This window comes from Pinirhizobacter soli, from assembly GCF_015905305.1.
In the GTDB taxonomy this organism is placed as follows: Bacteria; Pseudomonadota; Gammaproteobacteria; order Xanthomonadales; family Rhodanobacteraceae; genus Pinirhizobacter; species Pinirhizobacter soli.
This window is the reverse complement of sequence record NZ_JADZLQ010000003.1, coordinates 346029-461371: the sequence shown is the minus strand read 5'-3', so window position 1 is coordinate 461371 and position 115343 is coordinate 346029. Positions and strand designations below refer to the sequence as shown.

At 62.6% G+C, this 115343-nt stretch carries 97 protein-coding genes, 1 pseudogene and 1 riboswitch (1 of these 99 only partly in view); of the genes and pseudogenes, 34 read left to right on the top strand and 64 right to left on the bottom strand.

Translation table 11 applies throughout. The features are described from left to right. Positions 1–535, top strand: partial view of a putative bifunctional diguanylate cyclase/phosphodiesterase gene (locus tag NDK18_RS15385; RefSeq protein ID WP_250626297.1) — the end only. It extends 2222 nt beyond the left edge of the window; only the last 535 of its 2757 coding nucleotides appear in the window; the start codon falls outside the window, past its left edge; the stop codon is at positions 533–535. Here NDK18_RS15385 and NDK18_RS15380 read toward each other — a convergent pair. Continuing rightward, positions 532–1179: a hypothetical protein gene (locus NDK18_RS15380; RefSeq protein ID WP_250626296.1), complete on the bottom strand. Its 648-nt coding sequence runs from the start codon at positions 1177–1179 to the stop codon at positions 532–534. The two genes, NDK18_RS15385 and NDK18_RS15380, sit on opposite strands and share 4 nt — an antisense overlap. Positions 1180–1289: 110 nt before the next feature. On the opposite strand from NDK18_RS15380, the gene NDK18_RS15375 reads away from it, so the two are divergent. Next, positions 1290–2276 (top strand): MBL fold metallo-hydrolase, encoded by a 987-nt coding sequence (locus tag NDK18_RS15375; RefSeq protein ID WP_250626295.1) that lies wholly within the window; start codon positions 1290–1292, stop codon positions 2274–2276. Positions 2277–2292: 16 nt separating this feature from the next. Here the strand turns inward: NDK18_RS15375 and NDK18_RS15370 are convergent, their stop codons facing one another. The 5 genes from NDK18_RS15370 to NDK18_RS15350 form a co-directional block, all read right to left on the bottom strand. After that, positions 2293–3693 (bottom strand): PepSY-associated TM helix domain-containing protein, encoded by a 1401-nt coding sequence (locus NDK18_RS15370; protein ID WP_250628272.1) that lies wholly within the window; start codon positions 3691–3693, stop codon positions 2293–2295. Continuing rightward, positions 3690–5999: a TonB-dependent receptor gene (locus NDK18_RS15365; protein WP_250626293.1), complete on the bottom strand. Its 2310-nt coding sequence runs from the start codon at positions 5997–5999 to the stop codon at positions 3690–3692. The genes NDK18_RS15370 and NDK18_RS15365 overlap by 4 nt, the downstream gene beginning before the upstream one ends. 61 nt (positions 6000–6060) lie before the next feature. Next, positions 6061–6489: a DUF2946 domain-containing protein gene (locus NDK18_RS15360; protein WP_250626292.1), complete on the bottom strand. Its 429-nt coding sequence runs from the start codon at positions 6487–6489 to the stop codon at positions 6061–6063. A 68-nt stretch (positions 6490–6557) separates the two neighbouring features. Further along, positions 6558–7187 carry a 3-oxoacid CoA-transferase subunit B gene (locus tag NDK18_RS15355; protein ID WP_250626291.1) on the bottom strand — a complete coding sequence of 210 codons (630 nt, stop codon included), beginning with the start codon at positions 7185–7187 and terminating at the stop codon, positions 6558–6560. Positions 7188–7189: 2 nt separating this feature from the next. Further along, positions 7190–7918, bottom strand: coding sequence for a CoA transferase subunit A (locus tag NDK18_RS15350; protein WP_250626290.1), 729 nt, complete (start codon positions 7916–7918; stop codon positions 7190–7192). Between the two features lie 183 nt (positions 7919–8101). On the opposite strand from NDK18_RS15350, the gene NDK18_RS15345 reads away from it, so the two are divergent. After that, a complete protein-coding gene (locus tag NDK18_RS15345) occupies positions 8102–9649 on the top strand; it encodes an FAD-dependent monooxygenase (RefSeq protein ID WP_250628271.1) in 1548 nt (515 codons plus the stop codon). A 344-nt stretch (positions 9650–9993) separates the two neighbouring features. Here NDK18_RS15345 and NDK18_RS15340 read toward each other — a convergent pair whose 3' ends face one another. The 4 genes from NDK18_RS15340 to NDK18_RS15325 form a co-directional block, all read right to left on the bottom strand. Beyond that, a complete protein-coding gene (locus NDK18_RS15340; RefSeq protein WP_250626288.1) occupies positions 9994–10335 on the bottom strand; it encodes a zinc ribbon domain-containing protein YjdM in 342 nt (113 codons plus the stop codon). A 36-nt stretch (positions 10336–10371) separates the two neighbouring features. Further along, complete coding sequence (locus NDK18_RS15335; RefSeq protein ID WP_250628270.1) at positions 10372–11112, bottom strand: transporter; 741 nt, start codon at positions 11110–11112, stop codon at positions 10372–10374. Between the two features lie 81 nt (positions 11113–11193). Continuing rightward, a complete protein-coding gene (locus tag NDK18_RS15330) occupies positions 11194–11952 on the bottom strand; it encodes a zeta toxin family protein (protein ID WP_250628269.1) in 759 nt (252 codons plus the stop codon). A gap of 75 nt (positions 11953–12027) precedes the next feature. After that, a complete protein-coding gene (locus tag NDK18_RS15325) occupies positions 12028–14205 on the bottom strand; it encodes a beta-glucosidase family protein (protein WP_250628268.1) in 2178 nt (725 codons plus the stop codon). 97 nt (positions 14206–14302) lie between these two features. Here NDK18_RS15325 and NDK18_RS15320 point away from each other — a divergent pair, with 97 nt between their 5' ends. Beyond that, positions 14303–18607, top strand: a complete 4305-nt coding sequence (locus NDK18_RS15320; protein ID WP_250628267.1) for a DEAD/DEAH box helicase — start codon at positions 14303–14305, stop codon at positions 18605–18607. A gap of 45 nt (positions 18608–18652) precedes the next feature. Further along, positions 18653–19339: a TMEM175 family protein gene (locus tag NDK18_RS15315; protein WP_250626284.1), complete on the top strand. Its 687-nt coding sequence runs from the start codon at positions 18653–18655 to the stop codon at positions 19337–19339. Positions 19340–19348: 9 nt separating this feature from the next. Here the strand turns inward: NDK18_RS15315 and NDK18_RS15310 are convergent, their stop codons facing one another. From NDK18_RS15310 to glk, 3 genes are all read right to left on the bottom strand, one after another. Then, positions 19349–21655, bottom strand: coding sequence for a family 20 glycosylhydrolase (locus NDK18_RS15310; protein ID WP_250628266.1), 2307 nt, complete (start codon positions 21653–21655; stop codon positions 19349–19351). A 143-nt stretch (positions 21656–21798) separates the two neighbouring features. Continuing rightward, the gene (locus NDK18_RS15305; protein ID WP_250626282.1) at positions 21799–24522 is read right to left on the bottom strand and encodes a TonB-dependent receptor; all 2724 of its coding nucleotides are present in this window, start codon (positions 24520–24522) and stop codon (positions 21799–21801) included. Positions 24523–24666: 144 nt separating this feature from the next. Beyond that, positions 24667–25656 (bottom strand): glucokinase, encoded by a 990-nt coding sequence (gene glk / locus NDK18_RS15300; RefSeq protein ID WP_250626281.1) that lies wholly within the window; start codon positions 25654–25656, stop codon positions 24667–24669. Positions 25657–26057: 401 nt separating this feature from the next. Between glk and NDK18_RS15295 the strand changes: the two are divergent. Together NDK18_RS15295 and NDK18_RS15290 are read left to right on the top strand one after the other, a co-directional pair. Then, positions 26058–27355, top strand: a pseudogene (locus tag NDK18_RS15295) (sugar MFS transporter). Between the two features lie 89 nt (positions 27356–27444). Further along, positions 27445–28479 carry a LacI family DNA-binding transcriptional regulator gene (locus NDK18_RS15290; protein WP_250628440.1) on the top strand — a complete coding sequence of 345 codons (1035 nt, stop codon included), beginning with the start codon at positions 27445–27447 and terminating at the stop codon, positions 28477–28479. Between the two features lie 13 nt (positions 28480–28492). Here the strand turns inward: NDK18_RS15290 and NDK18_RS15285 are convergent, their stop codons facing one another. From NDK18_RS15285 to NDK18_RS15265, 5 genes are all read right to left on the bottom strand, one after another. Next, positions 28493–29143, bottom strand: coding sequence for a helix-turn-helix transcriptional regulator (locus NDK18_RS15285; protein WP_345777087.1), 651 nt, complete (start codon positions 29141–29143; stop codon positions 28493–28495). Between the two features lie 584 nt (positions 29144–29727). Further along, positions 29728–29988, bottom strand: coding sequence for a hypothetical protein (locus NDK18_RS15280; protein ID WP_250628264.1), 261 nt, complete (start codon positions 29986–29988; stop codon positions 29728–29730). Positions 29989–30169: 181 nt separating this feature from the next. Next, complete coding sequence (locus NDK18_RS15275; RefSeq protein WP_250626277.1) at positions 30170–31420, bottom strand: abortive infection family protein; 1251 nt, start codon at positions 31418–31420, stop codon at positions 30170–30172. A 278-nt stretch (positions 31421–31698) separates the two neighbouring features. Beyond that, entirely contained in the window at positions 31699–32079 is a 381-nt protein-coding gene (locus NDK18_RS15270; RefSeq protein ID WP_284691629.1) for a transposase, read from the bottom strand. A 972-nt stretch (positions 32080–33051) separates the two neighbouring features. Then, positions 33052–33558 (bottom strand): hypothetical protein, encoded by a 507-nt coding sequence (locus tag NDK18_RS15265; protein ID WP_250628263.1) that lies wholly within the window; start codon positions 33556–33558, stop codon positions 33052–33054. 998 nt (positions 33559–34556) lie between these two features. On the opposite strand from NDK18_RS15265, the gene NDK18_RS15260 reads away from it, so the two are divergent. Genes NDK18_RS15260 through NDK18_RS15250 form a run of 3 tightly spaced genes read left to right on the top strand, consistent with a single transcriptional unit; the run spans position 34557 to position 41324 of the window. Continuing rightward, the gene (locus NDK18_RS15260) at positions 34557–39881 is read left to right on the top strand and encodes a hypothetical protein (protein ID WP_250628262.1); all 5325 of its coding nucleotides are present in this window, start codon (positions 34557–34559) and stop codon (positions 39879–39881) included. Between the two features lie 31 nt (positions 39882–39912). Beyond that, positions 39913–40860 (top strand): RHS repeat-associated core domain-containing protein, encoded by a 948-nt coding sequence (locus NDK18_RS15255; RefSeq protein WP_250626273.1) that lies wholly within the window; start codon positions 39913–39915, stop codon positions 40858–40860. After that, positions 40860–41324, top strand: coding sequence for a hypothetical protein (locus tag NDK18_RS15250; RefSeq protein WP_250628261.1), 465 nt, complete (start codon positions 40860–40862; stop codon positions 41322–41324). Before NDK18_RS15255 ends, NDK18_RS15250 begins: the two co-directional genes overlap by 1 nt. A gap of 76 nt (positions 41325–41400) precedes the next feature. Here NDK18_RS15250 and NDK18_RS15245 read toward each other — a convergent pair whose 3' ends face one another. The 3 genes from NDK18_RS15245 to NDK18_RS15235 all read right to left on the bottom strand — a co-directional run bounded on the left by NDK18_RS15245 (position 41401) and on the right by NDK18_RS15235 (position 43264). Then, entirely contained in the window at positions 41401–41757 is a 357-nt protein-coding gene (locus NDK18_RS15245) for a hypothetical protein (protein ID WP_250626272.1), read from the bottom strand. Continuing rightward, positions 41754–42290: a hypothetical protein gene (locus NDK18_RS15240; RefSeq protein WP_250628260.1), complete on the bottom strand. Its 537-nt coding sequence runs from the start codon at positions 42288–42290 to the stop codon at positions 41754–41756. Before NDK18_RS15240 ends, NDK18_RS15245 begins: the two co-directional genes overlap by 4 nt. 80 nt (positions 42291–42370) lie before the next feature. Beyond that, complete coding sequence (locus NDK18_RS15235; protein WP_250628259.1) at positions 42371–43264, bottom strand: HD-GYP domain-containing protein; 894 nt, start codon at positions 43262–43264, stop codon at positions 42371–42373. Between the two features lie 249 nt (positions 43265–43513). On the opposite strand from NDK18_RS15235, the gene NDK18_RS15230 reads away from it, so the two are divergent. Further along, positions 43514–44290 carry an alpha/beta hydrolase gene (locus NDK18_RS15230; protein WP_250628258.1) on the top strand — a complete coding sequence of 259 codons (777 nt, stop codon included), beginning with the start codon at positions 43514–43516 and terminating at the stop codon, positions 44288–44290. A 68-nt stretch (positions 44291–44358) separates the two neighbouring features. Here NDK18_RS15230 and NDK18_RS15225 read toward each other — a convergent pair whose 3' ends face one another. From NDK18_RS15225 to NDK18_RS15215, 4 genes are all read right to left on the bottom strand, one after another. Continuing rightward, on the bottom strand, positions 44359–46101 hold the full coding sequence (locus tag NDK18_RS15225; RefSeq protein WP_250628257.1) for a phospholipase D-like domain-containing protein: 1743 nt from the start codon (positions 46099–46101) through the stop codon (positions 44359–44361). A 331-nt stretch (positions 46102–46432) separates the two neighbouring features. Next, positions 46433–46669 (bottom strand): hypothetical protein, encoded by a 237-nt coding sequence (locus tag NDK18_RS15220; RefSeq protein WP_250628256.1) that lies wholly within the window; start codon positions 46667–46669, stop codon positions 46433–46435. 572 nt (positions 46670–47241) lie between these two features. After that, entirely contained in the window at positions 47242–47460 is a 219-nt protein-coding gene (locus NDK18_RS19505) for a DUF7832 domain-containing protein (protein WP_486644317.1), read from the bottom strand. Beyond that, positions 47460–48362, bottom strand: a complete 903-nt coding sequence (locus tag NDK18_RS15215) for a LysR family transcriptional regulator (protein WP_250628255.1) — start codon at positions 48360–48362, stop codon at positions 47460–47462. Before NDK18_RS15215 ends, NDK18_RS19505 begins: the two co-directional genes overlap by 1 nt. A gap of 174 nt (positions 48363–48536) precedes the next feature. Between NDK18_RS15215 and NDK18_RS15210 the strand changes: the two genes are divergently transcribed. The 3 genes from NDK18_RS15210 (at position 48537) to NDK18_RS15200 (ending at position 51984) form a co-directional block, all read left to right on the top strand. After that, entirely contained in the window at positions 48537–49886 is a 1350-nt protein-coding gene (locus tag NDK18_RS15210) for an amidohydrolase family protein (protein ID WP_250628254.1), read from the top strand. A 68-nt stretch (positions 49887–49954) separates the two neighbouring features. Then, a complete protein-coding gene (locus tag NDK18_RS15205) occupies positions 49955–51154 on the top strand; it encodes an arabinose transporter (RefSeq protein ID WP_250628253.1) in 1200 nt (399 codons plus the stop codon). 59 nt (positions 51155–51213) lie between these two features. Further along, complete coding sequence (locus NDK18_RS15200) at positions 51214–51984, top strand: SDR family NAD(P)-dependent oxidoreductase (RefSeq protein ID WP_250628252.1); 771 nt, start codon at positions 51214–51216, stop codon at positions 51982–51984. Between the two features lie 23 nt (positions 51985–52007). On the opposite strand, the gene NDK18_RS15195 is transcribed toward NDK18_RS15200, so the two are convergent. The 5 genes from NDK18_RS15195 to NDK18_RS15175 all read right to left on the bottom strand — a co-directional run bounded on the left by NDK18_RS15195 (position 52008) and on the right by NDK18_RS15175 (position 55310). Then, entirely contained in the window at positions 52008–52304 is a 297-nt protein-coding gene (locus NDK18_RS15195; protein ID WP_250628251.1) for a cupin domain-containing protein, read from the bottom strand. Positions 52305–52441: 137 nt separating this feature from the next. Beyond that, positions 52442–52876: a barstar family protein gene (locus NDK18_RS15190; protein WP_250628250.1), complete on the bottom strand. Its 435-nt coding sequence runs from the start codon at positions 52874–52876 to the stop codon at positions 52442–52444. Beyond that, the gene (locus tag NDK18_RS15185) at positions 52873–53316 is read right to left on the bottom strand and encodes a guanyl-specific ribonuclease (RefSeq protein WP_250628249.1); all 444 of its coding nucleotides are present in this window, start codon (positions 53314–53316) and stop codon (positions 52873–52875) included. The genes NDK18_RS15190 and NDK18_RS15185 overlap by 4 nt, the downstream gene beginning before the upstream one ends. A 17-nt stretch (positions 53317–53333) precedes the next feature. Then, positions 53334–54185, bottom strand: a complete 852-nt coding sequence (locus NDK18_RS15180; RefSeq protein ID WP_250628248.1) for a DUF72 domain-containing protein — start codon at positions 54183–54185, stop codon at positions 53334–53336. Between the two features lie 69 nt (positions 54186–54254). Beyond that, positions 54255–55310, bottom strand: a complete 1056-nt coding sequence (locus NDK18_RS15175; RefSeq protein WP_250628247.1) for a MerR family transcriptional regulator — start codon at positions 55308–55310, stop codon at positions 54255–54257. 222 nt (positions 55311–55532) lie between these two features. Between NDK18_RS15175 and NDK18_RS15170 the strand changes: the two genes are divergently transcribed. From NDK18_RS15170 to NDK18_RS15160, 3 genes are read left to right on the top strand one after another with little or no spacing between them, the layout of a single operon-like run. Next, positions 55533–56447, top strand: coding sequence for an alpha/beta fold hydrolase (locus NDK18_RS15170; protein ID WP_250628246.1), 915 nt, complete (start codon positions 55533–55535; stop codon positions 56445–56447). Between the two features lie 17 nt (positions 56448–56464). Next, entirely contained in the window at positions 56465–56725 is a 261-nt protein-coding gene (locus NDK18_RS15165; protein WP_250628245.1) for a hypothetical protein, read from the top strand. A 10-nt stretch (positions 56726–56735) separates the two neighbouring features. Continuing rightward, positions 56736–57926, top strand: a complete 1191-nt coding sequence (locus tag NDK18_RS15160) for a low temperature requirement protein A (RefSeq protein ID WP_250628244.1) — start codon at positions 56736–56738, stop codon at positions 57924–57926. Positions 57927–57944: 18 nt separating this feature from the next. Here the strand turns inward: NDK18_RS15160 and NDK18_RS15155 are convergent, their stop codons facing one another. From NDK18_RS15155 to NDK18_RS15145, 3 genes are all read right to left on the bottom strand, one after another. After that, on the bottom strand, positions 57945–59492 hold the full coding sequence (locus tag NDK18_RS15155; RefSeq protein ID WP_250628243.1) for a hypothetical protein: 1548 nt from the start codon (positions 59490–59492) through the stop codon (positions 57945–57947). A 281-nt stretch (positions 59493–59773) separates the two neighbouring features. Beyond that, a complete protein-coding gene (locus NDK18_RS15150; protein ID WP_250626255.1) occupies positions 59774–60079 on the bottom strand; it encodes a hypothetical protein in 306 nt (101 codons plus the stop codon). Between the two features lie 301 nt (positions 60080–60380). Continuing rightward, on the bottom strand, positions 60381–61040 hold the full coding sequence (locus tag NDK18_RS15145; RefSeq protein ID WP_250628242.1) for a glutathione S-transferase family protein: 660 nt from the start codon (positions 61038–61040) through the stop codon (positions 60381–60383). A gap of 331 nt (positions 61041–61371) precedes the next feature. On the opposite strand from NDK18_RS15145, the gene NDK18_RS19485 reads away from it, so the two are divergent. Then, positions 61372–61716 carry a helix-turn-helix domain-containing protein gene (locus tag NDK18_RS19485; protein ID WP_425600647.1) on the top strand — a complete coding sequence of 115 codons (345 nt, stop codon included), beginning with the start codon at positions 61372–61374 and terminating at the stop codon, positions 61714–61716. A gap of 693 nt (positions 61717–62409) precedes the next feature. Then, positions 62410–63321, top strand: a complete 912-nt coding sequence (locus NDK18_RS15140; RefSeq protein ID WP_250628241.1) for a TolB-like translocation protein — start codon at positions 62410–62412, stop codon at positions 63319–63321. A gap of 251 nt (positions 63322–63572) precedes the next feature. On the opposite strand, the gene NDK18_RS15135 is transcribed toward NDK18_RS15140, so the two are convergent. From NDK18_RS15135 to zwf, 8 genes are all read right to left on the bottom strand, one after another. Continuing rightward, entirely contained in the window at positions 63573–64628 is a 1056-nt protein-coding gene (locus tag NDK18_RS15135) for a sensor histidine kinase (RefSeq protein WP_250628240.1), read from the bottom strand. Positions 64629–64649: 21 nt separating this feature from the next. Then, positions 64650–66143, bottom strand: a complete 1494-nt coding sequence (locus NDK18_RS15130; RefSeq protein WP_250626249.1) for an ATPase domain-containing protein — start codon at positions 66141–66143, stop codon at positions 64650–64652. Between the two features lie 26 nt (positions 66144–66169). Further along, a complete protein-coding gene (locus NDK18_RS15125) occupies positions 66170–66607 on the bottom strand; it encodes a hypothetical protein (protein ID WP_250628239.1) in 438 nt (145 codons plus the stop codon). A gap of 89 nt (positions 66608–66696) precedes the next feature. Continuing rightward, the gene (locus tag NDK18_RS15120) at positions 66697–67533 is read right to left on the bottom strand and encodes a DMT family transporter (RefSeq protein WP_250628238.1); all 837 of its coding nucleotides are present in this window, start codon (positions 67531–67533) and stop codon (positions 66697–66699) included. Beyond that, positions 67530–68171 (bottom strand): bifunctional 4-hydroxy-2-oxoglutarate aldolase/2-dehydro-3-deoxy-phosphogluconate aldolase, encoded by a 642-nt coding sequence (eda, locus tag NDK18_RS15115; RefSeq protein WP_250628237.1) that lies wholly within the window; start codon positions 68169–68171, stop codon positions 67530–67532. The genes NDK18_RS15120 and eda overlap by 4 nt, the downstream gene beginning before the upstream one ends. Positions 68172–68189: 18 nt before the next feature. Then, positions 68190–70004, bottom strand: coding sequence for a phosphogluconate dehydratase (gene edd, locus NDK18_RS15110; protein WP_250628236.1), 1815 nt, complete (start codon positions 70002–70004; stop codon positions 68190–68192). A 4-nt stretch (positions 70005–70008) separates the two neighbouring features. Next, the gene (gene pgl / locus NDK18_RS15105; RefSeq protein WP_250628235.1) at positions 70009–70707 is read right to left on the bottom strand and encodes a 6-phosphogluconolactonase; all 699 of its coding nucleotides are present in this window, start codon (positions 70705–70707) and stop codon (positions 70009–70011) included. Between the two features lie 21 nt (positions 70708–70728). After that, positions 70729–72201 carry a glucose-6-phosphate dehydrogenase gene (gene zwf, locus NDK18_RS15100; protein WP_250628234.1) on the bottom strand — a complete coding sequence of 491 codons (1473 nt, stop codon included), beginning with the start codon at positions 72199–72201 and terminating at the stop codon, positions 70729–70731. Between the two features lie 223 nt (positions 72202–72424). On the opposite strand from zwf, the gene NDK18_RS15095 reads away from it, so the two are divergent. From NDK18_RS15095 to NDK18_RS15075, 5 genes are all read left to right on the top strand, one after another. Continuing rightward, a complete protein-coding gene (locus tag NDK18_RS15095; protein ID WP_250626242.1) occupies positions 72425–73177 on the top strand; it encodes a GntR family transcriptional regulator in 753 nt (250 codons plus the stop codon). Positions 73178–73182: 5 nt separating this feature from the next. After that, on the top strand, positions 73183–74214 hold the full coding sequence (locus NDK18_RS15090; RefSeq protein WP_250626241.1) for an SIS domain-containing protein: 1032 nt from the start codon (positions 73183–73185) through the stop codon (positions 74212–74214). Between the two features lie 35 nt (positions 74215–74249). Next, positions 74250–75398 carry an N-acetylglucosamine-6-phosphate deacetylase gene (gene nagA / locus NDK18_RS15085; RefSeq protein WP_250628233.1) on the top strand — a complete coding sequence of 383 codons (1149 nt, stop codon included), beginning with the start codon at positions 74250–74252 and terminating at the stop codon, positions 75396–75398. A 21-nt stretch (positions 75399–75419) separates the two neighbouring features. Continuing rightward, positions 75420–75631, top strand: a riboswitch (cobalamin riboswitch). A gap of 124 nt (positions 75632–75755) precedes the next feature. Continuing rightward, positions 75756–77606, top strand: coding sequence for a TonB-dependent receptor domain-containing protein (locus NDK18_RS15080; RefSeq protein ID WP_250628232.1), 1851 nt, complete (start codon positions 75756–75758; stop codon positions 77604–77606). A gap of 226 nt (positions 77607–77832) precedes the next feature. After that, positions 77833–80991 (top strand): efflux RND transporter permease subunit, encoded by a 3159-nt coding sequence (locus NDK18_RS15075; RefSeq protein ID WP_250628231.1) that lies wholly within the window; start codon positions 77833–77835, stop codon positions 80989–80991. A 5-nt stretch (positions 80992–80996) separates the two neighbouring features. On the opposite strand, the gene NDK18_RS15070 is transcribed toward NDK18_RS15075, so the two are convergent. Next, entirely contained in the window at positions 80997–82424 is a 1428-nt protein-coding gene (locus NDK18_RS15070) for an MATE family efflux transporter (RefSeq protein ID WP_250626237.1), read from the bottom strand. Positions 82425–82441: 17 nt separating this feature from the next. Further along, positions 82442–83038 carry a DUF2239 family protein gene (locus NDK18_RS15065; protein ID WP_250628230.1) on the bottom strand — a complete coding sequence of 199 codons (597 nt, stop codon included), beginning with the start codon at positions 83036–83038 and terminating at the stop codon, positions 82442–82444. 183 nt (positions 83039–83221) lie between these two features. Between NDK18_RS15065 and NDK18_RS15060 the strand changes: the two genes are divergently transcribed. Then, positions 83222–83758, top strand: a complete 537-nt coding sequence (locus NDK18_RS15060) for an acyloxyacyl hydrolase (RefSeq protein ID WP_250628229.1) — start codon at positions 83222–83224, stop codon at positions 83756–83758. Here the strand turns inward: NDK18_RS15060 and NDK18_RS15055 are convergent. The 7 genes from NDK18_RS15055 to NDK18_RS15025 all read right to left on the bottom strand — a co-directional run bounded on the left by NDK18_RS15055 (position 83755) and on the right by NDK18_RS15025 (position 90955). Then, complete coding sequence (locus NDK18_RS15055; RefSeq protein WP_250626234.1) at positions 83755–85296, bottom strand: DHA2 family efflux MFS transporter permease subunit; 1542 nt, start codon at positions 85294–85296, stop codon at positions 83755–83757. The genes NDK18_RS15060 and NDK18_RS15055 overlap by 4 nt on opposite strands. 49 nt (positions 85297–85345) lie before the next feature. Next, a complete protein-coding gene (locus NDK18_RS15050) occupies positions 85346–86554 on the bottom strand; it encodes an HlyD/EmrA/EmrK family protein (RefSeq protein ID WP_250626233.1) in 1209 nt (402 codons plus the stop codon). Positions 86555–86566: 12 nt separating this feature from the next. After that, positions 86567–88015, bottom strand: a complete 1449-nt coding sequence (locus NDK18_RS15045) for an efflux transporter outer membrane subunit (protein WP_250628228.1) — start codon at positions 88013–88015, stop codon at positions 86567–86569. Positions 88016–88037: 22 nt separating this feature from the next. Beyond that, complete coding sequence (locus tag NDK18_RS15040) at positions 88038–88496, bottom strand: MarR family winged helix-turn-helix transcriptional regulator (protein WP_250626231.1); 459 nt, start codon at positions 88494–88496, stop codon at positions 88038–88040. A gap of 76 nt (positions 88497–88572) precedes the next feature. Continuing rightward, entirely contained in the window at positions 88573–88824 is a 252-nt protein-coding gene (locus NDK18_RS15035; protein ID WP_250626230.1) for a hypothetical protein, read from the bottom strand. Positions 88825–88953: 129 nt separating this feature from the next. Further along, on the bottom strand, positions 88954–89751 hold the full coding sequence (locus NDK18_RS15030; protein WP_250628227.1) for a DUF899 domain-containing protein: 798 nt from the start codon (positions 89749–89751) through the stop codon (positions 88954–88956). Positions 89752–89929: 178 nt separating this feature from the next. Further along, a complete protein-coding gene (locus NDK18_RS15025) occupies positions 89930–90955 on the bottom strand; it encodes a M23 family metallopeptidase (protein ID WP_250628226.1) in 1026 nt (341 codons plus the stop codon). A 341-nt stretch (positions 90956–91296) separates the two neighbouring features. On the opposite strand from NDK18_RS15025, the gene NDK18_RS15020 reads away from it, so the two are divergent. Further along, a complete protein-coding gene (locus NDK18_RS15020) occupies positions 91297–92073 on the top strand; it encodes an AraC family transcriptional regulator (protein ID WP_250626227.1) in 777 nt (258 codons plus the stop codon). A 50-nt stretch (positions 92074–92123) separates the two neighbouring features. Here the strand turns inward: NDK18_RS15020 and NDK18_RS15015 are convergent, their stop codons facing one another. Beyond that, complete coding sequence (locus tag NDK18_RS15015; RefSeq protein WP_250626226.1) at positions 92124–92723, bottom strand: LysE/ArgO family amino acid transporter; 600 nt, start codon at positions 92721–92723, stop codon at positions 92124–92126. Between the two features lie 2 nt (positions 92724–92725). Then, a complete protein-coding gene (locus NDK18_RS15010; RefSeq protein ID WP_250628225.1) occupies positions 92726–95113 on the bottom strand; it encodes a S9 family peptidase in 2388 nt (795 codons plus the stop codon). Positions 95114–95247: 134 nt separating this feature from the next. Here NDK18_RS15010 and NDK18_RS15005 point away from each other — a divergent pair, with 134 nt between their 5' ends. The 5 genes from NDK18_RS15005 to NDK18_RS14985 all read left to right on the top strand — a co-directional run bounded on the left by NDK18_RS15005 (position 95248) and on the right by NDK18_RS14985 (position 102604). Then, positions 95248–97377 (top strand): prolyl oligopeptidase family serine peptidase, encoded by a 2130-nt coding sequence (locus tag NDK18_RS15005; RefSeq protein ID WP_250626224.1) that lies wholly within the window; start codon positions 95248–95250, stop codon positions 97375–97377. A gap of 70 nt (positions 97378–97447) precedes the next feature. Further along, positions 97448–99679: a S9 family peptidase gene (locus NDK18_RS15000; protein ID WP_250626223.1), complete on the top strand. Its 2232-nt coding sequence runs from the start codon at positions 97448–97450 to the stop codon at positions 99677–99679. Positions 99680–99752: 73 nt separating this feature from the next. Beyond that, the gene (locus NDK18_RS14995) at positions 99753–100952 is read left to right on the top strand and encodes an O-antigen ligase family protein (protein ID WP_250628224.1); all 1200 of its coding nucleotides are present in this window, start codon (positions 99753–99755) and stop codon (positions 100950–100952) included. A 98-nt stretch (positions 100953–101050) separates the two neighbouring features. Continuing rightward, positions 101051–102127, top strand: a complete 1077-nt coding sequence (locus NDK18_RS14990; RefSeq protein ID WP_250626221.1) for a glycosyltransferase — start codon at positions 101051–101053, stop codon at positions 102125–102127. 153 nt (positions 102128–102280) lie between these two features. Beyond that, complete coding sequence (locus NDK18_RS14985; protein WP_250628223.1) at positions 102281–102604, top strand: hypothetical protein; 324 nt, start codon at positions 102281–102283, stop codon at positions 102602–102604. Between the two features lie 536 nt (positions 102605–103140). On the opposite strand, the gene NDK18_RS14980 is transcribed toward NDK18_RS14985, so the two are convergent. From NDK18_RS14980 to lptM, 9 genes are all read right to left on the bottom strand, one after another. Then, the gene (locus NDK18_RS14980) at positions 103141–103758 is read right to left on the bottom strand and encodes a hypothetical protein (protein WP_250626218.1); all 618 of its coding nucleotides are present in this window, start codon (positions 103756–103758) and stop codon (positions 103141–103143) included. Positions 103759–103796: 38 nt separating this feature from the next. Next, a complete protein-coding gene (hslU, locus tag NDK18_RS14975) occupies positions 103797–105131 on the bottom strand; it encodes an ATP-dependent protease ATPase subunit HslU (RefSeq protein ID WP_250626217.1) in 1335 nt (444 codons plus the stop codon). Beyond that, positions 105131–105667, bottom strand: a complete 537-nt coding sequence (gene hslV, locus NDK18_RS14970) for an ATP-dependent protease subunit HslV (protein ID WP_250626216.1) — start codon at positions 105665–105667, stop codon at positions 105131–105133. Before hslV ends, hslU begins: the two co-directional genes overlap by 1 nt. A 231-nt stretch (positions 105668–105898) precedes the next feature. Next, positions 105899–106942, bottom strand: coding sequence for a sulfite exporter TauE/SafE family protein (locus tag NDK18_RS14965; protein ID WP_250628222.1), 1044 nt, complete (start codon positions 106940–106942; stop codon positions 105899–105901). A 95-nt stretch (positions 106943–107037) separates the two neighbouring features. Further along, complete coding sequence (locus tag NDK18_RS14960; RefSeq protein WP_250628221.1) at positions 107038–107820, bottom strand: sulfite exporter TauE/SafE family protein; 783 nt, start codon at positions 107818–107820, stop codon at positions 107038–107040. An 80-nt stretch (positions 107821–107900) separates the two neighbouring features. After that, positions 107901–108791: a tyrosine recombinase XerC gene (locus NDK18_RS14955; RefSeq protein WP_250626213.1), complete on the bottom strand. Its 891-nt coding sequence runs from the start codon at positions 108789–108791 to the stop codon at positions 107901–107903. Positions 108792–108799: 8 nt separating this feature from the next. Further along, the gene (locus tag NDK18_RS14950) at positions 108800–109486 is read right to left on the bottom strand and encodes a DUF484 family protein (RefSeq protein WP_250626212.1); all 687 of its coding nucleotides are present in this window, start codon (positions 109484–109486) and stop codon (positions 108800–108802) included. A gap of 44 nt (positions 109487–109530) precedes the next feature. Continuing rightward, positions 109531–110361: a diaminopimelate epimerase gene (gene dapF / locus NDK18_RS14945; RefSeq protein ID WP_250628220.1), complete on the bottom strand. Its 831-nt coding sequence runs from the start codon at positions 110359–110361 to the stop codon at positions 109531–109533. Next, complete coding sequence (lptM, locus tag NDK18_RS14940; RefSeq protein ID WP_250626210.1) at positions 110361–110612, bottom strand: LPS translocon maturation chaperone LptM; 252 nt, start codon at positions 110610–110612, stop codon at positions 110361–110363. Before lptM ends, dapF begins: the two co-directional genes overlap by 1 nt. Positions 110613–110669: 57 nt before the next feature. On the opposite strand from lptM, the gene NDK18_RS14935 reads away from it, so the two are divergent. Further along, on the top strand, positions 110670–111356 hold the full coding sequence (locus NDK18_RS14935; protein ID WP_250626209.1) for a hypothetical protein: 687 nt from the start codon (positions 110670–110672) through the stop codon (positions 111354–111356). Between the two features lie 7 nt (positions 111357–111363). On the opposite strand, the gene NDK18_RS14930 is transcribed toward NDK18_RS14935, so the two are convergent. After that, entirely contained in the window at positions 111364–111855 is a 492-nt protein-coding gene (locus NDK18_RS14930) for a GNAT family N-acetyltransferase (protein ID WP_250626683.1), read from the bottom strand. 227 nt (positions 111856–112082) lie between these two features. Between NDK18_RS14930 and NDK18_RS14925 the strand changes: the two genes are divergently transcribed. Next, a complete protein-coding gene (locus NDK18_RS14925) occupies positions 112083–113567 on the top strand; it encodes a RimK family protein (RefSeq protein WP_250626208.1) in 1485 nt (494 codons plus the stop codon). On the opposite strand, the gene NDK18_RS14920 is transcribed toward NDK18_RS14925, so the two are convergent. Continuing rightward, on the bottom strand, positions 113564–113791 hold the full coding sequence (locus NDK18_RS14920; protein WP_250628219.1) for a hypothetical protein: 228 nt from the start codon (positions 113789–113791) through the stop codon (positions 113564–113566). The two genes, NDK18_RS14925 and NDK18_RS14920, sit on opposite strands and share 4 nt — an antisense overlap. Before the next feature lie 120 nt (positions 113792–113911). Here NDK18_RS14920 and aroE point away from each other — a divergent pair, with 120 nt between their 5' ends. Then, positions 113912–114742 carry a shikimate dehydrogenase gene (aroE, locus tag NDK18_RS14915; protein WP_250626206.1) on the top strand — a complete coding sequence of 277 codons (831 nt, stop codon included), beginning with the start codon at positions 113912–113914 and terminating at the stop codon, positions 114740–114742. 7 nt (positions 114743–114749) lie between these two features. Here aroE and NDK18_RS14910 read toward each other — a convergent pair whose 3' ends face one another. Continuing rightward, positions 114750–115343 carry an alpha-ketoglutarate-dependent dioxygenase AlkB gene (locus tag NDK18_RS14910; RefSeq protein WP_250626205.1) on the bottom strand — a complete coding sequence of 198 codons (594 nt, stop codon included), beginning with the start codon at positions 115341–115343 and terminating at the stop codon, positions 114750–114752.

The following is a 115343-nucleotide window of genomic DNA, read 5'->3' as shown; positions in this document are numbered from 1 at the left end:
CGTGAACGTATCGGCCACGTGGTTCGGCCACCCGGATTTCGTCGAGAGCGTGCGCGACGCACTATCGGCCAGCCAGCTCAGTGCGCCGCGCGTGCTGCTGGAGATTACCGAAGGCGCGCTGCTGCGGCTTGGTGAGGACACCGAACGCACTATGCATGCGCTGCACGACCTGGGCGTGGGCGTGGCCATCGATGACTTCGGCACGGGTTATTCCTCGCTCACGTACCTGAAGCTTCCCGCGGTGGCTTATCTCAAGATCGACCGTTCCTTCGTGCGCGGCCTGCCCGACAGCAGCAACGACGTGGCCATCGTCGCCGCGATGATCGCAATGTCCGGCTCACTGGGCCTGATCACGATCGCCGAAGGCATCGAGAACGATGCGCAGCATGCTTTCCTGCTGAAGGCCGGATGCGCGGAAGGCCAGGGCTACCTGTATTCGCGACCGGTGGCAGCGGCCAATATCGAGCGCCTGTTGTCGCCGGTGAACACCGCGCCGCAACCACGGCTGACCCTGGTGCCGCCGCTGCGCAGCTAGAACACCACGTTGTAGCCGAAGGTGAACCACTGGTCCGTGCGGTTCTTGCCGACCAGCAGATCGATGCTGGCGGAGCTGCCGAAATTGAAACTGATGCCCGCCTCGTTGGTAGCGTCGCGTCCCTTGCGGATGTAACGCTCGGCGACCAGATCCACGGCCTTGGACAACGAATACTGCATCCCTAAACCACCGGCCAGTTTCGATTTCTCGCCACGGTCGCGTGACAAGCCCAGGTTGGTGAAGATCTGCCATTGCTGGTCGGCCCCCAGGGCCCAGGCCGGCGCGACGTAGACGTCGGTTTGTTTTAATTTGCCGTGCTGGTAGATGCCCGTGGTGGCCACCGCCAGCCCGAAACCGCCGTTACTGTTGTCGCGCAGCTGCCACTTCAAGCCTGGGGTGAGCAAGCTTTGGCCCGGCCGCGAGATGCGCGTGAGGCCCAGGGAAAACTCCAACGGCCCGGCCGAACACGCAGGCGACAGGGTGAGCTCGCGGCCACCACCGGAAAAGGCTCGCAGCCAGCTCTCCAGCTGGCAGCGCCCCGCAGGCGTGACGCCCGAGTCGTCCACGAACAGGCTGCCGCCCGCGTGTGCGGTCCCCGCGGCCACCACCGTGGCCATCATGGCCGTGATGATGGTTCGTTTCATGGACGTGGTGCTTCCTGGCGAAATACCTGCGAAGTCTAACGGTCAATTTCTTACCGTTGAAAGTCGCGATGTCCGGCATCAGGTCTATGCAACGTTATAAAGGAACGCTCATGCCCTATCGCAACCCGTACTTCGATCCGGCCAAGCCGCACCACACCCCGGATGGCTTCCGGAACCTGGAGACCGACACGCGTGCCAAGGGCGACCTGCAGCGGTGGCGGCGTGAGCGCAAGGAGCAGGGACTGCCCAAGCCACCACAGGCGGGCTATGCGGCCTTCGCGGAGCAGTGGTGGACCCGGGCGGATATTCCCGCTGAAGGGGACGGTGCCTGGTGGCTGGGCCACGCCTGCGTGCTGCTGCGACGCGGCGGGCAAACCGTGATCACGGACCCGGTGCTTTCCCATCGTGCATCGCCGCTGTCGTTTGCCGGGCCTGCGCGCCGCACGCCCGCGCCGGTGCATGTGGACGAACTTCCACACATCGACGTGGTGATGATCTCCCACAACCACTACGACCATCTCGATACGCGCAGCGTCAAACGCATCGCGCGGCGGTTTCCCGCCTGCGTGTTCGTGGTGCCGCTGGGCCTTGCCCCATGGATGCGCCGCCATGGCATCGAACATGCGGTGGAACTGGACTGGTGGGACGGCATCGATATCGACGGCGGCCGCTTCACCCTGGTGCCTGCGCGCCATTGGAGCGCACGCACTTTAAGCGATCGCAACCGCAGCCTTTGGGGCGGCTGGGTATGGCAGCGCCGTGGCTACACCTTCTGGTTTGCCGGCGATACCGGCTATTCGCCGAACCTCGCCGAAGTGGGCAAGCGCCTGGGGCCGATCGACCTCGCCGCCCTGCCCATCGGCGCTTATTCCCCGCGCTGGTTCATGCAGGGCCAGCACACCGATCCGGCGCAGGCGGTGCAACTTCACCGCGAATCGAACGTGCGCAAATCGCTGGCCATTCACTGGGGCGTGTTCGAACTGGCAGACGATCCGCTGGATGAACCACCGGCCTTGCTGGCCACGGCGTTGCGTGAGCAAGGCGTGGCCGAGGAGGCCTTCGTGTGTATTCCGGTCGGCGCGCGCGTGCCGGAGTAGCCGCGCGCCCTCGTGGCTAATTGAAGAACGCGTGCAGCCGCGGCACGCGACGAAGCACCAGTCGCTCGGCCACCAGCACGAACAGCATGGAGATACCCAGCAGCGGCAACAGCACGCCGAACACCACCAGCAACCCGACCATCAGCGCAGGGTAGCGCGCTCCGTGCGCGGGCGGGGCACCCAGCCGCTTCACCGGTTTGCGGCGCCACCACATCACAAAGCCGCTCACGGTGACGGTGATCAGGCCCAGCGCCGTGACCAGGCCGAGCAACTGGTTCGGCCAGCCGAACAGCTGGCCCTCGTGGGCAGCCACGCCGTAGCCGATCGCCCGGTCCAGGAGCGCTCCCTGGGCGAAATCCTTGCGGTTGATCACCTGGCCCGTGGCGCCGTCGAGCTTCAGCGTCAGCCGCTTTGGGCGGTTCTGGGTATCGGACCGACCCGTCCAACCGGCGTCCGCCTTCGATGGTGGTGCGATCAGCACCGGCGGCGGCAACTGCAGGCTGGCTACGGTTGGCACCAGGCGATCAAGTGCATGCAGGTCCACCGCCGTGTGGGGGCTACCCCCGTCTGCATGTTCGACATGCAAGCTCTGCTTCTTCGATTCACCTTGCCCGCGATCCATCCCCGGCATGTCCGCCATGTCATCCATCGCCGTGTTCGCTGCACGGCGTTTGGCCAGCTCGTCCGAGCGTCCCGTGGTCCAGTCCTGCGCCACTTCGGTTGTCGAACCGAACTTCCGCACTTCCTTCAACATCCCGCCCCACGACTTCGCCCACGGCAAACCCGATACCAGCAACGAAAGCGCAAGCAAGGCCACCCACACACCGACGACCGCATGAAGATCGCGCCAGAACAGACGGCCACGCTCACGCACGCGCGGATACAGCACGCCCGCCAGGCCCTTGCCGCGGGGCCACCACAGGTATAGGCCGGACAGGATCATCACGATCGCCCACGATGCGGCCAGTTCCACCACCATCGAACCCCGATCGCCCATCAGCAGTTCGCCATGCAGGTAGAAGATGCGCCGCATCAGGCGTTCGTCTTCCACCACGTGGTGCAGCACATGACCGTTGGTCGGGTCCACGTACACGCGTACCAGGTCGTCGCCGCGACCCACCAGAACCCGCGCGGCGCTGGTGTTGCTTGCCGGCAACTCATATGCATTGAGCACGCCACCGGGCACCACCGCCAGCGCGGCGGCCACCTGGGTCGACGGTGCCACGCGCGGCGCCTGGGCATCGATGCGGTCGTAGGGGCGATCAAGCCATGCTTCGATCTGCGGCTTGAACAGGTAGATCGATCCCGTGCACGCCAGCCACAGCACGAAGGGGAGGCAGAACAGCCCTGCGTAGAAATGCCATCGCCACACCAGCCGGTAGGCATCGCGCGCGCGGCGGTCGGGCACGGCGCTCACAGATGCACCTTCAGGTCCAGAAGATAGGTGCGCGAAGGATACGGGTAGTACACGAAGTAACGCCGGTTGGTGAGGTTGTCCACGCCCAGGGCAATATCCATGTGCGGATTGGGCTTCCAGGTTACCCGTCCATCGAAGGTCAGGAATTTGCTGGTACCGCCGAAGGTATCGGGGTTGGTGTCGCTTTCATCCAGGCTGTTGTACTGCCTGCCCGAGTATCGGCCAGCCACCGTGACAGCGATGTTTTCGCTGGTATGCCAGGTGGCCACCACGTTCGAACGCCACGTCGGGATGCGGTAGAACTGCTTGCCCACCGAGGCCGGGTTCAGAGGGTTCTGAACCGTGGTGGCCTGCGTATAGGCAATGTTGGCCGACAGATCCAGCGCATCAAACCACACGCCGCTGCCGTCGTATGACGCCTCGGCGCCACGCGTGCGCACGCGACCTACGTTCTGCACGTTGGTCACTGTGGGAAACACGGTGGTATTGGTCTGGCTGAAGAGTGCATTGCGCGTGTCGCTGCGATACACGGTAAAGCGCGCCACGCCGCGCTCGCGGGTCCAGGTGGTGGTGAGTTCGCGGGAAAGGTCGTTCTCAGGCTTCAGGTTGGGATTGTTGTTGATGAGGGCCAGGCCATTGAACGTGCCCTGGAACAATTCGCTGACCGTGGGAAAACGATAGGCCCGGGCCACCGACAACCGCATGTCGATGTCGTCGGCGACGCGCCAGGACAACGCGGCCTTGGGTGAGGTGTGCTGTTCCTTGCGCTCGCCATAACCAACGGACGCCGCGCCCGCGCTTCGGTAGCCGGCAAACGCACGCCATTGTTCATAGCGGGCACCCATCGTGAACTGCCACGCATCAGCCAGTTGCCAGGCATCCTGCAGGTACACCGCCTGCGTCTGCGTGCTGCCGCCCGTACCCGACAGCGGCACACCCGCGTCGCCATGGCGCCAGGTGTCAAGCGCGTAGGCCTGCGTGGCCAACGCATAGCCATCGTAGTGATAGCCGAAGCTCAACCAGTGCGTGCCTGGTGCCACCAGGTCGGGCTGGTGGCTGGCGCGTATGTCCAACGTGCGCCAGCGTGAGCCATCACCGGCGGTGAGCTGGCCCGGTCCGTCTTCGGTCAATGCGCTGGCGGCGACGCGGTCGCGGTTGCGGCTCATGTCGAAGTAGCTGGCCTGCCCTTGGATATTCCAGCCGCTGTCGCGGTGCGTGCCCAGTGACAGGCCATACAGGGTATTGGCGCTTTCGCGCGTACTGGGTGCGAAGAAACTCGCAGGCAACGTGTATTGCCTGCCATCGATGGCGACCACGCCTGCGTACACCGGCCGGCCCTGCGCATCGCGCAGGAAGCTTTCCGTACGGTGCGCCATGTCCTGCCACCAGTAGCCCACGGTAAGGCCCGCACGCAGGTCCGGCGTGATGTCATAGGCAAGCTTGAGGTTCGCTTCGTGTTGGCGCGTGGCCTCCTGCCCTTCCGCGTTTATGCCGCTCACCACGCGCGGCTGGCCATTCGGACCACGGTCGACGATGGCGCCGGTGACCGGCACGGCCGCGGCACTGGCAGGCGTGGTGGAGAGGTTCTGCGTGGCGAACACCAGCGGCTGCCCGTTCGATTGCAGGCTGGCCACGCCCAGCAGGAAGGAAAGATTCCCCACCCGGTCGCCGATCGTGGCCGAGAGCCGCCGGCCGCCGTAGTTGCGGTCGACGCCGTATTCGTCCACATGCTGGGTGAAGAATTGCGACTGCGCGGACAGTTCCAGGCTTTCGGGCATGCGCGTGGTCATCAGCACCGTGGCGCCGATGCTGTTGCCCGGATACAACGCCGAGTACGCGCCGTAGATCACCTCGACGCGTTCGAGGTTGTCCGGGAACACCATGGACCAGCGCGGCGGGTTGGAGAAGTTGTTCCCCAGCAGATTGGAAAGCAGCAGGCCATCGAGGTACACCAACCCCCGGGCGCTTTGCGTGTTGCTGGTGCCGCGCACCGAGAACGTGGCGTTTTCATCGCCGATAAAGCGCTTTCGAATGCCGAAGGCCGGCATGTACTTGAGCGCATCCTCGGCATTGACGACGTTGCGCAGGGACAACGCCTGGGCGTCGACGCTCTCCACCACGGCCGGAAGGTTCGGATCGATCGTGCTGGTGTCAGCCGCCGACACTTTCACGCCTTCCAGCGTCTTGGCGCGCTGGGGCGTGCTGCCGTCGGCATCGTCGCCGGCATGTGCGGCCGCGCACAGCGCCATCGCGATGGCAAACGCCAGCGGCGCGGTTCGGCGCCGACTGGGCAAGGACAGATACATGGTGGTAATCCCGAAAAAGCTTAAGTGGCCCGCTGGCGCGCACGCCAGGTAAGGGCAGTACTCAGGTCATCGAGAAAACAGGTGGACCCCGCGGCTCAGCCACCGGCGTACGCGGCGCCATGGGTAGCGGCGAGGCTGGAACCTCAGCGGGGATAGCCGTGGTGGCAGGCACCAACATGGGCATGAACGCAACCGTCGCAGGCACCGTCGGGGCGTGGCAGAACAGGCTGCAGTAGCCACAGGCATCCATGGACATGTCGCCCATGCCGGCCATCGCCGAATGCGTGGATGATGCGGTCGTGCCACTGGCATCGGCTACGGGCGCGGCGCGGGTGACCAGTCCCGCGCGCCCTTCGCACCAGGCGCCAAGTTCGGCAAAGCTGGCCCGGGACCGCAACACCTGCGAGATCCCGGGCGCGGCCACCATCAGCCCCACGGCCAGCAGGGCCAGCCAGGCGGCAATGCGGCGATGGAGGTGGCGCTTGAACATAAGACTCGGTACCGGCTTAGGACCGGAATTATTCCATGCCGCCCGTGAAGGGCGGCTGCGGCGTTCGGTCACGCCGTGAAGGGACACCCTGTGGCGCCGCGCAGGGCTGCCTCGTCCACGCCAGGGGCCAGTTCCACCAGTTTCAGGCCGTTTTGGGTGACATCGAACACGCACAGGTCGGTGATGATGCGGTTCACCACCCCGGTGCCGGTAAGCGGCAGGCTGCATTCGGGGATGATCTTGGGCGTGCCGTCCTTTGCCGTGTGCTCCATTACCACCACCACGCGCTTGACTCCCGCCACCAGGTCCATCGCCCCGCCCATGCCCTTGACCATCTTGCCTGGCACCATCCAGTTGGCGATGTCGCCCTTGTCGGTCACCTGCATGGCACCGAGGATGGAAATGTCGATGTGGCCGCCGCGGATCATGGCGAAGGAATCGGCGCTGGAAAAATACGACGCGCCCTGGCGGGCAGTAACCGTCTGTTTGCCGGCGTTGATCAGGTCCGCATCCACTTCGTCTTCGGTGGGAAACGGGCCGATGCCGAGCAGGCCGTTTTCCGACTGCAGCCACACGTCCACGCCGTCGGGCAGGTGGTTGGCCACGAGCGTGGGCAAGCCGATCCCCAGGTTCACGTAGTCGCCGTCGTTGAGTTCCTGCGCGGCGCGCTGGGCCATCTGGTCGCGGTTCCAGGCCATGGTCATTCTCCCTTGGCGCGCACGGTGCGCTGCTCGATGCGCCTGGACGGCGCGGGGTTGTGCACGATGCGGTCGACGTAGATACCCGGCGTATGCACCTGGTCGGGGTCGATCTCGCCGATGGCGACGATTTCCTCGACCTCGGCGATGCAAACCTTGCCCGCGGTAGCTGCCATCGGGTTGAAGTTGCGGGCCGTCTTGCGGAACACCAGGTTGCCCGAAGGGTCCGCCTTCCAGGCCTTCACCAGGGCCACGTCGGCCACGATGGAACGTTCCATCACGTACATGTGGCCGTCGAATTCGCGCGTTTCCTTGCCTTCGGCCACCTGGGTTCCGTAGCCGGTGCGGGTGAAGAAAGCCGGGATGCCGGCGCCTCCTGCACGGAGTTTCTCGGCCAACGTGCCCTGCGGCGTGAATTCCACCTCGAGTTCGCCCGCAAGGAATTGCCTCTCGAATTCCTTGTTCTCGCCCACGTACGACGACACCATCTTCCTGATCTGCCGGGTCTGCAGCAGCAAGCCAAGGCCGACGCCATCGATGCCGGCATTATTCGATACCGCCGTAAGGCCGGTGACACCCGAGTCGCGCAGGGCTTCGATCAGCAGCTCCGGGATACCGCAGAGGCCGAAGCCGCCGACGGCGATCACCTGGTTGTTGGCCACCACACCCCTGAGGGCTTCGGCAGCGGAGGCGTAGCGCTTGTCGCGGGGGCGACGGGCGGCGTCTGGCATGGATCGACTCCTGAGCGTGGGGGCACCGTAACCCACCCACTTTACTACCCCGGCTTTGCGAAGGCCCGCTGCAAGGGCACAATCGGCACAGGCACGGGCGAGCGGTATGGGCTGCAAGGCCCCTACACGCTGGTCACACGGTAAGGCCGCCACCATCCGGCGCTGACCAGTGAGCTTGAGCACATGAACGATACGCAGGTGCTGATCGCCGGGGCCGGACCCACCGGCATGGTGCTGGCCTTGTGGCTGACCCGGGCCGGGGTGCGCGTACGCATCGTCGATCCACGGATGTCTGCAGGCGAGGCTTCCCGCGCCATGGCCGTGCACGCACGCACACTCGAACTCTACGACCAGCTGGGGCTGGCCGAAGCGGTGGTGTCCGGGGGCATCCCCATGGATCACATCTGCGTGCGCACCAAGGGCGTGAAACGCGCGACGGTAGCGATCGGCGCAGGCGGAGAGGGCATCTCTCCTTTCCCTTACGTGCTGACCTATCCGCAGGACGACCACGAGCGCCTGCTGGAGAAAGCCCTGCTGGCTGCCGGCGTCGCCATCGAGCGCGGCACCCAGGTGGTCGGCCTGGACCAGACGTCCACATCGGTCCACGTGCGCCTGGACAGTGCCAGCGGCGCCGAACGCGTGCATGTTGACTACCTGTGCGGCTGTGACGGCGCCGGCAGCCGCGTGCGGCACGCCCTGGGACTGGATTTTGCCGGCGGCACGTACGATCAGACCTTCTACGTGACCGACGCCATGGTGGAGGGTGCGGCGGCGGAGCTGGGTGTAAGCCTGTGCACCAACGCCGAAGGGTTTTGCCTGGTCATGCCGGTACGCCGCACCGGAGCCTATCGGTTGATCGGCGTGGTGCAGGACAGCCAGGGCCGCGGGGAGGATTTCACCTTCGAAGACGTGCGCGGCCAGGTCGAGCGCACCACCGGCCTGAAGGTCAACGAGGTGAACTGGTTTTCCACTTATCGCTCGCACCACCGCATGGCCTCGTCATTTGCCAGCGGCAGGGTGTTCCTGGCCGGCGATGCGGCGCACATCCATAGCCCCGCGGGCGGCCAGGGTATGAATACCGGGATCGGCGACGCCATCAACCTGGGCTGGAAGCTGGCCTCGGTGCTGCACCGGCGCGCCGACGCGTCGATCCTGGCCACTTACGCCACCGAGCGCATGGCTTTTGCCCGCCAGCTGCTGCAGAGCACCGACCGCGCCTTCCGCCTGATAGCCTCGGACGGGTCGATCGGCCGGGTGTGGCGCACGGGCATCCTCCCGTACGTGATACGTGCCGTCGCGGCTTGGAAGGGAACACCGCGGCTCGCCTTCCGCGTGGTGTCACAGATACGAATCGCTTACCACGACAGCGCGCTCTCGGCCGGGCGCGCCGGCAACCTGCGCGGAGGCGACCGCCTGCCATGGCTGCCTGTCGGCGAGGTGAGCAATTTCGAACCGCTCACCTCGCGGGACTGGCAGTTGCATGTCTACGGCGAGCCCGGGCCCGGTGTACGGCGCCTGGCCTACAACACCGGCCTGCCCCTGCACGGCTACATCCATGGCGAGAAGGCACAGGCCGCGGGGATACCCGTCGGCACCGTGTGCCTGGTGCGCCCGGACGGCTATATCGCCATGGTCAGGGGCGATCAGGAAGAAAGCGGTCTCGTCGATATGGCGAACTACATCGCCCGGTTCGCCATCGTGGCCAACCCGCCAAAGCATACGAATCGGTGAAAGATGACTGAGCCGCGGCAATAAGCGGACAAATTTTGAGCATTTTCCTATATCGATACCGTCGGCATTTTCGCACTATGGCTCCGCCGCCGAAGAAGCCAAAAGCTTTTCCCGGCGTACGGAAACATCGATGACCGACCTGAACGGCAGGATGCCGTCACCCGCACATCGTGCAAATGGTCGAGCCCCCCCTTCATCGGTGCCAGCGCCGCGTCGGCTTCTGCCGGGCCGCGTTACGGCGGACTAACGTCCGTCGCAAGCTAAGGATGGCCCATCATGGCCCCGCGCGTGAGCGTGTGGGTCATGTTCTTTTTTCCTATGCGTTTAGGGCGCGAGCCCGTCATTCATGATTTCCGCAGGTAGATCGTCTTAAGCACCAATCCCTTGATCTTGTCCGAGTTGCCTTCGATGTGTTCGGCATCGCCGTCAACGAGTCGAATGTTACGGATCACGGCGCCCTGTTTGAGCGGAATGGATGATCCCTTGACCTTAAGGTCCTTGATCACGACCACCGTGTCGCCGCTCTGGAGAAGATTGCCGTTGACGTCGCGCACGACGGTCGCTTCGTCAGCCGGTGCGGGAACATGCATGGGAAATTCATGGCCGCAATCGGCGCAGATGTACTGCTCACCATCGGGGTATGTGTTTTCCATGCCGCATTGCGGACAGGCGGGAATATCGGACATGGCGGTACTTCGCGTGGCGCGGGGCCCGCATCATACCTACAAGCGGCCGAAATACACGGAAATGCCTAGCCCGGCCTCCCATTGTGCGCCGCGCGGGCCCACGCGATGCAGCACGAAGGTATCGGCCTGGGCGCGTTCGCCCAGCTTCAAAGCCAAGCCGCCACCAGCCAAGCCTTCGTTGCCGTCCTGGCCGTCGTGGATCAGGTCGGTTTCGACATAGCCTTGCAGGTTGTCCGTGAGCGGCACGGTATACACCGGCGCCAATGTCCAGGTGTTGCTGCCCTGCAGGCGATCGAGGTTTGCGAATACCGTGAACTGCCGATCACCCTGCAGTTTCCAGCCAAGCGTGGTTCCGAGTGTGTACTGCCGCGCGCCGTTGCCGATGTCATGCGTGCCGTTGTCGAACGTCACCTGGCCGAGCACGGCGTAGCTGAAGTCGCCATTCGTGCTTGGCGCAACTTTCATCGCCACGCTGCTGTCGCCATGGCCGGTGCGGTGCTCACCATCGCCGTAGAGGTGGTTCCACGCCGACCCGCCCAGTTGCAACTCCACCGGCCCGCCAAGGCCCACACGAAACAGGCTGTCGGCGGTGTACTTACCCTGCAAGGCGCCGCTGTCGTCGGGCTCGCGTGACCAGTCGGGCACGCCCTGCTCCAGCGCAACGCCGCCGGCCGGCAACACGCTGGTGGCGAAGCCGGCACCGGGACGGTCGAAGTCCGGAGGATCGGCCATGGCAGGCATGGAAAGGACCATGGCCGCCAGGGCAATGTATGGCACGGCATGTCGCATTCTCATCTGCCCCCTTGTGTCCTGGCTCGCAAGCATCGTGTCAACGACGTGCAGCGGGCGTCGACACCATCATCTTTCGCGACCGGACGAGCGTTCAGGACGCCGGCCAAACGGATTGGCGCTTGGTTGGCCGGCGGCATGGGAATCCAATCGCTTGGCCGCTTCATGGGATGCGCTTGCGTGACGCGATGGATCGGCACGGAAGACCGAACGGTGATGTTCGTCTACGACACGGATGTGGCTTACGCGCGGATCACGATCAAGGCGATCCACGACGCCTGCCAGGGCGGCCTGCGAACGCGCCTGCATGTTCAAGCCGACCTGGTCGCCGGGCTCGCCACTCAAGGCGCGCGCGCGCGCGGTTCGCGCAGCCGTCGCCGGATCGGCCTGCACCGCGATGGCCATAACGCCGCAGCCGTGATCATGAAGCGAGTTGACGACACCATCGATCTTGGCCGGCGAGGCGGTCGTCACCACCACGACCGGGTCAAGCCGCCGACGTGATGCGTCCTTCACCAGTTGGTCGGTCCACACCGCGACATCACTGGCGACATCCGACTGCCCATCGGGCGTGAGACGGTCATGCACGCCGCGCAGGGCCACCGCGTCGATGACGACCGGCCGACCACCCGCTTGTTCGATGGCATCGGCGGCGCGTTGCGCGGTGGCGCCCAGGTTGGCGCCTTCGACCCCCGTGACCACCGTAGCCGTTGGCGCCACGCCCGGGGAATAGGACGTGGCGTCAAGGTTACCGAGGACCCGAGGTCGCACATGCTTGACGTAAGCCTTTTGGCGCCAGCTGAATTCAGTGTCGCTATCCTTCCGCATCGATAATCCCAAGCCCATCACAAATCGCTCTAGTGCATACGCTTTGTGACGGGCCGTCCATGGAAATGCGCTCAGTTATTGCTTGACTGAAAAAGCCGAGATCGCAGCCTTGGCCTCGCCGGCGAACGTGGTGGCGGACGTTCCCAGCTGGAACGTGTACGAGCCTGCGGCCACCTTCCAGCCATCCTGGTAGCGCGCCAGCGCATGCGGATTGAGCTTGATGTGCACGGTGCGGCTCTGGCCCGGCTGCAAGGGCACGCGGGCCCAGCCGGCCAGGCGGCGCGGCGCGCCGTCGGGTGCGGTGACGTACACCTGTGGCGTATCGATGCTTGCGAGCTTGCCGGTGTTCTTCACCGTCACGTCGGCGACGACTTCGCCGTTGGCCTGGCTCACCTTGAACCCGGAATAGTCGAACGACGAATAGGTAAGGCCATAGCCGAACGGAAAGAGTGGCGTGAGGTTCTTCTTCTGGAACCAGCGATAGCCGACGTCGGCGCCTTCAATGTTGTAGTCCACCTTGTCCGCGGGCTTGCCGCCGGCAAGGCCAGCGCCCACGATCACCGGACGCGGCAACTGCGATTCGTCCTTCGGCCAGGTCACTGGCAAGCGGCCGGACGGCGCAACCTTGCCGAACAGCAGGTTACCGATGGCCTCGCCGCCGCGGGCGCCGGCATACCAGACGTCGAGTACGGCACCCACATTGGAAAGCCACGGCATCTTCACCGGACCATTGTTCTGGATGATCACGATGGTCTTCGGGTTGGCCTTGGCCACGGCGGCCACCAGGGCATCCTGGTCGCCACCGAGCGCCATGGTGGCCGGATCGAACGACTCGGCCGTCCACTGCTGCACGAATACCACCGCCACTTCGCTGTCGGCGGCAAGCTTCACCGCCGCGGCAATGTCGGTGCCATCGGCATACTTCGCCTTGCCACCGGTCTGCGCGTTGATCGCGGCCAGCGGTGCGGACGGCTGGTAGCGCACGGGACCGGGCCAGTCGGTGGGCTCAAGGCCCGGCACGGCATTGCCTTCCGGCGGTTCGACAGAGGAGGAACCGCCGCCGGTAATCACACCCTTGTCGGCATGGCCACCGATCACGGCCACGCTTTTCACGCTGGCGGAAAGCGGCAGCAGGTTGTTTTCATTACGCAACAGCACCGAACCTGCTTCTGCCGCCTTGCGCGACACCACCGCATCGGCGTTGAAGTCGATCGGCGCGGCCTTCACCGGGTGGTCGATGATGCCGCTGGCGAACATGCTGCGAAGGATGCGATGGACCATGTCGTCGATGCGCGCCTGCGGCACCTTGCCATCGGCAAGATCCTTGCGCAGCGGGGCATCGAAGTACACCTGGTCGTCGAATATGTTGCCTGCCGATTCCTGGTCCAGGCCGGCGTTGGCCGCTGCCGCCGAGCTATGCACGCCGCCCCAGTCGCTCATCACGTAACCCTTGTAGCCCCAGTCCTGCTTCAGCACGGTATTGAGCAGCCATGGGTGCTCGCAGGCATAGACCGTGTTGATGCGGTTGTAGGAGCACATCACGGACGCTGGCTGGCCGATATCGAGGACCAGCTCGAAAGCCAGCAGGTCCGATTCGCGAAGCGCGGTTTCGTCGATATCGGCGCTTAGCGTATTACGGCCGGTTTCCAGCGCATTGATGGCGTAGTGCTTGACGGTGGAGATGATGTGCTGGGACTGGATGCCCTTTACCGCATTGCCCACGATGGTGCCGGCAAGGATCGGGTCTTCACCGGCGTATTCGAAATTGCGGCCGTTGCGCGGGTCGCGTACCAGGTTGACGCCGCCGGCCAGGAGGCCATTGAAACCCTTGCGCCGGGCCTGGCTGCCGATCATGGCGCCGCCGGCGTAGGCGATAGCGGGATCGAAGCTGGCCGCTACGGCCAGGCCCGCCGGAAGCGCGGTGCTGCCCTTGCCGGTTAGACCCGCGCTGCGCACGCCCAGGCCCGCGTCGGTTTCCTGTACGGCGGGAATACCCAGCCGTTCGATCGCCGGGGTGTAACCGGCCGAACCCAGCGCACCGGCCGGCTTTTGCGGTTTGCCCTTTTCGTTGTCGCCGAATTCGGAGCGGATCAGGCGGAATTTTTCGTCCTGCGTGAGCTGCGCCACGACGAGATCGGCGCGCTTGTCGGGCGAGAGGCTGGTGTCCATCCAGGGCCGGGGTTTATCGGCGGCATGGACGGAAGTTGCGGCAAGAAGGGCGAGCACGAGCAGGCGACGACGGGGCATGGCCATTTCCTTCAGGGTAGAACCAAGGAAGATTGCTTGCGTAACGCTTACTTGGCAAGGGCGGGTGTAGGATTTTGCCGGATCTGACCCCACCATCTAGGCCATGCCGCTCCGCGCATTCCACCCCGCCGTCGCCGCCTGGTTCGAAGGCGCGTTCCCGCGCCCGACCGCCGCGCAGGCAGCCGCGTGGCCGGCCATCCGCGAGGGTCGGCATACGCTGGTGGCAGCGCCCACCGGTTCAGGCAAGACGCTCACCGCCTTCCTGGCCGCGCTCGATGAGCTAGTGCGCCAGGGCCTGGCCGAAGGCGGCCTGCCCGACAAGACAACCATCGTCTATATATCGCCGTTGAAGGCGTTGTCCAACGACGTGCATATCAACCTGGAAGTGCCACTGGAAGGCATCCGGCGCGAACTGGCCCGGCTTGGCCTGCCGGACGTGGATATCCGCACGGCGGTGCGCACCGGCGATACGCCCACGGCCGAGCGCAACCGCATGCGCCGCACGCGGCCGCATATCCTGGTGACGACACCCGAATCGCTCTATGTGTTGCTGGGCTCGGATTCCGGGCGCGCCATGCTGGGGGACGTGCGCACGGTGATCGTGGATGAAATCCATGCCATCGCCGCCAGCAAGCGCGGCAGCCACCTTGCGCTCAGCCTCGAGCGGCTGCAGTCGCTGTGCCAACGGCGCCTGCTTCGCATCGGACTCTCAGCCACGCAGAAGCCGATCGAGAAGGTAGCGCGATTCCTGGTGGGCGACCGCCGCGAAGACTGCCACATCGTGGACATCGGCCACGTGCGCGAACGCGACCTCGGGCTTGAGGTTCCGCCCGTGCCGCTGGAAGCGGTGATGTCCAACGACACATGGGAGTTGGTCTACAACCGCCTGCACAACCTTGTCGAACAACACCGCACCACCCTGGTGTTCGTCAACACGCGCCGCATGGCCGAGCGCGCCACCAAACATCTTTCCGATCGACTGGGCAAGGAAGCAGTGGCCGCACACCACGGCAGCCTGTCGCGCGAGCAACGCCTGGATGCCGAGCAACGGCTGAAATCAGGCGCCCTGCGCGTGCTGGTGGCCACCGCCTCGCTGGAGCTTGGCATCGACATCGGTGACGTGGACCTGGTGTGCCAGCTCGCCTCGCCACGCTCGATTGCATCCTTCCTGCAACGCAGCGGCCGCGCTGGCCACGCCGTGGACGGCACGCCGAAGGCACGGCTGTTCCCGACTTCGCGTGATGACCTGGTCGAATGCGCAGCGTTGCTCGACTGCGTGCGCCGCGGCGAGCTGGACACGCTCAATATTCCCCACGGCCCGCTTGATGTGCTGGCCCAGCAGATCGTGGCCGAAGTGGCGGTGGACGAATGGGATGAAGACGCCCTCTTCGACATCGTCCGCCGCGCCTGGCCCTACCACGACCTTACGCGCGCCTCGTTCGACGACATCGTGCGCATGCTTGCCGAAGGCTTCACCACACGCATGGGCCCGCGCGGGGCGTATATCCACCGCGACGCCGTGCATAAGCGTTTGCGCGCGCGCCGCGGCGCAAAGATGACCGCCGTGATGTCCGGCGGCACCATCCCCGACATGGCCGACTACGCGGTGGTGCTGGAACCTGCGTCGATCACCATCGGCTCGGTGAACGAAGACTTCGCCATCGAGAGCCTGGCCGGCGATGTGTTCCAACTGGGCAATACCTCCTATCGCATCCTGCGCGTGGAACGCGACCGCCTTCGCGTGGAAGACGCCAAGGGTGTACCGCCGAATATTCCGTTCTGGCTGGGCGAAGCACCGGGTCGCAGCGATGAACTATCCGCTGGCGTGTCGCGCCTGCGCGGGGAGATCGCCGCCAGGCTCGCCGATGGTGGCGTGGCCCAGGCGCTGGCATGGCTTGTCGACGAAGTAGGCATCGTACGGCCGGCGGCCGAACAGATCGTCGAATACCTGGCCCGTGCATCGGCGGCGCTGGGCGGCGTGCTGCCCACGCAATCGCAATTGGTGATGGAGCGGTTCTTCGATGAATCCGGCGGCACGCAGCTGGTGATCCACACGCCCTATGGCAGCCGGATGAACCGCGCCTGGGGCCTGGCGCTGCGCAAGCGCTTCTGCCGCAAGTTCAATTTCGAACTGCAGGCGGCGGCCACCGAGGACGCCATCGTGCTTTCGCTTTCCACCAGCCACAGTTTTCCGTTGGAGGAAGTGACCCACTACCTGCATTCAGCCAGCGCCGAGCACGTGCTGGTACAGGCGTTGCTCGATGCACCGCTGTTTGGCGTGCGCTGGCGCTGGAACGCGGTGACCTCGCTGGCGCTGCCACGTTTTACCGGCGGCAAGAAAACCCCGCCGCAGCTGCAACGCATGAAGAGCGAGGATTTCCTCGCCACGGTATTTCCCGACCAGGTGGCCTGCGCCGAGAACCTGGTAGGCGAACGCGAAGTGCCCGACCACCCGCTGGTGGCGCAGACACTGGACGACTGCCTGCACGAAGCCATGGACACCGAGGGCTGGCTGGCGCTATTGCGCCGCATGGAAGCCGGTGAGGTTTCCATCGCCTGCCGCGACCTGGCCGCGCCGTCGCCGCTGGCTGCCGAAGTACTGGGCGCGTCGCCTTATGCCTTCCTTGATGATGCCCCGCTCGAGGAGCGCCGCACGCAGGCCGTGCAGTCGCGCCGCTGGAGCGACGTGCAAGGCCCGGACGACCTCGGCCGCCTGGACGAATCGGCCATCGAAGCCGTCTGCGAAGAAGCCTGGCCCGAGGCGCGCGACGCCGACGAGATGCACGAGGCACTCACCCTGATGGGCGGCATCGCCGAAGCCGAGATCGAGCCGTCGTGGCGCACCCTGCTGGAACGGCTCGCCCGCGACGCACGCGCCACCCGCCTTGAGCTTGCCGGTGGCTTCATGTGGGTCACCGCCGAACGCCTGCCTACCTGGCGCTCGCTGCACGCCGATGCACCCATGTCTCCCGCCATCGAGGCGCCGGCGGAGTTCGTCCGCGACTGGTCGCCCGAAGACGCAACCGTGGAACTGCTGCGTTCGCGCCTTGCCTGCGTGGGCCCGGTGACCGAAGCGAATCTTGCCGCCGTACTGGCCGTGGACGAAGGCGACATCACCATCGCGCTGTCCCGCCTGCAGCAGGAAGGCTATGTGATGCGCGGGCGTTTCAGCCTGGCGATCGACGGCGAACAGTGGTGCGAACGCCATCTGCTGGCTCGCATCCACCGCTACACGATCGGTCGCCTGCGCCGTGAGATCGAGCCGGTGGCGCCACGCGACTTCATGCGCTTCCTGATCGATTGGCAGCACATGGGCACCCACTCGCGCGTCAGCGGCCCGGACGCGCTGGCGGGCGTGATCGCCCAGCTGGAAGGCTTCGAGGCCGCCGCGGGCGCATGGGAAGCAGAGATCCTGCCTGGGCGGGTCGAGGACTACGGCATCGGCTGGCTCGACGACCTCTGCCGCGCCGGCCGCGTCACCTGGGGCCGTTTGCGACCCGGCAGCGGCGCCGGCGCCGGTCCCGTGCGGGCCACGCCCATCGTGCTGCTGCCCCGTCGCCAGCTGGGTGTTTGGCGTGCCCTGGCACCGCCCGCCCACGAGGTCGAGTTGGGATCGCGCGCGCAGGCCGTGGCCGATGCGCTGCGCGACGAAGGCGCACTGTTCTTCGACGAACTTAGCTCCTACACGCACCTATTGCGCACGGAACTGGAAGACGCTTTAGGTGAACTGGTGGCTGCCGGCCGTATCACCGCCGATAGTTTCGCCGGCCTTCGCGCGCTGCTGCTGCCGGCAGCCAAGCGTGACGGGCGCCATCGCCGCCTGCGCCGCCATGCGCTCAGCGGCATCGAGGATTCCGGTCGCTGGTCGCTGGCACGGCAAGTCCGCGAGAACCGCGACGACGCCGATGCGCTGGAGCACGTGGCGCGCACCCTGCTTCGCCGCTATGGCGTGGTGGCGTGGCGATTGCTGGAGCGCGAGGCGCCGTGGTTGCCGTCGTGGCGCGAGTTGCGGCGCGTGTACCAGCGGCTGGAAGCGCGCGGGGAGATCCGCGGTGGCCGCTTCATCGAGGGCCTGGTGGGCGAGCAGTTCGCCTTGCCCGATGCGCTGGCCGCGCTTCGGCAGGTTCGTACGCGGGCGCACGATGGCGAGCATGTGTGTGTCTCAGGCTGCGATCCGCTGAACCTGGTTGGCGGACTACTGGCGGGCAGCAAGGTGCCGGCCACCCTGGGTAGCCGCGTGGTCTACGTCGATGGCGTGCCTGTGGCCTCGATGGTGGCGGGCAAGTTCGCCACCCTTGCGGAGCTTGATTCCGCGCAAGAGCAACTGGCCCGCTTCGCCCTCACGCGTGATCCGCGCGCACCGCGCACCATGCCCGCGGCCCTGGTTGCCGGGGCCGCCGCCGGCTGACAAGATGCCGGCAGGCGGCGCCCGTTCGCGCCGCGGGGAAAAACCATGAGCGTGACGGTGCACCGCGAGGGCCTGGAAGCGGGCCGCCTGGATATCTTCGTCGATGGCGCCTTCGCCTTCACGCTCACCCTGCTGGCCATCGGCGGCGCGGAAATTCCCAACGACGTGGACAGGATGGTGCACCTCCTGGGCAACGTCCCGGCGGCGGCAGCCTGCTTCGCGCAGATGGCACGGTTCTGGTATGGCCACGTGCAATGGCGCATGCACTGCACGCGTGCTACACGCCCGGGACTGTTGCTGTCCCTGCTGCTGGTGTTCTTCGCGCTGATCGTGGTGTACCCGCTGCACATGGTGTACGCGAGCCTGTTCAACGCGCTTTCCGCAGGACACCTGTCCAGCGACTTCGGTCTGCACCGCGCAGCGGAAGTGAAATCGCTGTTCGCCATCTTCGGCTTCAGCTACTTCTGCATGTCCGGAACGCTGGCCTTGTTGTTCCGCCATGCGGCCCACGTGGCTTCGGCTCATGGCGAGGACGATTTCACACCGCGCCTGCGAGCGGTGTTGTGGCTGATTCCCGCGGGAGTCGGTGCGTTGTCGGCGATCGTGGCGCTATCGCTTCCGGACGATGCACCCGGCTGGACCTTCGCGCTGCCGGGCCTGCTCTATTTCCTGCTGATGGGCATGGGCTGGATCTCCCGGCGCATGCGTGCACGCGCCGGGCGACCGGACTGACAACCTGGGCTAGCGTTGCAGTTGCACGTTGCCCAGCACCCAGAACGTGGGGCCGGGCTTGCCGGTAACCACGATGCACAGGTCGTGCGTGCCTTCACCCTGCAGGTCGCCGGTAAGCGTGGCCTTGCCGTCATGGGCTGCGGCAAGTCCCAGCGAGGCCGCAGGCTCGCCTTCGCAACTATCCAGGCGAACCTCGACCTCGCCCGCCTTGCTGTGCTTGGGCCGTGTCACGACGTTCTTGATCTCGTGCGCCAGGGCGAAGTTCCAGGGCAGGCGATCCACCTCGATGGCAATGTGGCGCACGCCGGTGAGGTCGACGCCCTTCCAGCGCCAGCAGGTATTCATGATGTCGACGAAGTGCGTGCGACGCGGGCCATCCACCGGCAAGGCTGCTTCCTGGCGCGAACCGTTGGAGTCGGTGCATAACTCCAGCGCCGTGCTGTCACGGCGCAGAAGCGAGGCGGCGTCCACTACCTGGGTTCGCGGCTGGGCCAGTGCCTGTTCACCGATGAACGCCGTCGCCATGAGCGTGGTGGGCAAGGGTACGTCGATCGGCGCCGTATAGGCTGGCGAGTTCGCTACAGGTGTGCTGCCGTCGATCGTGTAGTGGATGCTGCCCAGGCCCGTCTGCGTGGACAACTTCACCATCGCCTTGTCGCCGTTGGCCGTTGCTTCGAACGCTACGCCGAAGGCCGTATCGGCGGCCTTGATGTCATCGTTCTTGAAGCGTGCCATCTGCGCCGGCATGCGGGCGAGGAAATCCTGCCAGTCGGCCTGGTTTGTCCAGGTGCGTTCGGCCAGCGCCGCCAGGCGCGGGAACGCTGCGTGTTCGACGCGGGCGGCCGTAGGCGTCTGCTCGGCAAAGATCGTGGCTTCCGCGCCAAGCACGTGTTTGGCATTTTCTGCGCTGATCTCCGACGGGACCGGTTCGAAGTGGTAAAGCGCCTCAAGCGTGATCACCGGCATGCGGCCGGGTACTTCGTCGGGAAGCCTGCTTTGCACGTTGTCGAGGTAGAGGTCGGGTGCTGGCGCCAGCACCACATCGTGGCCCTTGTTCGCCGCGATCACCGCGCCCTTGGTGCCGCGCCAGGACATCACCGCCGCCGACGCCGGGACGTCGCCGTCCAGGATCTCGTCCCAGCCGATCAATCGCCGGCCGTGTTCATCAAGATAGGCGCCGATGCGGGCGATGAACCAGCCCTGGAGTTTCTCTTCGTTGGTGATGCCCAGCTGCTTCATCTGGGCCTGTACCGCCTTCGAGGCCTGCCACTGGTCCTTGATGGCTTCATCACCACCCACGTGGATATACGTGGAAGGGAACAGCGCCATCACTTCATCAAGGACGTTCTCCATGAAGGTGAAGGTCTTGTCCGAAGGGCTGTACAGGTAGGGCATCACGCCCCAATCGGTGGATACCGCCGGCCGCTTCTTAGTAACGCCGAACTGCGGATAGGAAGCGATCGCCGCCTGTGCATGGCCGGGCATCTCGATTTCCGGCACCACGGTGATGTAGCGCTCGGCGGCATAGGCCACGATGCCCTGGACATCGTCCTGCGTGTACACGCCGCAATAAGGCTTGCCCGGCTCCTCCACAAGGGCCGCATCGGGACCCAACGCCTTGCGGCAGCCACCGATGCGAGTGAGGTCGGGGTACTTCTTGATCTCGATGCGCCAGGCCTGATCGTCGGTGAGGTGCCAGTGGAAAGTATTGAGCTTCAGCAGCGCCATCTGGTCGATGATTTTGCGCAGTTCATCCGTGGTCTGGAAATGCCGTGCCGAATCCACCATCAGGCCACGCCAGGCGAAACGCGGGGCATCGTCCACGTGCATGGCCGGCACCGCATGTGAATCCGGTTGCGCTGTCAGGGCCTGCCACAGGGTGATCGCGCCATAGAACAAACCATGCGAGCGGCTGGCGCGGATGGTAGCGCCATCGCTGGTGACATCCAGCGCATAGGCTTCCTCGCCCTCGATGGCCGGGTCGCTTGCCAGCACGATCGCACCCTTCGCATCGCCGCCGTCGGCCACGGTCAGCTGCATGCCCGTGCTGCGCTTGATGCGGTCGGCCAGGTACTGGGCCACGCGGTGCGCGCCTTCGTCACCGGCCGGCGCCACGATGCGGGTGCCCTCGCGCAGGGCGAACGATCCGGCGTGCCGGTCGAGCCTGGCCACCGCGGGCACCAGCGACAGCGGAGCGATCGCGTCGCCCGGACCTGTGGCACCGGCGGCCGCGTGCGACGGGTTGTTCGGGGACATGGCGCATGCAGCAAGCATGCCCACGGCCATCATCGCCAACACACAAGCGTACTTGTTCATCCGAAGTCCTCCATATCCCCGCCAGCCCAGCCATGCTGCCACGAATTCCCGTTTCCGGGACAAAAAAATAGGGCCCTGGTCACAGGGCCCTTGGGGAGAAGACGACCTCGCGGGCAGCACCGCAAGGTCGCTTGAGCCAACTCTTAGAACTTGAAGCGAACGTTCACGTAGTACTGGCGGCCATTGTCGTAGAAAGCGTAGGGCTGCTTACCGTAGACATCGGCCTTCGTGTAGTACTTCAGCACCGGGCGGTTGAGGTTCATCGCGTCGAACGACAGCGAGACGTTGTCGGTCAGGCTGTAGCCCATCGATAGCGCCAGGTTGCCGATACCGCGCTGGTAGAAGTTGTCCGTACGGCTGACGCCGGCGAAGAACTCCGAACGGTAGGTGTAGCTCACGCGCGCGTTGAACACCTTGTTCTCGAAGTAGGCCGAGACATTGGCCGTCCTCTTCGAGTTGCCCTGCAGCGGACCGTCATCCTTGTCGGTGTGACCGTCAGATAGCGTGTAGTTGGTAGACACGCCGAAGTTCTCGCCGATCGGCTGGATGTAGTTGAGTTCCGCACCCTTGACCGAGCCGTCCACGTTGACGGGCACGCTCACCAGATAGGTGTTGAACACGTCCGTGCCAGCGGCGATGGAGGCCTGCTGGTCCTTGAACTGGCGAGCCACCGGGCCGAAGTTCACGTAGTCCTTCAGGTTCATCTTGTATACGCCGAACGACAGCAGGCCGCGCGGTGCGAAATACCATTCCAGCGCAGCATCGAAGTTCGTGGAGATGATCGGCTTCAACTGCGGGTTACCGCCGCTGCCGGTGTGGGTGAGGTCATCCAGCGACACAGAACCGGCCAGCGCGGAATAGTCCGGACGAGTCATGGTCTTGGAAGCAGCCAAACGACCGACCAGCTCGTCGGTGAAGCTCCACTTGAAGTTGGCGCTCGGCAGCGCCTTGCTGTACGTGTGGTTGTAATTGCTCAGGTAGTACGTGCCGAAGGCCGAGCCCGCGAACGGACCTGCCACGGTGTACACATCGGGATTGGTCGAGTTGTAGTTGATGTCCTCTTCCGTGCGCACGTAACGCACGCCAGCGTTGGCACTCCACTGGCTACCCGTGAAGTTCGCCTGCAGGTAGGCGGCCTTGTCCTTTTCCTCGACCTTGTAGATGTTGCCCCAGTTGAAACGGCCCACGGGGTCGCGGTTGGCCTTGGCCGCGTCGATCGCGGCGAGCTGGCCCGGTGTGTAGTACCAGATGTTGCTCGGGAAGGTCGCGCCCAAGCCGTCGCCGAAGTGGCCGGGATAGTTGCTGACGTCCTGCGGGTAGTCCGACGGAACACCCAGTCCGTTGAGCGGCCCCTGGCCGATATCGGTCTTGTTCTCACGCGTGTGGTCGGCATAGCGCACGCCGAACTGCAGGGACGAGAGCAGGCTATCGTCGAAGGCAAGCTCACCGTCCAGTTGGCCCCAGTGCTCCTTGTCCTTCACGTGGATGTCCTGGTCGCCGAAGATCCAGCCGGTAGAAGGCTGGAAGCCGGAAGATGCCAGGCTGGAGTTGTCGGAGCCAAGGTGCACGTCGTACGGACTGCCCAAGCCATGCTGCGCCCAACCCGCGCCGCCACCCGGTTGCACGCCGGTTTCCAGCACATCCTGGTTCGGGCTGTCGCCGCGACCTTCGGTAGTGCCGGCCTGGCCCTTGATGGTCAGGTGGTCGGTGGCGTTCCAGGCGCCGTCCAGGGTTAGGTACTTCGACTGCGACGAAGCACCCGGGCGCGAAATCATGTCATACACGCCATAAGGCGTGTTGTCGCCCGGAACTGGATCGTAGTTGGCCTGGCTCACCACGCCGTTCTTGTTCACCACGTAGCCCGGTGTGGGCGTTGCCGTGTTGACGAACTTGCTGGTCCAGATCATGTAGTTGCGGTTGTAGTTGTCGGCCTTCATCTTCGAGTAGAAGCCCGACAGGTCCAGCGTGACGTTATCGGTAGGCTTGAACTCGATGTCGATCACGCCACCCTTGCGCTCACGCTTCTGGGTGAATAGCGTGGTGCCAAGCAGTTCCGGCGCGTACTTGCCGGCCAGCGGGCCTGCGGTGATGGGAATGTAGCCGCCGACCACTTCCTGGCCGTCACGCTCCAGGCTGCGCTTCTCGTAGAAGGCCTGGCCCAGGATGCCGAAGGTGTTGTCGTTGTTCTTCCAGTTGAACAGACCGCTGAACTGCGGCTCGGTCTTGGAAGGCAGGTCCGAGTACACGCCACCGACGGAGGCTTCGGCCGTGTACTGCTTGGCGAATTCCAGCGGACGGCGGGTGATGATGTCGACGGAGCCGGCACTGCCGCCTTCGACGATGTTGGCCTCGGAGGTCTTGTGCACCACCACCTGGCTTACGATTTCCGCCGGCAGCAGGCTGTAGCTGACGCTGCGGCCGACCGTCTGCACCTGGCTGAGCACGAACCAGTCGCCGGTGCCCACGGTGTGGCCGTTGACCAGGGTCTGGGTCATGCTGGGGTTGGTGCCGCGCAGGGCCACGCGGTCGTTTTCGTCGAAGCCGCCTTCCGAAGCGCTGGACGAGGAAATGTTCACGCCGGGAAGGCGCTGCAGGGTGTCGGCCACGTTCTTGGCCGGCAGCTTGCCGATGTCCTCGGCGGTCACGATCTCCACGTGGGAGACGGCTTCCTGCTTCAGGTTAAGGGCCTCCGCTTCGCTGTCGCGGATACCGGTGACGACCACCGTGGAGAGCTCGGTAGCTTTCTTTGCATTGGGCTTGGCAGCGTTGTCGCCGGTGACCTGGGCAGCGTCCTGTGCGAGGACAGTGCCGGCCATGCACAGGCTGGCGATGATGCTGGCGGCAAGCAGATTCTTGCTGAATGACATGGCGTCCTCCCCTCAGAGGCTTTCGATTTAAGCGGCAGCCCCTGCGGCGGGGCCGGTGTCCGTTGGTTGGCTGGGCCTTGCGGCCCGTTTCTTGGGTATTGCGAACTAGCAGGACTAAAAAACTTCAGGTGGCCGAAAAGCCCGTCACTGGGCGAAGTTGCCGTCGAGGTACAACCCGGCGGCACCGATCACGCCCAACTGGCCGTGGTCCATCAGGCGTACTGAAACCTTCTGCAGGAAGGCCCGCATCACGCCCTTGTTGAAGAAGCGGTGTTCGAACTGGCTTTGCAGCAGCACGTCGCGCACCTGTGGCAAAATTCCGCCGGCAAGGAATACGCCGCCGGTAGCGCCGTAAAGCATGGCCAGGTCGCCGACGAAGCTGCCCAGCAGCGCGCAGAAAGTGTCCAGGGCCTCCACCGCCGCCTCGTCGCTTTTGGCAAGCGCCGCAGCGGTGACGTCGGCAGGCTCGGCAAGCGCGACAGGCAGGCCGCGCAGGCCTGCGATCACCCGGTAGAGGTTCAACAGGCCCGGGCCGCTCAAGGCCCGCTCCATGGAAACGTAGTCGTATTCCTTCGACAGCTGGCGAAGGATCTCGATCTCGCGCTCGGTGCCCGGCGCCAGCGAGATCTGCCCGGCTTCCGTGGCCAGCACGCGTGCACGCGGCTCGCCCGGCAGCAGCACGGCCGACCCTAAGCCTGTACCCGGGCCCATCACCAGCACCGGACCCGGCGCCGACGGCTTGCTGGCGGCGATCACGGTGGTGGTCTGGGCAAGATCCAGGAACTGCGTGGCATAGGCCACGGCTTCGAAGTCGTTGACGACCGCCAGCTGTCCGATGGACAACGAGGCACGGATGTCACTGATCGACACCGGCCAGGCCAGGTTGTCGTTGACGATGGCATCGTCCAGCACGTAGCCCGCACAGGCCACGGCGCAATGCTCGACCGGGCCATTCACGCCGGCCTTGCCGAAGAAATCCTTCAGCACCGCCGTAAGGCTGGGCCAGTCGGCGCAGGTATAACGCTCGTAATGCAGCACGTTCACGCCGGACAACTGGGCGCTGACCAGGCCGATGCGCGCATGCGTGCCGCCGACATCCGCCGCGATGAACGGCGAACCCTGGGGTTTCACCATCTGAAGTGTCCTGTGGTTGGCAGCTGTCGCCACACCTGTCCCCTTGCCCGACCCCAATGGGCGCCCTTCGGTACCCCGGGCGCCGCGCTTGTCCGCAATATGGCTTCGTAATGACAACGTTGTCAACGAGGAAAAATTCCTAAATCCAAACCTTTCCTTCACGCGCTGCAACACGATCGGCTGTCCGTTGCTGCCGGGAATGTACATATCGGCCATGTACAGACCCACGTTTTGGCGGTGGAAGGGCGTGCTGCGGTGCAGCAAATGCCGTGGCGGTCCATGCCGTCAGTCATATGTCTGGCCGGGTACTGGGCAAACGCTGATTGACAACGTTGCGCCGCCCGGTCAATAAAGCGGACAACGGTGTCGTCGCATTGCGCGCGTGGCCGAACGACGGGGAGTTGTACAAGTCATGTCCGCCATTCCAGAGCCTTTGCCGGCCCGCCAGTCCAGCGTGCTACCGATGATCATCATCGGCGTTCTCTTCTTCATCTTCGGTTTCGTCACCTGGCTCAACGGCCCGCTGATCACCTTCGTCAAGCTCGCCTTCCAGGTGGACGACTTCTACGCCTTCCTGGTGCCATCGGCCTTCTACCTGTCGTACTTCTTCCTGGCCATCCCGGCATCGATCGTGTTGAAGCGCACGGGCATGAAGAAGGGCATGGGGCTGGGCCTGTTCGTGATGGCGATCGGCGCGGTCATCTTCGGCCAGTTCGTTTCCATGCGCAGCTTCGGCGGCGCGCTCACGGGCCTGTTCGTGATCGGCGCGGGACTTTCGCTGCTGCAAACAGCCTCCAATCCGTACATCAGCATCCTGGGGCCGATCGAGAGCGCGGCGCAGCGCATCGCCTTCATGGGTATCTGCAACAAGGTGGCCGGCGCACTGGCGCCCTTCGTGTTCGGTGCGCTGGTGCTGTCCAACATCGCCGACTTCGGCAGCCAGGTCGCTGCCGCGCCGGACGCAGCCAGCCGCGAGGCCCTGCTCAATGCTTTCGCCGCCAAGGTACACATGCCTTACATGGTGATGGCGGTCCTGCTGGTGCTGCTGGCGGTCTGGGTGGTGCGCTCGCCACTGCCGGAGATCAAGCCCTCCGGTGCCAACACCGAACGCACCATCGGCCACGAGCACGGCGGCATCTTCAGCTTCCCGCACCTGTGGCTGGGCGTGCTGTGCCTGTTCCTGTACGTCGGCGTGGAAGTGATGGCGGGTGACGCCATCGGCACGTACGGCCAGGGCTTAGGGTTGCCGTTGCAGGCCACTCGCCATTTCACCTCGTACACCCTGTTCGCCATGCTGGCCGGCTACCTGGCCGGCCTGGTGTTGATCCCGCGGGTGATCACCCAACACGCCTACCTGGCGCTGTCGGCGGTGCTGGGCGTGGTGTTCGTGCTGGGCGCCTCGCTCACCACCGGCTATGTGTCGGTAGGCTTCGTGGCCGCGCTGGGCTTTGCCAACGCCATGATGTGGCCGGCGATCTTCCCGCTGGCCATCCGCGGCCTGGGCGGCCTGACCGAGCGCGGTTCGGCGCTGCTGATCATGGGCATCGCCGGCGGTGGCATCATCCCGCCCCTCTTCGGGTATCTGAAGCAGCACCACGATTTCCAGATGGTGTTCGCGGCGCTGATGGTGCCTTGCTACCTGTACATCCTCTATTTCGGCCTGGCGGGACATAAGGTCGGCCAGCACCGACTGGGCTGAGCATGCCCCGCAGGAAGGCGCCAGCCCTGCTCTCCCCGCCGTCCATCCGCTACGATGGGCGGCGAGATCACGAAGGCGGAGAAGAACGGGTGCGCAGTCCGACCATCAAGGACGTTGCCGAGAAGGCAGGCGTTTCGCTCAAAACCGTCTCCCGGGTGATCAACAACGAGCCTTCCGTCCACGAGCGCACGCGGGAGAAGGTCCAGCGCGCCATCGACGCCCTGGGCTACCAGCCGGATCCTTCAGCAAGGAGCCTGCGCGGCACCCGGGCCTGGGCCATTGGCCTGGTATACGACAACCCCAACGCCCACTACGTAATCAGCATGCAGAACGGCGTGCTGTCGGTGTGCCGTGAGCGCGGTTTCGGCCTGCAGATCCATCCATGCGATTCCACCTCGCCCACCCTGGTCGAGGAATTATGCGAACTGGTGCGGCGTTCGCGTCTGGCGGGCCTGGTGCTGGCGCCGCCGATGTCCGAGCAGAAGGATCTGATCGAGACGCTGGCCGCCGAAAAGATCCCGTTCGTGCGCATCATTTCCGCGCGCAAGGATCCAAAGGACGGCTACCCCTGCGTCTTCGTCGACGACCGTGATGCTGCGTACGCCATTACCGAGCACCTGATCCAGCTGGGGCACCATCGCATCGGCTTCCTGTGGGGTGGCAAGCACCACCGCTCCAGCCCGGAGCGCTACCAGGGCTATGAAGACGCGCTTCGCGCGTATGGCATGCCGCTGGATAACGAGCTGGTGGTCGAGGGCGATTATTCCTTCGATGATGGGTTCCGTGGTGCGCGCAAACTGCTGGCACTCGAGCATCGCCCCACGGCCATCTTCGGTTCCAACGACGAGATCGCCGCCGGCGTGCTGGCGGCGGCGAAGTCCGGCGGCATCGACGTGCCCTGGGAGCTCTCCATCGCCGGCTTCGAGGACAGCCCGTTCTCCAAGCAAAGCTGGCCGGCGCTTACCACCGCGCGGCAGGCCACCACCGACATCGGCAGGCATGCGACGCGACGGTTGATCGCCGAGCTTGAGCGTGAGGCGCACGGTATTGCTGGAGAGATCAGCAATGAGGGCTTCAGTCCGGAGCTGGTGGTGCGCGGGTCGACGGCGCCGATTCGCAAGTAGTCCCAAGAACTCTCTATCGAAATTTCGTCGGGTCAAGAATCCCCAGTTGCACGGCTCTCAATGTGGCCGCCGCGCGTGTGGTGCACCTAAGCTTCCTGAAGACGCTCTCAACATGAGATCGCACGGTGCTCGGGCTGATCGACAGCCTCTGCGCAACCACTTTGTTGCTTTCCCCCAGGCTGATGTAGCGCAAGACTTCCTTTTCGCGCTCGCTTAGAGGCGTATTGTCGTCCGCCATGATTGCTGGAGCGGCGGCGGCAGGTGCTCCCACCCAGGAGGATGGCGAAGCTTCTGGGAAGAGTGCACGTACCGCGCCGCTATCCAGGCGCCCTTTCCGGGACTCCTCGAATAAAAGCTCCCGCACCTGGTCTTCGGGATAGGCGCTACGCCAGGGTCGAGGGCGTCCAAGCGCGGCCTTGGCCACGGCGGCGGCAAGTATCCGGCCTTCAAGGGCGATCTCGGAGCCCGCCAAACCGCGGAAGTAACCCGAGCCGTCCAGGCGTTCGAATGCCAATGACGCGATACCTATTTCCTTCTCCAGGGACCGCAATAGCCTTCCTGCCCGCGACGTCCAATAAGGTACGAGGCGCACACGTTCCCATGCGGATTCCGGCAGGCCGGCCGGCATGTCCCAGAGCATATTTGGCACGGCGGCTCGTCCGATGCCGCGCTATGTGGTAGCAGCGGCCCCAAGCCACGGTCGTCGACCATCGATATCGTAAGGACTATGAAACGCCGATACCAACTGCAGAAATTTGTTCGATTACATCGATTTACCAGGCGGCTTCAGCTTCAGCTTGAGGCACTTAAGAAGGAGATATTGACCATTGAGGACATGATCTCGAAGCACAGGCAGACTCTTGATGCGTTAGATGAGGTGCTTGGACTACATGAGATCAAAGTCGAGCCCGATCGCATCGTCCCTGTCCGGCCTCATTACAACGCCCCACTCCTTCGCTATGGCCAACTGACGCGAAGTGTTCTTACACATCTTAGGAGGGAGTCTCCGAGGCCGTGCAGCACAGTCGAACTCGCGAACGTCGTGGTGTCCAGCCTTTCACCAAGGGCCACTGACGTCGTTAAGGTTAGGCGTATTGTCCGAGGAAGACTGCGATATTTATTCACTCGCGGGATTATCGAAAGACATTGGGATAGCAGCCAGAGAGACTTGCTAGGTAGATCCTTCGTCGCCTATTGGAGACTTAGCGATTCAACGAGCAATAGCTCAAATTGCATGGCCACGACGCCCTAGTCCCTCGCATTGGCGACCGTCCCCTTTTCCAAGCCCTCGCCTATCAGCGCCCAGAGCCAAGTCACCGAGACCAGCACCGGGTTCGTCTCCCAGTAGGCCGAAGTCGCGAGGATTGCGACCATGAGCCGAGGAGCGATCAACCAACCTAGCCACCAGAGGACGCCGCCGCTGACGACGCTGCTGAACAGCAACGTTAAGCGCGGAAAGATGCACATGGCGACGATGAAACCCCAGCTGTGGACGTCCCAGAAATTCATCTAACCTCTCCGTCAACCTCGGGTGGGTCCAGTGGAACAGGAGCCGCTAATGGATGGTAGTCGACCGCGAGACCACCCACCTTTTCAAGCGCCGCCCCCGGCGGAACGTTTGGCAGACTCGATGAGTAACAGCTCTAGTTGCGTCACTATGATCCCTTTTTTCCCGGCACCAATCTGGCGATTACACCATCGGCACCATCAGTTCCTCCCGGTGTCGATATGTATCTGCAGCAAAGTCGATGAATGCCACTGCGGAAGCCACCGCCAGCCGAGCGTGCCGGGCCTGGAGACCACGATGCTGTCCATCCTTGCCATGGCCCGTGCCGTAGAGGCCACGTAGCTGCGCCAAGTTATGGGTAAGTTGGGTGAGGTTTCGCAGAATAAGGCGAATATTCTCTGCGCCTCTGACTTGGTCCGAGACGTCCTCTGGGACAAGTTTGAGCTCTTTCACCAGTAACTTCGTGAGGTCGTTAATGTCGGCGCCCCTCGAAAATTCGGCTTTGCGCTTAGTCAAAATAGTCTTGCAGCAAGATTCAACTAATTCCTTCGCAGTTCCGATGGCTAGTTCCGGATCAGTGTCAATCGCACGCTCCATTCGCTCGATAGCCTTGGCCATCCAACCCGCGTCTAGTGCATCGGCGACCGTGCGAGCGCGTGATACTGCTCGCTTTCCGTGTTGATCGAGTTGACGATACGCGAACCTAGGGCGCCCACCGATTCGTTCCTCCTCGAGGATTTCCCAACCAATCGGCTTCAGCTGATCGTTGTAGTGGGAGACTATCTTGATCGCCTGGTCACGTTCGGGGCGGACTACTGGGTGGACCGTCTCACAAAGGAACCGAAGAAACGTGTCCGCCGATCCATCAGCCAGCCCGAATCTCTCATCAGAAAATACCCAGTAGGTATCCCAGTCATCGTTGTTTATACAGTGCTGCCAGATGTCTCCGGCCGCGTCCGGGAATCGGATGTCGTGCGAAGGAAGCTTCTGAAGGTCGTAGAGCCGATTCAGAAATTCGACATCGTCCAACCGCCCCTGCCAGTGCACGTTCTCCAGGCGCAACCCGTCAATAATGTTTACCCGGACCTCTCTTGGAAGGTTCGAGCTCTCGGCACGCCAATCCTTTGAATGAGTCACTAGGGGAACGATCTTTGCCGAGTACCAATCCTGCGTTTCGGACTCCAGGACAACCTTTAGTCTTGCTGTGATCTGCTCTTCGATCTGGCTACGCCGAGCCCCAAGGCGTGAGTAGTCGACGGGCGGGACATCGAAGTAGACCTCCCAAAGCTCAGTCCCGCCGTTCCAGTTGTCGTAACCCGTCTGCTCGGCTCGCGCTGGGAAGGCTCGCACCAGCTGCGCGGCCTCGTTCATATCTTCCGCAATCAGCAAATCGTGGACTGTCCCTAAAACCGCATCCAAGCCCTTTGCGTCCATTGCTCACCTCGTCGCCGCCGGCAGTCAATGTGCCGATGATAGGGACTCCCCAAGCGGAACGTGAGACTCCTCGTCCGGGGTTGCGCTCAAAGCCCAGCCACGCCGAAGGAAAGAGGCCCCTATAAGTTTGCGTTGCCTCTTCGACTTCGGTTTCGGGGGTAGGCGAGACTTCTCGCCCACCCCTGTACCGACCCCCGTCCTACGAAAGTGGCTTCGTTCCGTTTATTACATAGTTACCGGAATGAAGCCGACGTAGGTTTCCGCCTCCAGGCCGCGTTCTACAAGGCACGCTTCTGGCGCTTCACGAAGTAGTCCAGCGTCAGCTCACCGTCGCGATGATTACCCTGCCAATAGCCGCGCCACCACTTCGAATGCGGCGAAGTCAGCCAGATCTTGAGAATCTCCTCGACACGCTCGCGCTGCGAGGCGCGCCGCCAGTTCTCACGCCAGGCACTCTCCGAGGCGCGGTCCTGGAGGTACTTAGGGCGATAACCGTGGTGCACCCCGTATTCAGCACGACGCATGCGGCTGTTGAAGGTCTCGGACATGTTGTTGTTCACGCCCTCTGACGTGCACATCTCCCGGGCGTGACAGACCACATAGTGATCATGGTAGGCAGCGAGTCCGCTGAAGGCATTGCTCTCATCAGTCATGACCATGGAGCCGGGCGCGCTCCCCCAGCGCTCACGCGTTACCTCGAGGCGTTAGCGTCGAACAACATGGAACTGCTTGTCCTACTTGGCATCCGACAACCCCTGAAACCGTCCTCGTTGAACCAAGCCCGACGTATTCTGGCGGCATTTGTCCTCTGGCTGGCGACTGAGGACCGGGCCACCGCTACTGCAGCGATGGCGATTCGGCGATGGCGACCCCCTCAGTCGCCCGACGACGTCAGGGGATGTCCGCCGTCCGATCTATCAGTCCCGACGGTGCCGCTGACGTCTTACGCTTCCGCTCGCCAGCAGTTCATCATCGGGCTGGTGACATGGTTGGGAGCCACGCCAGGTGAGTTGGCAGGTTTGTGTTCACGCGACGTGCGCCTGATGTCCGGAACGCTGCGGGTTCGACTGCCTAACCGCAACGGGAGATTCGAATGGACGTGGGCTCCTTCGATAATCCAGGATGCCTGGAAAGCGCTTCGAGCGATGGGACCTCGTGGCATATACGCCATCACACCCAAGCAGTCGGATCGACCACTCACCGCATCTCGGATCGCTACCATCGTTGGCAACCTGCATCTAAAGGCCGGCACCGCATCCCCGCCACTAACAGCCTCGGGGCTTCGTCGGGTGGCCATTCAGAGATTGCTCGAAGACGGATGGACACAAGCAGATCTGGCTCATCATTTCAGGCGCGTGTATATCCGTTTGATGGGCCAGGAGCCGCGGGACCCACACTCACTTCATGCATCACTGGACCGCGTCGTCCACGCGGTAACAGCGGGCGTCGCCCACCTATAGTTTCCTTGCCGATGACGGACTGGACCGAGCCCTGGCAGCCAAGAGTTCAGGTCCCGAAAGTCCCGGATTTACAACTGGGGACGGTAGGGACGCCAGCGTCATCACGCAGCGCCCCGTTTCTAGCCCCACGTTTTGATTCGCTGGTTCCTGACCGACGATCAGCACCCTCTCTCAACCGCCGCTACCCTGCCTCTGCTCAATCTCCTTGGCCCGCAGAATCGCCTGCGTATGGATATTGATCTGCTCTTCCGTCTCGGCGTGATACACGGCATGCGCGTCGTTCTGGTTTGCCTTGTAACCACGCCAGGCGATCCATGCGAAACCAGACGCATAGGCAAGCATCATCAGGCCGGATATCCAATGCTGCCAGCCACCACCTGTGGCGCCGGAGTGAATCTGTGTGACCGTCATAACGAGGAACATAAGAACCAGCAGGTAGATAAAACTTTGCGACCTGGCGCCCATGCGACGGAGCGTCTCGTACAGGCCCCAATAAAGCAGTGGCATGACAAGGACCCCACCGAAAAACTCCGATACGGGGTGTACCGAGGCCGGAAAGAGATCGGCAATCCAGCCGGTAACGGCGACGGGCGCCATAAGCAAAATCAGATAGAGCAACGCCCGACCTGCGTAGTACCAGGTAACGGGGACCAGGGTTACGGTGGTGTCTCCTCTCACGAGCAAATCTCCATAGTTGAGTGCGTTCAGGGCATTCCGTCTAAAGCGGGTACAGAGCGAAATACCGACACGTAACGGCGGCCCATGGGGAAACTTTAGGGCTATGTTTTCGCTGATCTGGCGTTCTGATCCTTACTACCGGTTTCGAACCGGGTTCAACGCAAGATGAAACAAAGCCATAGGGTTGGTGTCGCGTATTAATGTAGGCATTCCCCTGCATACGAAGCGGCAAAGGCCTACGTGGAAAGTCAGACGGAACGAGAGCGAATCGTGGGGGATGGGGGTAGCGCAGGCTGCTCGACCGTAAGCCACGATGTGAGTGGATTTGCCCAATTGCTAGGAGCGCGACGTTTCCGTGCCCAATGGGAAATGAAATGGATCGACCTGGCAAAATAGTGAGCTTCAGCAATGGATACTTCATTCGTCCAGTTAGATATAAAACGCTGGGTCGCATCAGGGTTCTACAACGGAACAATGCCGGGCCGCGCGGCGCCGTTGCATTGCGGTAGATCGAAAACCTCGCGGTTCTCAAAAGCAAGATGAGTTCAAGCGCCAACCGGCCGAGTCAATGGCGATCGCTACCGCAAGAACTTGCGGCGTAGGAGTTTTCCTACAACTTCGCCGTGATTGTCCTTTACCTAAATCCTATTGCGTTCAGAAGCGGTCCTACGTTAGCGTCCGCTTCAGGGGCAACCAAGACCTGCGATCCGCATCCACTTATCTGAGTTGGAAGGGACTCGTACGTCCGTTGGGCGACGTTTTCCTGCGACATTGCGGCACTCGCCAGATAGCGTTCGCGCGCCGAATTCAAGACACATTCTTCTGGCTCAAAGAGGGAACTTATGCGCCGCTATCTCTTGTCATTCCTAGCGATGGGACTCATTTCGTCGGCTGCAAATTGCCTTGCACAGTCGACCCCCGTTGGGCGAGACGCAGGCGTACTGGTGCAGCCCGGGGACCGCCCGGCAGCCTTAGGAAATGACCTGTTTGGAGAGTCCGTGACCCTCTACACCGGGGAAACGGAGTTTAAGAACATCGATGTAAGTATTCCAGGCAACAATGCGTTACCAGTTGAAGTAGGTCGGCGATACGTCGTGCATGATGAAGGGCACAACCTCTCACTGTTCGCACCACGAGTTTTTGGTGACTGGGATTTGGAGATCCCACACCTGCACGGCGTATTTGCCGACATGGGAACCGCAAGCGGCTGGACGGTTAGCACAAGCGGGGCACCCAACAATCGATGTTCCGTAGATCCCAGCAACTACCTGCTCGGTACGCCGCCAATTGCCAATGGTACGCCGGCGTACCCCTTCTCGTCGGCGGAGTACTGGTTCGGTAACAGCCTCTACATCCCCGGAGAAGGGGATAAGAAGCTTATGGTTATCGACCCGGCCAATGGAAATCGGCCGACAGATGGAAACAGCACATATTGGGTCACACCTGACCAATACACGGTCTCGTGTTTGCCCAGCACGGCGAATGGAGTTCCTGGCGAGGCATTTCTCGTTCACGGCCCGGATGGAATCAAGTACACCTTCAACTGGTTCGTAAAGCGAGCGTATACCGCTCTGAGCAAGCCCTATTCTGTCTGCACGGGAGGATGCAACTCCACGCTCAATCGCAACGAAGAATGGATTCTTCCTACACACATAGAAGATCGCTTCGGAAACTACGTCAATTACTCATATGACGCTGCAAACCCTTGGCATCTAACGACGATTGCGTCAAGTGATGGGAGAACCATAAGTCTCGCGTACGACACATCGGGGAGAGTAAGTACGGTAACCGCGGGCGGAAAGCAGTGGACATACAGCTATGGCGCTCAGAACGCACTGTCGACGGTCACGCTGCCGGATTTGGCTCATTCGTGGACCTATGATTTCACGACTCTTCACAACGCCATAAGCGGGTACTCGCTTCACTCGGACTGCGCGGACCCACCGTCGTTTGCCTCGGGATCTCCAACAGCCGTAATACACCATCCTTCGGGTGCGGTAGGTACATTCACATTCACCGGGCGTAGACACGGGCGATCGAACGTCCCCATGAACTGCAGCTACTTGGTAGGCGGCGATTCCTACGCGACCGAATTTAATGTCATAGACGCAGTATCGCTAGATAAGAAGCAGATCGACGGCGCTGGTCTGTCGTCATCTCAAATATGGAACTATGACTATGGCCCGGCAAACGCGAGCTGGAAAGCGACCTGTGATGCGTCTGGTTGCCCAGTTACCAGGACGATCAAGGTCACAAATCCGGACGGAAGCTGGGAAAGCCATATAGTCAGCAATCAGTACAACGTTAACGAAGGCATGGATCTCGAAGTCGACGTTGGAGACGCTTCCGGCACCAAACGCAGTCAGGTAATTACTTACCAGAGTCCGACGGGACAGCCCTATCCGGCAACTATCGGGAAATCGCCCTGTAATCGCTGTGATAAGGAAGGGCAGGCATTCGCGCCTGTATCAACCGTTACGCTGACGCAAGACCAGACCACGTTCCAGTGGGTGGCGCAATCATTCGATGCCATGGCGCGCCCGCTATCGGTAGTGAAATCAAACTCCGCGAGTTTCACGCGGACCGACGCAACGAGTTACGTAGATAACAAGAACCTATGGCTAATCGGCCAGGTTGCCTCTACTTCAGTCAACGGAACTGAGACAGACCGTGTTGATTACAGCGCGGCGACCGGAGCTCCCACCAATCGATATGCCTATGGAAAGTTGCGTCAATCGTTTACGTACAACGCTGACGGCACGCTCGCAACGATGTCTGATGGCCTTCACTCCACGACCTATGGGACTGCATGGAAGGACGGAAAGCCGCTCAGCGTGACTTACCCGGATGGAGGACATGCAACATCCGCAGTTGATGATCTAGGCCGCCTATCCAGCGCGACCGACCCAGAATCCAACACCGTCTCCCTGTCGTATGATGACTTGGGCAACCTAAGCCGCGTGATATACCCCGCATCCGCTCAGGCCTGGGCGGATGACGTAAGTACTTCTTCGTTTTCCGTTGCAGCCGAACGGGGGATTCCAGCTAACCATTGGGTACGAACCGAAAGTCGCGGCCAAAGCAGTACCGTTTCCTACCTCGATGTTCACATGCGTCCGATTCTCGTTGATAAATTCGTCGTCGGGTCCAGTTCGCCGTCATCCACGGTGCGCATCGACTACGATTGGGCAGGACGGGTTATTTTTCAATCTGACCCTAGAGCAGGTTTCCCGGCGTGGAATGATGCAACACTCGCATCGGCTGGATCATCCACTCAGTACGACGTACTAGGCCGAGTCACGCGTCAGGCTCGCACTACGGCCGAGCCTGGAATTACACAGGTAACAACCAACGAATACCTCTCGAACTTGGTGGAGCAAACTACCGATCCTAACGGTGCCGTCACCACGACGACTTACCAAGCCTTCGACGAGCCTGACGATCGGAAATCCAAGTCGGTCTCGGCTCCAGACGGCGTTATACATGAGATCACCTTAGACATCTGGGGATTCGCGCACGACATTCATCAGTACGGTACCTATAACGGAGTCAGTGCCGATGTGACGCGGCACCTTTACTACGACTCCAACTATCAGTTATGCCGGTCGGTCGACCCAGAATCGGGAAGCACGTTCTACGGCTACGATGCAGCCGGAAACGTTGCCTGGCTGGCTCGGGGCGGATCGCCCGGAACCGGGTGCTTATCAAGTGAGCCAGCAGGCGCAACTGATTACACCTATGACGGGATGAATCGACTCCACCAAGTCGCGGCGCCGCCAGGCACGCAGTCGTCGACTTACCTATATTCGCCTGCTGGCCACATGACACAGGCTGATTCGGGTGCCACGCACTGGTCAGCCTCCTATAACTCGCTCGGGGAGATCTCGACCGAAGCCCTTCAGATTGATGGTCAGCAGGCTTGGCAGGTCGGATACCGGTACACGCCAGCTGGCGGCCTCAATTATCTCGACTACCCGAACCAGACGAGCGTCTACTACGCGGCGGACGATCTCGGACGACCGACGCAGGTGGGCGCGTATGCCAGCGCCGTGCACTATTTCCCCGATGGGACTCTATCGGATTTCACGTACGGTAACGGAGAACTCTACACACAGGAACAGAACGAGCGACTTCTGCTTAAGAACTTCACTTACGGAAGTGGTACGACCCTGGAGATTAGCGAGGATTACGCCTACGACAATGTCGGAAACACGCTTTCTGTAATTGACCGTGTAGGTACGGCGAGAAGTAGGACGTTTCACTACGACGAACTTGGTCGCTTAAAGGATGCCCAGAGTCCAGGTTCATGGTCAGAGGCGTTTGTCTATGACCCCGTAAACAATATTGTCTCGCGTTCAGGGGCCTTAGGAGCGGTAACGTTCACCTACGGTGCGGATAACCTGCTTCACTCAACGAGTGCGGGCGGATCGTACACGTATGACCCGCTTGGTAACGTTACGACAAGGGGTGGAACCACACTGAGCTTCGACAAGAAGAATCAGCTGATCTCGCTTGGAGCGTCAGAGACGTACCAATACGATGCATTTGGACACCGGGTATCGAAAACGCTGACGGGGGGCTCCGCCGAATATTACTTTTACACCAGTAACGGCACGCTCTTGTATCAATTCAACGCGGGGCAGAGCACTTCTATCGACTATATCTATCTCGGTTCGCGGCTTATCGCACGAGATGAAAACCCCCAGTTGGGGGCCCCCGCCAGTCTCACGTTCGATGCCAACCCCAACAACGGCTCCTTCACCGCGACGTGGCCCGGCGTTCCGACCGCAACTACTTACACGCTTCAAGAGAGTACGGATCAGCTTAATTGGTCATCTGTTTCATCAGGCGCCGCACTTACCGCATCAATTGCTGGGAAACAGGGCGGCACTTATTTCTATCGAGTGCAAGCCTGCACGTCCAGTGCGTGCGGGCCCTTTACATCGTCTATAGGTGTTGGAGTTCGGCCCACTTTACCGACTGTTACAGCGCCGACGGGGACGATCAACGGCACCTACAACGTCTCGTGGTCCACACCGGTAACCGCTACCAGCTTCGACGTCCAAGAGAAACTGGGCAATGGTGCGTGGACCACCATCGCGGCGGGTACCCCAGCGACGAGCATTAGTCGCCCCGGGACTACATCTGGGACGTACAGCTATCAGGTGAGCGCGAATAGCGCCTATGGCACGCGCGGTTGGTCGGCCGTTTCGACGGTTACTGTGGACACCACGTATGGCGTACTTCCGACCGGACCCGCGACCTTTGCAGTTCCCGCAACAAGCGCCGATGGGTCTGCGGTGCTCTCATGGTCGTCCGCCACGCTCGCAACTACATACACTGTCGAGCAAAGCAGTAACGGAGGCTCTACCTGGAGTCAGGTTTACAGCGGAGCGTCTACGTCCTTCTCGCTCTCAGGTCTTGGAGACGGAACATACCAGTTCCACGTAAAGGCGTGTAACACATACGGATGCCAGGGGTGGGTAGCCGGGAATTCCTCCCTCACCGTTACTCATCCTCCCACATCTGGCCCGACCCTGAGCGTTCCGTCAACTAGCGCGAACGGTATTTATAGTGTTTCCTGGAGCACGGTTCCGCTTGCGGCTTCATACGCGCTTAGCGAGCAGGTGAACGGCGGTGCATGGACTGTGTTGCAAACGAGTGCTGCGCTTAGCCGCCCGATTTCTGGCAAGCCAAACGGGGCATACGCGTATCGGGTGCAAGCATGCAATGCCGGTGGCTGTGGACCCTTTAGCGGCACAGGAACGGTGACAGTTTTACTTCCTCCTGGGGCGCCTGCTTCGATATCGGCGCCCGGCTCCAGTACTGGGACGGTCGGTGTGACCTGGTCAGGTGCCGCGACTGCTTCGTACTACAACCTTTACCAGCAGCTTAACGGAGGCGGCTACTCTCTTGCCTATCAAGGCGGCGCGACATCAGCCTCTCCTGTTGAGTCATCATCGGGTAGCTACGTATTTAGCGTACAGGCGTGTAATGCAAGTGGATGTAGCGGCCTGACGGCAAGCGCCGCTGTTTCGGTCTTGCTCGTTCCAGGCGTGCCTGCAATACCTTCCATTTCGCAAAACACGTCCAATCACAAGGTGACCGTGTTGGTTGGTTGTTCGAGCGTCGCAGGGGCCACGTCCTATAACACCGAAGAAACGCTCCCCAATGCAACGACGCCACAGCCCATCACCAATATTTGCGGATACAACAACTTTGTTTATGGCACCGGAATAGTTAAGTTCCGCGAGCGCGCCTGTAATGCAAGCGGCTGCTCGGCTTGGAGCGGCTACGCACAGATCTACGTAAACTCGAACTGAGGCCATAGACATGACATTACGGATGACGTGTGTGAACAGCCGAAAGCTTCTAGCTATTCTGCCGGCCTGCTTCGCGATGGCGGTCAGTCAATGGTGCGTCGCTGGTAACGTTACCTATGTGTACACGGATAGCCAAGGCACACCGATTGCAGAAGCAAACTCTGCCGGTACCATAACAACCACGTACGACTATAAACCTTTCGGCTCCGAGGTTAACAGTGCGCCTCCAGACGGAGTGGGATTCACAGGACAAATAAGCGATGCTTCTAGCGGCCTCGTGTACATGCAGGCACGCTATTACGACCCGGATACAGGGCGATTCCTCAGTACCGATCCGGAGGCAGCGAAAACTGGAGATATAACGAGCTTTAGTCGATTCGCCTTCGCAGATCTAAATCCGGTTCGCTTCACTGACCCCAATGGGCAGGAGACATCAGACGAACACGATACCCACGAAAAAAACAACGACGCGCTTAGCCCCTCGGCTGATCGGAAGAATCCGACGCGAATGCCCGCCATGAACGTCATGGCGTACGTTTCCGCCCATCTCTCGGATGCGCAGCTTGAGTCGAAGCGCTACGGAACTTCGATGATAATGATCTTAGCCCTCGGTGGGCTCGAATCAACTTGGGGAGCAAATAGATTTGCCCTTGGCGGTAACGCGTTCTACAGCATGGAAATCTATCCCGACAAAAACGGCTCTTATGGCGGACACGATGTCATGATTACAGGCAGCGGTAAAAAAGGGGTGTTGAAATTCAAAAGTTTTATCGACGCTACAGAGGCATTTCTTCATGGGAAGGAAGATCTTCGCGGCCTGACCGATCCGGAACAGATTGCGCGTGTACTTCAACAGAAACACCATTTCGCTATAAACATGGACTCAAACAAGCCAGAACCCAAATTCGTGAAAGACTTTGTCGGCACATTTCATAGCGTAGAAAACGCTGTTTCGATCATTCAGGGGAGGAAGAAATGATGAGGTCACCTACCGCTTTTTTCTTCGCTCTACTTGCATCGGCACTTTCAAATACCGTTTGCGCACAAACCCGTGAGGAACATGTTGGCCGACTAGGCTCGGTCCCTCTCCTCACAGATCAGGAAGCACGACAACTTATCACGCCAATTGTGCAGGCGAAGCGGAGCAAAACGTCAGGTCCGTTCTCGTTAGAAAAGACCGGAGAGCCAGATCTCGACTTCTATGGATATCAAGTGCATTGGGATGATTATCCAGAGAGCCCAGCATATCTCGAGGTGAATAGGCATACCGGCGACGTCTGGCTGAATGTAATGCCTTCATCGTGTACGCCTGTGAAGCTCAAAGTGCAAGAGCGTGCTGTACAGCGGAAGCGTCGAGAAAACATGGGCGAAGCTGACTATATTAAGTTCCACGCAAAACTGCCTTATGGATGTGATGAGGTTGTCCACGATCGGACTTTTTGATCGGGTGAGTAGGATCTCCTTCGCGTCGCTGTGGCCTGCACATTCGGCATGCCGGTCGTGGGTCTACCTATCACTCCTAGTAATAGGCAACCCGGCCTTGCATGAAACGGCTATAGGCTGCCTCGTATTCCTCGTCGGTGGGTGCTTTGAATCGACGGCCGTTTGGGTGCCGAATGCGCAGGCAGGTCCGGTACCAGATGTCGAATTCGTGCCTTGGGATTTCAATGTTCGCCCGGGCGGCTTCGATTTCCGGATCAAGTCGGTTTGCCCTGCGAGTACCTACCATGCGCAGCTTGTCCAACATGTGGTCTGCCCGGCGAACAGCCGCTTTAGGCGAACCGTCCACGCTCGCAAAGGCAACAGCCCAGACCACCCGTTCCATGCTGGAAAGCATTTCCCATTGAAACTCGCTGTGGTCGAACGACTTGTTCATCTGAATGTCCTCATCTTCCAAGCTTTGCTGTCATGCGGGGGCGGGCTATGCCGGCTCAATAAGCCCGTCTTAAGCCTTTCCATGGACTCAGACGAAAGGCGCCAACCCGCCTCACACGAGCCGCCGTGTGCCTCACGCGGTCCATCGTCCCAATTTCGAACCAGGTAACCCTTCCTAGCCATCTGACGCATCTGCCTACGAATGGCGAGGTAAGCCGATTTGAGTTCCTCGGCTGGGATACCGCCCCCGGTGGTGATCACGTAGTCGGCGATGGCCGATGTAGGTTGCCATCGCTTTGGGTCTTTGCTTAGAAATTCGCAAATGGCATCAGTAAGGTGCCCGCGGGGAAAATGGCTGCCGCGCTTGCCGATCCAGATCTTTTGGTTGAAGGGGGCGACCAGGCCGCGGAACTCCAACTCCCCCTGCATGGATTCGGCCTGCATCCCTAAACGGGCGAGGCGTGCGGCGATGCTCTCGGCTCGCTCCTTGAGCGGAGCGAGCTGCGACTGAAGCCGGTCAATGGTGCCAGCCACCCGTGACCGCTTACGGATAAGCCACTTTAGTGATGGTGGTGTTGGGGTCCCCATGGAACAACGATAGCGAGGGATCCCCTTCAATACTTGGGGCTGCTGCTACCACATAGCGCGATGCCGTGAATGAGGCCCGCTCGGTAGATCCTGCCTTGTGCGTCCTTATCAAGCCCCATTTGCTCAGCAGCATTACGGGCTAGTGTTGCCGACAGCCTTGAATGCCCCGTCATCCATGGCAACTTCAAGTCAATCACGTCGGCAAGAATTTCCAATGGTGCGCTTTGATCAGACACGCCGTCGCCAAGGCCGTCGATATGCCCGGCCGTCTGCATGGTCTCAAGCTCCAATAACCACGGCCGAAGATTTGCAATGGCACGCTCTGCAAGATGACCAGGGTATTGGCGGTCGGCGCGCGCTCGAATCACCGCGATGGCACGCTCAACACCGTACAGCCGATGGAGAATTTCCAGGTCGCCAGCAACTGACATCAGATACACACAAGGGGGAACGGCGTCTCCCGCGAGGCCGCCTGGCGCACCAGAGCCATCGAAGCTTTCGAATAAGTGCCTTAGCGAAAACTGCACATCTTCACTCAGGCCAAGCAGATCACCGATCTCACCTGCTACTTCGCAATGAATCCTGGACAGCGCAAAGAATGCGGTGGCGCTTTGGCGTGTTCCGGATTTGAAGCCTCCGTCGGACGACTGCATCGCAAGCAGGGACTGGCGTTGGGAGACATCGTCACCAAAGGTAAACGCAAACTCATGCGCATTTGCCGTGCAGCCGGACCATCGCAACAAGGCAATGATGGACGCCTGCGAACACAGGTCTTCATAGCCCTCTGTCACTTGCGCCAGTCGACTGGCCATCCATGCCGTACGCAACGAATGGTCTGTCGGCTGACCCATGGCGAGGTCGCCGACAAAGGCGATCGCACGGATCGCATCAAGCAAGGGCACGGCGGAAGTCGTTGGCATGAACTTATTAGTAGCGTAGACGAATCCGGAAAGTCTACGGACCTGTTACATCCCCGCAGCATCGGACATTTGACCGATGCCCATCGACGATGCAGACGGGCAAGCTTGGTGAGGTTTCGGCTCCGAATGAGACGGACAGGGCTACAACCTTTTCTTTATCAATAGTTTGGAGTTCACCGCTAGCCACATGCGGGCAATGCAACAGCGCAGTTGCCCGCATCTCTTTGTCGCGCTGCAGGAGCTTCGTCCATGAAACTCAGTAAGTATTTGGCGGCCGCCGTCGTCGGTTGCTCGATGGTGATGACCGGTGTAGCCGCCCAGGCGGCCGACGCCAAGCCGTCCATCGTGTTGGTCCATGGCGGTTTCGTTGACGGATCGGGTTGGGAAGGCGTCTACAACATCCTCAAGAAGGACGGATACGAAGTCTCCATCGTCCAGAATCCCACGGCCTCGCTTGCCGACGACGTGGCATTCACTCGCCGGGTTCTTGAGAAACAGACCGGACCGGTCGTTTTGGTGGGCCACTCGTATGGTGGTGCGGTAATTACCGAATCCGGTACCGCGCCTAACGTAAAGGCATTGGTGTACATCACCGCGTTTGCGCCCGATGCGGGCGAATCGGTCCAGACGTTGACGAGCAATCCTGCACCTGGTGCGCCAGTCCCGCCGATCGTGCCGCCGCAGGATGGCTACCTCGGGTTGGATATCGCCAAGTTCCCCGCTTCGTTTGCTGGTGACCTGCCGCTGCAGAAGGCGCAGTTCATGGCCAATTCGCAGGTGCCATGGGGCGTCAACGCCTACGCGGGCAAGATCACCCAGCCGGCATGGAAGTCCAAGCCCAGTTGGTATCTAGTGGTGACCGAAGACCACATGATTCCGGTGGCGGCACAGCGCACCATGGCCAAGCGTGCGAATGCCACGATGGTCGAGACGAAGGGGAGCCATGCCATCTATGTGTCGAACCCGAAGGTCGTCGCGTCAGTGATCGAGCAGGCCGCAAAGAGCGTCCAAACGTCGGCCAAGTAGTTCCAGGGACTGACGATGAAGGCCCCGCAAGGGGCCTTCTTTTTCGCAGCACAAGCTGTCCTGCACAATCAACGCACCCAGAAATCCATTTCGCGCGCACCATCTCCCTTTAGCTGCGGGGCTTGCCACGCGTCGATTTCCTGCAGGTAGCCGGTCGGTGAGCTGCCTTTGGCCTGCCGATTGTTGACGTAGGCCTGCCAGCGATAATGGTGATAGACCGACAGGATATGCGAGGCGTAGTGCATCGCCAGTTCCTTGTTTCCCTCGATGATGACGAAGTTCTCGTCGTTTTTCTTGCTGGCGTTGGCGGAGAAATTGTGGCTGCCCGTGATAACCACCGGGTTGGTGAATGGGTCCACTACGATAAGCTTGGAGTGGATGATGGCGAAACCGATCACCCCGCCCTGTTTCGTCAGGAACTCGTTCCGCTTGACGGTGGCCGCCCAGTTGGCGAACGGGTGTGCCCCCTCGGGCTGCACCACATCCAGCGTCGAGGATACGCTCTTGCTGCTATTGACCGCCTTGACCGTAACCTGGCTCTCATCGTTCTTCGGCAGGGTGCTGACAACGCCCTTGATGTAGAGGCGCTTCCTGCCGTTCTGCAGCGTGCGGATCGTTCCGAGCGGGCCCTGGTTTCCTGGCTGGAACATTAAGAACAGGACACCCTCCTTGGCGTTGTTCAGCACGTCGTTGATAGCCGCCAGATCGACCTGCTTCGTCGTTCTACTGAACCAGATGCGCCCTTTGCTTTTGCCCACGCTGAACTCGGCGGGCAAATTATTCGCATCGACCAACGATGCAGGGAACTCGTTCTTGGCGTCGCGCAGACGGATCCATTGGTCGCGATATTGCGCAGCCGCTTCGCCGTCCTTCACCAGAAAACCATTGTTGGTTTGCGTACACAAACCCGTGCCCGTCCAGTTGGTGCTGCCAGTCCACACGGCCATCGGCTTATTCTTGCTGTCGGCAATCACCAGGAACTTGTTGTGTCCAAGCGCCCCGGGAGAAATAAATCGCCCATGCAGGTCTACCTTCGCTTTTTCCAGTCGGGCACGCGCCTCCTTGTTCTGGTCGCGGCGACGCGCATTGGCCGCGCCTTCGCCCTTTTTTGCCTGGATTGACCCATTTGCGAGCACCACATGCGCGCGCGCCCCTAAGGCACAAAGCGCGGAAACTAGTTCATCGTCGTCCAGTTCGTACAGCGCGGCGTAAACGTGCTGTTTCTTTCTGCTGGCGGTTTGAAGAAGGTCCAACAGCGCCAATCGCAATTCGCCTGAAAGGAAGATGCGAATGGGCTCCTCATGATTCTTCAGGCTGTCCTTGAAGGCTGTCAGTGCTTCTCGTGTCGTCGTCAGTCCCTGTTTGACCCGCAGGTCCTCCAGATAGCGTGACATGAACTGGGAAATCAGCATGCCCCGGTTAAAAAAGGACGACATACCATCCTGCGTACCGCCGGACAACGTCGCCCAATCCGTCCAGTCGCTTGCATCGCTCATGAGCGCCTGAAGTTTTCCGCCGGTATGCGCCATCGGAATCACACGGTAACGAACGGTCTGGCCCACGTTCGCGGTGAAATCTGCCCACCAGAAACGCTGGAACGGCCACTGGGTGGACGGCCGATGTTCACCGATACGAGGCTTGTCCCGTTCAAAGCCCATGCGGTTGTCAAGCGTCGTTCGCACGACGCCCTTCTTCTCGTCCTTCATTTCCTTTTCGATCGCAAAGCCCCAGCAGTCTGGTATGGATGCCGGAATCTTCCAGAGCACGACTGCATCGTCGCAGTTCGAAACTAGCGATACCTGGATAGTCATGACGCCCCCTGAGTAATGTAATCCAGCCACGGACACAGCACGTGGTTCGATAACACCCAACTCCATCGCGCGAATATACGCGGGCGGGGGGCAAGTTCTACACGCCTTTCGTTGTAGGGGAGTGAGTCCTGGCGTGAAGAGCCAGTCATATCTTCCTGCGGGGCCTGCGCGAAGGCGCGACTAGTTCGAATGGCTAGTGGCCGCGCGAATCGTCTAGTAGCACGCTCGGCCGGCGTGCGCGATGTGCCTGCGCAGTTGTGGCGTGCGGGACAACACATTCACGCCAGCGGCATGGTGCACCCTGAAAGTCGCCCATACCGATGCCACTCGATCAGTCGTGAAGGTTGTTGTAGACCGCGATAGCCGCCCAAATGAAGATAAGGGTCAGAACGCCGGCCCACTGAATGCCACGGCGGGATCGCTCTAGATCGATACGCGCCGGATACCGGCCAAGAGTGATTGCGAGCAAAGCGCCGCGCCCCACCTGGAAGAGTACGAAGTCCAAAATCACGTCCACGACGATATATTTGACGATTGATCCGACAGTCCTTGCCACCTCCTCAAACATCGATCCCCCCCCAACTTGCCGGTGCTGGAAAGCTTACTTCACCTTCAGCTTCACCAGCTATCAGTCCCGACCCCGAAATAGAATTGGACAGTCGATACTCTCAATTTTCCCCGAGGCGTTCGATAAAATATCGATGGTCGTGTAGTGACCGAGGGAACGGAAGATGTTTGGGCTGGCAAGAACGTAGGTCAGATGCGTACGAGACATACCTTCCGCCGGGTGGTCGAGGTCGTCGGGCTTGCCCCAAACAGCCCTTATCGTGCTTAGGTTAGATCCTACAAGCGATGACAAATGCTCGGGACAATCCAGGTCTGTGCGAGTCCCCAATGCGAGCGACCGAACGAACTTGAGCTTCGCGCACACATCCCGAAGAGCCTCGGGATCGTCATGACCTCGATAGACTTTGCAATACCGAGTCTTGCTTGCCTTTGCTCGCGCGCTCTCCAGCCTTCGATCCCAGTCTACGGGGGTTATGGTGCTGGGATCGATAGTGGGTAGTCCGGAGGAAGATGGCACAGCTTGTCCGAAGGCAACTTGTGCGAACGAGTAAATGAGCAAGAGCCACGATAGTTTCATCGTGAACTTCCCATCGCACAAAATGCAGCCGGCGTGAGAGATCGCTCAGCGAGCTTTTGAAGAGTTTCAGGCATTCCCTCCGTATGTAGTTCCCCGGCCAGGCCAGACTGCAACGCCCACGCCACGTACATTTCGGTGTGAGTAACCCTAGCGCTAGCTGGCAGATCCTCGGGAAAGTTGCCGCCCGAGTGCCAAGATGCGTCGTCGTATTTCATCATTCCGCACAGATCTCTCGACAAAATTCCGAAAACGCTTCCACTGCCGCCGGGGCCAGGCGGCGCGAGGGTCGCATGATGTAAAGCGGAAACGTCTCTCCCGGCCAGGTGGGGAACAATTCGATGAGTTTGCCACTCGCGATCAAAGGTTCGATACCCAGGTATAGCAGCTGCGCTATACCTGCCCCGGCCACACACGCTTGCACCATGGTGTCGACGTCGGTGAGCGTCAGGTGTCCTTTTGTTTCGACGGGAAGTACCTCGTTGCCACGCTGAAACTCCCAAGGGAATGGTTTGCCACGTCGAGGATCGATGTACTGAATGCAATCGTGCTCGGCGAGTTTGGATGGTGTTTTGGGTCGTCCGTGCCTGGCGATGTAGGCGGGCGATGCAACCGTCAGCACTCGCGTTTCGAGTAACAGCCGCGACGACATCGTAGAAGCAGGTTGCGGTCCGAAGCGCACTGCAACATCAATGCCTTCGGCGACCAGGTCGCCGACATCCGGATGCTGCAAGATCGTAAGTTCGAGTCCTGGGTAGCGCTCCCGCAGAAGAGGCAGCTTCGGCGCGAGTACAAAGCGCGCAAAGATGGGATTGAGACTTACCCGTAGCGCACCGCGCACCGTCACGGCGGCCCCTGTAGCGAAGTTCGCGGCTTCCTCGATGCCTTCTAGATGCGGTGCAGCGCGCTCGTACAGGCGAGTCCCCTCATCCGTAAGGTGCAGCGTTCGGGTTGTGCGATTCAACAGCCGTACGCCCAGCCGCTCTTCGAGCCTCGCGACCGATCGGCTCACCCCAGACGCCGATAGCCCAAGCACCTCGCCTGCACGACTAAAGCTGCCGGCCTCGACGACTGCGGCCAACACGCTCATCCCCGAAAGCAACCGCCCGTCGAAGCTCATGAGGCCTCCATTCGTGATTTTTAGCAAAGATGATTTGAACGACTCTACCTTTATCAAAGATGGGCCACAACCTATCTTTGCGCCCAACGGTACGCCGGAGGGCTCAGAAGGACTCCAGGCCGTTACCGCCACGGCGATTGATCGCTCCACTCATCGACACATGGAGACCTTCCTATGTCTGGTTTCGCACGCAATACCCTATTCAAGGGCGGCACCATCCTGACGATGGATGCCAAGGTTCCCAACCTGGCGATCGGCGACGTTCTCGTCCAGGGAGACCGCATCGCCGCCATTGGCCCGGATATCCGTGCCGAGGATGCGGAGGTCATTGACGCGGCGGGCAGCATCGTCCTGCCAGGCCTGATCGATGCCCATCATCATGCGTGGCTCGGTGTGATGCGTCGCCTCATGCCCGATGTCGATGACCTGTTTGCTTACATCGACGTCGTTGCCGAAAAACTGGGCGCGCACTACCGCCCGCTGGACATGTATCTGAGCACGAAGCTCACGGCCACCGCGTCTCTCGACGCAGGCATCACCACCATCATCGACGCCTGCCACAGTTCGCGCACCCCCGAGCATACCGATGCAGCCCTGGATGCGCTCGATCACGCGGGCATCCGGGCGTTGCACATGGTAGGTGCCGCCATGGACAAACAGGCCTCGGCAGCACATTTGCCGAAGGATCTCGAGCGTCTCGCGCTCAACTGGAATCACGGCGAGGGCCTCGTCCGGGTTGGCTTGTTCGGGCAACTTAATCTCGACTGGTGGAAAATCGCACGCGAACTCGACATGCGCATCCTGACCGAGTTCATCGGCGACCTTGCCAAGCTCTCGTCGGAATTCGCACAACCTGGTGTGCTGGGGCCGCACAACATCTTCAACCACTGCACGCGCGTTCCGGAAGAAACCTGGAAGCTGTTCGCGCAGGCAGGCGTCAACATCACCGTCAATCCGCGTTCGGATGCCTTGTTTGGTTTCGATGACGAGACGTTCGCTTATCAGAAGGCCATCGACTACGGCTTGAAGCCCGCGCTTGGCATCGATCTGGACACCGCTTTCGGTAGCGACATGTTCGGCGAGATGCACGCTCTGTTCGGACAGCAGCGTTCAGCCATGCGCTATCGCCGATTCCACAATGAAGAAAACGTGCCTGCTCCGATCTCGGTGAATGCGGTGCTGGAAGCGGCAACCGTCAATGGCGCACGGGCCGCGGGCCTCGAAGGATCGATTGGCACGCTAAGCCCGGGCAAACAGGCCGACATCATCATGATTCGAACCGATGGTGCCGCGGTCTTCCCTGTTACGAACGCAATCGGCACCGTCGTGCAGGCCGTCGAACGCTCGGATGTCGACACCGTGATGGTTGCCGGTGAGATCCGCAAGCGCGCAGGCAAGTTGGTGGGCGTCGACATGGCGAAACTGTCTGCTGATGTCGTTGCTTCCCGCAACTATCTGCTCAAGGCGAGCGGGTATCGCCCGGACCTCTTCCGTACGTCCGCCAACGCTGAAGCGTCGGTCTAATTCGAAGGCGTCGTCGGAGGAAAACGGCGGCGCCTCGATCCTCATCAACTGAGTTCGTGGAGGCTGTTATGCCAGCGCCCGCCGTAAATGATGTGAGCCAGCTTCAGGCAGCGCCGGCTCATCTGTCTCGCCCCGCACCCGGCATTATTGCGGCACTGTTTTGCGGCTATCTGGCCGTCGGCCTGCCCTTGCCGGTCATTCCGCTTTTCATTCATGAGAAGCTCAACTTCAGCAATTTCATCGTCGGTATCGTCATCGGCATCCAGTTCGTCGCCACCGTGCTGACGCGCGGTTACGCCGGACGACTGACCGATCATCATGGCGGCAAGCGGTCTGCTCTCCAGGGCGCGGTCGTGTGCGCATTCGGCGGGGTTCTTTACCTCATTGCGGCAACGCTCGGCCAATCACCCGCGATCAGTCTGGCCGTGATCATCGCCGGCCGCCTTGTGGCTGGGTTCGGCGAGAGCCAGTTCGTCACTGGCTGCGTCTCCTGGTCGATCGCATCGGTGGGCCCCCAACGCGCTGGCATGTCCATGTCGTGGACCGGTATCGCTATGTTTGCAGCGCTCGCTATCGGCGCGCCGGTCGGCATGGTGCTCTATCAGACCTACGGGCTTCGAACCGCAATGATTGCATGCATCGTCGCACCGCTCATCGCCGCCGTGATTGCGCTGCGTGGCAAGTCCTACTCAAGTTCAGCCGGCCAGCGCCTGCCGTTCTACCGGGTCATCGGTCAGATCTGGCGGGAGGGGTTTGGCCTCATGTTGCAGGGCGTTGGCTTGTCGGGTCTCACTGCTTTCGCATCGCTTTACTTCGCCGCAAAGACATGGAGTCATGCGGGCCTGGTCATGACGGCTTTCGGCGTCGGCTTCATTCTGGTGCGCCTGGTGCTCGGGCATTTGCCGGACAGAATGAGCGGCTATCGCGTAGCACTCTGGTCGTTGGTCGTCGAGGCGATCGGCCAGGCCATGGTGTGGACCGCTCCTTATGAAGTCGTCGCCCTCATAGGCGCGTTCGTCACCGGCCTCGGTTGCGCACTTGTATTCCCGGCACTTGGCGTGGAAGCACTCAAGCGGGTGACGCCGGCCAATCGTGGCAGTGCCATGGGTGCTTTCGTCGCCTTTCTCGACATCGCTTATGGGGTATCCGGTCCTACGGCAGGCATCATCGCCGGACATTTCGGGTACGCCGCCGTCTATCTCTTTGGCGCCATCTGCGCGCTTATGGGTGCGGGTCTTGTGCTTACCGTTCGCGCACCGCAACGTTGAAACATCAAAGACCGGGCCGGCGCAATCGCTTGCCGGCATCGGTCACAGGAGAAAGAAACATGTCACGCATCTTTATTTCCGGTTCGTCCACTGGCCTTGGCTTGATGACGGCCGAACTGCTCTCAAGCCAAGGCCATAAAGTTGTCCTGCACGCCCGCAATGCCAATCGCGCCGAGGACGCCGCACGTGCCCTGCCCGAGGCGGAGGCCGTCGTCATCGGCGACCTGGAAACCATCGCGGGCGCGACGAGCGTTGCGACGCAAGTCAACGCACTCGGGAAGTTCGATGCGGTTATCCACAATGCGGCCGTGGGGTATCGCGAGGGATACCGAGTGACCTCCGACGGCTTGCCGCATGTCTTCGCGATCAACACGCTATCGGCCTACCTGCTTACCGCACTGATTGAGCAGCCTAAGCGACTGGTCTACCTCAGCTCCGGCTTGCATCATCATGTCGATGCCCAACTGGGCGACATTCTGTGGAAGAAGCGTCGCTGGGACGGCTCAGCTGCCTATTCCGAAAGCAAGCTCCACGATGCCATGCTTGCCTTCGCTGTCGCCCGGCGCTGGAAAGATGTTCTGTCCAATTCCCTGGAGCCAGGTTGGGTGCCGACCAAGATGGGTGGACCTGGTGCGCCCGACGACATGGACAAGGCGCACCTCACCCAGGCCTGGCTCGCGGTGAGCGACAGCCCAGAGGCGCAAGTCACCGGAAAATATTTCTATCACCTCAAGCGGATGAAGCCGAATCCGCAGGCTTATGACTCTGCGCTTCAAGATCGTTTGCTGGCCATTTGCGCCGAGATTTCAGGCATAACAATGCCGGGCTAACCTTTGCTTCGCTTATCGATGAATCACATGTCGATGATAACCAACGTGCCATAGCTGCCCGGTAGTACCGAATGCGGAACACCCGCGAACGCCAGATACATCTGCCCGGTCGTAACTACGACTTCTTCGCCAAGCACTTCCAGCAGCATCTTTCCATTGATGACCAGAAGACCCTCGTTGTAGTCATGTGTTTCTTCTTCGTATGCCTGGTCGTCCATGCGAAGAACTTTGATGCGCGCCGGCCCCACCTGCCCGGTGATGGAAGAGGTCCAAGCTGTCGGTAAACTCGCCGCCAGAGATTCAAAGTCGACCAGCGCCATCAGCCTACCTCCAGAAAAGCAGTATCGTAGCGATGGGCATGACGCCGCGCCATATAGGGGTGCCGACAGTAACGGTCGGACGAGCTCCCGCGGCGCGAATGCCCACGATGCGACTCACGCAGGGAATGCCAGCCCGGTCATGCGTCGGCTTCGTCAGCGGCGCTTTCAGGCAGCGCGATGCAGGCGAAGAACGGCACATCGGCGGCACGCCAGCTTTCGGCGGCCTCGTCGAGGATGCCCATGAAGATATCGAACTCTGCCTCGTCGGCGTCGCGCAGCGTTTCGGCATGCATGATCAGCAGTAGATAGCCCTCGGAGCCCAGCCACGACAGGTCGCGCAGGCTGTCAGAGAGTGCATCCCAATTGCCGCCAAAGCTGGCCGGAAAGTGCAGAGCATCGTCCAGGTGGCGCAGCAGCGATGCCTTGTCGGTGCAAGCGTGCAGGTCGATAGGCAGCGTGCGTAGCGAGGTTGATTGGGCCTTGCGGTGAAGCGCGGCGATATCGTCCTGGGTGACGAAGAAGACGCCGTTGCTGGCGGCGGCGTTCAAGTCGATGTCGAGCAGGGAATTCATGCATGCACCTGGAAGCAGCGGAAGCTGCTGTAGTGATCGGCTGTGTAGTAGTACACGGTCGGCGGCGTGCCACCGGTAATGATGCGGCGCGCGCCACGATTGTCGGCGCCTGGCGTGTCGACCGTATACTCGTGGTAGTAGCCATTCGCCTGGGACGGCAATAGGCCTTCGCGATTACCGAACACCGTGCCGTCCTGGCGATGCGGGAACGGGCCGTCGCTTTCGATCAGCTTGATGGTCTGCAGGGCTTCCTGCGTCAGGAAACCTGGTAATACCGGGCAACCGCCCTGCTCCGAGCTGCTTGCCGGCGGGGTGCTAGCCACCTGCCCTTGCGGCGCGGGCTTCGTGGTATCCAGCTGGCCTTGCGGCGTGTGCTTGAAATAGAACCAGCCGATCAGGGCGATCAGAACCACCAACGGAAGAAGGCGATTGGTGCGCATGGAAATTCCTCAGGCGTTCACTGGTGAGCCGCGTCGACGCGCGTTTGCAACGCCATCGCGGCGGCTGGGTTGCGGTGCTTGGCGGCGCTGATGAAGAAGATGAAAACGTCGCGCGCGCTGCCATCGGGCAACGCGGCAACCACGTGCGGAAGTTCGGGATTGTCCTGGCCGTGCGCCCAGCGTTGCGCGCGCGTCGACCAGGCATCCAGATCTTTCTTGTTGTAACCGGTGGCGATGCCGTCTTCGCTGCGCATCAAACGGGCATAGGTGAAGTCACCCGTGATATCGGCTAGCGACGGGTACTCCGGCGAATCGGTGAAAACCGTCGGGATACGGTGCGAGCGAGCCAGCGCCACGTATTCGGCGCTGAGGAAACTCGGATGCCGAACTTCCAATACGTGCCGCAGCGGACGTCCAGCCAGCTTGGCCGGCAGCAGGCGCAGGAACGCGTCGAGGTCATCCGCGTCGAAGCGACGCGACGGCGGCAATTGCCACAGGATCGGCCCCAGGCGATCGCCCATCTGATCCAGGCCACCTTCGACAAACCCGGTAATGCCTTTAGCCGTATCCGCCAGCTTCTTGCCCTCGGTGATATAGCGCGGCGCCTTGAGCGAGAACACGAAGCCCTCTGGCGTCTCCGCCGCCCAGCGCTCGTATGTGGCCGGCTTCTGTGCACCGTAGAAGGTGCCATTGATCTCGATCACGCGCAGATGGCGGCTGGCATATTCCAGCTCGCGCTTTTGCACCAGGCCATCCGGATAGAAATTCTTGCGCCAGGGAGCATACGTCCAACCACCGATGCCGATGCGGACAGCGTGCTGCATTGCGGGAGCGACGAAGAGGTCGTTGCTGGCGGCTTTCTTGGGCATGGCTGCGGATCGAAGCGATGACGCATCCATGATGCCACGACCCAGGCGACAGTCTTCAACTCAGCGCAGTTATGTGGCCCTGGACAATCTAGATGCCTCGGGAAGCCAGGCGACCATTCCGGCCGTTCGTTCCCGGACCTCAGGGGAGGCAAGACACATGGCGACAGCCTCATACCCCGGTGCTCCCGGGTAAGGAGCTACCTGCACGGGTGGACTGTGATTTGGCGGACAGAAAACAATGGACTCATTCGGACCCATCGCAGCGAGATCCAGGATCGATGAAGAACGGGTCATCAGAAATAGTGGGCGCGCGCCCATCCTGGCGCGCTGGCGAAGAAGCGCAATCAGTGCTTCCTGGGTCCCACGATCCAGCCCTTGTTCCACCATGTCGATGACGAGCGCTGTCGGCCCCTCGGCTTCCAGACCAGCAAGCAAAGCGATCAAATTCTCCGATTCGGTACCTCCCTCTTCGACCAGCCAAGCGAGAGCCTGGTTCACCCGCAACTGGAGCGCCTTGTCTGCATGCAATCGAACTGAGGATGCAGAACGTCCCTCGTCGACCCGGTCCAGACCAACAAACAACGCATCGGGCAACTCTTCCGCCAGGCGCTTGGCGAACCTCGTCTTTCCGCTACCAAGCGACCCTACGATGAAGTTCAGGGACTGGATGTCGCGAAGTTCAAACCACTCACCACCCCATGGCCAAGGAAGCTCAAAGGCCACGCTGAGCCCCGTGGATGGCTTAAGCAGACGTGCGACCTCGCCTTCGGCCGGCACCTTACCTTGCGCAAGCTGCGCTCTAAGGTGGTTAACCTTGTCCTTGGTGCAAACAAGATGGTGAATTTCGTCGCCAAGTTTCGCCTCGTGTAGAACAAGAGCGAATTCCAGGTCTCGAGGCTCCCCTTCCAGTACGCGAGTAACCTGTGCCAGGCTTAGTCCAAGCGCGCGCAACGCCACAACCTCAGCAGCGCGGACCATGATGCCCTCATCGTAAATCCGATAACCGGCCGATGTGCGCCTGGGTGTTATCAGGCCGCGCTCCTCGTAAAGACGGAGGGCTTTTGTGGAAACACCGAGTTTCCTGGCCGCTTCGGAAGTGTGGAGATACATCGTCGAAGGATTCATGAATCGCCACTCCGTCTGAAGGCGGCGCCTATCTTGTGGCCTGCCCCAGGGGCCAGGTCAAGTAACCCGAAGGCAGCCCGCCAAGAGGGTGACGCGGCTCGCGCAGCGGACAATCAGCGGCCTGCATTGCCTGGCAGTTGCCGGGGGGGTGCGGCAAGGGCAAGCTTGGGAAGTGAACCATTAGCCGGCGGGGATGGGATGGATACGGGACAAGGGCGGACGATGAAGATGCTTGCTGCAGTTTTGCTTGGCCTGGCCACCCTGGCGGGACAGCAGGCGCAATCGCAGGAGACGGATGTCGACCTTGCCGTGCGGGGAGACAAGCTGCACTTCCATGTCTACAAAGGCGAGGGGCTTCCGATTCTCTTCGAGGCCGGCGGCGGGGATGACTCGACGGTGTGGGCCGGTATCGCCAAGCCCCTGCATGACATCACCGGCGCGACACTCATCACTTACGACCGTGCGGGGTTCGGACGGAGCGAGCTAGACGGACGTAACCAGGCCGTGGACGCCCATGGCATCGAGAACGGGGTTGCGGAGCTGGACGAAGCGCTCCACCAACTGGGTTACGACGGGAAAATCATGCTCGTGGCCCATTCGTACGGGGCGCTCTACGCAACACTGTACGCATCGAAGCATCCCCAGCGGATAAAGACAGCGGTCCTTGTTGATGGCAGCTCGGCCTGCTGGTTCACCGAGGACTGGATGAAGGACTTCGTGCGGGAGCAAGGTGACAAGAAGCCACCAACTTCGGGCTCGCTGGGCAGTTACTACCAGTCGAAGAACCTGCCTAAAACCGTCGAGATCGTGAGGGCCAATGCCTTCCCGGCGTCTATTCCCATCATCGACCTGGTCTCGGACCATCCGCCTTTTTCCTCCGATGCCGACATCAGCCGCTGGAAGGAATGCCATCGGACGTTTGTCGATGCTGCGCCCAATCGGCTAGGCATCAAGGCCTCCGGGACCGGGCATTACATCTACAGAGACAATCCACTTCTGGTGATCCAGGCCATCGTCAAGGCCTATGCTGGTGTTGTCGATGGGAAGGCGGCGCGACAAATCCTTGCGCGGGACGTTGACTACTCCATTGAGGCAGTCAACAAAGCCAGTTCGCTTCAGGACGTCAACCGGCACTAAGAGGAACCAAAATGCACATGGCCATGGTGATCGGCGGCGGCTTCGTCCTGCTCGGCCTCTTCATGCTGTTCGGCAGACTATGGGGCGGCACCATGCCGGATCTCGTCCTGGCGGCCAAGTTGTTCATACCTATATGGCTGATCGTGTCGGTCACCAACCTGTGGGTTGGCGTGACGAAGGCCGGCTATTCGGTGCGGGACGAATTACCGATCCTTCTAATCGTCTTCGCGGTGCCCGCCATAGCTGCCGGCATCGCTATCTGGCGGTTGGCGCGCTGAAGACTCCGAGATGACCGACGTCAACACCCTTCTGCGCCGACGCGATGGTCACCATGCCCGCGTGACCAACGAGGAACTGTTCTTCGATCTTGTCTATGTCTTCGCGGTCACGCAGCTCAGCCATGAGTTACTGCACAACCTGACGCTGACCGGCGTGGTCCAGACGCTGATCCTCTGGTTCGCCGTCTGGCTCGGTTGGCAATACACCTGCTGGACCACCAACTGGTTCGATCCCGAAACTCCGCGCATCCGCTGCCTGCTTTTCGCCGTCATGCTCGCCGGGCTGATCATGGCCTCGGCGATCCCCGGTGCCTTCGGTGAATGGGGGCTGGTTTTCGCGCTCGCCTACGTCGCGATCCAGGTGGGGCGCACGGCCTACATTGTTTGGGAGTTGGGGTCGGATCATCCGCTGTCGGCCAACCATCGACGCATGCTGGTCTGGGTTTCGATTGCGGCGGCGTTTTGGATTGCCGGCGCATTCACCGAGCATTGGACACGAGCTGCTCTATGGGCCGTCGCAGTCGCCTGCGAGTACATCTCGCCGATGTTCGGCTTCGCACTCCCGGGCCTGGGCCGGTCGCGGACCAGCGACTGGACGATCGAGGGCGGGCATCTGGCCGAACGCTGCCAGCTCTTCGTCATTGTCGCGTTGGGGGAAACCCTTCTGGCGACAGGCGTCGCCATGTCGGATACCGAAACCTGGGACGTCACCATGGTGTCGGCCGTACTGGCTACGTTCTTCGGTGCGCTGGCGATGTGGTGGCTGTATTTCGGAACGTCGAGCAAGGATGCCACGGACACCATCACTCATTCCGATGACCCCGGTCAGATCGGCGCTTACTTCCACTATATCCACGCCATCCTTGTCGCAGGCATCATCGCGACGGCCGTGGGCAACGATCTGGTGCTCGCGCATCCGCATGATGCGATGAAGACAACTTACGCTCTCGTTCTTGGCGCTGGCCCAGCGATCTATCTGCTGGGTAGCGCCGTTTACAAGAAGGTGGTTTATGGCGTGATACCTGTCTCCCATATCATGGGAGTCATCGCGCTTGCGCTTCTGATTCCAGTCGCGTACGTCATCAACATGCTGGTTGTGGGCTGGTTGACTACAGCTGTGATGCTCGTTGCTGGGTACGGCGAGGGGAGGATGTTGCGTAAGCGGCGTCAATCCGAGCCTCTGGAAAGATCCTCGCATTGAAGAACGGCATGTTGCCGGTTAGAAATTTCGCCCGTCTTCAAACCAGTTGAGACCGTCGCTTACGAAGGATATCGTCGAAAACGAGGGAACCGTGGTCGGCGAGTTTTTCAATTGAATATTGCCGCCACCGGCGAAAGTGATGCCTCCCAAGCCCGCTTGGATCGTCACGCGCTGAGCGATACCCAAGGTGGTCATGCTGGTTATATTTGGTGTTGCCCCTGTTACTCCGTACATATTCTTACCGACAGATAGTACGAGTGAGGCGGCTGAAGTCAGCGAGTAGGCGGCGTCATTGGTGCAGCCGGTAATTACCGGAGGGCTGAATGATGCGTTGAAGTTCATTCCATCAACGTTGCCAAGTGTATTGTTCTTGAAGTGGCAGCCGCTCACCACGCAACCAGAAGGGCTATTCGCGAACTGGATGCCGTAATGCGCGAACTGCTTGATGCGGCAGCCAACTATCATGGCATCGGAGCCTGTCGAATTAACAACAATGCCGGTGCGCGACGTTACAAAGTCACCGGCGATGGAGCATCCGACTATGGAGCAGGCTTGGCCATTGAGCGTTGTGCTTAAGCCAAATACCGCGGTGCCCATCATTTGGACATCTGTGGCATTGGAATTCACTAGCAGCGCGCTTTGGTTGATGGTGCCTGCGCCTATCCAACCACCTACGATTTGAATAACCGCACCTTGATTGACGATGATGCCATTTGAGCTATTGTCGACTTCGATGTCCGGCTCAAAGATGAAGTTATTACCTTGCCCAGGCGAGTCGACGTAGACACCTGTGCCAAAAAATGAATACATGATCGGGAAATTTATTGTGCATCCGCCCGAGAATGGACCGAAATGGACGCCATTCCCCAAGAAGTCGCTGAATTCACAATTGTCGATGCGACCACTGGTCGTCCAGTTCGCCAACCCCGCACTTCCTTCTTGATCAACGCCGTGGTTGACGAGTGACACAAACATGCACCACTCGACGTTAACCGACACTCCCTGGAAAATGTAAATGCCATTCCACAGTCGCCGAGTAGTTCCATCACTACCGTAGAAAGTGCAGAAAAATATATTAATGTACGAGGCATTGTTTACGCTGATGCATGCTCCTTCGGAGAAGGTGCTTACGCCACTCCTTGGCACAAAGTTGAAGCCGCTCACCGAAGTGCGGTACAGCAGACCTTTAGTGGTACCGGTGCCGTCACCGATCACGAGGCCGTTCTGGTTCTCTGTACCCAGCACGAATTGAGCTTGGCCGCGATCGCAAGCGATCGTTAAGCTGCCAAGCGTAATGGTCAGCGCCGCCGAGATAAGATAATCGCCGGCAGGAAAATAAAGTTCGCGGCCAACGCTGGCGTCAATAGCGCTTTGGACGTTGGCGGTAACGTCTATCAGACGTGTTCGAGCTTCAACATCCGCCTTCTGAGCGTCCGTAAGGAAGTCGAACACGCTTACTTTTTCTCGCAGTTTTTCTTGCGCGGTACGGCTTTGTGCTCCCAGCCCACCTTGAGAGAAGCCGACCAAGGCTGCTCCATCGCTTGCGGCCAATTCTGCATGCATCACGGGGGTGTCCGTGAGCGGGGAAGTAGCGGGGGCAGGCACTGCGTTTACGCTTTTATCATTGGACATCTCGCACTCCTTGTGTTGACTGTGATGTTCTGGTCGCTGATGCTCGTGTGGAGCGATCAGGTCGCAGGTAGCATCTAGGAGTGCGGTCTCATGGTGCGAGAATTGCGGTTGGCCGTCAGGCTAATCGTCAATTTGGCATTGCGCGGAAGTCTCTGCACTGAAGCTCAGATCATGCTTGGTTCGGCAAGCTGGCCCAAACCTCTTGCATAGTTCTGTCACCCGATTCGCGGGGCGAAGTAATGCTTTGCGTGGTTGACGAGCTTGAGTGAGGAAATCTCATACATCAGGTCAGCAAGTTCATAACTGAGATCGATGTTTCCACCGGGGATAAAATCCTCCAGCGCGCACGCCATGCTCGCGGCCGCTCGTTCCAACGCCGGGTCCCCTACGGCTTGAGCCCTCGCGGTGAGCGAATTGCAACGACTGCGCGCTTCACCTAAATCGCTCGATTTCACACTTTCGACCAAGGCCAGCGTATCGGCGAATAAAGCATCCTGCCCGGATGCATTCCAGCCGGTCATGGTTCAATTCGAAAGGTAAGCGCTCCGCCTTCCAGGGCAAACGTCTGGCCATCGGTTTGAATAAGGCGACGCCCATCGGCAAGCGCATAGCCTACCTTTGACGTGTCAGCGACGGCCGGCTCGTCCAGTGCAACGGCGGCCAGATGGTAGAGACGGCCGTCGCTACCGCTCGCGTAAAATCGGAGCAGGGGTTTTTTTGTGGGCATGGCACGATATTGACTGGGAGAGCGTCAAGCCAGTGGGTGCCTGAAAGCTTGGGCTCCTCACGCCCGCTGCACCGGTGTCTGTTCAGCTACCGTAGCTATGCACCTGAAGCCGCTTTGCCTGCCGTGTTGAAGGCAAGCTGGTCGGCGAAGGCGCGTTGGAAGGCAGGCCGCTCTTCGGCCCGGGCGACATAGGCCGCCAAGGTCGGGAATTCTCCCAACATCCCCGACGGCTTCAGGCGTTGCAGCACCGACACCATCACCAGGTCCGCCGCGCTGAAATCGCCATCGAGCCACTGGGCATCGCCCATGCGGTCGGATAACTTGCCCAGCCGTTCGCGAATGCGGTTCTGGACAAGAGGCAGGCGGTCCTGGCACCAGGGCTTGTCGCCTTCCTGGAACTTGGCGATCGCGAGATCAAGGATGGGCGGCTCCACGGTACTGAGCGCGGCGAACATCCAGGTGACCGCACGGGCACGCGCGTTGGCGTCGTCCGGCAACAGGCCCGAATACCGCTGGGCGATGTGGAAGATGATCGCGCCCGACTCGAAGATGGCAAGGTCGCCCTCCTCGAACGTGGGAATCTGGCCGAATGGGTGACGGGCAAGGTGCTCAGGTTCCTTCATGGCCTGGAAGGACACAGGCAGAACCGTATACGCCTGGCCTGCTTCCTCAAGCGCCCAGCGCACGCGCGTATCCCGCGCCAGCCCCATGCCCCCGTCGGGGGAACGCTCAAAGGCGGTGATTGTGATCGTCATGGCGTGGCTCCCGCTGTGGTCGTCGAGTGTCCAATCGGTCTCTTCACAAAGGCTATCAAATGCATCTTTGGCTCCTCGTTCAGGCCGGCCAGGGTGGCCTGTTATAGCTACGTCGAACGAAGGGGCCGGAAATCGACACGGCCCTGCGAGAAAGTTTGCTAGTGGGCGTCCACTGAGGCCAACCAACAGACAGGGCGAATGAACCACCCAGGCATGCTCTGCCTGTCGGCTCCGGTCACTCCATGGTGGTCATGTCCAATTAGCTGGCCGAGGATGTCCACATAGATAGCCATGGTGCTCTTTGCGTGCAAGATGTGCAATTATATTGCACATGTCAGACCGTATTTCAACGCCCGAAGGAGCTCGATCGCTGGGTCGACGGATTGCTGACGCACGGAAGAAATTGGGTATATCTCAGGATATTCTTGGCGTCGAAGCAGGTGTTGAGCGGTCTTTGATCTCGAAGCTTGAGGGTGGTCAGTTCAAGACAATCAACGGTAGCGTGCAGAAAATTTGCACAGCACTGGGATTAAATCCTTCAGAAGTCGACGGCGGAGAGCATCTAGAGGCAATATTCCAGCGAGTTAGTAACTTGTCTCGCAGGGCCCCTCACGCGTTGACTGTGATCGATGCTTTTCTGAATGTATTGGAATCCATCGACAAACATCCGACATAGTCTGTCCGAACGGCGCCGCAGCTCGGCAGTCGCAGTTTTCAGATGTATTCCATACTTGCCACCAAAGGCGGCCAAGTGGTGGCGCCTCGGCATCGCATCAAATGACTGCAGCGAAGCTGCAACTACTCCGAACTCAGGCATCCGCCCAACGGACCGGACGAATGAACCACCCAGGCATGCTCTGCCTGTCGACCCCAGTCACGTCATGGTGTTCATGACCGGTTAGCCAGCCGCGGATCGTTTCGACACAACCCGATGATTCATTCGTCCTGCGCTGACTCATGCAGGAGCATTTCGCCACGCTGTTTGCACGCAGAGTGGCGGGCGAGCCAGGATCGAAAACCGTCTTAAGTCTAATCCGGCCGGGACGAAGCCCGCCTGGTCGCCCGCCGTAGAGGGACGGGAAATCACGGGTACCGCAGGAGGTGGAGCCTGCGATACCCGAGACTTAAGAACGGGTTTCGATACCCGGCCGCCGGGAGTTGCCCCGGCGGCAAACAAATGATCCCGGATACGCCGGCCGAACTCCATATAGTAAGCGTCGCAAAGTTTCCTCCGACATCCCATCGGAGAAACCTCACTTGTCGAGTAAACGATCCCGTCTATAACGACCCCGCAGCCGCTCGTCACAAAACGCTTGCCCGCAGCACACGACAAGGCCAGCTTGCGACACCCGGTCATCGAGGCACTCGTATGAAGAAACTGAGCCTGGCTGTCGCTCTTGTCCTGGCGCCCTGCGCCGCATTTGCGCAAACCACTCCGCCCCCAGCACCCGTGCCCACGATGTTCTCCGCGGAAGTGCAGTGGGGCCCGCAGAACGACGCATCGCCCGCCTTCACCCCCGACGGAAACACCGTCGTGTTTACACGGCGAGCAGGCACCTCGCGCCAGCTTATGATTTCCCACAAGCAGGGCGACACCTGGTCGCAACCCGTAGTGGCGCCGTTCTCCAACGTAGGCAACAGCATCGCACCGGCGATGGCCCCGGATGGCTCGTACCTGATCTTCGTCTCAAACCGACCGGCAGTCGCGGGCGGCGCGCTACTGGATGGCTTCTACGCTGGAAAGCCGCAGCCGGGGCGCGGCGGCAACCTGTGGCGCGTGGACAGGAAAGGTGATGCGTGGGGAACACCCGTACGCCTGCCCGACATCATCAACAGCAGTTCATCCACTTACGATCCGTCGGTCGCGAAGGACGGCAGTATTTATTTCACGCAGACCGGCGGGAAGACAGGTGCTTTCCGGCTTTTCAAAAGCGCGTTTCGCAATGGCAGTCTGCAGCCGCCCCAACCATTGCCGTTCAGCGATGGCATCACCGAAGACTACGATCCGGCCGTGGCCCCGGACCAGTCCTTCCTGGTCTTCAGCTCGGAACGGGCGCCAGCACCCTCCGACACGGCGGACCTCTTCATCGTGTTCGCCACCGCCAGCGGCTGGAGCGCGCCTGTCCATATCGCCGCTTCCGGCTTCCAGGCGCACTTGAGTCCGGACCTGTCCACGCTTTACTTCGATAATAAGCCGCCGGGCATCTGGACTATTCCATTGCGTCCAGTGCTTACGCAGTTAAAGCGCGCCGAAGCGATCACCCCGACAGCAAACAAATAACCCCGATGCTCAGAAGGGCAAGATTGCCTTCATGTCCGCATCGAATAACCGCCATACGCCATCCGCACCTTCCAGGCTGACCAAGGCTGAGCCTGCGCACACAATGCAGGTCGCGCGAGCTTGCCCGGAGGCGAACGCCACGGCTATAAGGCGGGAGGAATGTAGGGTTGGAAGTCCTTGGGCGTCGCGAACCAGCCAACCGCCATTGGATTCCGGCAACTGTGCCACGTCGAAGATCTTCAAGAAAGCGCCTACTGTTGGGCTAAACCTGTGCTCTGCAAGCCTTCGCCGAGCGGGAGTGAGACGGTGAACTGACTACCCGCTCCGATGCCTTCGCTCGTGGCAATGACATTGCCGCCATGCGCCTCCACCAGCTCGCGAACGACCGTCAATCCGATACCCAAACCATCACTATTGAACGCGACGGCCTGTGGATCTTGCACGAACGGATCGAACATGGTGGCCAAGGTGTCCGTCGTCATGCCGATGCCGCTATCAATCACCGTAATGATCAACGCGTTGCCAGTCTCAGCCATGGCCAGTTCGATCTCGCCGCCTTGGGGTGTGTATTTAGAGGCGTTGTCGAGCAGGTTGACGAAGACCTGGGCAAGGCGCACCGGGTCGCCATGGATCATCACGGGCGCCGGTGGCAGTTTCGAGTGAAGACGCTGATTACGCGCATCCATGGCCGGCACACACGTTTCGACGGCTTGCGCAAGGATCTCGGCGATATTCAGCATCTTTCTGGTTAAACGCAACTTGCCGACACCGACGCGCGAGACCTCCAGCACGTCAACCAGCAAGCGGGTGATGTGCAGCACCTGCCGCTCAATGATGGCTTTCATCCTGGGCAGGTCATCCAGGCGCGTTTCATCGATCATCGACGCGGCCATGCGTATCGGTGTCAACGGCGTGCGTAACTCGTGGGAAAGCACGGCGAGAAAGTCGGCGTGCCTGATCCGGGCAAGTTCCGCGGCATCGAGCAAATGGTGGGCATCGAGTGCGGCCAGAACCAGTCTCTCGTTCGCGTCGCGTAACTGCGCATAGTGACGCTCGTGCTCGACGGTGTCTTTTCCGATGGACAGGGACAGGGCTTTCAGGGCTTTTGCGGATGCGTCAGCTTCGTCTTGCATGCGTAGCGAGGAAAGGACCAGCGCTTCGTTCGCTGCGATTAACTGGGCGACGCGTGCTTCGAATGCCAGATGGGTTTCCGCCACGATGATCTCGGCTTCTTTTGCCTCGGCCAAACGGGCTTCTTCGCCGGCTATGCCGACGCCAGCGCCCTCTGTCTGGCGCTTCGTCACCATGGCGAACGCTTCGGAGGCAACTCATTCATGAGTGTGGTTGCCGTGGATGGAGCTGGAGCTTGGAAGTGACTTTCGTGTGGGTCGGCCACCCAGTAACCCTTCCTGTTCCGGAAGCATGGTGCCAATGTGGATGCCGTCCTCGTTGATCTCGTAGGCGCATAACTCGTTCGAGTGCGCGCTGGCGCGCACCTTGACCACGGCCATGACGCGCAGAAGCCGGCTCTCAACCTCAATGTAACGCTGCACGACGATCGCATCGGTCATGAAGGCCGTGCCGTAGGGGCTGAAGCGCAGGTCGGTGTAGCGGTCCTCCAGTTCGGAAGTCATCAGCACGGTGACGCCCTCGGCAGCGAGCGCGGAGACCATGCGCGACAACGATTCCCGGAAGTCGGGTCGGAAGGTTGGCGCCAGGGCCAGTTCAAAACCCGAAAGGGAATCGATGACCACGCGCGTCGCACCCAGGCGCCGGACCTCGGTAAGCAGAAGCAGGACGATTTCGTCGATCGAAAGGTCGGGGGCCTGGGTGTCGACGAGGCCCACCTTCCCCTGATCGATCAATCCCGCCAGCAGCGGGGACCGCTCGCGGTTGGGAATCTGCTCGAAAGCCGCGACGACGCCGGTTTCGCCGTTGCGGGCTCCTTCCACCAGGAAGGCCGCGGCCAGGATGCTCTTGCCCGATCCGGAGGGCCCGGCCACCAATAACGAATAGCCCCGGGGTAGGCCGCCACCCAGCATTGCATCGAGTTTCGGCACGCCGGTGCCCAAGCGGGAACCCGGGGCGCCCGTCGCAGCTTTGGGGGATGCGGGGGCCAACACCCGGGCCGGTGCGAACACCTTGATCCCGTTGTTATTGATCCGGAAGGTATGCAGGCCAGGCAGAGTCGGCTGGCCACGCATTTTCATGATTTCGATCTTGCGGACCATCGAATTGCGCTGGACGCTCTGGCGAAGCCAGATCAGGCCGTCGGCCACGGTGAAGACGGGATTGGCATCGGTTTCGGTGAAGTATTCGCCGATCAGGAAGGTGGTGGCCTGCCAGCTGGTCATCACCATGCCCAATTTCTGCACAAACTGCTGCAGGCTGTTGTGCTCGTTGCCGCCCGCATTGTTCGCCAGGACGACCGAGCGGAACGAGTCGACGAAGATGATTGCTGGATTGTGCTTTTCGACCTCGACAACGATCCGCTGGAGCACCTGGTCCAGGTCACCCGCAAGCGTTTCTTCGGTCAGGTTGATGAAATGGATCGAACCGTTGACCAGTTCCGCATCGAAGAAAGCGAACTGTTGCTGGTAGCGCAACATCTTCAGCGGTGGTTCGCCGAGTACCGTGAAATAGAGGGTCGGCCGCTCCGGTTTGGCCAGCGAGAACATGATCTGGTGCGCGAGCGTGGTCTTGCCACACCCCGGGGGGCCCGCGATGAGATTGAACGAAAATTCGGGCAGTCCACCGCCCAGCACCTCGTCCAGTCCCGGGACGCCAGTAGCCAGGCGAGTGATTGTCGATCGGGTGCTCATTGAGGATGTGTCCTGCATGAACCGGTTTAGCTGTTGTCCCAGATCGGACGGAGCAGTCGCTCCGTCAACGAGGGGCCGACCAAGCTCGATAGCAGCTCGTAGAACGTGCGAAAAAGTGCGCTGCCGCCATGGAGGGCGACCGTGTTGCCTTGCTGCATCAATGCGGCTTCCAGCGGAGCCAGATCCAGTGCCGTGGGCAGAGCCTCGGTCACGCGGGGTAGCCATTCATGGGCCGCGCCGGTGAGGATCAGGCTCCGTTTGTAAAGCATAGCGACGCCCCTCGACCCGAGGATGGGGCCCAGGCTGGTGTCGATCTCGTTCCAGATGGAAACGATGGCTTGGGCGACATCGGCAACGCCGGGTTCTTTGCCTGCCCGCCGTCCGAGCGCCTCAACGATGCGATCACTCTCTAGACCAGCCACAGGAATGACCTGCCCAATTTTTGGGACGTAGACCCCCACCATACGCTCTCTTGAGCCCTTCGTCGCAGGAGAGTGCCTGCGGCACCCGGTCGCCAGGGTTAGCCCTACGCCATTGGGCTTCGAAAGTGCTATCAGGCCAGGCTGATCGCCACGATGGCGACCAGGGCGAGCGCCAACCCTGTCATACGCATGGGCCCCGGCCGCTCGCCAAACGCGACGATACCCACCAGCGCGCCAAGCACCACCACCCCGATATTGACGGTCGAGAACACCAACGAGGGATGCGCTGCCAGCGCCTGGTGACCGCGGATGTAGCAGTAGATGTTGGCGAAGTTGGCCGCGCCCAGCACCAGGCCCGCGCCGAAATTGCGCAAAGTGAAGGTGGTCTGGCTCGCCAGCAAGGCAATGAGCGACAACATCAGCGCCAGCACGAACGCCGACAGCAGCACCGCCGGAAACGAGGTACCGCTCTGCGCCACGAACTTCAGCAGCACGTCGATCACGCCGAAGCCCACGAACACCAGCCACGGCCAATGCGATGCACCGCGCGGGCTGCCATCACGGCGCCCGGCGATCGCCAGCACCACGGCGATCAATCCCAATGCCATGCCGCCAGCCTTGGCCGCCGTCGGCACGTCACCGAACAACACGGCTGCAGCGGTGAGCGACACCACCAACGATAGGCGCTGGGCGATCTCGCTACGCACGATGCCAGCCGTGGTCACCGAGCGCGCCAACGCCACGAACACCGCGGGCAACAGCACGCCAAGGCCGACGAAGGCGACATACACCGATGCCGGCTGCTGCACCGATGGCATCGCGGGCCTGAGCAACAACCAGGTGAGCAAACCCGCAGATAGGTAATTGAAGGCGATCGCCTGCTTGGCATCCACGCTCCAGCCACGGGCCAATCGCAGCAGCACCGATACAAGCACGCTGCAGCAGACGCTTAAGATGATCCAGATCAACGCAGTGACGCCGCCTCGCGAGCCAATGCCTCGATGGCGGCGAAGTCGCGCGTCTGCAGCAGATTGGCCGGCGTAAGCCACGAACCGCCCACGCAGGCGACGTTCGGAAGCACCAGGAAATCCTTCGCGTTCGAGAGGCTGATCCCGCCCGTGGGGCAAAAGGTGATCTGCGGCAACGGGCTGGCCCACGCGCCGATCAACTTGGGGCCGCCTGCCGGTACTGCCGGGAAGAATTTTTGGAAACGGTAACCGCGCTCGAGCAATTCCATGGCCTCGCTGGAGGTGGCCGCACCCGGAAGCAACGCCAGTTCCGAATCGTCGGCGGCATCAAGCAAACGCGGCGCACTGCCCGGCGACACGGCGAACTTCGCGCCAGCCTTGAAGGCGTTTTCCAGATCTTTCGCGGTAAGCACCGTACCGACACCCACCACGGCGCCCTCTACTTCCGCCGCGATCGCGCGCACGGCGTCGAGCGCTGCAGGCGTGCGCAAGGTGACCTCGATAGCAGGAATACCGCCGGCCACCAGCGCACGAGCCATGCCCACGGCGGCAGCGGCATCGTCGATGATCACCACCGGGACCACAGGCGCCAGGCGCAGGGTGCGCTCGACGAGTTGCTGCTTGGCATCGTTACTCATGGGAAACCTGTGTCTGTATTAGAAGACGCCGGCACCGGCATCGGCGGTGTTGGCAGCATTGCGGAAGATGGCGAAGAGCTCGCGCCCCATGCCGAACTGGTTGCCGGCAAGGTCGGCCGTGGCGCATACGCGTTGCGACCATTCATCCTCGGCCACCAGCACCTGGACCGTGCCGGCATGGGCATCCAGGCGCACCATGTCGCCGTCGCGGATCTTGCCGATCGGGCCGCCGGCTTCGGCTTCCGGTGTCACGTGGATCGCCGCCGGCACCCGGCCGGACGCACCAGACATGCGGCCGTCGGTAAGCAAGGCCACGCGATGGCCGCGGTCCTGCAACACGCTTAACGTGGGCGTGAGCTTGTGCAGCTCCGGCATGCCGTTGGCGCGCGGACCCTGGAAGCGAACCACGGCAATGAAATCGCGATTCAACTCGCCGCGTTCGAAGGCGGCCTTGATGTCGTTCTGGTGGTCGAACACCACGGCCGGGGCTTCGATCACCATGCGGTCTTCAGGTACCGAGGAAATCTTGATCACCGCCTTGCCGACATTGCCCGAGAGCATGCGCAGGCCGCCATCGGCGCGGAAAGGTTCGGACGCCGCGCGCAACACGCCACGGTTGCCGCTTTCCTTCGACACAGGGCGATATTCAAGATTGCCATGCGCGTCGATGCCCGGCACCTGGCGATACGCATCCATGCCCTGCCCCGCCACCGTGCGCACATCGCCGTGCAGCAGGCCGGCGTCTAGCAACTGGTCGATCAGGAAGGTCATGCCGCCGGCATCGTGGAAGTGATTCACGTCGGCGTAGCCATTAGGGTACACGCGCGCCAGCAGTGGAATCACGCCAGAAAGCGCGTCGAAGTCGTCCCAGCGTAAGTCGATGCCCGCGGCGCGCGCGATGGCCACCAGGTGCAGCAGGTGGTTGGTGGAACCGCCGGTGGCGTGCAGGCCGATCACGCCATTGACGATCGATCGCTCGTCGATCATGCGGCCGACCGGCGTGTATTCACTACCCAGCACGGTGATCTGCAGCATGCGCTTGACCGCTTCCGCGGTAAGCGCATCGCGCAGCGGCGTGTCCGGCAGCACGAAGCTGGAACCTGGCAGGTGCAGGCCCATGATCTCCATCAGCATCTGGTTGGAGTTGGCCGTGCCGTAGAAGGTGCAGGTGCCGGCCGAGTGATACGAACGCGCTTCGGCTTCGAGCAATTCCGCGCGATTCGCCTTGCCTTCGGCGTAGGCCTGGCGCACCTTGGATTTTTCTTCGTTGGAGATACCGCTGGGCATCGGGCCCGACGGGATGAAGATCGCCGGCAGCTGGCCGAAACTCAACGCGCCGATCAGCAGGCCCGGCACGATCTTGTCGCAGATCCCCAGGTACATGGCGCCGTCGAACATGTCGTGCGATAGCGACACCGCGGTGGCCATGGCGATCAGGTCGCGCGAGAACAGCGACATCTCCATGCCGGGCTGGCCCTGGGTGACACCGTCGCACATCGCCGGCACGCCGCCGGCCACCTGCGCCGTGGCGCCATGCTCGCGAGCCAGATGTCGGATCAGGTAGGGATAGCGCTCGTACGGCTGGTGGGCCGAGAGCATGTCGTTATAGGAATTGATGATGGCGATGTTCGCCGCGGGGCCGTCGCGCAGCGCGGCCTTGTCTTCCGGGCCGCAGGCGGCGAAGCCGTGGGCAAGGTTGCCGCAGGAAAGATGGCGCCGCTGCGTGCCGTCGCCTTTGGCAGCGTCCACGCGCGATAGGTAGGCATCGCGACCCGGGCGGCTGCGCTCGACAAGCCGTGCAGTGACGGCCGCGACCGTCGGGTGAAGACTCATGGTGTTACGGGCTCCAGTAAACGTCGACCGGGGTCTTCGACTGCGAAAGCACGGCGGCGATGGGATAGTCGCCACCGTCGCGCGCTTCGTCGAATACTTTGCGCTTGTCATCGCCCTCGAAGTGCAGGAACAGCGCTTCGGTGTCGAGGATCCGCGGCAGGGTCAGGGTGATGCGTGGTTCTTCGGCGCCTTTGGCCGTCATGGAAATCACCGGCTCCTTGCCCTTCAGATCCAGCGCCTGCGCCAGATGATTTCCACCAGGGAAGAACGATGCGGTGTGGCCGTCGGGACCCATGCCCAACACCACCACGTCGAACGGCGTGGGTAGCGCGCCGATGGCCTTGGACAGTTCCACCGAGCCCGCGTCGGGGTCTTTCGCGCCGTTGTACAACGGCAGGAAGGTAGCGGCTTCGGCGTTCTGTTTCAGAAGAAAGTTGCGCAACAGGGCGGCGTTGGACCGATCGCTGGTTTCCGGTACCCAGCGTTCGTCTACCAAAGTAACGGTGACCTTCGACCAATCCACCTGCGCGCGCGCAAGCACCGCGAAGAACGCCTTCGGCGTGGTCCCGCCGGAAACGGCGATCACCGCATGCCCGCGCGCGGCGATGCCCTTCTTCAGCAGGGCCTCCACCTTGTGGGCCAGTTTGTCGGCCAGGGTGAGGCGGTCGGTGAATTCGTGCACGTGGACGGTTGGCTTGCTCATGCGGCTCTCCGGTTCTTCTTGTTACGGCGCGTCTTCGGTCCAGTTACGGCCGTCGCGCTCGATCAGCGCCACGGCGGCGCTGGGGCCCCAGGTGCCGGCGGTATACGCCTTGGGCGTATCGCCACTCGCTTCCCAGGCCTCGAGGATGGGGCCGGCCCACTTCCATGCAGCTTCCACTTCGTCTCGGCGCATGAATAGCGTGGGATTGCCGCGGACTACATCCAGCAGCAGGCGCTCGTAGGCATCGGGCTGCTGCACGCCGAAGGCACTGGCGAAGGTCATGTCCAGCGGCACGTGGCGCAGGCGCAGGCCGCCAGGGCCCGGATGCTTGATGGTGAGCCACAGCTTCACGCCCTCATCCGGCTGCAGGCGCACGGTCAGGCGGTTAGGCAGCAGCGGACCGGACGACGCATCGAAGATCGAATGCGGCAGGGCGCGGAAGGTCACCACGATTTCAGAGACCCGCGACGGCAGGCGCTTGCCGGTTCGCAGGTAGAACGGCACGCCGGCCCAGCGCCAGTTACCGATCTCCGCCTTGAGGGCGACGAAGGTTTCGGTACGCGACTCTTTTTCGCCGAGTTCTTCAAGGTAACCCGGCACGCCCTGGCCATCGGCGGCGCCGGCGCGGTACTGGCCTCGCACGGTGAACTGGGCGGCATTGGAATCGTTGATGGGGCGCAGCGAGCGCAGCACTTTGAGCTTTTCGTCGCGCACGGCGTCGGGCGCAAGCGAAGCCGGCGGCTCCATCGCCACCATGCAAAGCAGCTGCAGGATGTGATTCTGCACCATGTCGCGCAGCGCTCCGGCACGGTCGTAGTACGAGCCGCGACGGCCCACGCCAAGGGTTTCGGCCACGGTGATCTGCACATGGTCGATGTGGGCTGAATTCCACAGCGGCTCGAACAGGGCGTTGCCGAAACGCAGCGCCAGCAGGTTCTGCACCGTTTCCTTGCCCAGGTAATGATCGATGCGATAGATCTGCGACTCGGTGAAGAAGCGGCCCACGGCATCGTTGATGACGTTGGCGCTGGCAAGGTCGCGGCCGATGGGCTTTTCCAGCACCACGCGGGCGTTGTCGCCGTTCAGGCCATAGCCGCCCAGGCGCTCGCAGATATCGACGAACAGCTCCGGCGAGGTGGAGAGGTAGAACACCCGCACGTGATCGGGCTGGGCGCCCAGCATGGCGGCGAAGTCGTCCCAGCCATCGGCCTTGCGGGCGTCGAGCGGGCGATAGCCGACCATGGTCAGGAACGAATCCAGCGTGGCCGGCACGACATGATCCACCGCGGCTTCAACCGCCGCGCGCACCTGGGCGCGGTAGCCGTTGTCGTCCAGCGCCTCGCGGGCCACGCCCACGATGCGGCTTTCCGGACGGATCTGGCCGTCGATGTAGCGGTGGTAGAGCGCGGGCAGCAACTTGCGGATCGCAAGGTCGCCGGTACCTCCGAAGATCACCAGGTCGAAGGGCTCGACGGGCAAGGAAGCAACGGACACGGCACACCTCGAAGCTAGGGGAATTGGGTGTCAGCGATCATACCAGTGCCATACCACGGGTTTCCAGTGGGCCGGTGCTGCCAGGCAGGAATCGCGAAATAGTTTCATTTGGAACGATCTGTAATCGTTTTCTTGGGTCAAACGACCGTTTATATCGTGCCTTCAGCCCAAGTCCCTGAGTTCAGGCTTGCCGCACTGGTCCGGCATTGGTATCTTCCCGCCTATGGAAAGCGCCCTGGTCAGCGAATACAACCGCCTGTACAGCGCTGCCGAAAGCCGGCAGCCGCTGGCCTACCTGCGCCTGCGCCACGCCATCCGCAATGTCATCGACCAGGGCGTGATGGAGGCGGGCCACGCCCTGCCCAGCGAACGCGACTTGGCCAAGGCCCTGGCGCTTTCGCGCGTCACCGTGCGCAAGGCGATCGGCGGCCTGGTGGAAGACGGGCTGCTCACCCAGCGCCATGGCGCCGGTACCTTCATCGCCGAGCGCATCGTCAAGCCGCTGTCGCGGATGACCAGCTTCACTGAAGACCTCCGCGCCCGCGGGCTGAACCCGCGCTCGGAATTCTTCGAACGCAGTATTGGCGAGGTCACCCCCGAGGAAGCCATGGCGATGAACCTCTCGCCGGGCGCCCAGGTGGTCCGCCTGCACCGGCTTCGTTATGCCGGCGACGAACCGCTGGCGATCGAACGCAGCGCCGTGCCGCTGGCCCTGCTGCCCGATCCGTCCGTGGTGGTCGATTCCCTTTACGAAGCGCTCGACACCTTCGGCCACCGTCCGCGCCGCGCCCTGCAGCGCCTGCGCGCGGTGGTCTTTGGTGCCGCCCAGGCGCGCCTGCTGCGGCTTCCCACCGGCAGCGCGGGCCTGAACATCGAGCGCCGCAGCTTCCTCGACGACGGCCGCGTCGTCGAATTCACCTGTTCCTGGTACCGCGGCGACATCTACGACTTCGTCGCCGAATTGCAGAGCGAATAAGACCCATGACCGATCCCAGCAGCACCCTGATGTTCCGCGAAGCGCACGAGGCCGCCGAGGTGGTGGAGCGCCAGCTTGCGCAGAACGAAGCGGTGGTGTCCGCGCTTGCCGCCCGCCTGCGCCAGCACTCGCCGAACATGGCCATCACTTGCGCCCGCGGCAGCTCCGACCATGCCGCGATGTACGCGAAGTACGTGCTGGAAACCCAGCTGGGCATTGTTACCGCGTCCGCTTCGCCGTCGGTGACGTCGATCTACAACGCCCCGCAGCGGCTGGAAGGCGCGCTGTACCTGGCTATCTCGCAATCGGGTCGTAGCCCGGACCTGGTCCGCAATGCCGAGGCCGCGCGTGCCGCCGGCGCCATCGTGGTGGCGCTGGTGAACGTGGAAGACTCCCCGCTGGCCGCTGCTGCGGAAGTGGTGATCCCGTTGCGCGCTGGCCCGGAAAAGAGCGTCGCCGCCACCAAGAGCTACATCGCGGCGCTGGTGGCCACCTTGCACCTGGTGGCCCGCTGGAGCGAGGACGAAGAACTCGATGCCGCACTTCGTGCCCTGCCCGCACAGCTGCGCCAGGGTTGGGACGCCGACTGGTCGAGCCTGGTGGACGGCCTGGTGGATGCGCGCAACTTCTTCGTGGTGGGCCGTGGCTACGGTTTTGCCATCGCGCTGGAAGCGGCGCTGAAATTCAAGGAAACCTGCGCCCTGCACGCGGAGGCGTTCAGCGCGGCGGAGGTCAAGCACGGACCGATGGCCCTGGTGGGCCCGGAATTCCCGGTGCTGTTCTTTGCCCAGGATGATGAAACGCTCGCCAGCACGCTGGCCGTGGCCAGCGAATTCCGCAACCGCGGCGCCCGTGTCTGGGTGGCCGCACCGGGTGCAACGGGTGAAGGCGCGTTGCCCCTGGCCGGTTCCAATGCGCTTACCGCGCCGGTCCTGACCATCCAGAGCTTCTATCGCGCAGCCAATGCGCTGTCGCTGCGCCGCGGGCTGAACCCCGATGTGCCGCCGCACCTCAACAAAGTGACCGAGACCGTCTAACGGTCCGGCCCATCGAATCGAAGAGAGAGATCCTCATGACCACCGCACTCGTCAACGGACGCGTCCTTACCGATCACGGCCTGCAGGGCGGTTTCGCCGTGCTGCTGGAAGGCGATGTCATCGCCGGGCTGGCCCTGCCGTCCGACCCGCGCGTGCGCGCCGCCGAGCGCCACGATCTGGAAGGCCGCGTGCTGTTGCCGGGCTTCATCGATTGCCAGGTGAACGGCGGCGGCGGCGTGCTGTTCAACGATGCGCCCACGGTGGAAACCATCCGCACCATCGGTGCCGCGCATCGTCGCTTCGGCACCACGGGCTTCCTTCCTACATTGATAAGCGACGACGTGGACGTGATGCGCCGGGCCATCGAGGCGGTGAACGCGGCAATCGAAGAGGGCGTGCCGGGTGTGCTCGGCATCCATCTGGAAGGTCCGTTCCTGGCGCCCGAGCGCAAGGGCGTGCACAACCCGGCGAAATTCCGCACGGTCGACATGGACGACATCGCGATGCTGGCCGGCAAGCACAACGGCGTCACCCTGCTTACCCTGGCACCTGAACGCGCCAGCATCGACACCTTGCGCCAGCTCACCGAGGCTGGTGTCACCGTGGCCGCCGGCCACACGGCGTCCGACTACGAAACCATGCGCGATGCCCTGCGCAATGGCGTGCGTGGCTTCACCCACCTCTTCAACGCCATGACCCCGTTCACCAGCCGCGAACCCGGCGTGGTGGGCGCGGCGCTGGAAGACCCGCACAGCTGGTGCGGCCTGATCGTGGACGGCCATCATGTGCACCCGGCCACCCTGCGCGTGGCGATTGCCGCCAAGCCGCGGCAGAAGATGTTCCTGGTGACCGACGCCATGCCACCGGTGGGCGCGTCCGATCCGTCGTTCGTCCTGAACGGTGAAAAGATCACCGCCCGCGATGGCGTGTGCCAGACGGCAAGCGGTGTGCTGGCCGGTTCAGCCCTGGATATGGCCACGGCGGTGCGCAACACCGTGGAAATGGTGGGCGTGCCGCTGGCCGAGGCCGCGCGCATGGCTTCCACCTACCCCGCCGCGTTCCTGGGCCTGGAAAAGATCTTCGGCAAGGTCACCGCTGGCTACCGCGCCGACCTCGTTGCCCTGAACGAAGACTATTCCGTCTATGAGACCTGGATCGCCGGCGCCTGCCAGCGCTGCGAGTAATCGGCGCACAGGGGAACCTGCTACCATGCGCCCCGTCCAGGTGTCCTGAGGGTGTTCACCCAAGGGATGAAACGGGAAGCCGGTGAGAATCCGGCGCTGCCCCCGCAACGGTAAGCGACGCAAGGAACGGCAAGACGCCACTGCATGATAAGTGCGGGAAGGTGCCGTTCCCCTCGGGATCGATGGTCCCGACGTTCGCCAGCCCGGAGACCGGCCCGGATATCCGCGCAAGCGGATTGAAGCTGCTGGTGGCTCGCGGAGGGCGAAGCCGGACCTGGCCCGCGCCCGTGCGCGACCTCGTTCTATTCCTTCCTTCGTGCCGCCGGTCCGTTCGAACCCCGGGACCCGCACAACCTCATGAAGAAGACCCTGCTCGCCGCGGCATTGCTCGCCGCCACCGCCACCGCCGCCCACGCCGCGGACGAAACGCAACCGCAAACCATGCAAACGGTGGTGGTGACCGCCACCCGCACCGCCACCCCGATCGACGACACGCTGGCACCGGTGACGGTAATCACCCGCCAGGACATCGACCGCCTGCAGCCGCAATCGGTGCAGGACCTGCTTACCGGCCTGCCTGGCGTGAATTTCGCCAATGCCGGCGGCCTGGGCCAACAGACCTCGATGTTCGTGCGCGGCACCAACTCCTCGCACACCCTGGTGTTGATCGACGGCGTCCGCGTAGGCACCGTCGCTGCGGGGCTACCGGCCTTCGAGCAGATTCCGGTGGAACAGATTGACCATATCGAGTTCGTCCGCGGCCCGCGTTCGAGCCTTTATGGTGCCGACGCCATCGGCGGCGTGCTGCAGATCTTCACCCGCCATGGCGAAGCCGGTGAAGCGCCGACACCCTCGCTGGCGCTCACCGCGGGCAGCCACAGCCTGGTCGACGGCCAGGCGGGCATTTCCGGCGGCACCGACCATGGCTGGTACAACGCCAGCCTCGGCGGCCAGTACACGCGCGGCATCAACGCCTGCAAGGTCGGCGCCGCCGAAGCCTTCGCCGGCTGCTTCGCCGACCAGCCCGACAAAGATGGCTACCGCACCTATAACGCAGCACTTTCCGGCGGTTACCGCTGGGACAACAACGTAGTGCTGACCGGCAGCTTCCTGCGCAGCAAGGGCGACATCGAATACGACGGCGACTTCGGCAACTTCACCCGCCGCTCGCAGCAGGTGGTGGGCGGCAGCCTCGCCTTCCCGGTAACCGACATCTGGAACATGAACGTGGCCGTGGGCCAGAACCAGGATCGTGCCGACAACTACGCCTTCGGTCCGCGCATCGGCTTCGGCTATTCGAAGCGGAACCAGGCCAGCTGGCAGAACGATTTCACGCTGGCCCCGGGCCAGTCGTTGTCCGCCGGCGTGGACTACAGCCAGGAACGTTTGGACAGCGACACCGGCTACCTTGCCGACAGCCGCAACAACACCGGCGTGTTCGCCCTGTACCAGGGCCGTTTCGACGCCAATGAGATTCAGCTTTCCGGCCGCCACGACCACAACGAGCAGTTCGGCAACCACAACACCGGCGGCATCGCCTACGGCTACCACTTCGACAACCAGATGGTGCTGTCGGCTTCGTGGGCGTCGTCGTTCCACGCACCCACCTTCAACGATCTCTACTATCCGTTCGGCAGCGGCAACCCGAACCTGAAGCCTGAATCCGGCCGCAGCTACGAGATCGGCCTGTCGGCGCGGCCTGGCGCGTGGAACTGGGCGGTGAATGCCTACCAGACCAAGCTCACCAACCTCATCGGCTACGACGAGTTCTTCGTACCGATCAACGTGGCACGCGCCCGCCTGCGCGGCGTCGAAGGCCAGTTGGGCGCGGATGTGGATGGCTGGCACCTGCGTGCCTCGGCCACGGTGCAACAGCCGATCAGCCAGGCCGATGACGGCACCGACGGCAACCTGCTGGCACGGCGTCCGCGTCGCATGGGCCGCGTAGACCTTGACCGCGACCTTGGCGACTTCAGCGTGGGCGGCTCGGTTTACAGCGCCGGCTACAGCTACGACGACGCTGCCAATTCCGCGCGCCTGGGCGGTTACACCACGGCCGATGTCCGCGCCAGCTGGACGTTCCGCCCTGCCTGGAGCATCCAGGCGCGGGTCGCCAACCTGGCCGACCGGACCTACGAAACCTCCCGTTACTTCAACCAGCTCGGCCGCACGTACTACCTGACATTGCGCTATTCGCCGGCTCGCTGAACGATTTGCATCGTTTGAAACGATGAAGGGGCGGTGGAGGCCGACACATGCCGCCGCCCCTGCCTTTCGGCACGGACATACTTCCTGCACACGCGTTCGTCATCGTCCGCGCCTAACGTGGCGGCACGATACCCCGCCTGCCCGTTAAACTAAGGCGCGCGGAAACGGTCAAGGAAACGACGCGTGCAACGCGGTTCGCCAGGAGAGGCGACCGCCCGGGAGGTTTGTGAACATATTCGCGCCATTCATCCGTCGGCCCGTGGGCACGTCGCTACTTGCCTTGGGATTAGTCCTGTGCGGCATCGTCGCGTACATCCTGCTGGGCGTGGCCGCCCTGCCCTCGCTGGAGTTTCCCGGCGTGGTGGCGTTTGCCCAGATGCCGGGAGCCAGCGCGCAGGTGATGGCCACCACCGTGGCCGCGCCGCTCGAACGCCATCTGGGCCAGATCCCGGGTATCGAGGAAATGGTCTCGCAGTGCACCGAGGGCTCGTGCTTCGTGCAGGTGCGTTTCACCATGGACCGGACTGCCGATAAAGCCGCGCGCGACGTGCAGGCCGCGCTCAATGCCGCGGCGGTGGATCTTCCCCCCGGCATGCCGGCCCCGCCCAACTATTTCAAGTTCGATACCTCGCAGATCCCCGTGCTGCTGGTGTCACTGACATCCACCTCGCTGCCGCCCGACAAGCTCTACGACATCACCGACACCCTGCTGTCGCCCGCGATCGCCCAGCTGCCCGGCGTTGCCCGCGTGCAGATCTTCGGCGGTACCGCGCACGCGGTGCGGGTGGAGCTGGATACGGCCGCCCTCGCCTCCCAGGGGCTGTCGGCCAACGATGTTTCCCAGGCGCTGCGCGCCGCGAACGTCAGCTCACCCCAGGGAACGCTTACCGACGGTCGTTCGCAGATGACGGTATTGGCCAATGATGGCCTGCAGACAGCGGAAGACTTTTCCAAGCTGATCATCGCCACCAAGAACCAGACCCCGATCCGGCTGGCGGACGTGGCAAAGATCACCGGTGGCCAGCAGGACGAGTACCAGGCCGCGTGGTTCCAGGGCCGCCGCGCCGTGACCATGCAGATCAGCAAGCGCGCCAACGCGAACTCGATCGAAACGGCCCAGTCCATCCGCGACGAGATCCCGAAGTTCAAGCAGTGGCTACCGGCGGATGTGCAGGTCACCCCGATCTTCGATCTCACCCAGACTACGCAAAGCGCCCTGCATGAGGTGAAGATCGCCCTGCTGATCTCCATCGTCATGGTGATCCTGGTGATGCTGGTGTTCCTGCGCCGGCTGGGTCCCACCTTGATCGCTTCGCTTAGCGTGCCGCTGAGCCTGTCCGGCGCCTTCGTCACGATGTGGGCACTGGGCTATACGCTGAACACGTTGTCGCTGATGGCGCTGGTGCTGTGCATCGGCTTCGTGGTCGACGATGCCATCGTGGTGATCGAGAACATCGTTCGCCACATGGAAAACGGCTCCGACGCGATGACGGCCTCGATGGAAGGCACGCGCGAGATCGGCTTCACGGTGATATCCATCACCCTGTCGCTGGTGGCGGTGTTCGCGCCGCTGCTGTTCGGCAACAACCTGTTGGTGGTGCTGCTGCGCGAGTTTTCAGTGACATTGGCGGCGGCCATTCTTATTTCCGCCGTTATCTCGCTCACCCTTACACCGGCGCTGTGCGCCCGTTACCTCAAGCTCGATCGCGATCGCAAGCCTGGCCGGGTCGAGCTTGCCCTGGAGCGTTTCGACGCCGGCTTCCAGCGCATCTATGCCCGCGGGCTGGATTGGGCCATGCGCCACCGCCGTATCATGCGCTGGCAGCCCTTCCTGCTGTTGCTGGCTACGGTCGGCCTGGGTTTTGCGGTGGTGCAGACTGCCGGTGGCGGTTTCATGCCCGAGGAAGATACCGGGATGCTTCAGGGAAGCATCACCATCGATGCCAACGTGTCGCCGCTGGTGCTGGCCGAGCGGATGAAAGCGCTCGCCCAGATCATGCAGGACGACCCTGCCGTGCTCGACGTCACCACCGTGCTGGGCAGCAATAACCAGAACGGTGCGGTGGGCAACCAGGGTTCGGTTTTCGTCGACCTGAAGCCGCCGGGCAGTGGCCCGGGTGAGCGCAAGGACAAGATCCAGGTGGTGATGGATCGCGTGGGCAAGCAATACGAGAAAATTCCCGGCGTGCAGGTACAGATGCGCCGCATGCAGCTGCTTGGAGGCGGTGGTGGCAGCGGCAACGGTGGCCAGTATTCGTTCCAGCTGATATCCAACGACGGCACCCCGCTGCAGCCCTGGGTGCTGCGCGTGGTGCAGAAGATGCGCACGACCAAGCCATTCAAGGACGTCGGCAGCGACCAGGACCAGACCGGCAAGCAGCAGCTGGTGAAGGTTGACCGCGAAACGGCCGGGCGCCTGAAGATCACCATGGGCGAGATCGATACCTCGCTGTACAACGCCTTCGGCCAGCGCCAGGTGTCGATTATCTATTCCGACATCAACCAGTACTGGGTGGTGTTGACGGCCGCCGCCGCGCAGACACTTAGCCCGTCGGCGCTGCTCAATACCTATGTGCACACGCTGGACGGCAAGCTGTTGCCGCTGTCCACCGTGGCGAAGATCGAGGCCACCACCACGCCCGCCGCGGTGTCCCACCAGGATCAGCTCGAAGCTGCGGAGATCACCTACAACCTGGAAACGGGCACCAGCCAGCAAACCGGCAAGTCACTGTCCGAGTCCATCGTGCGCGCGGCCGGCCTGCCGCCAGGCATACACATGGAGTTCAACGGCGAGAACAAGCGCCTGAAGGATCTTCAGTCCAATTCAGGCACGCTGATGCTGGCGTCGATCCTTGCCATGTACATCGTGCTGGGCATCCTCTACGAAAGCCTTGGCCACCCGCTCACCATCATTTCCACCCTGCCCGCCGCCGGTGCCGGTGCGTTCCTGGCCATGCTGGTCACGCAAACCCAGCTCACCCTGATGGCGATCATCGCGGTGCTGCTGTTGATCGGCATCGTGAAGAAGAACGCCATCCTGATGGTGGACTTCGCGCTCACCGCGCAACGCGAACGAGGGCTGTCACCGGTCGATGCCATCCGCGAGGCCGCGCTGGTGCGCTTCAGGCCCATCACCATGACCACCCTGGTGGCGATGGGCGCGGCGCTGCCGCTGGCCGTAGGCATAGGCGTGGGTTCGGAGATGCGCCAGCCGCTGGGTATCGCCATTGTCGGCGGCCTGCTGGTGTCGCAGCTGCTTACCTTGCTGTCGACCCCCGCGATCTACCTGTTCAACCACGATCGCAAGCTACTGAAGGCGGCGCGGCGCGAACGCCGGGACGCACGCCGGGCACGCCGTCGCCTGCAGGCGGTCACGCAGAGCTAGCCACCCTACTCCGCCGGTGTGGCCAGCGCCGTGGTCGGCGGCTGCGCCACCGGCGGTGCATTGCCGAGCATGCGGGCCTGGCGCCATCCGCCGTAGCGGTAATACGCGATGGCCGCCAGCACCGACACCAGCGAGCCCAATGGGAAGCTCCACCATATGGCGTCGGCGCCCCACTTCGGGCTTAACAAAAGCGCGAACGGATAGCGCACCAGCCATAACCCCAGGGTAAGGATCAACAGCGGCGCGTACACGGCGCCCGTAGCGCGCACTACGCCGAACAAGACAAACGTGATGCCGAAGAACAGGAACGACCACACCACGATGGCGTTGATGTGCTGGCCAATCATCACCGCGGCGCTGTCCCCATGCAGGAACAGCCGCAGTGCTCCCTGGTTGAACAGGTACACCAGCAATACCAGGGTGCCGCTAAGCATCACGTTGAACGTAATGCCCATCACGGCAATGCGGCTCACACGATCCCAGCGCTTGGCACCGACATTCTGCGCGACCATCGACGAGACCGCCGCGCCGATGGCGAGGGCCGGCATCTGGATATAGGTCCAAAGCTGCGCCCCCGCGCCATAGGCGGCAGCGGTCTGTGATCCATGCGCGTTCACCAGGGAAATCATCACCAGCGCAGAAGATGTGATCACCACCATCTGCAGGCCCATCGGCAAGCCCTTGGCCACCAGCGCGCGCAGGATGGTGAGATCCGGCCGCAGGTAGTGCAGTTCGTGGCGCCCGAAGGCGAGGAAATGCTTGCTGCGATAGAGCCACCCAAGCAGGCCCGCCAGGGCGACGGTCTGTGCGATAAGCGTGGCCATCGCCGAACCTGCAATGCCCATGGCCGGCACCGGCCCCAGGCCGAAGATCAACAGCGGATTCAGGGCGATGTCCAGCCCCACCGATACCAGCATGAAATAGAAAGGCGTCTTCGAATCCCCGGCACCGCGCAAGGTCATCATCAGGAAGGTGTAGAAATACATCGCCGGCAACGCGACGAAGATGATGCGCAGGTAGGCAATGGCGAAGGGCTGCGCATCGGGCGGCGTGCCCATGATGCGAAGAAGCATTGGGGTGGCGACATAGCCCAGCACCGAAGCCAGCACCGAGATCCCGACGAAGAACGCCGCGCCCGTGCCCACCACGCGGCGGGCCTGCTCGATATCCCGCGCGCCAACACTCTGGCCGACCAGGATGGTGGTGGCCATGCCGATGCCGAACACCACGCCCAGCAGGAAGAACATGATCAGGTTGGCGTTGGTGGTGGCGGTGAGCGCCGCCTCACCCAGGTACCTGCCTACCCAGACGGAGTTGATGGAACCATTGAGGGACTGCAGCACGTTCACGCCCAGCGTCGGCAAGGCGAAGGCGAGCAGGGTGCGACCGATGGGGCCCTCGGTAAGGAGGTGGGAACGGGACGAGGGCGGCATCGGTACCTTGCTTTTAGTTAGTTGGTCTTGGCCTGGCGGGCGCGTTCCACCAGTGTTTGCGCGTGCTCACGGATATCCCGCGGCCAGCCCTGAATGTTCCGGGCAAACCCGATGTCGTCCTTGCGATAGAACGCACGCAGCGCCTCCTCGTAATTGGGAAGGTCGCCGGCCATGGCCTGCATGAAGCGATACGCTGCGTCCTCGGCCTGGCGCGCGTCGCCTTCGCCGGGGTTCGTGCGCATGGCATTTTCCACCAATTTGCGCAGGGTCACCGAGGCGCCCCCCGATTGAGTGGCCAGCCATTCCCAATGCCTCGGTAACAGCGTGACTTCGCGAGCCACTACGCCCAGGCGGGGACGTCCTGGTCCGCGACGAAGGGGTGGGGCGTCGACGGGCCCATCGTTGGAGGCCGCCTGTGGCATCACGCTGGAGACCGTCTGTGCGACGCTGCCGCGCCAGTCCGGATCGACCTGTCGGCCGGTTGCATCGTCGAACAACACGATCGAGGCCTGCGGCTCCTTCGACAGCACGGCCTTGCAGGCGGAAATCACTTCGGTAGCACTGCCATGGGCAATGCGGCGGGAGTCCTGGAATGCAGTGAGGCTGGCAATCATGGTGGCTTACCCTCGCATGGCTTTCGTACGGGTAATTTTCCACCGGGTAAAATCAAAATTCAATAAATTCCGGGTGAATTGCCGTTAACGCGCACTGTGCGTTTTCCTACGTTCAGGTTCACGGAGCATTTACAGTAATTAGAGAACCATACAGTTCATTTAAGTAGGAATGAGATTACAACCATGCACTTGAAGCGCGCGACGCGGGGCCTGGTGGCCGCCGCGGTGTTGGGTTTTGCAAGTATTTCCGCCAGCGCGCAACGCATTGAGATCCAGGGTGGCCGCAGCTACATGGACTCCCATCCCACCAATGCGTACTTCATCGAGTCGATCTTCGCCGAAGCCCCCATCGGCCAGAGCCGTTGGACCTGGGCGCCGGATGTTTCGTTCGGTTATATCGAAGGCCGTGAAGGCCAGGGTGTCCGCCGTTACCAGGACTCCCATCCAGGCACCAAGGACAATGTGAAGCTGCTCGGCGCCGGTACCCGGCTGCACTATGGCCAGGTTGGCGACTGGTACCACCCCTTCTTCTTCAGCTTCCAGGTGGCCGCCCAGAGCGGAAGCACGCAGGCGTTGTCCAGCGGCTATGAATTCATCAGCACGCTGGGCTGGCAGTGGAAATTCCTGAGCCTGCAGATCCGCCATATTTCCAATGGCGGCTTCAGGGAGCCCAACCGCGGCGAGACGATGGCGCTGGTGGGCCTGGGCTTCGACTTCTAGTGTCCTGACGCCGCCGCGCCAGCCTTCGCCGTGAACGGCGGCTTGGCCAGGAACACCACGAACACCAGGATCGCGAACACCCACCCTAAGGCATGAAAGACCTCGTTGAACGAGATCTGGAAACTCTGCTGGGTGATGATGCCGTTGACCACCGCCGCCGCCGTCTGCGGGTCGCCGCCGCCGTACTGCGTCAGGGCCTGCTGGGAGACCTGGCTGAAGGGAGTGATGTTCTCGGCCAGCTGCTCGTGGTGCACGATCGCCCGGTGCTCCCACATGAAGGTGGTGATGGAGGCGGCGAAGCTGCCGCCGAGCGTACGCAGGAAGGTGGCAAGGCCCGAGCCCGCGGCAATCTCGTTGGGCTTGAGGTCCGACAGCAGGATGCTCAGCACCGGCATGAAGAACAACGCTACGCCTAAGCCCTGGATCAGCTGCACCATGGCCACGTGGTAGAAGTCGATCTCCAGGTAGAACTCCGACCTCAAGAAACACGTGCCGCCCATGATGATGAAGGCGATCGCGGCCAGGATGCGCAAGTCCACCTTGTGCGCATAGCGCCCCACGAACGGCGTCAATATCACCGGCAATATGCCCAGCGGCGCGCTGGCGAAACCCGCCCATGTCGATGTATAGCCGACATTACGCTGCAGCCACTGCGGCACCAGCAGACCGATGGCGAAGAACGCCGCATAGGCCAACACCAGCGCCAGCGTGCCGGCGGCGAAGTTGCGATGACGGAACAGCTTCAGGTTGACGATCGGGTCCTTGTCGGTGAGCTCCCAGATCAAGAACACCGCGATGCCGATGGCGGCGACGATGGCGGTGATCACGATGAAGGGGGAGTTGAACCAGTCCTCGTCGTTGCCCTTGTCCAGCACCACCTGCAGTGCGCCCACACCGATGATCAGGGTGATCAGGCCGACGTAGTCCACCTTCGGCTTTTCGGTGCGCTCCGGACGTCCCTTCATCTGTCCCGCCACCACGAAGCTGGCGAAGATGCCGATCGGCACGTTGATGAAGAAGATCCACGGCCAGGAATAGTTGTCGGTGATGTAGCCACCCAGGATCGGGCCCGCAATGGGCGCCACCACCGTCACCATCGCCAGCAAGGCCAGCGCCATGCCGCGTTTGGCCGGTGGATAGATCGATATCAACAGGCTCTGCGTGATCGGGTACATCGGGCCCGCCACCGCGCCCTGGATGGCGCGGAACAGGATCAGCATGCTCATGCTCTGCGCGATGCCGCACAGGAACGATGCCGCGGAGAACAGCAACGTGGCCCAGACGAACAGCTTCGTTTCGCCAAAACGTCGGGTAAGGAAGCCGGTGAGGGGCAGGGCGATCGCATTACTTACCGCGAACGAGGTAATCACCCACGTGCTCTGGTTCGAACTCACACCCAGGTTGCCCGCGATCGTCGGCAACGACACGTTGGCGATCGTGGTGTCGAGCACCTGCATGAACGTCGCCAGCGACAAGCCGATGGTCGAGAGCACGAGGTTCGGCGGAGCGAACGGTTTTGCGGCAGGCTGGGCTGACATGGGTATCTTCAGGACTTAAGTGGATTGGACGCAGCGAATGGCGACGGGCTCACTTCACCTTCGTCGTCTGATCGTCGCTGGTGGCGACGTTCTCGTGGATGATCTTCTCGATCTCCTCGTTCGCCTTGACCATCTGCTTGTCGTAGATGTCGGTGCTGAAGGCAGGCTCGGTCGGCGCCTTCTGCGCCAGCAGCGGGCCGTTCTGATCGTGCAGCGTGACGGTGACCACGGTCGACAGGCCCAGGCGCAGCGGATGCTGGTCGAGCTCTTCAGGCTTGGTGAACACCACGCGCACCGGGATGCGCTGGACGATCTTGATCCAGTTGCCGGTGGCGTTCTGCGCCGGCAGCAGCGAGAACGCACTGCCGCTACCCACGCCCAGGCTCTTCACCACGCCCGTGTAGCTCACCGAACCGCCGTAGGTATCAGCCTTGATCTTCACCGGCTGGCCGATGCGCATCTTGCCGAGCTGGGTTTCCTTGAAGTTGGCGTCGATCCACACCTGGTGCAGCGGCACCACGGCCATCAGCGCCGCGCCCGGCTGCACGCGCTGGCCTACCTGCACACCGCGCTTGGCGATGTAGCCATCCACCGGGGCGCGCAGGGTGGTGCGCACGTCCGCCAGGTACGTCGAGCGGAAGCGGGCGGAAGCCGCCTGCACGTCGGGGTGCGACGACACCACCGTGTCGTCCACCAGCACGCGGCTGGTGTTGTACGCCTGGTTGGCCGAGTTCAGCGCGCTCTCAGCGGAGATCAGCGTGTCCTGCGCGTGCGAAAGTTCCTCGGCGCTGATCGCACCGGACTTGGCGAGGTCACGGCGACGGTTGAAGTCGGCGCGGGCGCGGTCCACCGCGGTCTGGCGCACGGCCATATCGGACTTGGCGCTGTTGACGTTGTTGTACAGGCCGCGCACCTTGCGTACCGTGTTGGCAAGGTCGGCGCGGGCGCCGGCCAGCTGTACGTCCGCATCGGAGGGATCGAGCTTCACCAGCACGTCGCCCTGGTGCACCAGGTCGCCGTCGTCGGCACCGATGGAGGTCACCGTACCGGCGATCTGCGGGGTGATCTGCACCACGTTGCCGTTGACGTAGGCATCGTCGGTGTCTTCGTACCAGCGGCCATCGAAGTAATACCAAAGCCCGAAAGCGATCGCGGCCAGCACCAGCACGATCAGCAGCAGGCGAAGGAAAAAGCCGCGGCGGCTTTTCGGAGGCGTGGCGCCGACGGCGCCGGGTGTGGCGGAGGTTTCAGTGGTCATCGTCGTGCGGCCTTAGGATTGATCGTGGTTGGGCATGTCGGTGGGCGCGACGTTGAAGCCGCCACCGAGGGCCTGGATAAGTTGGACGGAAAGATCAACGCGCTGGGCCACCAGGGCTGCCATGCGCTGCTGGGCCACCAGCAATTGCTGGCGCACGGTCAGTGCTTCCAGGTAGCTGCCGACACCAGCTTTGTAGCGTTGCTGGGCAAGGTCGTAGGCCTGGCTTGCCGCATCCATCGCACGCTGCTCAGCCGCGATCTGGGTATCGAGCGAGCCTAAGCCGGTGAGGTCGTCGGCGATGCCGTTGAAGGCTTCCACCAGCACCTTGTTGTACTGGGCCACGGCGATGTCGTACTCGGCATCGACGTCGGCCAGGTTCGCGCGGCGACGGCCACCGTCGAAGATCGGCAGGCTGATCGCCGGTGCCACTTCGTAGAACAGCGACTGCGCGCTGAAGAGGTTCTTGGCGCCGCCGCTGGCCAGGCCCGCCATCGCGCCAAGCGTCACGTTGGGCATGAATTCCGCTTTCGCAGCCGTGATGCCGTGGCTGGCGGCTTCCACGCGCCAGCGTGCGGCGATCAGATCGGCGCGACGGCCCACGAGGTCGGCGGGCAGATTGTCCGGTGCCTCGATGGCCAGGGCATTGAGCGGATGCGGGCGTTCGATCGACAGGCCGCGATCCGGGCCCTGGCCCAGCAGCATCGCCAACTGCGTACGCGCCGTTTCCACCGCGTGGTCGGCCACTGCCACCTGCTGCTGCGCGCTGGCTACCAAACCGTCGTCCTGCTTCAGCTGCAACTGGCTGTCCACGCCGGCGGCCACGCGCTGGCCGGTGAGCTTGCGCGACTGGGTGGAGCGGTCAAGCTCGGCCTTGGCCACGTCCTGTTGCGCAAAGGCGTAGCCCAGCTGCACATAGGCACGGGCGATATTGGTGCTGACGAGAATTCGGGCCGCCTTGGCATCCACTTCGGCGGCGCGCGCTTTGCCCAGGGCCGCTTCCCATGAAGCGCGCTTGCCGCCCCAGAGGTCCAGGTCCCAGTTGAAGCTGGCGTAGCCGTAAGGGGTCCAGGTGAACTTTCCACCGATCGGCGCCGGGATCAGGTTGCTGGGCAAACGTGCCCCTGCAACGGAAGCGCCGGCATTGACGGTGGGCGCGCGCGCGGCATCCGCGGCGCCGGCCTGCGCGGCGGCCTGGCGGGCACGCGCATCGGCGGTGGCCAGGTCCGGATTACCTTTCAGGCCCTCGTTGATCAGGGCGCTGAGCTGGTCGTCGCCGAGGCTGGTCCACCAATCGGTCACGGGCCAGGCGGCCGGGGATACCTTGATGTCCGCCAGGGCTTTCTCGCCGTGCAGCGAGGAGGGTTCGGTGAGTTGGCCTTCCGGGTGCAGGCCGCCGCTGGAGGCGCAGCCTACGAGGGCCAAAAGCAGCGCAGTGGACGCCGCGAGTAGGTACGGACGCATAAGTGTTTGCCTAAGCAGAGATTCAGTCTTTGTCGCGGAGCACGCCAAGCATGCGCTGCAGGTAATCACGAAGCTGTACGCGTTCTTCGGAGGAAAGGTCGCGCTGCGCCTCTTCCAGCATCGCCTTGTGGGCGGTGCTCATATGGGTCCAGATCGCTTCGCCGGCCTCGGTAAGCTCGATACGCAAGGCTCGGCGGTCCTGTTCATGCGGACGCCGGCGCAGGTACCCCTTGGCCTCGAGCTGGTCGAGCAAGCGCGTCATGGCCCCGCCGTCCATTTCCGAGGCCCGCGCCAACTCCGTGGCCGACATCGGGCCACAGGCGGCCAAACGCTTGATTACCAGGAACTGGGTGTAGCGCAGGTCCATTCCCAGCTCGGCCAGGGCCCGCTCCAGGCCTCGTACCAGCTCGCCCCGGACCATGGCGATTAGCTGGCCGATGCTGTCCATTTCGGGGGTGTAGGGGCAGGATGGAGAACTCATGCCGCGTATTCTATTGCCGAAAATATAATTGTCAAGGCAAATATATTTTCGTCAGCTAGTTGTTGCAACGCAGCATTCAGCGAGCGTTGGCGCCAACCTCCAGTTCGTCGGCAATCAGCTGGCCGAGGGCCGGATCGCGCACATCGAAGAGTTCGAACAGGCCGAGGGCCTTTACCGTTGGCAATTGCGCCAGCAGGCGGGCTTCCACGGCGCGGCGGGTCGCCTCGGGCGTGGAGGGATCGAGCATGGCGTGGGCGCAGGCGACGAAGGTCGCCAATGCCTCGACGTCGGGAGCCGGCTCTCGAGCCGGCATGTGCAGGACATTCATCAAGACCATCCTTCGGTGGGGACGCGGGTGCTTGCCGACGGGTGAGCGTCGCAAAGGCTACGCTCGTCTGTGGATGTTCTGATATCGGTGCGCGGCCAAGTTATGTCGTAAATCGGCCAAGTTCGAGACTCAGGCCCGCGTGTCATCTTCCTGGTTGCGGAATGCGGCCTCGCCGGCATCGGATACTTCCACCCATTTCCTGTCGGGTGCTGCGCCTTCGGCATAGTTGTCGTGCCAGTTCCACCACTTGTACGTCGGGGTCTGCGGATAACCTTCGGGTGAATCTTCCCAGACCTCCTGGCGCCCCAGCGGCGTGATGTCCAGGTAGTTCCAGGTGCCGCCCATCTGCTCGTCGCCGCGGTTGTTGATGAAGTACGTGCGGAAGATGCGGTTGTCGTCATCGCGATAGAACACGTTGGTGCCGTGCCATTCGTCCACGCCGAAGTCGGCGTCGAAGCCATCGGTGAGGGTGAACCAGGGAATGTCCCAGCCCATCCGCGCTTTGAGCCTGGCGATGTCAACCTGCGGCGCGCGAGAAACGAATACCAGGGTGGTGTCGCGGGCGTTGAGATGCGCGACGTGGGCGACCTGGTCGGCCACCATCGAGCAGCCGCGGCAGGCGTGATCGGGCCAGCCGAATACGCCAGCTTCGAAGAACGCGCGGTAGACGATCAGCTGGCGACGGCCTTCGAAGAGTTCGCGCAAGCTCACCCGGCCTCGGGGTCCTTCGAATGCATAGGTTTCCTCAACCGCCATCCACGGCATGCGCCGACGCTCGGCGGCCAGGACATCACGGGCTTTCGAATGCGCCTTTTCCTTCTCCAGCATTTGCTGACGTGCGTCTTCCCAAGCTTGCGGCGACAGCACCGGCGGAGTGTGCATGGCAGGTTGCGCGCAGTTCTTTTCGTTCTTGTCCGACGTGGTCATGGCGATAAACCTCCGAATCTGGGTGAATTCCCATAGTCGAGAGATAGTTTTGGCGCTGCACACCAAATGATGAGAGTAACAAGCGCGGCGTGATTCCCCAGTGGTCATCCATGCCGTCCACCGTCAGGTTGACAGTCACGGGCGTTCGGTCGAATGCGTCGGCGAATACCGCCGGAGGCTACGGCTGCTGGATGAAGGTCACTACTTCCAGAGGGCCGGGCATGCCCGGTGTCCGCCTGCGTGCAACATCATGCGTCCAGGCCTGGTTGCTGCCGAACGCTTCGATCGACGGGAATTTCCCATCCACCTGAAATCCCTCCATGGCATAGGGAAGCCCTTCAGCCGCTAGGGGCACGTTGGCATCGGCGACATGCATGTGCAGGTGCGGGCCAGTGGATTGGCCGGTAAACCCAAGCTTGCCAATCACATCGCCGCGGTGCACGTGCTGCCCCGGATGCACGCGCACGCTGCCAGGCTTCAAATGCTCGAAGAAAACAAAGCGTCCATCGCCGAGGTCAAGCGCCACATAGTTACCGGTGGCGTCCCCGATGGGCACGCGTGAAGGCCCGGGTGCCACCACGCCTGGCTCGGCAACGTTATCGCGTGTCGCGACCACGGTGGCGTCGGCCACCGCAAGCACATCCACGCCATAGCTGAACCAGCTGGCGGGCTTGCTGCCGTCGCCACTGGCGTGCGCACCGTTGGCGTCGACCTTGATCCAGTCGATGGCGAAGCGGCCGGGCAGGTGCAAGGTGCCGTCCACCGCATAGAGCACGCGGCGGTGGCCACGCGCCCACGAGGCATCGTAGATCGCCACCCATGGACCGCCGCGCAAAGGTGGACCCAGCGCCACCGGGTCTGCCTGGCGCGGCGTGAACCTGCCGCCCTCCACGGTGAAATGCTGCGTCGTTCCCGCAACCGAGTATTCGATCCGGTGCTTGATGGCCACTTCGCCCGTTGGCGCCGGCAGCGAGACGTAGATCGTGGCGTGTCCGCCTGGTGCGACGGATCGCTTCGCCGGCAGGGACTGCACCTGTCCGACTGCGTCATCCAGCGCCTTGCCGTCCAGGTGGCCCAGGGCGTTGCCGGTCGCCACATCCAGCGCATCGACACTTTCCAGCTGAAGGACATCTTCGGAAAAGTTGGTCAGCTGCAGTTCGTACACAAGTTCGGTTTTGTCGCCGAGCACGGCGGGCTGGGGCACCCACGGCACCTGGATGTCGAACGATTGGCGTATGGTCGACGGTGCCGCATGGACGAAGCCGGACGTCGCGAAAATAACAACGGCGAGGGCACCGATACGCCCGGCCGCACGACGTTTTTCTGCACCTTGCAATAAGCCAGCCATTGCCACGCCTTTGTTCGACCGGATTCGAAGCATGGTCAACGCGCAAGCCCTGGCGCCAGTGCCTGAAGTCAACCTTGTCGTGGCATCACTTCAAACCCAACGTACGACGATCGAACGAAAATACAAACTCGTTATCGATATATAAGGGATTCTCCCTATACTTTGGTAAACCTAGACAAGGTTGCTCGACCAACGACATGCTCCACCCCGATCTTCTCGATGCACTCGAACGCGCCGACGGGCCACCGCTGATTGCCTACCAGGCCGAAGGCGACCTCCCCATCATGGAGAAGGGATGGCACAGCCACGTGCGCGGTCAGCTGTTCTACGTCGAACGCGGGCTCTTCGTCTCCGAAACACGGCAGGGTTCATGGATGCTGCCACCCGGCCGCGCCGGCTGGATGCCGCCGGGCGCCGAGCACACCATCCGTATCACCGGGCCAAGCCGTGGCTGGGGCCTGTTCGTAGCCCCGCACATGGCCCACTGCCTTCCCGATCACGCCTGCGTGGTAGGGGTAAACGAATTGACGCGTTCACTGGTGCTGCGCGCCAGCAGCTGGACCGACCAGGCGGAACTCAGCGACGAGCAACAACGCTTGATGGCCGTGCTGGTGGATGAGATCCGCCGTGCACCAGAAGAACCCATGCACCTGCCCATGCCGACCGACCGGCGACTGCAGAAAATGGCCACCACCATCATCGAGCATCCCGACGACTCCCGAGGCGTCGACGAGTGGGCGCAAGCCAGCGGCGTATCCACGCGTACGCTTACCCGTCTGTTCCGCGACGAAACCGGCTGCAGCTTCACCCAATGGCGGCAACAGGCGAAGCTGTCGCGCGCGCTGGAACACCTGGCGCGTGGCATGCGCGTAAGCGACGTGGCCGACGCGCTTGGCTACGCCACCGTCAGCGCCTTCGTGGCGATGTTCCGCAAGGCCTACGGCACGCCGCCAGGACGTTACTTCGCTGCGTAGTCCCGGCGTCAACTCTCATTAGATGCGCGCAGTCGACGCGGCAAAGTTGGTTAGCCCAGCAACAGCTTCGCCGCGATCACCCACATCACCACGCCGATGATCACTTCCAGCACCTGCCAGGCGCGGGGCTTGGCGAACACGGGGCGCAGCAGGGACGAGCCGTAACCGAGCGCGAAGAAGAACACCAGTGATGCCAGCATGGCGCCCAGGGCGAACGGAAGGTGCTGTCCCGGGAACTGCGTGGAGATCGAGCCGATCAGGAATAGCGTATCGAGGTAGACGTGCGGGTTGAGCCAGGTGAGAGCCAGGCACACCGCCAGCGTCGCCGCCAGTTTGCGCGGCGGCGCATCGGCCGGCGAGAGCGCGCCGTGCGAGTGCCAGGCGGTAAAGAAACTGCGCGCGCCATAAATGAAAAGGAATGCCGCGCCCACCCAGCGCATCACCTGAACGATCCATGGCACGCGATCGATCACGCTGGCAAAGCCCAGCACGCCGGCTGCGATCAAGATGGCGTCGGACAATGCACACACCAGGCACACCCAGAACACGTGCTCGCGGCGCAGGCCCTGGCGCAACACGAACGCGTTCTGCGCGCCGATGGCCAGGATCAGCGAAAAACTCAGGGCGAAACCCGCGATTGCCGCATCCATGCCTACTGGCCCAGTTTGTCGTGGAATAGCTCGTCGATGCGCCGGTATTCATCGTGCCAGGAATCCGCATGCACGAAGGTGTGGCGCTCCATAGGGTACAGCGAGATCCAGAAATCCTTCTTGTGCAATTCGACCAGCCGCTGGTACAGGCGAATGGAATCGCTGGCCATCACGTTGTCGTCGATCAGGCCATGCATGATCAATAGCGGGTCGCGCTGCTGGTCGGCATAGTAGATGGGCGAACTGGTGGTGTATGCCTCAGGATCGATCTGCGGATCGTTGAGGATGTCGGAGGTGTATTCCTGGTCGTAGCTGGACCAGTCAGTCACCGGGCGCAGCGCAGCGCCGGCGGCAAATTCACCGGGCGCGCGGAACAGCGACATCAAGGTCATGAAGCCGCCGTAGCTGCCGCCATAGATGCCCACACGATGTGCATCGACATGTTGTTCCTTTACCAGCCATGCCTTGCCGTCAAGCAGGTCTTCCAGTTCCGGATGGCCCATGTTGCGGTAGATCGCCGTACGCCAGTCGCGGCCGTAGCCTTCCGACGCGCGGTAGTCCATGTCCAGCACCACATAGCCGCGCTGCACCAGCAGGTTGTGGAACATTTGCTCGCGGAAATACGCCGGGAACGACTGGTGCACGTTCTGCAGGTAGCCGGCACCGTGCACGAAGATCACGGCCGGTCGTGAGGCCACGTCGGCTCCGGGCGCGGCGTAGTACTTCGCGTAGATCGTGCCAGCGCCATGGCTGGAGGGCACCTGGACGATCTTGGGCTCCACCCACTGCATGGCCTTGTAGCCCGGCTTGCGCGTGTCGGTAAGTTCCCGCGGCGTGCCGCCACTAACATCCACCACCGCCAGCTGGCTAGGTACATAAGACGATGAATGCAACACCGCCAGGCGCTTGCCGTCGCCGGACAACGCGAAGTCGTCCATGCCCTTGAAGTGCGTCACCTGCTCCATCGAGCCGCCACCCACCGGCACGCGGTAGATGTCGTAGCTGGTTGGCGCCTCGCGGTTGGAGCGCACGAAGAAGCTGCGCCCGTCCGGGCTGAGCGCCGGATGGCTCACTTCGAACTTGCCGGTGGTCAACGCGGTGGCCTTGCCGCCCACGGGCTTGGTGTACAGCTGGGAATAACCGGTTTCCTCGCTCAGGTACCACAAGGTGCGGCCGTCCTTCAGCCAGCCGAAGTCGTTGAAGTTCCAGTTCACCCAGGCCTTGTCGGTGAGGCGATGCTGGCTTACCAGGGCATGCGAGGAGAAATCGACGCTAGCGATCCAGCGATCCTTGTTGTCATAGGCGCGCAACTGGATGCCCACATTCTGGCCATCGTCGCTCCACACCACTCCCGGCCCGAATTCGCTGTTCACATAAACCGGACGCACCGCCGGTGCCTTCAGCGCATCGGCTTCGTCGTCCTTGCCGGCCTTGCGCAGTCGCGCGATGGCCTTGGCGCGCAGCTCCGCCAGCGGATCGTCCTTGATGCCGGGCAGGGCGTCGGTCTTGAGGTTGAAGCTGGCGTGGCGGGATAGGTCCAGCAGTACCAGCGACTGCGGCGCGCCGTCGTTGCGGCCGACGTAGGTGCGCGCGTCCTCCGGTTCCGGATATCCGGATTCGGTCACGTAATGAGTGATTTTCGGCGCCGTGCCGTCGTCGTGGCCCTTGGGCTTGGTCACCACCAGCATCCAGCGGCCGTCGGGCGATAACGTGGTATCGACGATCGCCACCGACTTGCCCAGGTAGAACGGCCGGCCGGCGCGCGTGGCATCGGCAGCGTCCAGTGCGCGATCCTGCGCGTGCTGCGCATCCTTGTCGGCGCGGATGCCGCGCAGGGTGGAGAAAATCTTCAGCTGCTCATCGGTGAGGCTGTCGTCTTTGCGCTGGTCGGGATCGTCACCGAGTTTGATCGTTGCGGCTTTTGCCGAGATACCCGAGCGCGGATCGTAGATGTACCAATCATCGCCACCGCGGTATTGCAGCCGTCCGTCGGCCATGAAGCGCGGCGATATCTCGCCATCGTCGGTGCGCGTGACCTGCATCGTGCGCCCGTTGCCGAGGTCGCGCCAGAAAACGTCGCCATGGCGGATGAAGGCCGCATGCGCATGGGCCTTGTCGAACACCGGATCACCATCGGCCTGGGCCTGGGCGGCGGCGTCCAGCATGAGCGGCGCACCGCCCTGCACGGGCACACGCCAGAGGTCGCGCACCTTGTTGCCGTCGTGCTTGAGCAGGTAATAAATGCTGCTGCCGTCCACCGAGAAGTAGGGCTTCTCCACCGGCGGCCCGATCCAGTCCGGATCGGCCATGATCGTTTCCATGTCCAGCGGCGCGGCGTAAGCGCGGCCAACGGCGAAGGCGGCGAGGAGGGCGATCAGCATCGGACGCATGGCGAAAAGAACCTTCGGGCCAAACCTTGAAGCATAGCCAAGCCCACGTGCGCCGCAAGCGCCGGAGGTCGGGGTGCACGGCCCCGTGCCCGCAGGCGTAGTCTTCGTGCCTCCTTCCGACCATGAATCCCGCCATGCGCCCAGCCGTACTTGCCTGCGCCCTCGCCTTCGCCCTTGCCGGCCAGGCCCATGCCGTCGAACGTGCTGCCGCGAACCTGCCCCCGCCGACGGCGAAGCATCCGGTGCACGAAACCCTGGCGGGGCAGTCGGTGGACGACCCCTGGCGCTGGCTGGAAGACGGCAGCAACCAGGAAGTGAAATCCTGGATCGAGGCGCAGAACGCCTATACCGAGAAGACCATCGCCGCGATTGAAGCGGGCAAGTCGCTGACCGAGCGGGTCAAGCAGCTGTCGATCACCTCCACCACGCGCTCCGGGCCCACGCTTGCCGGCGGCACGCTGTTCTTCATGCAGCACACGCCGCCGCAGTCCCAGCCGGTGCTGATGGCGCAGGCATGGCCGAAGGGCGAGCCGCGGGTGCTGGTGGATCTGAATGCCAACGGCGGCGGCACCGCCATGACCGGCTACTGGCCCTCGCCTAGTGGCCGCTACCTTGCCTACGGCACGGCCGAAGGCGGCAGCGAGCTGACCACTTTGCACGTTCTGGACACCACCAACGGCAAGACCCTCCCCGACAGCCTGCCCTGGGCTGGCGGCGGCACCACGCCTCAGGGCGTGGCCTGGGACAAGGACGAAAAGGGCCTGACTTACGTCCGCTTCGCGCCTCCACCCCCGGGTCAGCAGGTGCGCCAGTTCGACGCCGTGCTGGCCCATCACGCCATGGGCCGCGATCCGGCCAGTGATCAGGTCGTCTTCGGCCAGGGTTATTCCAAGGTGGCCGAATACATCCTGATGCAGTCGCCGGAGGGCAAGGTGGCCGTGCTCGCCAACGAAGGCGACGGCGGCGCAGCCGAGGTTTTCCTGAAGCAGGGCAATGCGTTCAACCGCGTGCTCGGCCACCAGGCCAATGTGCGCGGCGCGCACTGGGTGGGCGAGAAGCTGTACGTGGAAAGCTTCGAAGGTGCGCCCCGCGGCAAGTTGCTGGCGATCGACGGCGAAGGCGCGGTGCAGCCGGTGCTGGCCCAGGGCAAGGGCGCGCTGCAGGGGGTAACGCCGTTCGCCGACGGCTTCCTCGCCATCCGCAGCTGGGGTCCGGACTGGTGGGCCGAGCAATACGACGCCCAGGCGAAACTGGTTCGCCGCCTGCCCCTGCCCGAGACCGGCATCACCGTGGGCGCCGTGGCAGCCGAGGCCGGCCAGGCCAAGGCACTCATCAGCTATACCGGCTGGACCGCCCCGCCACGCTGGGTGGAATACGACGGCCAGGCAGGCAGCTTGGCGAACGTCTTCGAGGTCAAGCCCGCCGCCGACTACAGCAACGTCCAGGTGCAGCGCGTGCAGGGGCTTTCCAAGGACGGCACGGCGATCCCGGTCACGGTGATCTCGATGAAGGGCATCGACGCCAATGGCCGGAGGCCGACCATCCTGTATAGCTACGGCGGCTTCGATATTCCCATCACCCCGGGTTTCATCGGCTCGAACCTGGCGTGGCTCGAGCGCGGCGGCGTGCTGGCCTACGCCAACATCCGCGGTGGCAACGAGTTCGGCCAGGACTGGCACGCCGAGGGACAAAAGCTCAACAAGCAGAATGTCTTCGACGACTTCCATGCCGCGGCGCAGGCGCTGGTGAGCACCGGCTGGACCGATGCCGCGCACCTGGGCATCCGCGGCGGCAGCAACGGCGGCCTGCTGATGGGCGCGGCGCTCACCCAGCACCCGGAGGCCTATCGCGCCGTGGTGGCCCAGGTAGGCATTTACGACGTACCCCGCCACGAAACCGCCTTCGCCAATGGTCCCTACAACATCAGCGAATACGGCACGGTGGCCGATCCCGCCCAGGCGAAGGCCACGCTGGCCTATTCCCCCCTGCAGCGCGTGAAAAAAGGCACGAAGTACCCGGCGGTGCTGATGACCACCGGCGGCAACGATCCGCGCGTGGCGCCATGGCAGTCGCGCAAGTTCACCGCCGCCCTGCAGGACGCCACCACCTCCGGGCAGCCGATCCTGCTGCTGACCCGGATGAACGCCGGCCATGGCATCGGCGCCCCCTTCAGCCAGCGGGTGGGTGATGCCGCCCTTGCCCTTACCTTCTTCGCCGGGGAACTGGGCTTGTCCGAGGCCACCCCGGCACCCTCCAGCCCATGACTTTTGGCGGTTCGCGTCCGGAGCCCCAAGAGGCTCTAATGGAGGCTTGCCTCACCTTCCGGAGTACCCCATGCGTGCCCTCGTCCTTGCTGCCCTGATGGTGGTTGCCCTGCCCGTGTCCGCTGAAAAGCTCACCATCGAACGCATCTTCGACGGCGGCAACCTGGGCGGCCCCACGCCGCGCGGCCTGAAGATCTCCCCGGACGGCACGCGGGTGACCTTCCTGCGCGCCAAGGCCGACGACCAGTTCCAGCTGGACCTGTGGGAATACAACATCAAGGACCACACCACGCGGTTGCTGGTGGATTCGAAGAAGATCGAGCCGAAGGCCAAGGAACTCTCCGATGAAGAGAAAGCCCGCCGCGAGCGCTCCCGCACCGCGGGCCTGAAGGGCATCATCAGCTACCAGTGGTCGCCCGATGGAAAGGCCCTGCTGTTCCCCATCGGCGGCAAGCTGTACCTGTACGACGTGGCTTCGGCCCAGCCGCACGAACTGGCTACCGGCGACGACCCGATCGACCCGAAGATTTCCCCGAAAGGGAAGTTCGTCTCGTACGTGCGCGACCAGAACCTCTTCGTGATCGATATCGCCACCGGCAAGGCGACCCAGCTCACCCATGACGGCAAGGGCACGGTGCACAACGCCGAGGCCGAATTCGTCGCCCAGGAAGAAATGCACCGCTTCACCGGCTACTGGTGGGCGCCGGACGATTCGACCATCGCGTTCGAGCGTTTCGACGAGAAAAACGTACCGGTGACCAAGCGCACCGAGCTCTATGCCGATCGCACCGAGGTGATCGAGCAGCGCTACCCCGCCGCGGGCGATCCGAACGTCGAAGTGCAGCTGGGCCTGGTGGCGCCCACCGGCGGCGAAGCCCGCTGGATCGACCTGGGCAAGGACAAGGACATTTATCTTGTCCGCGTGGAATGGGTGCCCGATAGCGCGCACGTGACCTACCAGGTGATGCCGCGCAGCCAGCACCAGCTGGACCTGAAGATCGTCGACGCAAAAACGCTGGCCCAGCGCACGCTGGTGAGCGAGCACAGCAAGACGTGGATCAATGTGCTGGACGACCTGAAGTTCATCGACGACAACCAGTCGTTCGTGTGGGGTTCCGAGCGCAGCGGTTACCACCACCTGTATCTCTATGGCATCGACGGCAAGCTCAAGCACGCCATCAGCAAGGGCGACTGGAACCTCGACGATCTGCTTGCGGTGGATGAAAAGGCAGGCCTGGCCTATGTGAGCTCCAACTTCGACTTCGTACCCGATCGCCAGGTGTATTCGCTCAAGCTCGATGGCAGCACCGCGGAAAAGCCCACGCGCGTCAGCCAGGGCGACGGTTCCCACCATGTGGAATTCTCCAAGGACGCCGGCTTCTACATCGACGGGTATTCGAATCCCACCACGCCCCTGCAGGTATCCATCCGCAAGAACGACGGCAGCTTCGTCACCTGGATCGAAGAGAACAAGGTGGACGAGCACCACCCCCTGTGGAAGTACAAGGACGACCTGGTGCAGCCGACCTTCGGCAGCATCAAGGCCAGCGATGGCCAGGACCTCTACTACAAGGTCTACAAGCCGAAGGACTTCGACCCGTCCAAGAAGTACCCGGTGTTCGATACCTATTACGGCGGCCCGACGGCGCAGATGGTGGCGCGTGGCTGGGGCGACGACCGCGGCACGGGTGACTACTTCGCCCAGTACATGGCGCAGCAGGGCTTCATCGTGTTCACCCTGGACAACCGCGGCATGGAGCGGCGCGGCCGGAAGTTCTCCGACGTGATCTACCGCACCCTGGGCGTGGCCGAGGTCGAGGACCAGCTCGCCGGCGTGAAATGGTTGAAGTCCCAGCCTTGGGTGGATGGCAAGCGCATCGGCGTATTCGGCTGGAGCTACGGCGGCTACATGACCACCATGATGCTGGCGAAGGGTTCGAAGGAACTGGCCGGCGGCGTGGCGGTGGCCCCGGTGACCGACTGGAAGCTCTACGACACCTTCTACACCGAGCGCTACCTCGACCGTCCCCAGGACAATGCCGAGGGCTACAAGAAGAGCGCGCCCTTCGACTGGCTCGACGGCCTCACCTCGCCGCTGTACCTGGTGCACGGCATGGCCGACGACAACGTGCTGTTCCTCAATTCCACCGAGCTCATGGCGGCACTGCAGAAACGCGGCACGCAGTTCCAGCTGATGACTTATCCCGGTGGCAAGCACGGCCTGGCCTTGCCCGGCCAGAAGGCGCACGTTTTTCACCTGATCGCGAATTTCTTCGAGACCACGATCAAGAACGCCCACTAAACGGCCAAACGCTCCGCGCATGGATGACGGGCTATAGTGCCCGTCCGTTTCCTGGATATGCGCGGGGCTTGGGATGTCGGTAGCTTCTTATCCGGCCTTGCGGCACGGTTGGCCCATCGCCCTGATCGGGCTGGGCCTTTTCTGGTTGATCGTCGGCGTGGCGTTGACGCCCAGCCCGACCAATGCAAGCTCCTGGTACCACAACGTGGTCACCGTGCTGCTGTTCGCTCCCGCCTTGTGGCTGGCGATACGCCGTGGCGCATGGGTGGTCCGTTGCGTGCGTGATACCCCTGAATTGATCCTGGTGCTGGCGCTATTGGCCTGGTCGTGCGTGTCGCTGGCCTGGGCCGGCGGCAATCACGTCGCCGAACGGGTGAAGATCCCGCTACAGGTCGCCGGGTTCCTGCTTGGCTGGTTGTTCTGGGTGGCCGCCCGGGGCGAAGATGCAGCGCGCAACCTGTTGCGGCTGGCCGGGTATGCCATGGCGGCCGGCGCGCTGGCGGCGATGCTTGCCTTTCCCTATCGCCATACCGACTTTCCCGACCGGATCACCGGTTTTGCCATGCTCGATGGCCCCAATCTCTCCGGATACGTGATGGGCGCGGTGGCCGTGTGGCTGTTCCAGTTGCCGCCGACGCGCCGCTGGGAGCAAATCCTTTGGCTATTGAGCCTTGGCTGCCTGCTGGCGTTCGCCGGGCTTACTTTGAGCCGCGGCACCTGGCTTGCCGTTTTCGTGGTGATGCTGGTGATGCCGCTGTTCGATCGCAGCCGGAAAGGGCTGGCCAGCAGCGCCCTGGCCGTGGTGGGAGGCGTGGTGGCCCTCATCCTGGGCCGAAGAATCCTCGAAGCCCGCGGAGTTTCGTATCGGCCTCAGATCTGGGAGCAGGCCCAGGCGATGATTCATGAACGGCCGTTCAGGGGTTTAGGTCTGGATACGCCGTACACGATAACCATCGGCACTCAATCGTGGACTCACAGTCACAACCTGTTCACCAACCTCGCCATAGAACTAGGGGTGCCGGCATTACTTTGCTGGCTCGTCGCATGGTTTCTCCTGTTGCGTCGAGGCTGGACCTACAGGCACGACCCGCTTGGACGCATCGTGTTGGGACTATGGGTGTTTTCCACCGTAGCCCTGCAACTGGATGGACCCGCCCTGTTGATGAGTCCCCGGCCGGAATGGCTGCTCACCTGGTTGCCGCTTGCCATTGGCGCGGCGCTGGTATTGCCATCCCCGACGGAACCGCAAGAACCTGCAAGTGCTTCAAGTTAAATATTTATTTAATGACATGAAGTCGAAACTTCGTCATCATGCTGTCAGGGCATGCTGACAAGCGCAGGGATGCGAAACTGGAATTTCAGGACCATTCAATGTCGGCAGTCGCACCCATCAGCCAATCCAGCGCGCGCGTCATCGATCCGGACAGGATCCCGGCGCCGCTGTTCGGTGCCCATGTGAATCTACTGGGCTGGGACAATGGCGTGGGCTTGAGTCGTGACTTGCGGCTTCTCAATGAAGTGCTTTCCGAAGCTGGATGCCGGGTCACCATGACGCTCTTCAAGCGCAGCCGTGCCCGTCCTTTCGGTCGGTCGCATGTCATGCAGGCGCGCCGGGTGCTGCACTGGATGCAGAACAAGGTGCCCTCGCCCCAGTTCGACCTCAACATCATGGTCGAGCACCTGCGGCCGGACTACATGCGCCTGGCACGGCGCAATGTCTTCATCCCCAACCCCGAATGGTTCCCGCGCCGCCGCCTGCCCCAGTTGCAGGGCGTGGACACCGTGCTGTGCAAGACACAGCACGCGCAGTCGATCTTCAGCGACTTAGGTTGCGAAACGGCCCTGATCGGTTTTACCAATGCCGAGCGCCTGCGCCGCCATATCACCCGCCAGCGTGCGTTTTTCCACCTGGGCGGCCGCAGCCGAATGAAAGGTACCGACCGCCTGCTGGCCCTGTGGGAGCGTCATCCGGAATGGCCGCGGCTTACCGTGGTGCAGCATCCGGACATCGCCACCCGCATAAGCACGGCGGCCAATATCAACCACGTGGTTGGCTACGTGGATGAAGAAGATCTCGTGCAGATGCAGAACGAGCACATTTTCCATCTGTGCCCGTCGGAAACCGAAGGTTTCGGTCATTACCTGTGCGAGGCGCTGTGCGTGGGCGCCGTTACCATGACGCTCGACGCGGCGCCGATGAATGAGTTCGTCAACGCCGAACGGGGCATCCTGATCGACCATCAGGGCACGGGCAGCCAGGGCCTGGCCACCACGTATTACTTCGACGAAACAGCCATGGAACGGGCGGTCGAGCGTGCCATTGCCATGAGCGACACCGAAGTGCAGGCCATCGGCAGCAATGCCCGCGCCTGGTACCGCGCCAATGACCACCGCTTCCGCGTGACGCTACCTGCGATCATCGGCGACGCCTGCAATCTGCGGGCCTGAAGTCGGGGCGGGGTTCAGAGTAATTACTCTGAACCCTTATTGCTTTGTGTGAATTTATCTTCACATGAAATCAGGTAAACCCTACAACCTTCGCAAAATACTGTCGTGTTAGCTTTTTCTTGCGACCGTTCGGTCGCATATGGGGAAAGCCAAATGAATACGAAAATTGCTGCGGTGGTTGTGGGTCTTTGCCTCTCTGGAACCAGCATTTCGGCCATGGCTGGACGGGCGAATATGCTCGTGGACGTGTACTTCTCGGATGCGACGAAAACATGGCAGGTTGGACAGCATGAGTATGACTGTCCAAGCGGCGAATTCATGGAGGGTGAAGTAACCCCTTACAGCCAGCACTTCGTCATCCCTTGCAGTGTCGGATTTTTTCCCACTCCCTCGCCTGAAGCATTTCGAGCGACGCACTGGTGTCAGTGGGAGATAGACATCGCCGAGGAGCCCAACTATGGCTATTACCAATGCTAAGACTTGGTGACTAAAGTTCCTTGCTTTCTGTGGGGGCGAGTGCGTCGCGGATGTGTGGAATCGTCCCGGCAAATCGAGTACCGGGGGAGCCGCACGACGCACTCGCCGCGTTTGGATTCTGCGTCAACCGCGTCTAGATGCGGGGCTACGATGGTCCAACCCCTTGGCCAGGCTGAGTGAGCTCCTGGCGATAGTGAACCCTGGACACGCTGATAACCAATCAAGAAATATCTGACGTCTCCTGGGCGTCGCCCGCCAAGTGCCGGTGGACGCCTCGGGACGCTATCGCGTCGGCAACCGACGTTTCCAAGACGCAGGATTGGGATGCCGCCACGCTGATGGAATAGCGCAAGGAACGCCAGTCGGATTACACGTACGAAACCGACCCGTACTCGGTGTCCAACACCTATAGCATGGGCAATTACTTCGAGGCACCGCGCTTCGTCCGTCTGTCGGCGTCGTACGACTTCTGACAAGGGTTGCCGCAGCAAAAAGGCGCGGCGGCTTTCCCACCGGTGGCTCTTTTTTGCTCGCGTCTAGTGCACGCGGCCGACGCCGCCGGAGTCACCTTGTTCAAGCGGCGGGGGATCTCCCGCTACCGCGAGCAGTGACGTGGCGTAGGCATCCTCGATGCTGATGGTGGAGATTTCATCCCAGGCGAAGAACGACGCTTCGCTCAGCCATTCGGCGTCGGGGGTGATTTCCTGCATGTTGAAGCCGTCTTCCTCGTAGCTCACCACGCGGCCGATATAGCAGACCTCGGTGTCTTCCTCGCTGTCCACATGCACGCCGATGACGGGCGCGTTGGCGCTGGCCGCACGGACCACCTGGCCGATGTCGTCCAGCGGGAAGACCGCCGGCGGTGTCGGGCTGATGCCCTTCAATGCCAGGGCCTTCTCGAGGAAGGTGTGGTGCTTGTCGGGGACTTCCAGTTCGGTGACATCCCTGTGGCGCATGACGTACATGCCGTCATAGCTGATGCCGTCGCCGACGACCCACAGCAGGAAGAATTCACGGCCGACACCGCCCACATAGCCGCAGAAGCTGCCGTGTTCGAGTTCGCCGCGCCACAACCGAACGAGCTGGCGGTTGTCCTGCGCTTCACGCAGGCCGGCCCGCTGGCCGTTGGTCTTCAACTGAATGATCTTTCCCATACGACTGTATTTTAACCTACCAAAGCATTCACGTTTGTTTACAGGATGTAACGGCTCAAATCCTCGTCCTTGACGAGACTTGACAGCGTTTTATCGACATATTCGGCGTCGATCGCATACTTTTCGCCGCTTTTGTCCGCCGCTTCGAATGAGATGCGCTCCAGCAGGCGCTCCATCACCGTATGCAGGCGGCGGGCACCGATGTTCTCGGTGCGCTCGTTCACCTGGAAGGCCACCTCAGCCAGCCGATCAATGCCCGACTCGGCGAATTCCAGGGTCACGCCCTCGGTGCCGAGCAAGGCAACATATTGTTTCGTAAGTGCATTGTGCGGCTCGCGGAGGATCCGCTTGAAGTCGTCGACGCTCAGCGCCGAAAGCTCCACGCGGATCGGCAGGCGGCCCTGCAGCTCGGGGATCAGGTCCGACGGCTTGGCCAGCGAAAACGCACCCGACGCGATGAACAGCACGTGGTCGGTCTTGATGGCGCCGAACTTGGTCGAGACGGTGGATCCTTCGACCAGGGGCAGCAGGTCGCGCTGCACGCCTTCGCGGCTTACTCCCGCGCCGCCCCATTCGGAACGCTGGGCCACCTTGTCGATTTCGTCGATGAAGACGATGCCATTCTGTTCGGCCAGATCCATCGCGCGGGCGCGAAGTTCGTCGTCGTTGAGGAGCTTGCCGGCTTCTTCTTCCACCAATAGCGGGCGGGCAGCCCGGATAGCGAGCTTGCGGGTCTGCGAGCGAGCGCCGCCTAAGTTCTGGAACATCTTGCCCAGTTGCTGGCTCATTTCCTCCATGCCGGGCGGGGTGACGATCTCCACGCCGACATTGGCGGCGAAGTCCAGTTCGATCTCGCGATCGTCGAGCGTACCCTCGCGCAGCTGCTTGCGCAGCTTCTGGCGGGTGTCGTTGTCCACCGCGGGCGCGGCCGGGGTATTCCAGTCGCTGGCCGCCTGGCGGCGCGGCAGCAACGCATCCAGGATGCGGTCCTCGGCGGCGTCCTCGGCCTTGCTGCGTACCCGGCCCTTGGCCTGGTCGCGCACCAGCTTGTAGGAAACGTCTACCAGGTCGCGGATGATCGATTCGACGTCCTTGCCGACATAACCGACTTCGGTGAACTTGGTGGCTTCCACCTTCACGAAGGGTGCGTTGGCGAGCGTCGCCAGGCGCCGAGCGATCTCGGTCTTGCCCACGCCCGTCGGGCCGATCATCAGGATGTTCTTCGGGGTTACCTCGTCGCGCAGCGACGGATCCAGCTGCATGCGGCGCCAGCGGTTGCGCAGCGCAATGGCCACGGCGCGCTTGGCGTCGTGCTGGCCAATGATGTAACGGTCCAGCTCGTTGACGATTTCGCGGGGAGTCAGTTCGGACATCAGAGTTCTTCGATGGTCGTGTTGTGATTGGTGTAGATGCAGATATCGCCGGCGATCTTCAACGCATGCCCGACGATCGTGCGCGCATCGAGTTCGGTGTGCGCCAGCAGCGCCAGCGCCGCGGATTGCGCATAAGGACCGCCCGAACCGATGGCGATCAGGCCGCTCTCAGGCTCGAGCACGTCGCCGTTGCCGGAGATCAGCAGGGATGCTTCTTTGTCGGCCACGGCCAGCATGGCCTCCAGTCGGCCCAGGCGGCGGTCGGTGCGCCATTCCTTGGCCATCTCGACCGCGGCGCGGGTGAGGTTGCCGCCATGCTTGGACAGCTTCTCCTCGAAGAGCTCAAACAGGGTGAAGGCGTCGGCGGTAGCCCCGGCGAAGCCGGCGATGACGTCGCCCTTGACGCCCAGGCGCCGGATCTTGCGGGCATTGGCCTTCATCACCGTGTTGCCGAGGGTGACCTGGCCATCGCCGCCGATCACGACCTGGCCGTTGCGGCGCACCGAAACGATGGTGGTGGCGTGGAAGGATTCCATGCGCGAAGACTCCTTGGGGATGTGAAGGCGTGACTGGAGGATGTGGGGAGGCGTGGCACGCATCGCAAGGGAGCCGCTGGCCCTTGACAAGCGACCTGCCTTGGAATCTACTCGGTCCATCCATTTTGGATCGATCCAAATCGCATAACACGCTGCACCGGCAACCCCCCAATGTGGTACTCCCCTGTAGCCGCCGACTCCTCCAGATCGGCGGCTTTTTTTGTCCGTCGATCAGGCTGACGGCGAGGCGGAGGTCATGGTTTCCTTGACCAGGCGCTCACCATGCCAGGCGTGGATTTCGTAAGAGCGCCGACCGCCAGGGCGACGGACTTCTTCCACCACCAGCTGGTCGGCTCCCTCGGCCAGCGCCAGGGCGCGCCGGCGGATATCCGGGGGAACCTGGTGAAGGGGCACGATCCGCTCGAACTCGAAGCCCTCGTCGAACTTCCATTCCAGGGCAAGGCCCTCACCGCCCCAGCGCAGGCTGGCCTCGGCGCCGCCGTGTAGTGTCGTAAGGCCAGCGGAGACGCCATGGCGTGCCACCAGCGTCGACGACGCGTTCCAGGCCATGAATGCGCCGCAGCCGACCATCGACAGGTAGCCGGCACGACGAAAGCCCGCCTCGCTGATCGCGGATAACAAACCGCGTGCCAGCCAGGCGGCCAGCAGGGCGGCGACGCCTATCAGCAGACCCGCGGCCACGACCGGGCGATCAAGCAGCCCGAAGGAGGCGTACAGGGCGATCTTCAGCACGTGCAGGGTGATCTCGTTGGCGGCGCGGGTGGCCACGATTTCCTCCCTGGCCATGCCGTGGCGGAGGTAAAACCGATTGAAGACCAGGCCGACGGCACCGGTGAGGCCCGAAACGAAGCCAGCCAGGAGGCCGATCATGGCGAGTGTCGGCCGGGCCACGGGGGAAGCCTCCGCGGCCATGCGCCCCGGCGCCAGCAGCGTCCACAGCGATGCCAGCAGGTAAAAGCCCAGGCATAACTCGAGCCACGCCAGATCGACCAGGGCCAGCAGCCAGGCACCCAGCCATGCCCCGGGCAAGGCCGTGGGGAGGAACCAGCGGACTACATCCCAGCGGATGTGCCGTCGGAACAGAGCCAGCCGTGAGACGGAACTGACCGTGCTGCCGATCGACAGGGCAGCCGGTACGCCGACCGCGGGCAGCCACAGCGCCAGTATCGGCAGCAGGACCAGGCCAGCGCCGCCCCCGGTGAAGGCACTGATGGTGAAGGCCGCCAGGGCCACGACGAAGACAACGGCGAACATGGGCATTCATCCTTGAAGGTCCATCGCGAAGCCTAACGGCGCGCCACCATCAACGACATCGAAAAAAAGCCCGGCGTCGTACGCCTTCGGCACGCCTAGCGGCAGCGTCCCACCGATGCAGTGACGTCGATGCTGCGCCGATCCAGCAGTTCCACGGTCGCCTTGCCGACCATGAATAGCCCGCAAGCGACCATGGCCAGATAGCCCGTAAGCCGGAACGTGGACTCATTGACTTGCTTCAACAGGCCCCTTGAGACCCAGGCCGCACACACCGCCGCCACGCCAACCAGGACGCCAGCGCCAACCGCCCTCGTGTTCAGAAGACCATAAGTTGAATAAAGCCCTAGCTTGAGTACATGCAGTGCGATCTCGTTGGCCGCCCGCGTGGCCACCACTTCTTCCTTGGCCAGCCCATGTTGCAGGTAGAAGCGGTTGAAAAGCAGTCCGACTGCGCCGGTGAGCCCAGAGACGAACCCCACTGCCAGGCCGACCGCGAGCAAGCTGCGGGGCTTGGACGGGATGTCGCCCGGAAGCGGTACCGTAGGCCTGAGCACCAGCTTCAGGTTGGCGACCATGTAGAGGCCCATGATCAGTTGTAACCAGGCCAGGTCGACCAGGAACAGCAGCCACGCACCGAGCCAGGCGCCGGGAAACGCTGTTGGCAGGAACCAGCGCACGACATCCCAGCGGATGTGCCGGCGGAAAAATCCGATTCGCGACACTGAACTGATGGTACTGCCTATGGAGAGTGTGGCGGCGACACTGGACACGGGCACCACCAGTGCGAGCAGGGGCAACAGCAACAGACCTGCGCCGCCACCGGAAAATGCACTGACGACGAACGCCGCGAACGCCGCGGCGAAAACGATGGCGAGCATGAATATTCTTCCTTGAAATTCCTCCGGCAAACGTAGCGATGACGTTTGCGCGAGGAAATAAGGAAAAGACGTGAAGCCCGCTAGGGCATGCGCTTCTTTGCGCGCGGGTGGGCGCTGTCATACACCTTGGATAAGTGCTGGAAATCCAGGTGGGTGTAGATCTGGGTCGTGGCGATGTCGGCGTGGCCAAGGAGTTCCTGCACGGCCCTCAGGTCACCTGACGATTCGAGCATATGGCTGGCGAAGGTGTGCCGCAGCAGGTGGGGGTGGATGCGCTTCATCGTGCCCTGGCGCAGGCCGATCTGCTTGAAACGCAGCTGCACCGCGCGCGAGCTGATCGGCGCGCCGCCGCGGCCAGGAAAGACTGGCTGTTCAGGCCCTGCGTTGCCGCCACTGGCCAGTGCCTGCAACGCCTGCACGGCAAAGCGCCCCACCGGCACGATGCGCAGCTTGCGGCCCTTGCCCAGCACGCGCACTTCACCGCCGACGAGGTCGAGGTCGCCCCAGCGCAGTCCGGTGAGTTCGGATAGCCGCAAGCCGCTGGAATAGAAAAGTTCCAGCATGGCGCGGTCGCGCACGTTCAGTGGCTCGTCGCCTTCCACGGTCACCAGGCCCGCGGCTTCGTCGGTATCCAGTACCTGGGGCAGCTTGCGGCGAAGCTTCGGGCCACGCACCCCAGCTACCGGATCGTGCGCCAGTAGGCCTTCGGCCGCGAGATAACGGAACAAGCCGCGCCACGATGAAAGCAGTCGCTGCAAGCTGGAGGGCGCCAGGCCCTGGCGATGGGATGTCGCCACCATGCCTCGGACGCGATCGGGCGTGAGCGAATGGAAAGAATCCACGCCATGCGCCTGCATCATCGCCAGCAGCTTGCCCAGGTCCCGACGGTAGGCATCGAGCGTATGTGGCGAAGGCGCCCGTTCAGCGGCCAGGTGCCGCAGGTAGGCCTCGACCTGGGCGCCGGGCTCCATGGCGCGGGTCAGGCGGCCTCGCGCGCCCGGAACAGGCCCGCACTGGCGGTGGCGGCGATCATCTTCAGGAAGAGGGTGCCCATGCCGGGGGCGAAACGGTCAGGGTCCGTGCTGCCGATGGCAAGGATCGCCTCGTCGCCCAGTTTCATCAGCGCGGCGGAGCGGACGTCCTCGGCATCGGCGCCGAACAGGCGGCGCAGGCGGTTCGGCGCCAGGCGGCCGGCGATCGGCTGCTGCTGGCCTAGGAAATCACCGAACTCGGGCAATCCCGCGACGCCGCGCGGTTCGCGAACCAGCCAGGGTTCGTCCGGCAGGTGCTGCTGGCCGCCGTACACCAGCACACGTACGCGTTCGCTGCGGAAATCTTCCTGCAGGCGGGAAACGATGCCGCGCAGGGTGCTTTCGACCGTGGTGGAGCGCAATACCGCAAGGGTGAGCGCGTGCACGCGCTGCATCAACGTTTCGTTTTCGCCGGCGATGCCGATCAGGTCGGCCAGGCGCGCCTCGAGCTCGCGGTTCTTCTCGCGGAGGTTTTGCAGCTGGTATATCGAAAGCGACGCCGCGGCGCCTTGCTCGCGGGGAATTTCCAGCGAAGCGGCGAGGTCAGGGTAGTCGGCGAGGAAACCCGGATGTGCGCGGAGGTATCCGGCGACGTCATCGGCGTTGATTCCAAGGTCGGGCGTCGGCTTGCTCATTTTCGTTGGCTCCACGCAAAGCTTGCAGGCAGAGTGTAGCGGCATCAGGCCGCGATCTCGCCCTCGAAGACGAAAGCCGCGGGGCCGGTCATCCACAAACGGTGCCCGGGGCCTGCCCAATCGATCTGCAACTGCCCACCGGGAAGGTCGACCAAAGCCCTCGCATCCAGGCGCCCGGCGCGCATCAGCACCGCCGCCGCCGCGCAGGCGCCGGTGCCGCAGGCCAGTGTCCAGCCGCTGCCCCGCTCATGCACGCGCAAATCGACGTGCCCGGCATCGAGCTGGTGCACGAAGCCGATATTGCAGCCCTCGGGAAAAGCCGAGTGGTTGGTAAGCAGCGGGGCCAACTCATTCCACCGCAGGTCTTCGATGTCATCCACCTCGACCACCGCGTGCGGATTGCCCATGGACACTACGCGCAGCATGATGGTTTCGTGGCCGGCGGTGAGCTCGTAGCTTTCGGCCGCTTCCGCGGAGAACGGCAGGCTGGCCGGGGAGAATTGCGGCTCGCCCATGTCCACCGACACGCGGCCATCGGGCAATACACGCACGGTGACCGGCCCGGAGGGGCTGAGCAACCGGGTGTCGTGGTCGACGGGGATGGCATCGGCCCGGTGCAGCCACGCCGCCACGCAGCGCACGCCGTTGCCGCACTGGCCGGCGGCGCTGCCATCGGCATTCCAGATGCCGTAATAAAACGCGCACGAGGGATCAGGCGAGGGCTCGATGCTCAGCAACTGGTCGAAGCCCACGCCGGTATGGCGGTCGGCGATCGCGGCCACCTGGGCGGGCCGGGGGTCGAATCCGCCGTCCCGGGCATCGATCACGACGAAGTCGTTGCCGATACCGTGCATCTTGGTAAAGCGCAGGGGCATCAGCCGTTGCCGAAGCTCAGGCCCGCCGGATTGTGGTCCAACCCCGCCGTGGAAGGCGGCGCGGGAGCATCCTTGGCCGGGGCAGGCACTACCTTGCCGGCCGCCGCGGGCTTGGGCGGCGGCATGACGAGGTCCGTCTTGTTGCCGCACGCGGAAAGCAGCGAGGCCGCGGTGAAGGTAGCCAGGGCGAGGTAAGCGCGCATGTCGTCGGCATTCCGCAGGGTATCGGGGATGGCCAGTATAACGTTCACGGTACGCCCCACCGGTCCTGCGTAGATTGGGCTTTCGCAAAAAGAAGGAGACACGCGATGAGCCTGGCCACCCTGTTGCAGTTGCCCGCTTTCGTGATGCTGGCCATCGCGGCGGTCTGCCTGGTGCTGGCCATCGCCATCGCAGCCGGGGGCCGGCGTTACCGCGGCATCGCCGGCCGGCGCTACCGTTCAGGTGCATCGGCCGCACTGCGCGCCCTGGTGGCCCTGGTGCTGCTGGCCCTGGCGCTGGTGGCCGCGGCAGGCGGCTGGATGCTCCGTGGCTACCGCGTGCTGGACAACGACATCACCGTGCTGGGCGTTGCCGCCCATGCCCAGGGACCCAAGCACTGGACGGTGGATCTTTCTTTTCCCGACGGCAAGAGCCGAACGGTGGAATTGAACGGCGATGCCTTCCGGGTGGAGGCGATGGTGGTGAAGTGGAAGACCCCGGCCATGCTCGCCGGTGCGCCACCTTTGTTCCGCCTGGATCGACTGAGCGGCCGATACGACGATGCCAGCGAAGAAGCCTCCACCACCCCGACGGTGGTTCCACTGGCCGAACACGACGGCTGGGATTTCCTGGATCTATCCCACCGCTATCCGCAGTGGCTTCCGCAAGTGGACACCACGTTCGGCAGCGGCGCCTACCTGCCGCTCGCCGACGGCGGCCACTACACGGTAAGCCTGATGCGCACGGGCGCCCTGGTGGCGCGAACCGACGACATGTCGCCGCCGGTGAAGTAGCCAGCCTTCAGATGAAGGCTTTCTCGTAGCGGTAGCCGTCCGCGCCGTCTTCGTAATAAGACGGCAGCTGGGCAATGCGCTGGTAGCCCAGGCGCTCGTACAGGCCGATCGCCACCGTGTTGTCGTTGCGCACTTCCAGGCGCAACGACTTGCACTGCCGTGCCCTGGCCGCGAGCTCGGCGGCTGCGATCAGCGCCGAACCCACGCCCTTGCCCTGGCTCTCAGGCTTCGTCGCGATCGAATACAGCCGGGCAATACGGCTTTGCTTACGGAAGAACACCACTGCCGTCCCCAGGAACCGCCGATGGTTGGCGCTGGCCACCAGCACCTGGGCGGTTTCCGAATCAAGGTGGCGGCGATATTGCGCGCGGCTCAGGCGGTCGTGCGCGAAGCTTGCGTCCTCCAGCGCGACCAGGTCGTCCAGGTCGGAAATTTCCGCGCGCCTGACGCGTACCGCGGCCGTGACCGGGGGTGGCCGCAAGGGGCGGGCCGGTTCCATGGCACGCGAGATGGCTGGGCGGGAAGGGGGCACGGGCGTGTCGTTGGAGACCGGGCAGGACGTAATGACCGCGCACTGTAGTGAACGGACCTTCCCGCAGCAACGAAAATCTCGCCGAAAGATTTATGCAGGCTTCAGTCCTTCGCTTGTGGCCGGGCTCGCATGTCTCCACACTGCCCACCCATGGGTGCGGCACCGCCTGTCGCCCGACAACACCTAGAGGACACATGAGCCGGCTCGTCATCGTCGTGGAAAAAGCTTCCGATTGGGGCTCTTATTACCCTTCCGCCGACGTCATGACCGCCATGGACTATCTGCGCGGGCCTGTCGGCGGCGACGATGAGCGCACTCATGTGGTTAACCTGTGCCGCAGCTACAAATACCTGGGCACGGGCTATTACGTGTCCCTGCTTGCCGAGGCGCGCGGCCACCGGGTGATCCCGTCGGTACGTACCGTCAACGACCTGCGCCAGCGTTCGCTATACGGCCTGTCGATCGACGATCTCAACGAGAAGCTGGCCAACTTCCTTCCCGCGGGAGGGCGCGACACCACCGACTTCGGCGTGCTGGTGTACTTCGGCGAGACGGCCTACGAGAACCTGCAAGATCTTACGAGGCAGATCTTCGAGATGTTCCCCTGCCCGCTGATGCGCATCGAGTTCGAGCGCGATCGCGTGTGGCAGATCGGCGCGATCAAGCCGGTGGGCCTGCATACCCTGGACGACGCCCAGGAAGATGCCTTCGCCCAGGCGCTGGACAACTTCTCGCGGAAAATCTGGCGCAAGCCCCGCGTGCGCAAGCTCTACCGCTACGACATCGCGATGCTGGTGGATCCCAACGAGGCCATGCCGCCATCGAACCGCAAGGCGCTCAAGGGATTCATCGCCGCCGGCAAGGCGCTGGGCGTGGAAGTGGACCCGATCGGCAAGAACGATTATCCCCGCCTTGCCGAATACGACGGCTTGTTCATCCGCGAGACCACCGCCAGCGACAACCACACCTATCGCTTCGCCCATCGCGCCGAGCGCGAGGGCATGGTGGTGATGGACGACCCGACCTCGATCCTGCGCTGCACGAACAAGATCTACCTGAACGACCTGATGGTCTCGCGCAAGCTCGCCGTACCCAGGACCGAGATCATCTACCGCGACGATATGCGCAAGCTCGGCGCGCTGGTGGAAAAACTTAGCCTGCCGATCGTGCTGAAGATCCCCGACGGGTCGTTCTCGCGTGGCGTGGTGAAGGTGGAGAACGCCGAGGCGCTGGAGAAGGCCGCCGGTGAGTTGTTCCAGCACAGCGCGCTGCTGCTGGCGCAGGAATACCTTTACACCGAGTTCGACTGGCGCGTGGGCGTGCTCAACCACGAGCCGCTATACGCCTGCCAATACTTCATGTCGCGCGGCCACTGGCAGATCTACAACCATGGCGCCAAGGGCACGGCCAAATCCGGCGGCTTCCGCACGCTGCCGGTGCGCGAAGCACCGTCGGAAGTGATCAAGCTGGCCCTGAAGGCCACCCAGCCCATCGGCGACGGGCTGTACGGCGTGGACATCAAGGTGGTGGCCGACCGCCCGGTGGTGATCGAGGTCAACGACAACCCGTCGATCGATGCCGGCGTGGAAGATGCCTACCTTGGCGACGACCTCTACAACCGCGTGATGCAGGAATTCCTGCGCCGGATGGAACTCAAGCGCTTGGGCATCCGCGGTTAGCGCCGGAGGGCCGTCGCCAGCAAGCGAAGGGGCAGGGTGGGGCGCAGGGCAAGCAGCACGCTCATCGGCGCGAAAACCAGCCAGAACGCCGGTGTCCAGCCCAGGGCTGAGCTACGCGAAGACAACGGCGTAAAGGCGAGCAGCAGGCAGCCGACGACGAGCCACGCCAGGGCGATGGCGGCGCGGCGGGCGGCAGGTGAAAGCCGGGAAAGATCGGTGTTCATGCGAAGTCCCTCAGGTGGCGGTGCGGCGTGGACCGATCCTCACCTGCCGTCGTCTCACGGACCGCGACGGGTGCGAGCCGTTACACTTCCCGGTTGATGCTTGCCTCCTGGAACCCCTCGATGCCACCGCGCCAGCGCTTCGCCGTCTTCGGTCATCCCATCAACCACAGCCTGTCGCCGCGCATCCACGCCGATTTCGCCGGCCAGTTCGGCATCGACCTCAGCTACGAGGCGATCGACGCGGCTCCCGAAGGCTTCAAGGACGCGGTGCACGCCTTCTTCGACGAAGGCCTTGGCGCCAACGTCACCCTGCCGCACAAGGCCGCGGCGTTCGCCATGGCCGATATCGCCACGGCCACCGCCACGCGCGCCGGTACCGCCAACGTGCTCACGCGACTGGGCGATGGCCGGCTCGAGGCACACAACACCGATGGCGACGGCATGGTCCGCGACATCACCGAACGACACGCCCAGGATCTGCGCGGCCACACCGCCCTGCTGCTGGGCGCCGGTGGCGCCGCCCGCGGCGTGGCATGGCATCTCCTGGACGCTGGTGTCGGCACGTTGACCATCGTCAACCGCAACCCGGTGGCCGCCGACGACCTGGCCGACGCCATCGGCGATCCGGCGCGCGCGCATACGCGGTATTGGGAAGACCTGCACGACATCGGCAGCTTCGACCTGATCGTCAACGCCACCTCCGCCGGTACCCTGGGCGGCGGCCTGGACCTGCCGGTATCGATCGTCGGCTCCCGCGCCCTGTGTTACGACCTGTCCTATGGAAAGTCCGCCGCGGGCTTCGTCGGCTGGGCCCGTGGCGCGGGTGCCCGCTACGCCTTCGACGGCCTGGGGATGCTGATCGAGACGGCCGCCGATGCCTTCGAACGCTGGCACGGCAAGCGGCCCGACACCGACCCGGTGTACCGGGAACTGCGCGCCATCTACGGTTGATCTTCGCCTAACTTCGGTACGCCGCTTCGCCACGGACGCGAAAGGCCAGGCTGATGCGCGGCCCGGCCGGAGCGGCCTGCTTGGGAATGCCGTGGTCGTAGTGCAATTGCGTGGAGTAGCTCATCACCAGCACCGAGCCCGGCACCATGTCCACGCTCAGTACGCGGCGGGGCGGCTTTTTGGCCCGGATCACCATGCGGCGCGTGGCACCCAGTGACAACAGGGCGATGGGCTCGCCTTCGCGGATGAATCCAAGCTTGTCGTTGTGCGGCGCCACGCTGTCTTTTTCGTCCCGGTAATAATTTAATCCCGCACTGTCGTACGGCGCTTCCACCACCGTGCGCACGGCGGCGGCCGCCTCAAGCAGCAGGTGCGGCGTGTCGCGCAAGTCCAACCGGTATTCCGCGCGCAGCCGGGGGACATCCACCTCGCGGTCGTACATCAGGCGCCGGTCGGCCTGCCAGGGCACGCCATCGCGCAGCCGCGCGAACCAGTCGGTGGCTGTTGTCGCTGGAATGACATCCAGCGCGTGCACGATGCGACCTGAGGCGTCGTCAAGCAGCACCTCGGTACCGCCAGCGAAAAGGGAAGGTTGATTCAT

Excerpts from the sequence above, each read along its gene's own strand:
- NDK18_RS15380 (WP_250626296.1), bottom strand. The coding sequence starts at position 1,179 with ATGAAACGAACCATCATCACGGCCATGATGGCCACGGTGGTGGCCGCG.
- NDK18_RS15375 (WP_250626295.1), top strand. The coding sequence starts at position 1,290 with ATGCCCTATCGCAACCCGTACTTCGATCCGGCCAAGCCGCACCACACC.
- NDK18_RS15365 (WP_250626293.1), bottom strand. The coding sequence starts at position 5,999 with ATGTATCTGTCCTTGCCCAGTCGGCGCCGAACCGCGCCGCTGGCGTTT.
- NDK18_RS15360 (WP_250626292.1), bottom strand. The coding sequence starts at position 6,489 with ATGTTCAAGCGCCACCTCCATCGCCGCATTGCCGCCTGGCTGGCCCTG.
- NDK18_RS15355 (WP_250626291.1), bottom strand. The coding sequence starts at position 7,187 with ATGGCCTGGAACCGCGACCAGATGGCCCAGCGCGCCGCGCAGGAACTC.
- NDK18_RS15350 (WP_250626290.1), bottom strand. The coding sequence starts at position 7,918 with ATGCCAGACGCCGCCCGTCGCCCCCGCGACAAGCGCTACGCCTCCGCT.
- NDK18_RS15345 (WP_250628271.1), top strand. The coding sequence starts at position 8,102 with ATGAACGATACGCAGGTGCTGATCGCCGGGGCCGGACCCACCGGCATG.
- NDK18_RS15340 (WP_250626288.1), bottom strand. The coding sequence starts at position 10,335 with ATGTCCGATATTCCCGCCTGTCCGCAATGCGGCATGGAAAACACATAC.
- NDK18_RS15330 (WP_250628269.1), bottom strand. The coding sequence starts at position 11,952 with ATGCGGAAGGATAGCGACACTGAATTCAGCTGGCGCCAAAAGGCTTAC.
- NDK18_RS15325 (WP_250628268.1), bottom strand. The coding sequence starts at position 14,205 with ATGGCCATGCCCCGTCGTCGCCTGCTCGTGCTCGCCCTTCTTGCCGCA.
- NDK18_RS15320 (WP_250628267.1), top strand. The coding sequence starts at position 14,303 with ATGCCGCTCCGCGCATTCCACCCCGCCGTCGCCGCCTGGTTCGAAGGC.
- NDK18_RS15315 (WP_250626284.1), top strand. The coding sequence starts at position 18,653 with ATGAGCGTGACGGTGCACCGCGAGGGCCTGGAAGCGGGCCGCCTGGAT.
- NDK18_RS15310 (WP_250628266.1), bottom strand. The coding sequence starts at position 21,655 with ATGAACAAGTACGCTTGTGTGTTGGCGATGATGGCCGTGGGCATGCTT.
- NDK18_RS15305 (WP_250626282.1), bottom strand. The coding sequence starts at position 24,522 with ATGTCATTCAGCAAGAATCTGCTTGCCGCCAGCATCATCGCCAGCCTG.
- glk (WP_250626281.1), bottom strand. The coding sequence starts at position 25,656 with ATGGTGAAACCCCAGGGTTCGCCGTTCATCGCGGCGGATGTCGGCGGC.
- NDK18_RS15280 (WP_250628264.1), bottom strand. The coding sequence starts at position 29,988 with ATGAATTTCTGGGACGTCCACAGCTGGGGTTTCATCGTCGCCATGTGC.
- NDK18_RS15275 (WP_250626277.1), bottom strand. The coding sequence starts at position 31,420 with ATGGACGCAAAGGGCTTGGATGCGGTTTTAGGGACAGTCCACGATTTG.
- NDK18_RS15270 (WP_284691629.1), bottom strand. The coding sequence starts at position 32,079 with ATGGTCATGACTGATGAGAGCAATGCCTTCAGCGGACTCGCTGCCTAC.
- NDK18_RS15250 (WP_250628261.1), top strand. The coding sequence starts at position 40,860 with ATGAGGTCACCTACCGCTTTTTTCTTCGCTCTACTTGCATCGGCACTT.
- NDK18_RS15245 (WP_250626272.1), bottom strand. The coding sequence starts at position 41,757 with ATGAACAAGTCGTTCGACCACAGCGAGTTTCAATGGGAAATGCTTTCC.
- NDK18_RS15235 (WP_250628259.1), bottom strand. The coding sequence starts at position 43,264 with ATGCCAACGACTTCCGCCGTGCCCTTGCTTGATGCGATCCGTGCGATC.
- NDK18_RS15230 (WP_250628258.1), top strand. The coding sequence starts at position 43,514 with ATGAAACTCAGTAAGTATTTGGCGGCCGCCGTCGTCGGTTGCTCGATG.
- NDK18_RS15225 (WP_250628257.1), bottom strand. The coding sequence starts at position 46,101 with ATGACTATCCAGGTATCGCTAGTTTCGAACTGCGACGATGCAGTCGTG.
- NDK18_RS15220 (WP_250628256.1), bottom strand. The coding sequence starts at position 46,669 with ATGTTTGAGGAGGTGGCAAGGACTGTCGGATCAATCGTCAAATATATC.
- NDK18_RS19505 (WP_486644317.1), bottom strand. The coding sequence starts at position 47,460 with ATGAAATACGACGACGCATCTTGGCACTCGGGCGGCAACTTTCCCGAG.
- NDK18_RS15215 (WP_250628255.1), bottom strand. The coding sequence starts at position 48,362 with ATGAGCTTCGACGGGCGGTTGCTTTCGGGGATGAGCGTGTTGGCCGCA.
- NDK18_RS15210 (WP_250628254.1), top strand. The coding sequence starts at position 48,537 with ATGTCTGGTTTCGCACGCAATACCCTATTCAAGGGCGGCACCATCCTG.
- NDK18_RS15205 (WP_250628253.1), top strand. The coding sequence starts at position 49,955 with ATGCCAGCGCCCGCCGTAAATGATGTGAGCCAGCTTCAGGCAGCGCCG.
- NDK18_RS15200 (WP_250628252.1), top strand. The coding sequence starts at position 51,214 with ATGTCACGCATCTTTATTTCCGGTTCGTCCACTGGCCTTGGCTTGATG.
- NDK18_RS15195 (WP_250628251.1), bottom strand. The coding sequence starts at position 52,304 with ATGGCGCTGGTCGACTTTGAATCTCTGGCGGCGAGTTTACCGACAGCT.
- NDK18_RS15190 (WP_250628250.1), bottom strand. The coding sequence starts at position 52,876 with ATGAATTCCCTGCTCGACATCGACTTGAACGCCGCCGCCAGCAACGGC.
- NDK18_RS15185 (WP_250628249.1), bottom strand. The coding sequence starts at position 53,316 with ATGCGCACCAATCGCCTTCTTCCGTTGGTGGTTCTGATCGCCCTGATC.
- NDK18_RS15180 (WP_250628248.1), bottom strand. The coding sequence starts at position 54,185 with ATGCCCAAGAAAGCCGCCAGCAACGACCTCTTCGTCGCTCCCGCAATG.
- NDK18_RS15175 (WP_250628247.1), bottom strand. The coding sequence starts at position 55,310 with ATGAATCCTTCGACGATGTATCTCCACACTTCCGAAGCGGCCAGGAAA.
- NDK18_RS15170 (WP_250628246.1), top strand. The coding sequence starts at position 55,533 with ATGAAGATGCTTGCTGCAGTTTTGCTTGGCCTGGCCACCCTGGCGGGA.
- NDK18_RS15165 (WP_250628245.1), top strand. The coding sequence starts at position 56,465 with ATGGCCATGGTGATCGGCGGCGGCTTCGTCCTGCTCGGCCTCTTCATG.
- NDK18_RS15160 (WP_250628244.1), top strand. The coding sequence starts at position 56,736 with ATGACCGACGTCAACACCCTTCTGCGCCGACGCGATGGTCACCATGCC.
- NDK18_RS15150 (WP_250626255.1), bottom strand. The coding sequence starts at position 60,079 with ATGACCGGCTGGAATGCATCCGGGCAGGATGCTTTATTCGCCGATACG.
- NDK18_RS15145 (WP_250628242.1), bottom strand. The coding sequence starts at position 61,040 with ATGACGATCACAATCACCGCCTTTGAGCGTTCCCCCGACGGGGGCATG.
- NDK18_RS19485 (WP_425600647.1), top strand. The coding sequence starts at position 61,372 with ATGTCAGACCGTATTTCAACGCCCGAAGGAGCTCGATCGCTGGGTCGA.
- NDK18_RS15140 (WP_250628241.1), top strand. The coding sequence starts at position 62,410 with ATGAAGAAACTGAGCCTGGCTGTCGCTCTTGTCCTGGCGCCCTGCGCC.
- NDK18_RS15135 (WP_250628240.1), bottom strand. The coding sequence starts at position 64,628 with ATGGTGACGAAGCGCCAGACAGAGGGCGCTGGCGTCGGCATAGCCGGC.
- NDK18_RS15130 (WP_250626249.1), bottom strand. The coding sequence starts at position 66,143 with ATGAGCACCCGATCGACAATCACTCGCCTGGCTACTGGCGTCCCGGGA.
- NDK18_RS15125 (WP_250628239.1), bottom strand. The coding sequence starts at position 66,607 with ATGGTGGGGGTCTACGTCCCAAAAATTGGGCAGGTCATTCCTGTGGCT.
- eda (WP_250628237.1), bottom strand. The coding sequence starts at position 68,171 with ATGAGTAACGATGCCAAGCAGCAACTCGTCGAGCGCACCCTGCGCCTG.
- edd (WP_250628236.1), bottom strand. The coding sequence starts at position 70,004 with ATGAGTCTTCACCCGACGGTCGCGGCCGTCACTGCACGGCTTGTCGAG.
- pgl (WP_250628235.1), bottom strand. The coding sequence starts at position 70,707 with ATGAGCAAGCCAACCGTCCACGTGCACGAATTCACCGACCGCCTCACC.
- NDK18_RS15095 (WP_250626242.1), top strand. The coding sequence starts at position 72,425 with ATGGAAAGCGCCCTGGTCAGCGAATACAACCGCCTGTACAGCGCTGCC.
- NDK18_RS15090 (WP_250626241.1), top strand. The coding sequence starts at position 73,183 with ATGACCGATCCCAGCAGCACCCTGATGTTCCGCGAAGCGCACGAGGCC.
- nagA (WP_250628233.1), top strand. The coding sequence starts at position 74,250 with ATGACCACCGCACTCGTCAACGGACGCGTCCTTACCGATCACGGCCTG.
- NDK18_RS15080 (WP_250628232.1), top strand. The coding sequence starts at position 75,756 with ATGAAGAAGACCCTGCTCGCCGCGGCATTGCTCGCCGCCACCGCCACC.
- NDK18_RS15070 (WP_250626237.1), bottom strand. The coding sequence starts at position 82,424 with ATGCCGCCCTCGTCCCGTTCCCACCTCCTTACCGAGGGCCCCATCGGT.
- NDK18_RS15065 (WP_250628230.1), bottom strand. The coding sequence starts at position 83,038 with ATGATTGCCAGCCTCACTGCATTCCAGGACTCCCGCCGCATTGCCCAT.
- NDK18_RS15060 (WP_250628229.1), top strand. The coding sequence starts at position 83,222 with ATGCACTTGAAGCGCGCGACGCGGGGCCTGGTGGCCGCCGCGGTGTTG.
- NDK18_RS15055 (WP_250626234.1), bottom strand. The coding sequence starts at position 85,296 with ATGTCAGCCCAGCCTGCCGCAAAACCGTTCGCTCCGCCGAACCTCGTG.
- NDK18_RS15050 (WP_250626233.1), bottom strand. The coding sequence starts at position 86,554 with ATGACCACTGAAACCTCCGCCACACCCGGCGCCGTCGGCGCCACGCCT.
- NDK18_RS15045 (WP_250628228.1), bottom strand. The coding sequence starts at position 88,015 with ATGCGTCCGTACCTACTCGCGGCGTCCACTGCGCTGCTTTTGGCCCTC.
- NDK18_RS15040 (WP_250626231.1), bottom strand. The coding sequence starts at position 88,496 with ATGAGTTCTCCATCCTGCCCCTACACCCCCGAAATGGACAGCATCGGC.
- NDK18_RS15035 (WP_250626230.1), bottom strand. The coding sequence starts at position 88,824 with ATGAATGTCCTGCACATGCCGGCTCGAGAGCCGGCTCCCGACGTCGAG.
- NDK18_RS15030 (WP_250628227.1), bottom strand. The coding sequence starts at position 89,751 with ATGACCACGTCGGACAAGAACGAAAAGAACTGCGCGCAACCTGCCATG.
- NDK18_RS15020 (WP_250626227.1), top strand. The coding sequence starts at position 91,297 with ATGCTCCACCCCGATCTTCTCGATGCACTCGAACGCGCCGACGGGCCA.
- NDK18_RS15015 (WP_250626226.1), bottom strand. The coding sequence starts at position 92,723 with ATGGATGCGGCAATCGCGGGTTTCGCCCTGAGTTTTTCGCTGATCCTG.
- NDK18_RS15010 (WP_250628225.1), bottom strand. The coding sequence starts at position 95,113 with ATGCGTCCGATGCTGATCGCCCTCCTCGCCGCCTTCGCCGTTGGCCGC.
- NDK18_RS15005 (WP_250626224.1), top strand. The coding sequence starts at position 95,248 with ATGCGCCCAGCCGTACTTGCCTGCGCCCTCGCCTTCGCCCTTGCCGGC.
- NDK18_RS15000 (WP_250626223.1), top strand. The coding sequence starts at position 97,448 with ATGCGTGCCCTCGTCCTTGCTGCCCTGATGGTGGTTGCCCTGCCCGTG.
- NDK18_RS14995 (WP_250628224.1), top strand. The coding sequence starts at position 99,753 with ATGTCGGTAGCTTCTTATCCGGCCTTGCGGCACGGTTGGCCCATCGCC.
- NDK18_RS14990 (WP_250626221.1), top strand. The coding sequence starts at position 101,051 with ATGTCGGCAGTCGCACCCATCAGCCAATCCAGCGCGCGCGTCATCGAT.
- NDK18_RS14985 (WP_250628223.1), top strand. The coding sequence starts at position 102,281 with ATGAATACGAAAATTGCTGCGGTGGTTGTGGGTCTTTGCCTCTCTGGA.
- NDK18_RS14980 (WP_250626218.1), bottom strand. The coding sequence starts at position 103,758 with ATGGGAAAGATCATTCAGTTGAAGACCAACGGCCAGCGGGCCGGCCTG.
- hslU (WP_250626217.1), bottom strand. The coding sequence starts at position 105,131 with ATGTCCGAACTGACTCCCCGCGAAATCGTCAACGAGCTGGACCGTTAC.
- hslV (WP_250626216.1), bottom strand. The coding sequence starts at position 105,667 with ATGGAATCCTTCCACGCCACCACCATCGTTTCGGTGCGCCGCAACGGC.
- NDK18_RS14965 (WP_250628222.1), bottom strand. The coding sequence starts at position 106,942 with ATGTTCGCCGTTGTCTTCGTCGTGGCCCTGGCGGCCTTCACCATCAGT.
- NDK18_RS14960 (WP_250628221.1), bottom strand. The coding sequence starts at position 107,820 with ATGCTCGCCATCGTTTTCGCCGCGGCGTTCGCGGCGTTCGTCGTCAGT.
- NDK18_RS14955 (WP_250626213.1), bottom strand. The coding sequence starts at position 108,791 with ATGGAGCCCGGCGCCCAGGTCGAGGCCTACCTGCGGCACCTGGCCGCT.
- NDK18_RS14950 (WP_250626212.1), bottom strand. The coding sequence starts at position 109,486 with ATGAGCAAGCCGACGCCCGACCTTGGAATCAACGCCGATGACGTCGCC.
- dapF (WP_250628220.1), bottom strand. The coding sequence starts at position 110,361 with ATGCCCCTGCGCTTTACCAAGATGCACGGTATCGGCAACGACTTCGTC.
- NDK18_RS14935 (WP_250626209.1), top strand. The coding sequence starts at position 110,670 with ATGAGCCTGGCCACCCTGTTGCAGTTGCCCGCTTTCGTGATGCTGGCC.
- NDK18_RS14930 (WP_250626683.1), bottom strand. The coding sequence starts at position 111,855 with ATGGAACCGGCCCGCCCCTTGCGGCCACCCCCGGTCACGGCCGCGGTA.
- NDK18_RS14925 (WP_250626208.1), top strand. The coding sequence starts at position 112,083 with ATGAGCCGGCTCGTCATCGTCGTGGAAAAAGCTTCCGATTGGGGCTCT.
- NDK18_RS14920 (WP_250628219.1), bottom strand. The coding sequence starts at position 113,791 with ATGAACACCGATCTTTCCCGGCTTTCACCTGCCGCCCGCCGCGCCGCC.
- aroE (WP_250626206.1), top strand. The coding sequence starts at position 113,912 with ATGCCACCGCGCCAGCGCTTCGCCGTCTTCGGTCATCCCATCAACCAC.
- NDK18_RS14910 (WP_250626205.1), bottom strand. The coding sequence starts at position 115,343 with ATGAATCAACCTTCCCTTTTCGCTGGCGGTACCGAGGTGCTGCTTGAC.